The sequence below is a fragment of the Streptomyces marincola genome, assembly GCF_020410765.1.
GTDB classification, from domain to species: domain Bacteria; phylum Actinomycetota; class Actinomycetes; order Streptomycetales; family Streptomycetaceae; genus Streptomyces; species Streptomyces marincola.
Genome location: NZ_CP084541.1, coordinates 801,576 through 915,739, shown reverse-complemented (window position 1 = coordinate 915,739; position 114,164 = coordinate 801,576). Strand labels below are relative to the sequence as shown.

At 73.5% G+C, this 114,164-nt stretch carries 103 protein-coding genes, 1 pseudogene and 1 CRISPR repeat array (1 of these 105 only partly in view); of the genes and pseudogenes, 75 read left to right on the top strand and 29 right to left on the bottom strand.

Annotated features, from left to right (window positions below; translation table 11 throughout):
- Positions 1–19: 19 nt before the first annotated feature.
- Positions 20–1,285 carry a DUF1015 family protein gene (locus tag LC193_RS03875; protein ID WP_226071590.1) on the bottom strand — a complete coding sequence of 422 codons (1,266 nt, stop codon included), beginning with the start codon at positions 1,283–1,285 and terminating at the stop codon, positions 20–22.
- Between the two features lie 45 nt (positions 1,286–1,330).
- Between LC193_RS03875 and LC193_RS03870 the strand changes: the two genes are divergently transcribed.
- The 6 genes from LC193_RS03870 (at position 1,331) to manD (ending at position 7,856) form a co-directional block, all read left to right on the top strand.
- Positions 1,331–2,410 carry an HAD hydrolase-like protein gene (locus LC193_RS03870; protein WP_226071589.1) on the top strand — a complete coding sequence of 360 codons (1,080 nt, stop codon included), beginning with the start codon at positions 1,331–1,333 and terminating at the stop codon, positions 2,408–2,410.
- Positions 2,411–2,451: 41 nt separating this feature from the next.
- Positions 2,452–3,237, top strand: coding sequence for a FadR/GntR family transcriptional regulator (locus LC193_RS03865; RefSeq protein ID WP_226071588.1), 786 nt, complete (start codon positions 2,452–2,454; stop codon positions 3,235–3,237).
- A gap of 156 nt (positions 3,238–3,393) precedes the next feature.
- Positions 3,394–4,713 (top strand): ABC transporter substrate-binding protein, encoded by a 1,320-nt coding sequence (locus LC193_RS03860; protein WP_226071587.1) that lies wholly within the window; start codon positions 3,394–3,396, stop codon positions 4,711–4,713.
- Complete coding sequence (locus LC193_RS03855; RefSeq protein ID WP_226071586.1) at positions 4,713–5,714, top strand: carbohydrate ABC transporter permease; 1,002 nt, start codon at positions 4,713–4,715, stop codon at positions 5,712–5,714. Before LC193_RS03860 ends, LC193_RS03855 begins: the two co-directional genes overlap by 1 nt.
- Entirely contained in the window at positions 5,711–6,571 is an 861-nt protein-coding gene (locus tag LC193_RS03850; protein ID WP_226071584.1) for a carbohydrate ABC transporter permease, read from the top strand. Before LC193_RS03855 ends, LC193_RS03850 begins: the two co-directional genes overlap by 4 nt.
- Before the next feature lie 61 nt (positions 6,572–6,632).
- On the top strand, positions 6,633–7,856 hold the full coding sequence (manD, locus tag LC193_RS03845) for a D-mannonate dehydratase ManD (protein WP_226071583.1): 1,224 nt from the start codon (positions 6,633–6,635) through the stop codon (positions 7,854–7,856).
- A 103-nt stretch (positions 7,857–7,959) separates the two neighbouring features.
- Here the strand turns inward: manD and LC193_RS03840 are convergent, their stop codons facing one another.
- Positions 7,960–8,790: a siderophore-interacting protein gene (locus LC193_RS03840; protein ID WP_226071582.1), complete on the bottom strand. Its 831-nt coding sequence runs from the start codon at positions 8,788–8,790 to the stop codon at positions 7,960–7,962.
- 450 nt (positions 8,791–9,240) lie between these two features.
- Here LC193_RS03840 and LC193_RS03835 point away from each other — a divergent pair, with 450 nt between their 5' ends.
- The 5 genes from LC193_RS03835 to LC193_RS03815 all read left to right on the top strand — a co-directional run bounded on the left by LC193_RS03835 (position 9,241) and on the right by LC193_RS03815 (position 14,455).
- Positions 9,241–9,570 (top strand): hypothetical protein, encoded by a 330-nt coding sequence (locus LC193_RS03835; RefSeq protein WP_226071581.1) that lies wholly within the window; start codon positions 9,241–9,243, stop codon positions 9,568–9,570.
- Positions 9,571–9,577: 7 nt separating this feature from the next.
- Positions 9,578–10,402 carry a TlyA family RNA methyltransferase gene (locus tag LC193_RS03830; RefSeq protein ID WP_226071579.1) on the top strand — a complete coding sequence of 275 codons (825 nt, stop codon included), beginning with the start codon at positions 9,578–9,580 and terminating at the stop codon, positions 10,400–10,402.
- On the top strand, positions 10,399–11,313 hold the full coding sequence (locus LC193_RS03825; protein ID WP_226071578.1) for an NAD kinase: 915 nt from the start codon (positions 10,399–10,401) through the stop codon (positions 11,311–11,313). Before LC193_RS03830 ends, LC193_RS03825 begins: the two co-directional genes overlap by 4 nt.
- A 50-nt stretch (positions 11,314–11,363) precedes the next feature.
- A complete protein-coding gene (gene recN, locus LC193_RS03820; protein ID WP_226071577.1) occupies positions 11,364–13,166 on the top strand; it encodes a DNA repair protein RecN in 1,803 nt (600 codons plus the stop codon).
- A 170-nt stretch (positions 13,167–13,336) separates the two neighbouring features.
- The gene (locus LC193_RS03815) at positions 13,337–14,455 is read left to right on the top strand and encodes a glycosyltransferase family 4 protein (protein ID WP_226071576.1); all 1,119 of its coding nucleotides are present in this window, start codon (positions 13,337–13,339) and stop codon (positions 14,453–14,455) included.
- A 30-nt stretch (positions 14,456–14,485) separates the two neighbouring features.
- On the opposite strand, the gene LC193_RS03810 is transcribed toward LC193_RS03815, so the two are convergent.
- The gene (locus LC193_RS03810; RefSeq protein WP_226071575.1) at positions 14,486–15,538 is read right to left on the bottom strand and encodes a LacI family DNA-binding transcriptional regulator; all 1,053 of its coding nucleotides are present in this window, start codon (positions 15,536–15,538) and stop codon (positions 14,486–14,488) included.
- A 321-nt stretch (positions 15,539–15,859) separates the two neighbouring features.
- Between LC193_RS03810 and LC193_RS03805 the strand changes: the two genes are divergently transcribed.
- On the top strand, positions 15,860–16,420 hold the full coding sequence (locus LC193_RS03805; RefSeq protein WP_226071573.1) for a hypothetical protein: 561 nt from the start codon (positions 15,860–15,862) through the stop codon (positions 16,418–16,420).
- A gap of 96 nt (positions 16,421–16,516) precedes the next feature.
- Here LC193_RS03805 and LC193_RS03800 read toward each other — a convergent pair whose 3' ends face one another.
- On the bottom strand, positions 16,517–18,319 hold the full coding sequence (locus LC193_RS03800) for a glycoside hydrolase family 15 protein (protein WP_226071571.1): 1,803 nt from the start codon (positions 18,317–18,319) through the stop codon (positions 16,517–16,519).
- 340 nt (positions 18,320–18,659) lie between these two features.
- On the opposite strand from LC193_RS03800, the gene LC193_RS03795 reads away from it, so the two are divergent.
- The 13 genes from LC193_RS03795 (at position 18,660) to der (ending at position 33,659) form a co-directional block, all read left to right on the top strand.
- Positions 18,660–20,363: a CTP synthase gene (locus LC193_RS03795; RefSeq protein ID WP_226071570.1), complete on the top strand. Its 1,704-nt coding sequence runs from the start codon at positions 18,660–18,662 to the stop codon at positions 20,361–20,363.
- A gap of 59 nt (positions 20,364–20,422) precedes the next feature.
- Positions 20,423–21,067 (top strand): NUDIX domain-containing protein, encoded by a 645-nt coding sequence (locus LC193_RS03790; protein ID WP_226071567.1) that lies wholly within the window; start codon positions 20,423–20,425, stop codon positions 21,065–21,067.
- Between the two features lie 55 nt (positions 21,068–21,122).
- Positions 21,123–23,387: a tetratricopeptide repeat protein gene (locus LC193_RS03785; protein ID WP_404819513.1), complete on the top strand. Its 2,265-nt coding sequence runs from the start codon at positions 21,123–21,125 to the stop codon at positions 23,385–23,387.
- Between the two features lie 87 nt (positions 23,388–23,474).
- On the top strand, positions 23,475–24,590 hold the full coding sequence (gene ald / locus LC193_RS03780) for an alanine dehydrogenase (protein ID WP_226078470.1): 1,116 nt from the start codon (positions 23,475–23,477) through the stop codon (positions 24,588–24,590).
- Positions 24,591–25,110: 520 nt separating this feature from the next.
- Positions 25,111–26,103: a ParA family protein gene (locus LC193_RS03775; protein WP_404819343.1), complete on the top strand. Its 993-nt coding sequence runs from the start codon at positions 25,111–25,113 to the stop codon at positions 26,101–26,103.
- Entirely contained in the window at positions 26,100–26,684 is a 585-nt protein-coding gene (locus LC193_RS03770) for a hypothetical protein (RefSeq protein WP_226071563.1), read from the top strand. The genes LC193_RS03775 and LC193_RS03770 overlap by 4 nt, the downstream gene beginning before the upstream one ends.
- Positions 26,685–26,690: 6 nt before the next feature.
- Positions 26,691–27,884, top strand: coding sequence for a segregation and condensation protein A (locus LC193_RS03765; protein WP_226071562.1), 1,194 nt, complete (start codon positions 26,691–26,693; stop codon positions 27,882–27,884).
- 23 nt (positions 27,885–27,907) lie between these two features.
- On the top strand, positions 27,908–28,567 hold the full coding sequence (scpB, locus tag LC193_RS03760) for an SMC-Scp complex subunit ScpB (RefSeq protein ID WP_226071561.1): 660 nt from the start codon (positions 27,908–27,910) through the stop codon (positions 28,565–28,567).
- Positions 28,567–29,538, top strand: coding sequence for a pseudouridine synthase (locus LC193_RS03755; RefSeq protein WP_226071557.1), 972 nt, complete (start codon positions 28,567–28,569; stop codon positions 29,536–29,538). Before scpB ends, LC193_RS03755 begins: the two co-directional genes overlap by 1 nt.
- Positions 29,539–29,581: 43 nt before the next feature.
- Positions 29,582–30,667 carry a prephenate dehydrogenase gene (locus LC193_RS03750; RefSeq protein WP_226071555.1) on the top strand — a complete coding sequence of 362 codons (1,086 nt, stop codon included), beginning with the start codon at positions 29,582–29,584 and terminating at the stop codon, positions 30,665–30,667.
- Between the two features lie 145 nt (positions 30,668–30,812).
- A complete protein-coding gene (gene cmk / locus LC193_RS03745; RefSeq protein ID WP_226071554.1) occupies positions 30,813–31,502 on the top strand; it encodes a (d)CMP kinase in 690 nt (229 codons plus the stop codon).
- Positions 31,499–32,185 (top strand): lysophospholipid acyltransferase family protein, encoded by a 687-nt coding sequence (locus LC193_RS03740; RefSeq protein ID WP_226071547.1) that lies wholly within the window; start codon positions 31,499–31,501, stop codon positions 32,183–32,185. Before cmk ends, LC193_RS03740 begins: the two co-directional genes overlap by 4 nt.
- A 7-nt stretch (positions 32,186–32,192) precedes the next feature.
- Positions 32,193–33,659, top strand: a complete 1,467-nt coding sequence (gene der / locus LC193_RS03735) for a ribosome biogenesis GTPase Der (protein WP_226071546.1) — start codon at positions 32,193–32,195, stop codon at positions 33,657–33,659.
- A 31-nt stretch (positions 33,660–33,690) separates the two neighbouring features.
- Here the strand turns inward: der and LC193_RS03730 are convergent, their stop codons facing one another.
- Together LC193_RS03730 and LC193_RS03725 are read right to left on the bottom strand one after the other, a co-directional pair.
- Entirely contained in the window at positions 33,691–34,029 is a 339-nt protein-coding gene (locus tag LC193_RS03730) for a hypothetical protein (protein WP_404819342.1), read from the bottom strand.
- A gap of 110 nt (positions 34,030–34,139) precedes the next feature.
- Positions 34,140–34,952: a hypothetical protein gene (locus tag LC193_RS03725; protein WP_226071545.1), complete on the bottom strand. Its 813-nt coding sequence runs from the start codon at positions 34,950–34,952 to the stop codon at positions 34,140–34,142.
- A gap of 472 nt (positions 34,953–35,424) precedes the next feature.
- Between LC193_RS03725 and LC193_RS03720 the strand changes: the two genes are divergently transcribed.
- Positions 35,425–35,640, top strand: coding sequence for a hypothetical protein (locus LC193_RS03720; protein WP_226071540.1), 216 nt, complete (start codon positions 35,425–35,427; stop codon positions 35,638–35,640).
- Positions 35,641–35,682: 42 nt separating this feature from the next.
- On the opposite strand, the gene LC193_RS03715 is transcribed toward LC193_RS03720, so the two are convergent.
- The gene (locus tag LC193_RS03715; RefSeq protein WP_404819341.1) at positions 35,683–36,573 is read right to left on the bottom strand and encodes a phosphatase PAP2 family protein; all 891 of its coding nucleotides are present in this window, start codon (positions 36,571–36,573) and stop codon (positions 35,683–35,685) included.
- Positions 36,574–37,072: 499 nt separating this feature from the next.
- On the opposite strand from LC193_RS03715, the gene LC193_RS03710 reads away from it, so the two are divergent.
- Together LC193_RS03710 and LC193_RS03705 are read left to right on the top strand one after the other, a co-directional pair.
- A complete protein-coding gene (locus LC193_RS03710; protein WP_226071536.1) occupies positions 37,073–38,260 on the top strand; it encodes an acyl-CoA dehydrogenase family protein in 1,188 nt (395 codons plus the stop codon).
- Between the two features lie 58 nt (positions 38,261–38,318).
- Positions 38,319–39,539 carry a glycosyltransferase family 39 protein gene (locus LC193_RS03705; RefSeq protein WP_404819340.1) on the top strand — a complete coding sequence of 407 codons (1,221 nt, stop codon included), beginning with the start codon at positions 38,319–38,321 and terminating at the stop codon, positions 39,537–39,539.
- A 36-nt stretch (positions 39,540–39,575) separates the two neighbouring features.
- Here the strand turns inward: LC193_RS03705 and LC193_RS03700 are convergent, their stop codons facing one another.
- On the bottom strand, positions 39,576–40,019 hold the full coding sequence (locus LC193_RS03700; RefSeq protein ID WP_086161319.1) for a cell division protein SepF: 444 nt from the start codon (positions 40,017–40,019) through the stop codon (positions 39,576–39,578).
- A 371-nt stretch (positions 40,020–40,390) separates the two neighbouring features.
- Here LC193_RS03700 and LC193_RS03695 point away from each other — a divergent pair, with 371 nt between their 5' ends.
- Together LC193_RS03695 and LC193_RS03690 are read left to right on the top strand one after the other, a co-directional pair.
- Entirely contained in the window at positions 40,391–41,311 is a 921-nt protein-coding gene (locus tag LC193_RS03695) for a S1 family peptidase (protein WP_226071534.1), read from the top strand.
- 473 nt (positions 41,312–41,784) lie between these two features.
- A complete protein-coding gene (locus LC193_RS03690) occupies positions 41,785–42,861 on the top strand; it encodes a S1 family peptidase (protein ID WP_226071525.1) in 1,077 nt (358 codons plus the stop codon).
- A gap of 114 nt (positions 42,862–42,975) precedes the next feature.
- Here the strand turns inward: LC193_RS03690 and LC193_RS03685 are convergent, their stop codons facing one another.
- Entirely contained in the window at positions 42,976–43,932 is a 957-nt protein-coding gene (locus tag LC193_RS03685) for a LysR family transcriptional regulator (protein ID WP_226071515.1), read from the bottom strand.
- 114 nt (positions 43,933–44,046) lie between these two features.
- On the opposite strand from LC193_RS03685, the gene LC193_RS03680 reads away from it, so the two are divergent.
- Positions 44,047–44,352 carry a hypothetical protein gene (locus LC193_RS03680; protein ID WP_086161323.1) on the top strand — a complete coding sequence of 102 codons (306 nt, stop codon included), beginning with the start codon at positions 44,047–44,049 and terminating at the stop codon, positions 44,350–44,352.
- Positions 44,353–44,369: 17 nt separating this feature from the next.
- A complete protein-coding gene (locus LC193_RS03675) occupies positions 44,370–44,720 on the top strand; it encodes a DoxX family protein (protein ID WP_226071513.1) in 351 nt (116 codons plus the stop codon).
- A gap of 63 nt (positions 44,721–44,783) precedes the next feature.
- Here the strand turns inward: LC193_RS03675 and LC193_RS03670 are convergent, their stop codons facing one another.
- On the bottom strand, positions 44,784–45,809 hold the full coding sequence (locus tag LC193_RS03670; RefSeq protein ID WP_226071511.1) for an aspartate-semialdehyde dehydrogenase: 1,026 nt from the start codon (positions 45,807–45,809) through the stop codon (positions 44,784–44,786).
- A 216-nt stretch (positions 45,810–46,025) separates the two neighbouring features.
- Here LC193_RS03670 and LC193_RS03665 point away from each other — a divergent pair, with 216 nt between their 5' ends.
- The 6 genes from LC193_RS03665 (at position 46,026) to LC193_RS03640 (ending at position 50,836) form a co-directional block, all read left to right on the top strand.
- Positions 46,026–46,328, top strand: coding sequence for an urease subunit gamma (locus LC193_RS03665; RefSeq protein WP_226071502.1), 303 nt, complete (start codon positions 46,026–46,028; stop codon positions 46,326–46,328).
- Between the two features lie 91 nt (positions 46,329–46,419).
- On the top strand, positions 46,420–46,752 hold the full coding sequence (locus LC193_RS03660) for an urease subunit beta (protein ID WP_226071499.1): 333 nt from the start codon (positions 46,420–46,422) through the stop codon (positions 46,750–46,752).
- The gene (locus LC193_RS03655) at positions 46,745–48,466 is read left to right on the top strand and encodes an urease subunit alpha (RefSeq protein WP_226071484.1); all 1,722 of its coding nucleotides are present in this window, start codon (positions 46,745–46,747) and stop codon (positions 48,464–48,466) included. Before LC193_RS03660 ends, LC193_RS03655 begins: the two co-directional genes overlap by 8 nt.
- Positions 48,467–48,476: 10 nt before the next feature.
- The gene (locus LC193_RS03650) at positions 48,477–49,151 is read left to right on the top strand and encodes an urease accessory protein UreF (protein ID WP_226071476.1); all 675 of its coding nucleotides are present in this window, start codon (positions 48,477–48,479) and stop codon (positions 49,149–49,151) included.
- A 90-nt stretch (positions 49,152–49,241) separates the two neighbouring features.
- Entirely contained in the window at positions 49,242–49,973 is a 732-nt protein-coding gene (gene ureG, locus LC193_RS03645; RefSeq protein ID WP_226071474.1) for an urease accessory protein UreG, read from the top strand.
- Between the two features lie 50 nt (positions 49,974–50,023).
- Positions 50,024–50,836 carry an urease accessory protein UreD gene (locus tag LC193_RS03640; RefSeq protein WP_404819339.1) on the top strand — a complete coding sequence of 271 codons (813 nt, stop codon included), beginning with the start codon at positions 50,024–50,026 and terminating at the stop codon, positions 50,834–50,836.
- Here the strand turns inward: LC193_RS03640 and LC193_RS03635 are convergent.
- A complete protein-coding gene (locus LC193_RS03635; RefSeq protein ID WP_226071472.1) occupies positions 50,815–51,744 on the bottom strand; it encodes a helix-turn-helix domain-containing protein in 930 nt (309 codons plus the stop codon). The two genes, LC193_RS03640 and LC193_RS03635, sit on opposite strands and share 22 nt — an antisense overlap.
- A gap of 118 nt (positions 51,745–51,862) precedes the next feature.
- Between LC193_RS03635 and LC193_RS03630 the strand changes: the two genes are divergently transcribed.
- Complete coding sequence (locus LC193_RS03630) at positions 51,863–52,732, top strand: phytanoyl-CoA dioxygenase family protein (RefSeq protein ID WP_226071470.1); 870 nt, start codon at positions 51,863–51,865, stop codon at positions 52,730–52,732.
- 22 nt (positions 52,733–52,754) lie between these two features.
- On the opposite strand, the gene LC193_RS03625 is transcribed toward LC193_RS03630, so the two are convergent.
- Positions 52,755–53,384 carry an HAD family hydrolase gene (locus tag LC193_RS03625; RefSeq protein ID WP_226078466.1) on the bottom strand — a complete coding sequence of 210 codons (630 nt, stop codon included), beginning with the start codon at positions 53,382–53,384 and terminating at the stop codon, positions 52,755–52,757.
- Between the two features lie 340 nt (positions 53,385–53,724).
- Between LC193_RS03625 and LC193_RS03620 the strand changes: the two genes are divergently transcribed.
- The 4 genes from LC193_RS03620 (at position 53,725) to LC193_RS03605 (ending at position 61,614) form a co-directional block, all read left to right on the top strand.
- Positions 53,725–57,273 carry a DNA polymerase III subunit alpha gene (locus LC193_RS03620; RefSeq protein WP_226071462.1) on the top strand — a complete coding sequence of 1,183 codons (3,549 nt, stop codon included), beginning with the start codon at positions 53,725–53,727 and terminating at the stop codon, positions 57,271–57,273.
- On the top strand, positions 57,270–58,262 hold the full coding sequence (locus tag LC193_RS03615; protein ID WP_226071460.1) for a DNA polymerase Y family protein: 993 nt from the start codon (positions 57,270–57,272) through the stop codon (positions 58,260–58,262). The genes LC193_RS03620 and LC193_RS03615 overlap by 4 nt, the downstream gene beginning before the upstream one ends.
- Positions 58,263–58,783: 521 nt before the next feature.
- Positions 58,784–60,295: a pyridoxal phosphate-dependent decarboxylase family protein gene (locus LC193_RS03610; RefSeq protein ID WP_226071457.1), complete on the top strand. Its 1,512-nt coding sequence runs from the start codon at positions 58,784–58,786 to the stop codon at positions 60,293–60,295.
- Positions 60,292–61,614 (top strand): lysine N(6)-hydroxylase/L-ornithine N(5)-oxygenase family protein, encoded by a 1,323-nt coding sequence (locus LC193_RS03605; RefSeq protein WP_226071455.1) that lies wholly within the window; start codon positions 60,292–60,294, stop codon positions 61,612–61,614. Before LC193_RS03610 ends, LC193_RS03605 begins: the two co-directional genes overlap by 4 nt.
- 59 nt (positions 61,615–61,673) lie before the next feature.
- Here LC193_RS03605 and LC193_RS03600 read toward each other — a convergent pair whose 3' ends face one another.
- A complete protein-coding gene (locus LC193_RS03600) occupies positions 61,674–62,246 on the bottom strand; it encodes a DoxX family protein (RefSeq protein WP_404819338.1) in 573 nt (190 codons plus the stop codon).
- Positions 62,247–62,348: 102 nt separating this feature from the next.
- Between LC193_RS03600 and LC193_RS03595 the strand changes: the two genes are divergently transcribed.
- Together LC193_RS03595 and LC193_RS03590 are read left to right on the top strand one after the other, a co-directional pair.
- Positions 62,349–62,813 (top strand): MarR family winged helix-turn-helix transcriptional regulator, encoded by a 465-nt coding sequence (locus LC193_RS03595; RefSeq protein WP_226071453.1) that lies wholly within the window; start codon positions 62,349–62,351, stop codon positions 62,811–62,813.
- Positions 62,814–62,854: 41 nt separating this feature from the next.
- The gene (locus LC193_RS03590; protein ID WP_086161338.1) at positions 62,855–63,220 is read left to right on the top strand and encodes a GntR family transcriptional regulator; all 366 of its coding nucleotides are present in this window, start codon (positions 62,855–62,857) and stop codon (positions 63,218–63,220) included.
- A 44-nt stretch (positions 63,221–63,264) separates the two neighbouring features.
- On the opposite strand, the gene LC193_RS03585 is transcribed toward LC193_RS03590, so the two are convergent.
- The 4 genes from LC193_RS03585 to LC193_RS03570 all read right to left on the bottom strand — a co-directional run bounded on the left by LC193_RS03585 (position 63,265) and on the right by LC193_RS03570 (position 67,859).
- A complete protein-coding gene (locus LC193_RS03585) occupies positions 63,265–64,095 on the bottom strand; it encodes a M55 family metallopeptidase (protein ID WP_226071450.1) in 831 nt (276 codons plus the stop codon).
- A 99-nt stretch (positions 64,096–64,194) separates the two neighbouring features.
- Positions 64,195–65,856 (bottom strand): glycoside hydrolase family 13 protein, encoded by a 1,662-nt coding sequence (locus LC193_RS03580; protein ID WP_226078464.1) that lies wholly within the window; start codon positions 65,854–65,856, stop codon positions 64,195–64,197.
- Between the two features lie 130 nt (positions 65,857–65,986).
- On the bottom strand, positions 65,987–67,009 hold the full coding sequence (locus LC193_RS03575; RefSeq protein ID WP_226071441.1) for a LacI family DNA-binding transcriptional regulator: 1,023 nt from the start codon (positions 67,007–67,009) through the stop codon (positions 65,987–65,989).
- Between the two features lie 232 nt (positions 67,010–67,241).
- Positions 67,242–67,859 (bottom strand): hypothetical protein, encoded by a 618-nt coding sequence (locus tag LC193_RS03570; protein ID WP_226071439.1) that lies wholly within the window; start codon positions 67,857–67,859, stop codon positions 67,242–67,244.
- Positions 67,860–68,059: 200 nt separating this feature from the next.
- Between LC193_RS03570 and LC193_RS03565 the strand changes: the two genes are divergently transcribed.
- The 5 genes and pseudogenes from LC193_RS03565 (at position 68,060) to LC193_RS03545 (ending at position 73,896) form a co-directional block, all read left to right on the top strand.
- Complete coding sequence (locus tag LC193_RS03565) at positions 68,060–69,286, top strand: helix-turn-helix domain-containing protein (RefSeq protein WP_226071431.1); 1,227 nt, start codon at positions 68,060–68,062, stop codon at positions 69,284–69,286.
- A gap of 14 nt (positions 69,287–69,300) precedes the next feature.
- Positions 69,301–70,266, top strand: a complete 966-nt coding sequence (locus LC193_RS03560) for a pirin family protein (RefSeq protein WP_226071430.1) — start codon at positions 69,301–69,303, stop codon at positions 70,264–70,266.
- A 528-nt stretch (positions 70,267–70,794) separates the two neighbouring features.
- Entirely contained in the window at positions 70,795–72,018 is a 1,224-nt protein-coding gene (locus tag LC193_RS03555) for a quaternary amine ABC transporter ATP-binding protein (RefSeq protein WP_226071427.1), read from the top strand.
- A 359-nt stretch (positions 72,019–72,377) separates the two neighbouring features.
- A pseudogene (locus tag LC193_RS29270) lies at positions 72,378–72,878 on the top strand (ABC transporter permease); the annotation flags it as partial.
- 103 nt (positions 72,879–72,981) lie between these two features.
- Positions 72,982–73,896: a glycine betaine ABC transporter substrate-binding protein gene (locus tag LC193_RS03545; protein WP_226071423.1), complete on the top strand. Its 915-nt coding sequence runs from the start codon at positions 72,982–72,984 to the stop codon at positions 73,894–73,896.
- Positions 73,897–74,048: 152 nt separating this feature from the next.
- On the opposite strand, the gene LC193_RS03540 is transcribed toward LC193_RS03545, so the two are convergent.
- Positions 74,049–74,783, bottom strand: a complete 735-nt coding sequence (locus LC193_RS03540; protein ID WP_226071421.1) for a response regulator transcription factor — start codon at positions 74,781–74,783, stop codon at positions 74,049–74,051.
- A gap of 443 nt (positions 74,784–75,226) precedes the next feature.
- On the opposite strand from LC193_RS03540, the gene LC193_RS03535 reads away from it, so the two are divergent.
- From LC193_RS03535 to LC193_RS03425, 23 genes are all read left to right on the top strand, one after another.
- The gene (locus LC193_RS03535) at positions 75,227–75,850 is read left to right on the top strand and encodes a TetR/AcrR family transcriptional regulator C-terminal domain-containing protein (protein WP_226071419.1); all 624 of its coding nucleotides are present in this window, start codon (positions 75,227–75,229) and stop codon (positions 75,848–75,850) included.
- Between the two features lie 605 nt (positions 75,851–76,455).
- Entirely contained in the window at positions 76,456–76,788 is a 333-nt protein-coding gene (locus LC193_RS03530; RefSeq protein ID WP_226071417.1) for a TcmI family type II polyketide cyclase, read from the top strand.
- Positions 76,785–78,056 carry a beta-ketoacyl-[acyl-carrier-protein] synthase family protein gene (locus LC193_RS03525; protein WP_226071415.1) on the top strand — a complete coding sequence of 424 codons (1,272 nt, stop codon included), beginning with the start codon at positions 76,785–76,787 and terminating at the stop codon, positions 78,054–78,056. Before LC193_RS03530 ends, LC193_RS03525 begins: the two co-directional genes overlap by 4 nt.
- The gene (locus LC193_RS03520; RefSeq protein WP_226071413.1) at positions 78,053–79,279 is read left to right on the top strand and encodes a ketosynthase chain-length factor; all 1,227 of its coding nucleotides are present in this window, start codon (positions 78,053–78,055) and stop codon (positions 79,277–79,279) included. The genes LC193_RS03525 and LC193_RS03520 overlap by 4 nt, the downstream gene beginning before the upstream one ends.
- A gap of 102 nt (positions 79,280–79,381) precedes the next feature.
- Positions 79,382–79,642, top strand: a complete 261-nt coding sequence (locus tag LC193_RS03515; protein WP_226071411.1) for an acyl carrier protein — start codon at positions 79,382–79,384, stop codon at positions 79,640–79,642.
- A gap of 103 nt (positions 79,643–79,745) precedes the next feature.
- Positions 79,746–80,585 (top strand): 3-oxoacyl-ACP reductase FabG, encoded by an 840-nt coding sequence (gene fabG / locus LC193_RS03510; RefSeq protein ID WP_226071409.1) that lies wholly within the window; start codon positions 79,746–79,748, stop codon positions 80,583–80,585.
- 131 nt (positions 80,586–80,716) lie between these two features.
- Positions 80,717–81,697, top strand: a complete 981-nt coding sequence (locus LC193_RS03505; protein WP_226071408.1) for an aromatase/cyclase — start codon at positions 80,717–80,719, stop codon at positions 81,695–81,697.
- Positions 81,681–83,360, top strand: coding sequence for an FAD-dependent monooxygenase (locus tag LC193_RS03500; protein WP_226071406.1), 1,680 nt, complete (start codon positions 81,681–81,683; stop codon positions 83,358–83,360). Before LC193_RS03505 ends, LC193_RS03500 begins: the two co-directional genes overlap by 17 nt.
- Positions 83,361–83,443: 83 nt before the next feature.
- Positions 83,444–84,334, top strand: coding sequence for a glucose-1-phosphate thymidylyltransferase RfbA (gene rfbA / locus LC193_RS03495; protein ID WP_226078463.1), 891 nt, complete (start codon positions 83,444–83,446; stop codon positions 84,332–84,334).
- An 86-nt stretch (positions 84,335–84,420) separates the two neighbouring features.
- Positions 84,421–85,107: an antibiotic biosynthesis monooxygenase family protein gene (locus LC193_RS03490; protein WP_226071404.1), complete on the top strand. Its 687-nt coding sequence runs from the start codon at positions 84,421–84,423 to the stop codon at positions 85,105–85,107.
- 90 nt (positions 85,108–85,197) lie between these two features.
- The gene (locus LC193_RS03485; protein WP_226071402.1) at positions 85,198–86,448 is read left to right on the top strand and encodes a glycosyltransferase; all 1,251 of its coding nucleotides are present in this window, start codon (positions 85,198–85,200) and stop codon (positions 86,446–86,448) included.
- Positions 86,445–87,473, top strand: a complete 1,029-nt coding sequence (rfbB, locus tag LC193_RS03480) for a dTDP-glucose 4,6-dehydratase (protein WP_226071400.1) — start codon at positions 86,445–86,447, stop codon at positions 87,471–87,473. Before LC193_RS03485 ends, rfbB begins: the two co-directional genes overlap by 4 nt.
- 63 nt (positions 87,474–87,536) lie before the next feature.
- Entirely contained in the window at positions 87,537–89,027 is a 1,491-nt protein-coding gene (locus LC193_RS03475; protein WP_226071398.1) for an FAD-dependent monooxygenase, read from the top strand.
- A 118-nt stretch (positions 89,028–89,145) separates the two neighbouring features.
- On the top strand, positions 89,146–90,267 hold the full coding sequence (locus LC193_RS03470; RefSeq protein ID WP_226071397.1) for a DegT/DnrJ/EryC1/StrS family aminotransferase: 1,122 nt from the start codon (positions 89,146–89,148) through the stop codon (positions 90,265–90,267).
- A gap of 74 nt (positions 90,268–90,341) precedes the next feature.
- The gene (locus LC193_RS03465) at positions 90,342–90,947 is read left to right on the top strand and encodes a dTDP-4-dehydrorhamnose 3,5-epimerase family protein (protein ID WP_226071395.1); all 606 of its coding nucleotides are present in this window, start codon (positions 90,342–90,344) and stop codon (positions 90,945–90,947) included.
- Positions 90,944–92,377, top strand: coding sequence for an NDP-hexose 2,3-dehydratase family protein (locus LC193_RS03460; RefSeq protein WP_226071393.1), 1,434 nt, complete (start codon positions 90,944–90,946; stop codon positions 92,375–92,377). The genes LC193_RS03465 and LC193_RS03460 overlap by 4 nt, the downstream gene beginning before the upstream one ends.
- Before the next feature lie 58 nt (positions 92,378–92,435).
- On the top strand, positions 92,436–93,197 hold the full coding sequence (locus tag LC193_RS03455) for an SDR family oxidoreductase (protein ID WP_226071391.1): 762 nt from the start codon (positions 92,436–92,438) through the stop codon (positions 93,195–93,197).
- A gap of 49 nt (positions 93,198–93,246) precedes the next feature.
- Positions 93,247–93,789 carry a nuclear transport factor 2 family protein gene (locus tag LC193_RS03450; protein ID WP_226071389.1) on the top strand — a complete coding sequence of 181 codons (543 nt, stop codon included), beginning with the start codon at positions 93,247–93,249 and terminating at the stop codon, positions 93,787–93,789.
- A 291-nt stretch (positions 93,790–94,080) separates the two neighbouring features.
- Positions 94,081–95,724 carry an ABC transporter substrate-binding protein gene (locus tag LC193_RS03445; protein WP_226071387.1) on the top strand — a complete coding sequence of 548 codons (1,644 nt, stop codon included), beginning with the start codon at positions 94,081–94,083 and terminating at the stop codon, positions 95,722–95,724.
- Positions 95,721–96,731 carry an ABC transporter permease gene (locus tag LC193_RS03440; RefSeq protein ID WP_226071385.1) on the top strand — a complete coding sequence of 337 codons (1,011 nt, stop codon included), beginning with the start codon at positions 95,721–95,723 and terminating at the stop codon, positions 96,729–96,731. The genes LC193_RS03445 and LC193_RS03440 overlap by 4 nt, the downstream gene beginning before the upstream one ends.
- Positions 96,728–97,666 (top strand): ABC transporter permease, encoded by a 939-nt coding sequence (locus LC193_RS03435; protein ID WP_226071383.1) that lies wholly within the window; start codon positions 96,728–96,730, stop codon positions 97,664–97,666. The genes LC193_RS03440 and LC193_RS03435 overlap by 4 nt, the downstream gene beginning before the upstream one ends.
- Positions 97,663–99,324, top strand: a complete 1,662-nt coding sequence (locus tag LC193_RS03430; RefSeq protein WP_226071381.1) for a dipeptide ABC transporter ATP-binding protein — start codon at positions 97,663–97,665, stop codon at positions 99,322–99,324. The genes LC193_RS03435 and LC193_RS03430 overlap by 4 nt, the downstream gene beginning before the upstream one ends.
- Before the next feature lie 82 nt (positions 99,325–99,406).
- Positions 99,407–100,456, top strand: coding sequence for a glutathione S-transferase C-terminal domain-containing protein (locus LC193_RS03425; protein WP_226071379.1), 1,050 nt, complete (start codon positions 99,407–99,409; stop codon positions 100,454–100,456).
- Between the two features lie 122 nt (positions 100,457–100,578).
- Here LC193_RS03425 and LC193_RS03420 read toward each other — a convergent pair whose 3' ends face one another.
- Positions 100,579–101,322: a class I SAM-dependent methyltransferase gene (locus LC193_RS03420; protein WP_226071377.1), complete on the bottom strand. Its 744-nt coding sequence runs from the start codon at positions 101,320–101,322 to the stop codon at positions 100,579–100,581.
- 66 nt (positions 101,323–101,388) lie between these two features.
- The gene (locus tag LC193_RS03415) at positions 101,389–101,994 is read right to left on the bottom strand and encodes an NADPH-dependent FMN reductase (RefSeq protein ID WP_226071374.1); all 606 of its coding nucleotides are present in this window, start codon (positions 101,992–101,994) and stop codon (positions 101,389–101,391) included.
- Positions 101,995–102,257: 263 nt separating this feature from the next.
- Between LC193_RS03415 and LC193_RS03410 the strand changes: the two genes are divergently transcribed.
- Together LC193_RS03410 and LC193_RS03405 are read left to right on the top strand one after the other, a co-directional pair.
- Positions 102,258–103,025: a class I SAM-dependent DNA methyltransferase gene (locus LC193_RS03410; RefSeq protein ID WP_226071372.1), complete on the top strand. Its 768-nt coding sequence runs from the start codon at positions 102,258–102,260 to the stop codon at positions 103,023–103,025.
- Entirely contained in the window at positions 103,022–103,822 is an 801-nt protein-coding gene (locus LC193_RS03405; protein WP_226071369.1) for an SDR family NAD(P)-dependent oxidoreductase, read from the top strand. Before LC193_RS03410 ends, LC193_RS03405 begins: the two co-directional genes overlap by 4 nt.
- Positions 103,823–103,829: 7 nt before the next feature.
- Here the strand turns inward: LC193_RS03405 and cas2 are convergent, their stop codons facing one another.
- From cas2 to LC193_RS03360, 9 genes are all read right to left on the bottom strand, one after another.
- Positions 103,830–104,120, bottom strand: a complete 291-nt coding sequence (cas2, locus tag LC193_RS03400; RefSeq protein ID WP_226071367.1) for a CRISPR-associated endonuclease Cas2 — start codon at positions 104,118–104,120, stop codon at positions 103,830–103,832.
- Entirely contained in the window at positions 104,120–105,154 is a 1,035-nt protein-coding gene (gene cas1c, locus LC193_RS03395) for a type I-C CRISPR-associated endonuclease Cas1c (protein WP_226071365.1), read from the bottom strand. The genes cas2 and cas1c overlap by 1 nt, the downstream gene beginning before the upstream one ends.
- Positions 105,151–105,816, bottom strand: coding sequence for a CRISPR-associated protein Cas4 (gene cas4, locus LC193_RS03390; RefSeq protein ID WP_226071363.1), 666 nt, complete (start codon positions 105,814–105,816; stop codon positions 105,151–105,153). The genes cas1c and cas4 overlap by 4 nt, the downstream gene beginning before the upstream one ends.
- A 2-nt stretch (positions 105,817–105,818) precedes the next feature.
- On the bottom strand, positions 105,819–106,727 hold the full coding sequence (gene cas7c / locus LC193_RS03385; protein WP_226071361.1) for a type I-C CRISPR-associated protein Cas7/Csd2: 909 nt from the start codon (positions 106,725–106,727) through the stop codon (positions 105,819–105,821).
- A gap of 51 nt (positions 106,728–106,778) precedes the next feature.
- On the bottom strand, positions 106,779–108,611 hold the full coding sequence (cas8c, locus tag LC193_RS03380) for a type I-C CRISPR-associated protein Cas8c/Csd1 (RefSeq protein WP_226071359.1): 1,833 nt from the start codon (positions 108,609–108,611) through the stop codon (positions 106,779–106,781).
- A gap of 6 nt (positions 108,612–108,617) precedes the next feature.
- Positions 108,618–109,382, bottom strand: a complete 765-nt coding sequence (cas5c, locus tag LC193_RS03375; RefSeq protein WP_226071357.1) for a type I-C CRISPR-associated protein Cas5c — start codon at positions 109,380–109,382, stop codon at positions 108,618–108,620.
- Positions 109,383–109,870: 488 nt separating this feature from the next.
- A complete protein-coding gene (locus LC193_RS03370; protein ID WP_226071355.1) occupies positions 109,871–112,156 on the bottom strand; it encodes a CRISPR-associated endonuclease Cas3'' in 2,286 nt (761 codons plus the stop codon).
- 256 nt (positions 112,157–112,412) lie between these two features.
- Positions 112,413–113,412: a CRISPR direct-repeat array (repeat unit 37 nt; unit sequence GTGGCGGCCGTCCCCCGGGACGGCCGAGGATCGCAAC).
- 121 nt (positions 113,413–113,533) lie between these two features.
- A complete protein-coding gene (locus LC193_RS03365) occupies positions 113,534–113,830 on the bottom strand; it encodes a DUF397 domain-containing protein (protein WP_226071353.1) in 297 nt (98 codons plus the stop codon).
- A 4-nt stretch (positions 113,831–113,834) separates the two neighbouring features.
- A protein-coding gene (locus LC193_RS03360; protein WP_226071351.1) for a helix-turn-helix domain-containing protein crosses the window boundary here: on the bottom strand, positions 113,835–114,164 show its end. The gene runs 555 nt beyond the window's last position; 330 of the gene's 885 nt are visible here — the last part of the coding sequence; the start codon falls outside the window, past its right edge — the gene reads right to left on this strand; the stop codon is at positions 113,835–113,837.

Sequence of the window (114,164 nt, the reverse complement as noted above, 5' to 3'; positions counted from 1 at the left end):
GGAGTGAGGTTAGCCTAACCTAAATTTGCGCGGCAATGCCGTCCCGCGGGTCCAGCGGCCTGAGCAGCAGGCCCGTGGCCGGCTTGGGGCCGAACGACGTCGACTTGTGCGGCATGGTGACGCCCGCCTCCGCGAGGGCGCGCACGGTGCTCTCGGGCACCGCGCGCAGCAGCACGGCGGTGCCGCCCGCGCGTTCCGCCTGCGTCACGGCGGCCCGCGCGTCGTGCAGGTGGCGCACGGACGCGGGCGGCACCTCGTGCCGCCACACCGCGTCGAGGAGCGCGGCGTGCAGGACGGTCGCGTCCAGGCGGCGCCAGGCGTCGGGTCGGTCGCGGCGGATCGTGCGTTCCAGGAGGGCGGCGTCCGGCCGGTCGAGCAGGTGCGGCCGGTCGCCGCCCGCCAGCACGAACGCCGGGCCCGGGGTGGCCGCGAGCGTCTCCAGGGCGTCGGGCAGCGCCTGTCCGAGCGGGCGGGAGCGGAACGCGCCGCGCAGCCGGTCGAGCGCGGTGGCGGGCGGCAGCGTCGGCAGCACGCGGTGGATGGCCTGCACGCGCAGCGGGTAGCGGTCGGTGTCGACGAGCAGGACGAGCCCGCGGTCCCAGGGCGGCCGTCCGCCGTGCTCCGCGCGCAGCCTCAGGTAGCTCGCCCAGCGGTGGTGGCCGTCGGCGATCAGCGCCCGATGGGCCGTCAGCCCGCCGGCCAGCGCGGCGACGCGCCGCCGGTCCGCCACCGGCCACAGGCGGTGCCGGGTGCCGTCGGCCGTCGTGGTGGCCAGCGCCGGCGGGAGGCTCACGACCCGTTCCAGCGCGGCGGCGGTGTCCGCGGCGCCGCGGTAGGAGAGCAGCAGGGGTTCGAGGTTGACGGCCGTGGACCGGGTCAGGTCCGCCCGGTCCGCGACGACGTCCGGCATGACGTCCTCGTGCGGCAGGACGACGCCCTCCTCCGGCGGGCTCAGCCGCAGGGCGCCGATGAGCCCGCGCTGGAGCGTTCCGCCCGCGCGCTGCTCGTACACCCACAGCGCCGGGCGCGAATCGGTGACCAGGATGCCCTCGGCGCGCCAGCGGCTCAGGATGCCGGCGGCGGCGCGGTGCGCCTGCGCCGGGTCCTCGGCGCGGGGGAGGGTCAGGCGCACGATGTTGTGGCGGTCGGCCGTCTCCAGCGCGTGCTGCCCGTCGGGGCGGACCACGACGTCGTAGGGCGGCGCGGTGACGGCGGCGAGGGAGGTGACCCGGTCCGGCGCGTAGCGCAGGGCACGGAACGGCGCGAGATCGAGACCGGCGTGCATCCCGGCATGGTAAGCCGCCGCGCCATGCGGAATGATCGTCGTGTCATGGGTGAATCGACGAACGAACGAATCGGCGCGCCGGCCGGGCCGGCGCGCGCCTTCAGGTCGGCCCCCTCGGGCGCGGCCCTGGCGCTCAGCGAGGCGTACGACACGGCGCTGCTCGACCTGGACGGCGTGGTCTACGCGGGGGGCGAGGCCCTTCCGCACGCCGTCGCGTCGCTGCGCGCGGCGCGCGAGGGCGGGATGCGGCTCGCGTACGTGACGAACAACGCGGCCAGGACTCCAGAAACGGTCGCGGAGCACCTGACGCGGCTGGGCGTGACCGCCGAGCCCGCCGAGGTCGTCACCTCGGCGCAGGCGGTGGCGCGGCTGATCGCCGAGGAGCTGCCGGCGGGGGCGCGGGTGCTGTGCGCGGGGGGCGAGGGGCTGCGGGTCGCGCTGCGCGAACGCGGCCTGTCCCCGGTGGACTCGGCCGACGACGACCCGGCCGCCGTGGTGCAGGGGTACGGCGGGCCCGGGCTGCCCTGGGGCGTGCTGACGGAGGCCGCGCTCGCGGTGAACCGGGGGGTGCCGTGGTTCGCCTCGAACACGGACCTGACGATTCCGAGCGGACGCGGCATCGGGCCGGGGAACGGCGCGGCGGTCGAGGTCGTGCGCATCGCCACCGGCCGCACGCGCGGCCCGCGGGTGGCGGGCAAGCCGCAGCCGCCGATGCACCGGGAGACGATCCTGCGGACCGGGGCGGAGCGCCCGCTCGTGGTGGGGGACCGGCTCGACACCGACATCGAGGGCGCGCACGCCGGGGGCGTCGACTCGCTGCTGGTGCTGACCGGCGTGACGGACGCCGCGCTGCTGCTCGCCGCGCCGCCTGAGCACCGGCCGACGTACGTCGCCGCCGACCTGCGCGGGCTGCTGGCCGCGCAGCCCGCGCCCGTTGCCGAGGGCGACGGGTTCGCGTGCGGGGGCTGGCTGGCCGCGGCGCGTGCGGGGCGGCTTGAGCTGTCGGGCGGCGCGGGGGACCCGGTGGACGGGCTGCGCGCGCTGTGCGCGGCGGCGTGGTCGGCGGCCGGCGCGGGGCCGGGCACGGCGGACGCGGGTGCGGCCCTAACGAGGCTGGGGCTGTAGCGGGACGTCGGCGCGGGGGCGGCACCCTGTATCCTCCAGACATGCCCGCCGTCCGCGCCTCGTCTCCGGGCCGCATCGCCCCTCAGCAGCGGGGACTGCTGACCGAGCGCATCGCGCGCGAGCTGGAGCACGACATCAGGTCGGGGAAGATTCCCGTCGGTGCCAAGCTGCCCTCGGAGCGCGAGCTGGCCGCGCAGTTCGGCGCGAGCCGCAACGTGGTCCGCGAGGTCCTGCGGCGGCTTGAGGCCCAGCACCTGATCGCGGTGGCGCCCGGCCGCGGCTCGTTCGTCAGCGAGCAGTCCTCGGGGCAGGCGCGCAGTTACGACGGGCTGTACCGCGCGGGCCGGCCGACGGTCAGGCAGTTGATCGAGGCGCGCATCCCGTTGGAGGTCGAGATCGTCGGCCTGGCCACGGAGCGGGCCACCGAGGCGGACCTGGCGGCGATGCGGGTCGCCAACGACGCCCTGCTGAACGCGACCGACGTGATCGACAAGGCGAACGCGGACCTCGCGTTCCACGACGCGATCGCGGCGGCCAGCGGCAATCCGGTGCTGCGGATCATGCTGTCGTCGATCAGCGGCATGATGTTCGAGATGATGCTGCGTTCGAACTCCGACCCGTCGATCGGGGAGCCGGGGGTGCCGCACCACCCGGAGATCCTGGAGGCCGTCCTGGCCGGCGACGCCGACCTGGCGCGCCGGCGGATGCGCGAGCACCTGCGGCTGGGGCTGCGGACCTACGGTCCCGACCTGGACGTGAGCGTCGGCGTGATGGCGCAGCAGCACATCGAGACGCTGCTGCGGCAGGCGGAGGACCGGCAGGCGTAGCGCCGGTCGGCGCGCCCCGGGGCGGGGCCGTTCCGCGGTACGGACTTTTCGGCGAAGAGGGTGGTCATCCGGACGGCCCGCTGTTATGGTCCCACTGGTCCTACCAGTTGGACCGACATTGCGGGACAGAACGTAGTAAGAAAGTCGAGGACGCGGATGTCCACGAGCAGCCAGTCCCTCAGCCGCCGTTCCTTCGGGAAGTTCGCGGCGACCGCGGCGGCCGTCGCGGGCGGGGTCACGCTCGGAGCGTGTTCGGGCGGCGGCGGCACCGCCTCACCGAACGCCCCCCTGCGGATCATGGCCATCAACCACGTGTGGACCCACACGATCAGCAGGCGCATCGAGGAGTTCGAGGACCGCATCGGCCGGCGCGTGTCGCTGTCGATGCTCACCGCGGACCAGCTGTCCAACAGCTACAACGTGAAGCTCAACGCGTCAGCGACCGATGTCGACGTGATGATGGTCAGGGCACTCCAGGAGCAGCTGCTGTTCGCCCACAACGGCTGGCTCGCGGACCTCACGGACCGGGTCGAGGGCGATCGGGACTACCGCTGGGACGACGTCCAGGAGGCGCCGCGCGAACGGTCGTCCACCGGCGGCAAGGTGCTCAGCGTCCCCGTGGTGACCGAGCGCCCCGCGCTGTACTACCGCAGGGACCTCGTGGCCGACCTGGGCGGCCCGCCGCGCACGCTGGACGAACTGATGGACATGTCGCTGGAGCTGGCCGACCGGCGCGGCAACTTCTTCGGCTACGTGGGCCGCGGCCAGCGCAACGGCTCGGTCAGCCAGTGGTCCAGCTTCCTCTACTCCTTCGGCGGCGACTTCACCGTCGACGGGCGGTCGGGCATCGGCACGCCCGAGGCCGTCGCCGCCTACGAGTTCTACGGCAGGCTGCTGGCGCGCACCGGCCCGCCGGGCGCCACCAACATGAGCCTCGAACAGGCCATGCCGATCTTCGCCCAGGGCAAGGCGGCGTTCTACATCGACGCCGACGCGATCTACACCAACTTCCTCGACCCGGGCGTCTCGACGGTGCGGGACACCGTCGGCTTCGCGCCGTTCCCCGCCGGGCCCGCCGGATCGAGGCCGCACAACATCCCGTCGTGGAGCCTGGGGATCAACGAGTTCTCCCTGCTGCGGGACGAGGCGTGGGAGTTCATCCGCTGGGCGTCCAGCCCGGAGATGGTCGCCGCGTTGCAGGCCGAGGGCATCCCCGGCGCCCGCCAGTCGGCGTGGTCCGACGAGGCGACGCTCGGCGCCTTCCCCGCGGAGCTGGCCGAGACCATGCGGGTCAGCACGGAACGCGGCCTGGGCCACGACCGGCCCGACGTGCTCCAGGTCAGCCGCGCCCGCGACATCGTCGGCCGCCCGCTCGTGGCCGGGATCCTCGGCGAGTCGGTGCCGCCCGTCGCGCGGGACGCCGACGCCGAGTTCGCCGACTTCCTCGTCCGCGACAACCGCCACCGGGAGAGCTGATGCCCACCTCGAAAACCGCAGAGGCCGCCGGAGCCCGCGAGGCCGCAAGGACCGCGGGGCACGGGCCGGGCCGCACCGGCGGGCGCGGCGCGCGGGCGTCCCGCGAGCGCGGCCCCCGTACGTTCGAGCAGGCCAACCGGCGTTTGAAGTGGGCGATGCTCGCGCCCGCGCTGGTCTTCGTCGGGTCGATGATCGTCTTCCCGCTCGTCTTCACCCTGAACCTGAGCTTCACCGACGCCTTCGGGGCCGTGAACGCGGACCGCAACTACGTCGGCTTCCAGAACTTCACCGACGCCATCGAGGACTCCCGGCGCTTCTGGCCTGCCGTCCAGCGCACGGTGGTGTTCACGATCGGGGCCGTGCTCGTCGAGACGGTGCTCGGCCTCGCGCTCGCGATGCTCATGCGCAAGGCGTTCCGCGGCATGCGCTGGGTGCGCACCCTGCTGATCATCCCGCTGCTGACCACGCCGGTGGCCATCGGCATCCTGTGGCTGCTCATCCTCGACCCGACCAACGGCATCGCCAACCACCTGCTCGACTCCGTCGGCCTGCCCCCGCAGGAGTTCCTCGGCTCGGTCAGCCAGTCGCTGCCGACGCTGATGTTCATCGACGTCTGGCAGTGGACGCCGATGATGACGCTGCTGCTCCTGGCCGGCCTCTCCACGCTGCCCGAGGAGCCGGAGGAGGCCGCGCGGGTCGACGGCGCGAACGGCTGGCAGCGGTTCCGGCACGTGATCCTGCCGATGCTCATCCCGACCCTCGCCACCGCGCTGGTGCTGCGCGCCGTCGACGCGCTGAAGACGTTCGACATCCTCTACGCCACCAAGGGGCCCGGCGGCGGCTCCGACTTCGAGGTGGAGACGCTGAACGTCTACGCCTACGGGCTCACCTTCGACTACCAGGAGTACGGGCTCGCGTCGGCCGTGCTCGTCCTGTTCACCCTCTTCATCATCGCCGTCGTCGTCCTGCTCAGGCGCCGGGCCGGAAGGAAGTCCGCATGAGTGCCGCGTCCCCGACCCGCACCGCGCCGCAGCGCGTCCGCAGCCGCGGGCGGCGCAAGCTCTCCTGGCTGCGCGGGGTGGCCGTCACCCTGGTCTCGCTGGTGTTCGCGCTGCCGCTGGTGTGGATGTTCGCCGCCGCGTTCAAGACCAACGTGCAGGTCACCGACCCGAGCGTCGGCCTGGTCTTCTCGCCCACCCTGGACAACTTCCGCAACATCGTGGAAGACGGCGAGATCTTCAGGTCCATGCTGAACTCGCTGATCGTCGGCGTCGTCTCGACCGCGCTCTCCGCCGTCATCGCGGTGCCCGCCGCGTGGGCGGTCGGCCGGTTCCTGATGCACCGCACCGGCTCCCTGGTGCTCGTGGCGCGGATCGTGCCGGCGATCTCCCTGCTGGTGCCGTGGTACTACCTGTTCGCGCAGCTCGGGCTCGTGGGCAGCTACACGGTCCTGGTGCTCAGCCACATGTTCGTCTCCGTGCCGCTCATCCTGTGGATCATGATCGGCTTCTTCGAGAGCCTGCCGATCGAGCTGGAGGAGGCCGCGCGCACGGACGGGCTGAGCGCCTTCGGGGCGTTCTGGCGCATCGCCCTGCCGCTGGCGGCGCCAGGCACCGCGACGGCGGCGCTGCTCGCGTTCGTCTCCAGCTGGAACAACTTCATGTTCGCGCTGATCTTCGCCGACGAGGACACGCAGACCGTTCCCGTGACGCTGTTCAACTTCATCTCCTACGCCAGTACCGACTGGGGCGGCCTGATGGCCGCCGCCAGCCTCATCACCGTGCCCGTCGTCATCGCCGCCCTCATCGGGCAGAAGTACCTCGTGGCCGGCCTCACGGCCGGGGCGACCAAGGGCTGACCCGCCCGAGCCCCGTCCGCAGCACGCCCGTTCGCACCACCGAAGCGGAGAAACCACCCCCATGAAGATCGTCGACGCGCAGGTCGTCGTCACCAGTCCCGGCCGCAACTTCGTCACCCTGGAGATCACGACCGACGAGGGCGTCACCGGACTTGGGGACGCCACGCTCAACGGGCGTGAACTCGCCGTCGTCAGCTACCTGAACGACCACGTCGTGCCGCTGCTGCTCGGCACCGACCCGCACCGCATCGAGGACACCTGGCAGTACCTGTACCGGGGCGCGTACTGGCGGCGCGGCCCGGTGACCATGGCGGCCATAGCGGCCGTGGACGTCGCGCTGTGGGACATCAAGGCCAAGGTCGCGGGGCTGCCGCTGTACCAGCTGCTCGGCGGCGCGAGCCGGGACCGGGTGCGCACCTACGGGCACGCGCACGGCCGGGACATACCCGAGCTGTTCGACTCCATCCGGGCCAGGCTGGCGGAGGGCTACCCCGCGATCCGGGTGCAGACGGGCGTGCCCGGGCTGGCGAAGGTGTACGGCGTGCGCACCGAGGCGGAACGCGCGGAGGAGAGCGCCGCCGGGGGCGGGCGCGTGGCCCGCCCGGTGGTGGAGGACTGGGACACCGACGCCTATCTGCGGCACATGCCGGGGGTGTTCGAGGCGGTCCGCAACGAGTTCGGCCCCGACCTGCCGCTGCTGCACGACGCGCACCACCGGCTGACGCCCGTTCAGGCGGCGCGCCTTGGCAAGGACTTGGAGCCGTACCAGCTGTTCTGGCTGGAGGACTGCACGCCGGCAGAGAACCAGGAGGGGCTGCGGCTGGTCCGCGAGCACACCACCACGCCGCTGGCGATCGGGGAGGTGTTCAACACGGTGTACGACTACCGCACGCTGGTGAACGAGCAGCTCATCGACTACGTGCGCTCGGCGGTGACGCACTTCGGCGGCGTCTCGCCGCTGAGGAAGCTGTTCGACTACGCGGCGCAGGCCCAGATCAAGACGGCCGTGCACGGGCCCGAGGACATCTCGCCGGTCGGCATGGCCGCCGCGATCCATCTCGACCTCGCGGTGCACAACTTCGGCATCCAGGAGTACTCGGGGCACACCGCGCTGACCGACGAGGTCTTCCGGCACGCGTACACGTTCACCGATGGCCACCTGCACCCGGGGGAGGCGCCGGGGATCGGCGTCGAGCTCGACCACGAGCTCGCCGCGGCCCACCCCTACGAGCCGGCCTACCTGCCCGTGAACCGGCTGCGGGACGGCACCGTGCACGACTGGTGACGTCCGCGCCCCGACCGGGCGGCCGCCACGCGGCCGAGCCCGGGCGCGGCGGCTGACGGCCACGGCCCGCGGGCCCCGCCTCGGCGGGGCCCGCCGCGCGTTCTCAGGCCGCGGCGGCGGCGATCGCCTCGTTGATCAGGTCCTCCTCTGAGGTGCCGCGGCGCCAGTAGCCCGTGAACGTGATGCGGCGGCGGTCGACGCCGCGGTCGCCGACGAGGTGGCGGCGCAGGTCGCGCACGGTGGCCGCCTCGCCCGCGAGCCAGGCGTAGGGCGCTCCCGCGGGCAGCCGCGCCTCGCGGACGGCGTCGAGCACGGACGGGGCGGAGCCGGGGCGCGGGGCGTCGCGGAACAGCCAGGTGACGTCCGCGTCCGCCCGCGTCGGGAGCGGCCTGCGGTCGTCGGGGTGGTCGACCTCGATCCAGACCTTGGCGCGGGTGCCGGCCGGCAGCCAGGCGAGGATGCCCTCGACGGCCGGCAGCGCGGTGGCGTCCGCGGTCACCAGGACCCAGTCGGCGTCCGCGGGCGGGCGGAAGTCGACGCCGCCGCTGTCCTCCGCGACGGGCCCGAGCACGGTCAGCGGGTCGCCGGCCGCGGCCCGCGCGGCCCACCTGGAGGCGACGCCGATGTCTCCGTGCAGGGCGAAGTCGACGTCCAGCTCGCGCTGTTCGCGCCGGTACTCGCGCACGGTGTAGGTCCGCATCGTGGCGCGCTCGTCGGGGTGCATCCGCTGCCACGCGGGCCACCAGGCCGCGCCCATGCCGCGGGGGACCGCGGCGAGACGCTGCCCTGGGTGCGGCAGGAACAGCTTGATCCGCTGGTCCCGGCCGCCGCTGGCGAAGCCGGCCAGGGCCTCGCCGCCGACGGTGACCCGGATGAAGCCGGGCCCGATGCGCTCGGCGCGCAGCACGTGGGTGTCGAAGAAGTCGAAGGTCATGGTCGTCCTCCCGGATGTCGGTCTCGGGCGTCAGCCGGGCTGGCCGGCGGCGTGCGGGGCGTCGGCGGAATGAGGGGAGTGCGGCGCCCGGCCTCGGCGGGCCGCGCGGCGCGTGCCCTGCGGGACGCGGCCCGCGGGGAGGCTGCCCGCCGGGACGGGCGTGCGGGATCGGGGCATACGGCTTGCCTTGACCTCTCGTTCGACGTAGGCGAGGTTAGGCTAACCTAACTGCTTTGGGGTGATCGATTCCAGGGTCGGGAAGAAGCGCGCGGGCGTGTGCGACGGCCCCGCGCGCCGCGTCGCGCGCCGGAGTTCGCCGCGGCGGGTGCGGCGGCGCGGCATCGTTCCCGCGGCGGCGCGGCGCGGCGCGCCCGCGGCGGATGGCGCCCGACGCTCCGGCCCGCCGCGCGAAGAGCGGCGCGCAACGGCCCAGCGGGTAGCGTCGGAAGCATGGACCCGACCCAGGACGCAGCGTCATCTCCCGCGGCGCAGGGGCCCGCTGAGGGCCGCGCCGCACCGCCTCACGAAAGCCCGCCCCGCGAGCCAGCGGAGCGGACCGGCGCGGAACCCGCGGCCGGGGAGCAGGACGACGGGCCGCGCCCGCTCGGCATCGCCGTCGAGCCCACGGGCGACGCCGCGGTGGACGCCCGGCTCGCGCGCCTCGCGGATGCCGACGGACTCGCCGTCGCCGGCCACATCGAGGTGTACGAGGATGTTCACCGCGGCCTGCGCGACACGCTGGCCGCCCTCGACCGGCCACCCGTGACCCCCAGGAGCTGAACTCCCCTTGGCAGCAGCGACTCAGCGACGCCTCAGCCGGCTCGACGCGGAGCTGGTGCGACGCCGGCTGGCCCGTTCCCGCGACCACGCCAGGACCCTGATCGACGCGGGCCGGGTCACCGTGGACGGCGTCCCCGCGGCCAAGGCCGCGACCCAGGTGGCCACCAGCGCGGCCGTCGTCGTCCGCGAGGACGAGGACGATCCCGGCTACGTCTCCCGCGGCGGGCACAAGCTCGCCGGCGCCCTCGACGCGTTCACCCCGCGCGGGCTGCGCGTGACCGGCCGGCGCGCCCTGGACGCCGGCGCCTCGACCGGCGGGTTCACCGACGTGCTGCTGCGGTCCGGTGCCGCCTCGGTGGTGGCCGTCGACGTCGGCTACGGCCAGCTCGCGTGGTCGTTGCGCGCCGACGAGCGCGTCACCGTCAAGGACCGCACCAACGTGCGCGACCTGACCCTGGAGGGCATCGGCGGCGAGCCCGTCGAACTCGTCGTCGGGGACCTGTCGTTCATCCCGCTCGGCCTCGTGCTGCCGGCCCTCGTCCGGTGCGCCGCGCCGGACGCCGACCTCGTCCTCATGGTCAAGCCGCAGTTCGAGGTCGGCCGCGAACGCCTCGGCAGCGGCGGCGTCGTGCGCAGCCCGCGGCTGCGCGCCGACGCCGTGCGGGGCGTGGCGGAGCGAGCCGCCGGGCACGGCCTCGGCGTCTCGGGCGTCACGGCCAGCCCGCTGCCGGGTCCATCGGGCAATGTTGAATACTTTCTCTGGCTGCGCGCCGGGGCACCCGCACTCGACCCGGCCGACCTCGACCGCGCCGTGACGGAGGGCCCCCAGTGACCACCAGCGACGACGCACGCACCGTCTTCCTGCTCGCGCACACCGGCCGTCCCGCCGCCGTCCGCAGCGCGGAACTCGTCGTCCGCGGGCTCCTCGCCCACGGCATCGGCGTCCGCGTGCTCGCCGAGGAGGCGGCCGACCTGCCGCTGCCCGCCGAGGTCGAGCGGGTCGAGAAGGAGACGCCGTGCGGCGGCGTCATGGACGGCTGCGAACTGCTCGTCGTCCTCGGCGGGGACGGCACCCTGCTGCGCGGCGCGGAGTTCTCGCGCGCCTCCGGGGTCCCGATGCTCGGCGTCAACCTGGGCCGCATCGGCTTCCTCGCCGAGGCGGAACGCGACGACCTCGACCAGGTGGTCGACCGCGTCGTCGCCCGGGACTACGAGGTCGAGGAGCGCATGACGCTGGACGTCGTGGTCCGGGACAACGGCGACACCGTGCACACCGACTGGGCGCTGAACGAAGCCTCCGTCGAGAAAGCAGCACGGGAACGTGTGCTCGAAGTGGTCATCGAGGTGGACGGCCGTCCCGTGTCCGGGTTCGGTGGCGACGGCGTCGTCTGCGCCACCCCCACCGGCTCCACCGCCTACGCCTTCTCGGCCGGCGGCCCCGTCGTGTGGCCGGAGGTCGAGGCCCTGCTCATGGTGCCCATCAGCGCCCACGCCCTGTTCGCCAAGCCGCTGGTCACCGCGCCCGACTCCGTGCTCGCCGTGGAACTGCGGCACCACACGCAGCCGGGCGTGCTGTGGTGCGACGGCCGCCGCAGCACCGCGCTGCTGCCCGGCTCGCGCGTGGAGGTGCGGCGCGGCGGCGCTCCCGTGCGGCTGGCCCGCCTCCACCACGCCCCGTTCACCGACCGTCTGGTCGCCAAGTTCGCGCTGCCCGTGGCCGGCTGGCGCGGCGCGGGCCACTGAGCCGGGGCCCGTCACACGGACCGTCGTCGCAGCGGCCCGGATAACCTCGTATGGTCGTATCCGTGTTGGAGGAGATGCGGATCAAGGACCTGGGCGTGATCGACGACGCTGTCGTCGAGCTGTCCTCGGGTTTCACCGCGGTGACGGGTGAGACCGGCGCGGGCAAGACCATGGTCGTCACCAGTCTGGGCCTGCTGCTCGGGGGGCGCGCGGACGCCGGGTACGTACGGGCCGGCGCCGCGTCCGCGCTCGTGGAGGGCCGCATCGCCGTGCCGCCCGACTCGGCGGCGGCGCGCCGGGCGCGCGAGGCCGGCGCGGAGCTGGACGAAGGGGCGCTGCTGGTCAGCCGCACCATCTCCGCCGAGGGGCGCTCCCGGGCCCACGTCGGCGGGCGCTCGGTGCCCGCCGGGCTCCTCGGCGAACTCGGCGAGGACCTGGTGGCCGTGCACGGCCAGACCGACCAGCAGGGCCTGCTGCGCCCCGCCAGGCAGCGCGGGGCCCTCGACCGCTACGCGGGCGAGGCCGTGTCGAAGCCGCTGGCCGCCTACCAGGAGACCTACCGGCGGCTGCGCGCCGTCGCCGCGGAGCTCGCCGAGCTGACCGACCGCGCCCGTGAACGCGCGCAGGAGGCCGACCTGCTGCGCTTCGGCCTCGACGAGATCGCCGCCGCCGAGCCGCGCGCGGGGGAGGACGAGGAACTGGCCGCGGAGGCCGCGCGCCTGGGCCACGCGGAGGCGCTGGCCGCCGCCGCCGCCCTCGCCCACGGCGCGCTGGCCGGCGACCCGGCCGACCCCGAGGGCGTGGACGCCGTCACCCTGGCGGGCGGCGCGCACCGCGCGCTCCAGGGCGTGCGCGACCACGACGCCGCACTGGCCCAGCTCGCCGACCGGCTCGGGGAGGTCGCGATCCTGCTCGCGGACATCTCGGGCGACCTCGCCGGCTACGCCGACGGCCTCGACGCCGATCCGCTGCGCCTGGCGGCCGTCGAGGAGCGCCGCGCCGTCCTCAACCACCTCGTCCGCAAGTACGGGGACCGGGACGCCGGCGGCGACGGCTGCGCGGCCGTGCTCGCCTGGGCGGAACGCGGCGCCGCCCGGCTCGCGGAACTTGAGGGGGACGACGACCGCATCGGGGAACTCACCGCGGAGCACGACGACCTGCGCGCCCGGCTGGCCGCGCACGCGGCCGTCCTCACCGGGGCCAGGCGCGAGGCGGCCGGGCGTTTCGCCGAGGCCGTCACGGCGGAACTGGCCCAGCTCGCCATGCCGCACGCGCGCGTGACGTTCGACGTGCGGCAGACCGACGCCGCGGACGGCGACGAGGACACCATCGAACTCGACGGCCGGCCCGTCACCTACGGACCGCACGGCGCCGACGAGGTGGAACTGCTGCTCGCCCCGCACCCGGGCGCCCCCGCGCGGCCCATCGCCAAGGGCGCGTCCGGCGGCGAGCTCTCCCGGGTGATGCTCGCGGTCGAGGTGGTGTTCGCCGACGCGGCCCCCGTGCCCACCTACCTGTTCGACGAGGTCGACGCCGGGGTCGGCGGCAAGGCGGCCGTCGAGGTGGGCAGGCGGCTCGCCAGGCTCGCCGACTCCGCCCAGGTCGTCGTCGTCACGCATCTGCCGCAGGTCGCCGCGTTCGCCGACCGGCACCTCGTGGTCGAGAAGACCAGCGACGGCTCCGTCACGCACAGCGGGGTGCGCACCGTGCACGGCGAGGGGCGCGTTCGGGAGCTGTCCCGCATGCTCGCCGGGCAGGAGGACTCCCGGCTCGCCCGCGCCCACGCGGAGGAACTGCTCGCCACGGCCGCCGCGCTCGGCCGCCGGGCGGGAGCGGCGGAACGGCCCGCGTAGCCCTTCACTCACCCGTTCGAGTGGTGGGCGCTACCGTGACCGGGAAGCGGCTGGCATTCTGGAGCGCGTTCCACTCCCGGGAACGGGAGGGCCGCCGAGCGCACCGCGAACCGGTTCGCCGGCGGCGCGACCACCGCCCACCACGGCGGGCGACTCCGGGAGAGGATGGCGTGAGCAGCTGGACGGCACCTGCGCACGGCCGCGCCCCGCTGCACGTCGTGCAGCTTCTCGGGGGCGGCGGCGCCGGCACGGGCCCGCACGTCAGGTCCCTGTCCGAGGGCCTGGTCGCCCGGGGCGTGCGGGTCACCGTCGGCGCGGCGCCCCCGGCGGAGCGCAGGTACCGGTTCACCACGGCGGGCGCGCGGTTCGTGCCCGTCACCGCCAGGACCACGTTCGCGGCCCTCGGCACCGTGGCCGAACTGTGCGCGGACGCCGACCTCGTGCACGCCCACGGCATGCGCGCCGGGCTCCTCGCGGCGCTCGCGCTGCGCCGCCGCCGCACCCCCCTGGTCGTGACCTGGCACGCCAGGTCGACCGCGCCGGGGCCGCGCGCGCACGCGCGGCGCCTGATCGAGCACGGCGTGGCCAGGGCCGCGTCCGTGGTGCTCGCCACCACCTCCGACCTCGTCGACCGGGCCCGCGGCCGAGGGGCGCGCGACGCGCGGCTCGCGCCCGTCGCGCTGCCGCCGTGCCGCGTGCCCGAGGACGGCGCGGGTGGCCGCAAGCTCAGGGCGGAACTCGGCGCGGTCGGGCGGCCCCTGCTGGTCGCCGAGGCGGGGCTCGACCGCTCGCAGACCCCGGGGCTGCTGCTCGCCGCCGCCCAGGGCTGGCGGCGCAGGACTCCCCAGCCGCTGCTCGCGCTCGCCGGAGACGGTCCCGAACGCTCCGCGCTCCAGCGGCGGATCGACCGCGAGGGCCTGCCGGTCCGGCTCGTCGGCCGCGGCACGGGAACGGGCGCGCTGCTCGCCGACGCGGACGTGGCGCTCCTCGTCGCCCGCTGGGCCGGGCGCGCCCCGCTCGCCGAGGAGGCGCTGCGGCGCGGGGTGCCGCTGGTGGCCACCGCGGTCGGCGGCGTGCCTGAAGTGGTCGGCGGGGCCGCCGTTCTCGTGCCCTACGGCGACCCGCGGGCCCTGGGCGCGGCCGTCGACGCGCTGCTCGCCGATCCCGACCGGCGGGCCGCGCTCGCCGTGGCGGGGCGCGCCAGGGCCGCCACCTGGCCGACGGAGGACACCACGGTCGCCCAGGTGCTCAGCGTCTACGACGAGTTGACGGCCTCGACGGCGAGCTGACGGCGCGGGTCCGCCGCGGCGCGCGGCCCGTCAGGCCGAGCCGCGCACGATTAGGCGGGCCGGGGTGACCACGGGCGCGGGCGGCACCTGGCCGTCCGGCCCGTCGACGCGGCCGAGCCGCCGCAGCAGCAGGCCGGCCATCAGCTCGCCCATGCGTTCCACGTCCTGCCGCACGGTGGTCAGCGACGGCTGCGACCAGGCCGCGGCCGGCTCCAGGTCGTCGTAGCCGACGACCGCCACGTCCTCGGGCACGCGCAGCCCGCGTTCGCGCAGCGTGCGCAGCGCGCCCGTGGCCATCAGGTCGTTGCCGGCGAACACGGCGTCCGGCCGGGCCGCGGCGGCGGGGGAGCGGTCGAGCAGCCACGCCATGGCGCGCGCGCCGCCCTCCACGGTGAAGTCGCCGCGCGCGTGCAGGTCGGGCTCGGGCGCCCGGCGGCCCAGCGCGTCGAGATAGCCGTCGAGCCGGTCGGACGCCGAGGTCTGGTCGAGGGGCCCCGTGATCACCGCTATCCGCCGCCGGCCGCGGGCGCGCAGGTGCCGCACGGCCTGGCGGGCGCCGTCCCGGTTGTCGGTGTCGACGTACAGCAGGTCGGCCTGCCGCTCCGCGCCCGCCCAGCCGGGCCGGCCGCCGAACACCGTCGGCAGGCCGGAGGCCGCCGCGATGCCGGGCAGCGGGTCGTCGTTGTGCAGCGAGAACATCAGCGTGCCGTCCACGTGGCCGCCGGCGAGGTAGCGGCCGATCCGTTCGTAGTCGGCGCGCTGTTCGAGCAGCATCAGCAGCAACTGGGTGTCGTGGGCGGACAGGGTGCGGCTGATGCCGCGCAACTGGCGGGCGAAGAACGGGTCGGCGAACACCCGCGTCTCCGGCTCGGCGATCACCACGGCCACGGCGCCCGTGCGGCGGGTGACCAGGTTCCGCGCCGCCGCGTTCGGCACGTAGCCGAGCGCGGCCACCGACGCCTTCACCCGTTCCCGCAGCTCGGGCCTGACGCCCGCGGTGCCGTTCACCACGCGTGAGACGGTCGCCCGCGACACGCCCGCGTGGGCGGCCACGGCCTCCAGGGTGGGATGGTCGCCTCGCACGTCCTGGTCCCTTTCCGTCGGGGGGCCTCGACGCTACCGGCATGCGGGGCCGTGCGCACCGACGCGGCCCCGAGAGCGCTCCCACCGGCCGCGCGCCGGCGACCGTCGACGGGACCACCGACCCGAACGGGCCCCGCGCGGAAGTCCCGGCGGCGAGGGCGGCCGGGCACCCGCGCCGGAGCGTAGGCGCCGGGCTCCCGCCGCAACCGGTCGCCGCCGGCCCTCTGCCGCGGGAACGGCCCGCGTGCCAGAATCCCCCTCGCGCCGACGCGGCGAGCCGGAGGGGCGGGCCGGGGGCGTGCGGTGAAGGGGGGGCGGATCGTGGATCTTGTCGAGGAGCACCGGTCGGTCGAGGAACTGGTGCGGCTGTTCGTCCGGCAGGCGAAGGACTGGGCGGAGGCGAACGCCGAGCGGATCGGCATCGCGTACGAGAGCGCGGGCGGCTGGGAGCTGTGGCTGGAGGTGGAGCTGTACGTCTGGCTCCGGCAGCGGGTGCCGTCGCTCGCCGTCAGCCGCCAGTCCCACGGCTACGCGGAAGGCGCCCAGCGCGCGGACCTGCTGCTCGGCGACCGGGTCGTCGTCGAGCTGAAGGCCGAGACGAGGGAGGAGACGGCCAGGGCGTTCGCCGACCGGGTGGAGAAGGACCGCGCCAAGGTGGACCGCGTCGACGAGAAGCAGCTCGACATCGACTGGTCGTACGAGGAGGGGGACGCGGCCTCCGAGGAATCGGACGCGTCCGACGGGAGCGGCGGGGGCGCGACCCCGGCGGTGATCGTCGCGTTCGCCGTCTCCACGGCCGGTACGCGGGCCGTCTCGGGTCTCGGGGACTTCGTCACCATGCCCGCGGGCACGCTGACCATCCTGTGGGAGCTCACGGGCTGACCCCCCTCCCGCGGCCGGGCGGGGAGGCGGGGCCGCCGGCGGCGTTCTCCCGGGGAACGGGGAACGGACGCCGCCGGCGGCACGCGGCCCCGCGCGTCAGCCGTAGGCGCCCGAGGCCGTCAGCCGCAGCGCGGTGTCGATCAGCGGCACGTGGCTGAACGCCTGCGGGAAGTTCCCCACCTGCCGCATGCGGCGGGGGTCCCACTCCTCGGCGAGCAGGCCGAGGTCGTTGCGCAGTCCGAGCAGCTTCTCGAACAGCTTGCGCGCCTCGTCGACCCTGCCGATCATCGCCAGGTCGTCCGCCAGCCAGAAGGAGCAGGCGAGGAACGCGCCCTCGTCGCCCTCAAGGCCGTCAACCCCGGCCTCCTCGCCCGCGGTCGGGTAGCGCAGGATGAAGCCGTCCAGCGTGGACAGCTCGCGCTGGATCGCCTCGATCGTGCCGATCACCCGCTTGTCGTCCGGCGGCAGGAAGCCCATCTGCGGAATGAGCAGCAGCGAGGCGTCCAGCTCCTTGGAGCCGTAGGACTGCGTGAAGGTGTTCCGCTCCTTGTCGTAGCCGTGCTCGCACACCGCCCGGTGGATCTCGTCGCGCAGCGCGCGCCACCGCTCCAGCGGGCCGTCCACCTCGCCCGACTCGATCAGCTTGACCGTGCGGTCGACGGCGACCCAGGCCATCACCTTCGAATGCACGAAGTGGCGGCGCGGGCCGCGCACCTCCCAGATGCCCTCGTCCGGCTCGTCCCAGTGGTCCTCCAGGTAGCGGATCAGCTTGAGCTGGAGGAGGTTCGCGTGGTCGTTGCGGGCCAGGCCGGTCATGTGCGCCAGGTGCAGCGCCTCGGTCACCTCGCCGTACACGTCCAGCTGGAGCTGCCCGGCGGCGCCGTTCCCGACCCGGACCGGCTGGGAGTTCTCGTAGCCGGGCAGCCAGCTCAGCTCCGCCTCGGCCAGTTCCCGTTCACCGGCGATGCCGTACATGATCTGGAGGTTCTGCGGGTCGCCCGCGACGGCGCGCAGCAGCCACTCCCGCCACGCGCGCGCCTCGTCGTGGTAGCCGGTGCGCAGCAGCGACGACAGGGTGATCGCGGCGTCGCGCAGCCAGGTGAACCGGTAGTCCCAGTTGCGCGAGCCGCCGATCTCCTCGGGCAGCGAGGTGGTCGGCGCCGCGACGATGCCGCCGGTCGGCGCGTAGGTCAGGGCCTTCAGCGTGATCAGGGAACGGACGACCGCCTCGCGGTACGGGCCGTGGTAGGTGCACTGGGCCACCCACTCCCGCCAGAACTCCTCGGTCGCCGTGAGCGCGCCCTCGGGGTCGGCCACCGGCGGCGGGTTCTTGTGCGAGGGCTGCCAGCTGATCGTGAACGTCACCCGGTCGCCCGGCGCGACGGTGAAATCCGCGTAGGTGGTGAGGTCCTTGCCGTAGGTGTCGACCGAGGTGTCGAGCCACACCGAGTCGGGGCCCGCCACGGCCACCGTGCGGTCCTCGACCTTGTGCACCCACGGCACCACCCAGCCGTAGGAGAAGCGCATCCGCAGCGCCGAGCGCATCGGGACCCGGCCGCTGACCCCCTCGACGATGCGGACCAGCTGCGGGGCGTCCCCGCCGCGCGGCGGCATGAAATCCGTCACACGCACCGTGCCGCGCGGCGTGTCCCACTCGGATTCGAGGATCAGGGAATCGCCCACGTAGCGCCGCCGCGCGGCGCGCGGCGGCGGCATGTCCTTGCCATGCGCCGGGCCGAGCCGCCAGAAGCCGTGCTCGTCGGTGCCGAGCAATCCGGCGAACACGGCGTGTGAATCGAAGCGGGGAAGGCACATCCAGTCGGCCGACCCGTCCCGCCCGATGAGGGCGGCGGTCTGCATGTCCCCGACGAGTGCGTAATCCTCGATGCGCCCGGCCACTTGCCACTCCAGTCGAACAGTGTTCCGCCCCGTGGGACGTGCGGTTCTCTTCGCCCATTCGGGCGTCCGAGCAGAATACGACGGCTCCCGCCCGTCTGTTTGACATACGCCACAGTTGAGCTCGGCGCCCCGGGTGAGCTTGTTCACGTTGCGCCCGGTACGTCGCCTTACTTCGATGGAAACACTTCGGCGTCACTCCGGCTCCCCGGCCACTGTTACCCTGGTAGCCCGTGGACCGGAGGGCTGTGAACCCCCGAACCCAGAGCGACGTTCCCCCGGAGTATCCGCGTGCCGGAGCGTCACGCATCCGACCTCGCGACCACGGGAGCCTCACTTGGCCATGCCGCCCAGTACCTCGACGACCAAGCACATCTTCGTCACCGGCGGGGTCGCGTCCTCGCTCGGCAAGGGGCTCACCGCCTCCAGTCTCGGCGCCCTGCTCAAGGCGCGCGGACTACGGGTCACGATGCAGAAGCTCGACCCGTACCTGAACGTCGACCCCGGCACGATGAACCCGTTCCAGCACGGCGAGGTGTTCGTCACCAACGACGGCGCCGAGACCGACCTGGACATCGGCCACTACGAGCGCTTCCTCGATGTCGACCTCGACGGCAGCGCCAACGTCACCACGGGCCAGATCTACTCCACCGTCATCGCCAAGGAGCGGCGCGGGGAGTACCTGGGCGACACGGTGCAGGTCATCCCGCACATCACCAACGAGATCAAGCACCGCATCCGCCGCATGGCCACCGACGACGTCGACGTCGTGATCACGGAGGTCGGCGGCACCGTCGGCGACATCGAGTCGCTGCCCTTCCTCGAAGCCGTGCGGCAGGTGCGGCACGAGGTGGGCCGGGACAACGTCTTCGTGGTGCACATCTCGCTGCTCCCCTACATCGGCCCTTCCGGCGAGCTGAAGACCAAGCCCACCCAGCACTCCGTGGCCGCGCTGCGCAACATCGGCATCCAGCCCGACGCCATCGTGCTGCGCGCCGACCGGGAGGTGCCCACCGCCATCAAGCGGAAGATCTCGCTGATGTGCGACGTCGAGGAGGCCGCCGTGGTGGCCGCCATCGACGCCAAGTCGATCTACGACATCCCGAAGGTCCTGCACGACGAGGGGCTGGACGCCTACGTCGTCCGCCGCCTCGACCTGCCCTTCCGCGACGTCAGCTGGACCGAGTGGAACGACCTGCTGCGCCGCGTGCACCACCCGGAGCACGAGGTGACCGTCGCGCTGGTCGGCAAGTACATCGACCTGCCGGACGCCTACCTGTCGGTGACGGAGGCGCTGCGCGCCGGCGGGTTCGCGAACAACGCCAGGGTCCGTATCAAGTGGGTCACCTCCGACGACTGCCGGACCCCCGGCGGCGCGGCGCGGCAGCTCGCGGGCTGCGACGCGATCTGCGTCCCCGGCGGCTTCGGGGACCGCGGGGTCGAGGGGAAGATCGCGGCCATCACCTACGCGCGGGAGCAGGGCGTTCCGCTGCTCGGGCTCTGCCTCGGCCTCCAGTGCGTGGTGATCGAGGCGGCGCGCAACCTCGCGGGCATCGAGGGCGCCAACTCGACCGAGTTCGACCAGGCGGTGGCCCACCCGGTGATCTCGACCATGGAGGAGCAGCTGAACGTCGTCGCCGGAGAGGGCGACATGGGCGGCACCATGCGGCTCGGCATGTACCCGGCGAAGCTCGCCGAGGGCTCCATCGTGCGCGAGGTGTACGGCGGCGAGCCGTACGTGGAGGAGCGCCACCGCCACCGCTACGAGGTCAACAACGCCTACCGCGCCGAGCTGGAGAAGGCGGGCCTCCAGTTCTCCGGCACCTCGCCCGACAACAAGCTCGTGGAGTACGTGGAGTACCCGCGCGAGGTGCACCCCTACCTCGTGGCGACGCAGGCGCACCCCGAGCTGCGGTCGCGGCCCACGCGCCCGCACCCGCTGTTCGCCGGCCTGATCAGGGCGGCCGTCCAGGCCAGGCCGGGGAAGGGCGCAGGCGCCGCCGCGGTCGCCGCGCCGGACGACGCGCCGGGCCGCGGCGCCGACTGAGCACCGCGGGGTGGCCCCGGCGCGGCGGGCCGGGGCCACCCGGGGGCAGACTTGGGGCCATGACCGAGCACCCCCGCGACATCCTCGCCGACTCCGCGCAGAACTGGCCCGTGGCGGCCACGACCACCCCGTTCACCGGCAACAAGACCAGCGTCCGCGCCGACGACGTCGTGATGCCGGACGGCTCGACCGCCCGCCGCGACTACCAGGTGCACCCCGGCTCCGTCGCCGTCCTCGCCCTGGACGAGCGGGACCGGGTGGTCGTCATCGAGCAGTACCGCCACCCGGTCCGGCACAAGCTGTGGGAGATCCCGGCCGGACTCCTCGACGTGCCGGGGGAGAACCCGCTGCACGCCGCGCAGCGCGAGCTGTACGAGGAGGCGCACACCAAGGCGGAGGACTGGCGGGTCCTCGCGGACGTCTACACCAGTCCGGGCGGCAGCGACGAGGCGGTGCGCGTCTTCCTCGCCAGGGAGCTGTCCCAGGCCGAGGGGGAGCGGTTCGAGGTGGTCGCGGAGGAGGCCGACATGCGGCTCGACCGGGTGCCCGTCCAGGACCTGGTCCGCGGCGTGCTCGCCGGGCGGCTGCACAACACCTGCCTGGCGATCGGCGTGCTGGCGCTCCAGGCGGCGCGCGCGGGGGACGGCGTCGACGCGCTGCGGCCCGCGGACGCGCCGTGGCCGGCGCGGCCGTTCCCGGCCTGACGTGTCCTGACCGCCGCGTTCCTCGGCGGTGGCATACGCTCGCCCCGTGACGGATGTGACGGGACAGACAGTCACCGAGGGAACCGGTCGGCCCGCCTTCCTGGGCCGCAGGAGCGAGCTGGCCACGCTGCGCTCCGACGTGGCGCGGGCCGGTCTCGACACCATGGCGGGCCGTCCCGTCGCCCGGGCCCGGGTCCTGCTGATCGCCGGCCGTCCCGGCAGCGGCAGGACGGCGCTCGCCGAGGAGTTCGCCGCCGAGGTGGTGGCGCGCGGCGACCACCCGGACGGAGTGCTGCGCGCCCGGCTGACCGAGCCGGGCGGCGCGCCCGTCCCGCTCGAACGCGTCGCCCGCGAGCTGCTGACGGAGCTGGGCGAGGACGCGCCGCCGGGCGCGGACGAGGGCGAGCTGTGCGACATCCTGCGGGAAGCGCTCGACGAGCGCCGCGCCGTGCTGCTGCTCGACGACGTGGGCACCGCGGGGCAGCTGGCCGAGCTGATCCCCGACCGGCGCGACTGCCTGGTGATCGCCGTCTCCCGCGGCCCGCTGCCCAAGGTGCCCGACGTCAGGCCCTGCACCATCGGCGCCCTGGACCGGGCCGCGGCGGTCGCCCTGCTCGAACGCGGCGCGGGCGACGTCCGCGTCACCGTCGACCCGGGGGCGGCGGAGACCCTGGCCGAACTCTGCGGGTACCAGCCCGCGGCCCTGGTCCTCGTGGCCGGCTGGCTTGCCGCCCGCCCGGACGCCACCCTCGCCGAGGTGGTGCGGCTGTTCGCCGCCGGCCCGGAGCCCGAGGCCGGCCCGGTCGCAGGGCCGGAACGGGAAGCGGCGACCGGGCCGGGGGCCGCGGGCGGCTCCGGGTCCGAGGACGCGGCGCCGCGGGAGGGCCCCGGCGCCCCGCGGGGCCGCGAGCGCCCCGCGCCGGCCCCCCGGCCCGGCTTCCCCGCCCCCTACCCGCCGCCGCCCGCCCACCCGCCGCCCGACGCGGCGGACGAGCCGCTGCGGCGCGCGTTCCGCCTCGTGACCGGCACCCTGCCCGCGCCCGCCGTGCGCGCCCTGCGCCTGCTCGTCCTCGCGCCCGCGGGACTGGTCGACGCGCACACCGCCGCCGCGCTCGCCGGCTGCCCGGTGTCCGCCGCGCGCACGGCGCTCGCCGGCTTCGCCGCCGCGGGGCTGCTGCGCCCGCTGCCTCCCGCGAGCGGCGGGGGCGTCGGCGCCCAGTACCTCGTGCCCGGCTGCCTCGACGCCCTGCTGCGGGCCCAGCTGCACGCCACGGAGCGACCCGCCGAGATCCTGCTCGCCAGGGCCCGCATGCTGGAGCGCACGGTGCGGCTGCTGCGCGCCTGCCACGCCGTGACCGAGCCGCAGGGCAGCGCCGCCCGCGTCTGGCTGGCCGGGCTGCCGGGCGCGCTGCGGTTCCCCGGCCGCGCCGAGGCCGCCGCCTGGCTGACCGCCCGGCGGACCGCGCTGCTCGCCGCCGCCCGCCTGGCCGTCGCCGACGGCCAGCTCGACACGCTCGCCCGCCGCCTGGTGAGTGCCCTGAGCCGGGCGCTGATCGCGCACCGCGGGGCCGAGGCCGCCGCCCCCGACCTGTACCGCCTGCACGAGCTGGTCCTCGGCGTCGCGGAACGGCAGCACCTGGCGAGGGAACGCGCCGCCGCGCTGCTGAACCTGGGGGACATCGACGCCGGGGCCGGCCGCCCGGCCGAGGCGCTGGAACGCTACCGGGCGGCTCTTGAGGCGGCCAGGAGCGAGGGGGACCAGGCCGATCCGCTCGCCGTCGGCCGCACGCTGGAGTCCATCGCGGGCACCTACGCGGAACTGGACGACTGGCAGCGGGCGGCCGACTGGTACAGCAGGGCGGTCACGCTCGCCCAGTCCCGGGGCGACCTGAAGGCCCAGGCGCGGCTGCACGGCCGGGTCGCCGCCGCGTTCACGCACACCGGGCAGTGGCCCGAGGCGCTGCGCGCCTGGCGGGCGGCGGCGGCGGCGCACCGCAGGACGGGCGACGCGCGCGCACACGCCAGGGCGGTCGCCGAGACCGCGCGGGCGCAGGAGCACGCGGGCCGGGCCGAGGAGGCGGCGCGCACCGCGCGGGAGGCGCTGCGGCTGGCCGAACGGGCCGGGGACGTGCGCCTCCAGGCGGCGGTGCGGCTCCGGCTCGCGGACGGCTGCGAGCGGGCCGGCCGGACCTCGGCCGCCGCCGCGCACCGGGCGGCGGCCGAAGCGCTGCTCGCGCCCGCGCCCCGCGCGCGCTCCGGCGCGGAATCCTCTGGGGTCGCAGAGGGAAGCGGTTGGGAAACGCAGCCACAGAAGGGGTGAGTATGAGTGAAACAAAGGCTGTACATCTCTGATTCCTTCATTAGAATGGCGGCCCTAGCCTTCCGTGACGCAAGGACTGTGATCGACGTGCAGGTCGGCATCCCCCGTGAGGTCAAGAACAACGAGTTCCGCGTGGCCACCACCCCGGCCGGCGTGCACGAACTCGTCGCCCGTGGCCACCAGGTCCACGTGGAACGGGGGGCCGGCCTCGGCTCCGCGATCCCCGACGAGGAGTACGCCGCCGCCGGGGCCGCGCTGGTCGCGGACGCCGACGAGGTGTGGGCGCGCGCCGACCTGGTGCTGAAGGTGAAGGAGCCGGTGCGCGAGGAGTACCACAGGCTGCGCCGGGGCCAGGTCCTGTTCACCTACCTGCACCTGGCCGCGTCGCGGGAGTGCACCGACGCGCTGCTGCACGCCGGCACCACCGCCATCGCCTACGAGACCGTCGAGACCCCGGGGCGCGTGCTGCCGCTCCTGGCGCCGATGTCCGAGGTGGCCGGCCGGATCGCCGCGCAGGTCGGCGCCTACCACCTGATGCGGCCGGCCGGCGGTCGCGGGGTGCTGCCCGGCGGCGTGCCCGGCACGCCGGCCGCGTCGGCCGTCGTGATCGGCGCCGGGGTCTCCGGCTGGAACGCCACGCAGATCGCGGTCGGCATGGGCTTCCAGGTGACCGTGCTCGACAAGGACATGGCCAAGCTCAGGGAGGCGGACCGCCTCTTCGGCACGCGGGTGCGGACGGTGGCGGCCAACGCGTTCGAGGTCGAACGCGCCGTGCTGGCCGCCGACCTGGTCATCGGCGCCGTGCTCGTGCCGGGCGCAAGGGCCCCCGAGCTGGTCTCGCGCGAGACGGTGGCGCGCATGAAGCCCGGGAGTGTCCTTGTCGACATCGCCATCGACCAGGGCGGCTGCTTCGCCGACTCGCGCCCCACGACGCACGCGGAGCCCACCTTCCGCGTCCACGACGCGGTCTTCTACTGCGTCGCGAACATGCCGGGCGCGGTGCCGAGCACCTCGACGCACGCGCTGACCAGCGCCACGCTGCCCTACATCGTGGAGTTGGCCGGGCGCGGCTGGCGGCAGGCGCTGCGGGACGATCCGGCGCTCGCGCTCGGCCTCAACGTGCACGAGGGGCACATCGTCTGCCCGCCCGTCGCGCGGGCCCACGGGCTGCCGCACACCGAGCTGCGCTCGGTCCTGGGGTGACCGCCGGTTTCGGTCAACTCCTCGCGTCAACATCGGGAATGTCACACGCCGCCACGGGCGCGTCAGGTGCGGGGCGAGCCCTGGAGTGCTCGCGCGCGCCGTCGCGCGGGTGTCAACTCGTCGCGAAAATGGCGCTTTAACCGGTTCGCGCGCCGTCGCATCGTCCCACTGGCGCCGCTTGTGGCCTTGACAAGTGAATGTTCGAGGGCCGACACATACGTGCCGGTCCGGCGGATTGTGTTGCTGCGGACCACCGACACGCCATAGAGTCGCCAATCGTCGGCATGGTGCAACGCTGACTCTGTCTAGAAGTTTCCTGGTCCCCAAGGAGGTAAGACGACTTGTGAATGAGTCGACAATTACTCCCCGGGGGGGACAACCAGGGGTCCCGGAGCGGCACCAGGGCGTTTCGGACCCGGCGGGGCGCAGGAGTTCCGTCGCTGTCCATTCCTTCGCAACCCACCAGAGCCAACCGAGCATGACAGCGCATCAGAGCACGGACCGCCATGAGGCGAACACCATGGCAGGAGACCGCACGGGCGGCGACGCCGACCGTATCCCCGACTACGAGGAACTGCCCGACGGGCAGTTCTACGACCCCGACGCGGAGTACGAGCCCGACCCGGAGTACGCGGCCACCATCGCGCCGGACGCCGCGCGCCAGCGCCGCGAACGCATCGGCCCCACCGGGCGCCCGCTGCCGTACTTCCCCATCCCCGGACCGCTCACCGAGCGGGGCCCGGCCAAGATCATCGCCATGTGCAACCAGAAGGGCGGGGTCGGCAAGACGACCTCGGCCATCAACCTGGGTGCCGCACTCGCCGAATACGGCCGCCGCGTGCTGCTGGTCGACTTCGACCCGCAGGGCGCGCTCTCGGTCGGCCTCGGGGTCAACCCGATGGAACTCGACCTGACCATCTACAACCTGCTCATGGAGCGGGGGATGGCGCCCGACGAGGTCCTCCTGAAGACCGCGGTGGCGGGCATGGACCTGCTGCCGAGCAACATCGACCTGTCGGCGGCCGAGGTCCAGCTGGTCAGCGAGGTGGCCCGCGAGTCCACGCTCCAGCGCGCCCTGCAACCGCTGCTGGCGGACTACGACTTCGTCATCATCGACTGCCAGCCCTCCCTCGGCCTGCTCACGGTCAACGCGCTCACCGCCGCGCACAAGGTGATCGTTCCGCTGGAGTGCGAGTTCTTCGCGCTGCGCGGGGTGGCCCTGCTGACCGAGACGATCGAGAAGGTGCAGGAGCGGCTGAACCCCGACCTGCGGCTGGACGGCATCCTGGCGACGATGTACGACTCCCGCACGGTGCACAGCAGGGAGGTGCTGGCCCGGGTGGTCGAGGCGTTCGACGACAACGTGTACCACACCGTCATCGGACGCACGGTCCGGTTCCCCGAGACCACGGTCGCGGGGGAGCCGATCACCACCTACGCCTCCAACTCCGTGGGGGCCGCGGCCTACCGACAGCTGGCCAGGGAGGTGCTCGCCCGGTGCCACGCCGAGTGAGTCTCCCGGCGGCCGACGAACTGTTCCGTAGTACCGGAGGGGCCGCGGTCCAGCCCTCGTCCCCTCCCGAGAGTGCCGGCGGCACGGGCGAGAGCGCCGCCGCGCCGCGGGTGCCCGCTCCCTCGGGGGAGCAGGCGCCCACGGGCGAGGAGACCGAGGGCACCAGGCGCGAGGAGCCGCGGGCCGCGGGCCGGGCGGCGGGTGGCGGCCGTGAGGCCGCCGTGCCGGGCCAGCCCAAGCGCGAGCAGGCCGGGCGGCAGCCGTCCCCCGGCGCGCCCAGGGGCGGCGGCAGGACGGCCGGTACCGCCGCGGGCAACGGCGCGGCGGCGGGCGGCGAACGGCGCCGCGGTCGCAGCCCCCGGCGGCCCAGCGGGCGGGAGCGCCACGACGAGAAGATCACCGTCTACGTCTCCGCCGAGGAACTGATGGACCTGGAGCACGCCCGGCTGGTGCTGCGCGGCGAGCACGGACTGGCCGTCGACCGCGGCAGGATCGTGCGGGAGGCCGTCGCGGTCGTTCTCGCCGACCTGGAATCCCGCGGTGAAGCGAGCATCCTCGTGCGCCGCCTGCGCGGTCGCTGACGCCGGGTGGACACCCCGGCACGCCCCAGGCGCCTGCTGGGCCGCGGCCCGGGCGCGCGGCCTCCCGCCGCGGGCGAGGGCACGAAGGCCCCGGCCGAGGAGCGGGACGCGGCGGCCCCCGCCGGGGCGCCGGCCCCCGCGGGGCCCGACCCGGCGGGCACCGCCGCTCCCGCGGCCCCGCCGGAACAACGCGCGGACAGCGGCGCCCCCGCGCCCGGCGACGGCGAGCCCGGGGACGGCCCCGCGGAGGAACGGGGCGAACGGCGCGGCCCGGCGCCGGCCGCGCCCGCCGCGGCCGGGCCGGAGCCCGGGGACCGCGGCGGCGCAGGAGCCGCGACCGGCCCCGCGGGGGAGAACGACGGCCGGTTCACGGTCGTGCTCGCCAACTTCGAGGGGCCGTTCGACCTGCTGCTCCAGCTCATCTCCCGGCACAAGATGGACGTCACCGAGGTCGCGCTCTCCCGCGTCACCGACGACTTCATGGCCCACATCCGTGCGATGGGCCCCGACGGGGACCTCGACCAGACCACCGAGTTCCTCGTGATCGCGGCCACCCTGCTCGACCTGAAGGCGGCCCGGCTGCTGCCCGCCGCCGAGGTCGAGGACGAGGCCGACCTCGCGCTGCTCGAAGCCCGCGACCTGCTGTTCGCGCGACTGCTCCAGTACCGGGCCTACAAGCGCGTCGCCGACATCTTCGGCGAACGGCTCGCCGCGGAGGCCGCGCGCCACCCGCGGACCGTCGGGCTCGAACCGCACCACGCGGAGCTGCTGCCCGACGTCGTGATCCGCATCGGCCCCGAGGGGTTCGCGCGGCTCGCGGTCAAGGCCATGCGCCCCAGGCCCGAGCCCCAGGTGTACGTCGACCACATCCACGCGCCGCTGGTCAGCGTGCGGGAGCAGGCCGAGGTCCTCGTCGCCAGGCTGCGGGAGCTCGGCCGGGCGACGTTCGCCGAGCTGACCCGTGACGCCGGCGACACCCTCACGGTGGTGGCGCGGTTCCTCGCGCTCCTTGAGCTGTACCGTGAGCGGGCCGTGGCCCTGGACCAGGACGAGGCCCTGGGCCCGCTGCTCGTCCGCTGGGAGGGCGAGGCCACCGGCCGGCCGCTGGTGACGGACGAGTTCGACCGGGCGGTCGCGCCCGAGGGCGACGAGCCGGCCCCGCGCGACCCGGCCGCCGCGGGCGCGGCCCGCGGCGCATGACGAAACCGAGAGGTGCGGCACCCATGACCGACGCGACCCGTGCGGAGCGCGCTGCCCAGGAGGCCGCGGACGAGCCCGCGCCGCCGGCCCTGAAGCCCTCGCTCGAAGCCGTCCTCATGGTCGTCGACGAGCCCGCCACCGAGGAGCACCTCGCCAAGGTGCTCCGGCGGCCGCGCCGCGCGGTCGCCGAGGCCCTGCGGGAGCTGGCCGACGAGTACACCCGGGACGGCCGCGGCTTCGAGCTGCGGCTGATCGCCGGCGGCTGGCGCTTCTACACCAGGCCCGCGTACGCGAGCGCCGTCGAGGGGTTCGTCCTCGACGGCCAGCAGGCCAGGCTCACGCAGGCCGCGCTCGAAACCCTGGCGGTGGTCGCCTACCGGCAGCCGGTCACCCGTTCCCGGGTCTCCGCCGTCCGCGGTGTCAACTGCGACGGCGTGATGCGGACCCTGCTCCAGCGGGGGCTGGTGGCCGAGGCGGGCACCGAACCCGAAACAGGTGCGATCCTGTATGTGACGACGCACTACTTCCTGGAGCGGATGGGCCTGCGCGGCCTGGACGAGCTTCCCGAGCTCGCGCCCTTCCTGCCCGAGGCGGACCAGGTCGAGGGCGAGAGCCAGGAGGGGGTGCCGTCGTTCGACGTGGATCAAGAAGACGACACCGGCGACTCCCCAACGGACCATTGATGCGAAGCAGCGGCAGGAACAGCAACCGGAACTACCGGGGCGCGGGCAACAGCCGCGACGACAGGAAGCAGTCCTCGGGGCGGCCACGCCCCGAGGAGCGCCGGTACGGCAAGAGCGGTGGCCCGGCACCGCGCAAGAAGAAGCGCACGGCTCCCGCCCGCTCCCGCGAGTACGACGCCCAGATCGAGGAGCGCAACCGCGAGCGGCACGACAAGCCCGCGGTGCGCCTGCCCAAGACGTTCGGTGAGCAGGAGGGCGAACGCCTCCAGAAGGTGCTCGCCCGGGCCGGCCTCGGCTCCCGGCGGGCCTGCGAGGAGCTGATCGACCAGGCCAGGGTCGAGGTGAACGGCAAGGTCGTCACCTCGCAGGGCCGCCGCGTCGACCCCGACAAGGACGAGATCAAGGTCGACGGCCTGACCGTGGCCACCCAGTCGCACCTGTTCTTCGCCCTGAACAAGCCGGCCGGCGTGGTCTCCTCCATGGAGGACCCCGAGGGACGGCAGTGCCTGGGCGACTACGTGCAGAACCGGGAGACCCGGCTGTTCCACGTGGGCCGTCTCGACACCGAGACCGAGGGCCTGATCCTGCTGACCAACCACGGCGAGCTGGCCCACCGGCTCACCCACCCCAAGTACGGCGTGACCAAGGGGTATCTGGCGGCCATCCAGGGGCCCGTGCCGCGCGACCTGGGCAAGCGGCTGAAGAACGGCGTGCTGCTTGAGGACGGCTACGCCCGCGCCGACCACTTCCGGGTCGTGCAGAACACCGGGAACAACTACCTCGTCGAGGTCTCGCTGCACGAGGGCCGCAAGCACATCGTGCGGCGCATGCTCGCCGAGGCGGGCTTCCCCGTGGAGAAGCTGGTGCGCACCCGGTTCGGGCCCATCGTGCTCGGGGACCAGAAGTCGGGATGGCTGCGCCGCATGACGAACACCGAGGTGGGGCGCCTGATGGGCGAGGTCGGCCTGTGACAGGGGGGCCGGGCCGCGCCCCGTCCGGTACTACGCTGGAACGATGCGCACCGCCCTCGTTCTCGGCACAGGACTGATCGGCACCTCCATCGGCCTGGCGCTCACCGGCCGCGGGGTGCGGGTGCACCTGGCCGACACCGACCCCGACCGGCCGCGCACGGCCGCCGCGCTCGGCGCGGGCACCGACGACCCGCCCGGAGCGCCGGTCGACCTGGCCGTGATCGCGGTGCCGCCCGCGGCGATCGCCGGCGCCGTGGCGCAGATGCAGCGGCGCGGCGTCGCGCGCGCCTACACGGACGTCGGCAGCGTCAAGGGCGGCCCGCGCCGCGAGCTGGGCGCGCTCGGCGGCGAGCCGGCCACCTACCTGGGCTCGCACCCGATGGCGGGCCGGGAGCGCTCGGGACCGCTCGCGGCCACCGCCGACCTGTTCGAGGGCAGGCCGTGGGTCCTCACCCCCACGCCCGAGACGGACACCGAGGCCCTGAACCTCGTGCTCGAACTCGTCGCGCTGTGCCGCGCCGTGCCCGTGGTCATGGACGCCGACATCCACGACCGGGCCGTCGCGCTCGTCTCGCACGCCCCGCAACTGCTGTCCAGCCTCCTGGCGGCCCGCCTGGAGGACGCCGAGGAGTCCGCGGTCCGGCTGTGCGGGCAGGGGATGCGGGACGTCACGCGGCTCGCCGCCTCGGAGCCGCGGATGTGGCTCGACATCCTCGGCGCGAACCCGGGGCCGGTCGCCGACGTCCTCACCGAGGTGGCGGCCGACCTCGACGAGACGATCCGTTCGCTGCGCGCCCTTGAGGCCGCCGACGAGGCCAAGCGCGCCGACGGGGCCCGCGGTGTCGAGGCGGTACTGCGCCGGGGGAACGCGGGCCGCGAGCGGGTGCCGGGCAAGCACGGGACCGCGCCCGCGGCCTATGAGACCGTGGCCGTGCCCATCTCCGACCGGCCGGGCGAGCTGGCCCGCATCTTCGCGGACGCCGGGCGGGCCGGGGTCAACATCGAGGACGTGCGCATCGAGCACGCCACGGGGCAGCAGGCCGGCCTCGCGCAGCTGATGGTCGAGCCGGCGTCGGCGCCGGTGCTGATCGAGGCGCTGCGCGAGCGGGGCTGGTCGATCCGGACGTAGGAGTGTCCCCGGGGGCCGGTACGCTTCTTGTCGGGAGGGCCTGCCCGCCGGCGCCCTCGCGGGGGGCCGTGAGCCCCGCCGTTCCCCTCTCCCGCGCCCGCCCGAGGCGCACGGGAGCACGTTCCGAGAAAGGTACGAATCCGCCGTGGCTGAATCCTCCGTCGTCGTCGCCATCGATGGCCCCTCCGGCACGGGGAAGTCCAGCACATCCAAGGCCGTGGCGACGCGCCTGTCCCTCGGCTTCCTCGACACCGGCGCCCAGTACCGGGCCATGACCTGGTGGATGCTGGCCAACGGCGTCGACGTCAACGACCCGGTCGCGGTCGCCGCCGTCTGCGACAAGCCGCTGATCGCCTCGGGCACCGACCCGAAGGCCCCGACGATCACCGTGGACGGCGCGGACGTCTCCGGGCCGATCAGGAGCAGCGAGGTGACCGCCGCGGTCAGCGCGGTCAGCGCGGTCCCCGAGGTGCGGACCCGGATCACCGCGTTGCAGCGGGCCATCGCGGCCGAGGAGCCCGGCGGCATCGTGGTCGAGGGCCGCGACATCGGCACCACCGTGCTGCCCGCCGCCGACGTCAAGATCTTCCTCACGGCCTCGCCCGAGGCCAGGGCGGCCAGGCGCAGCGCCGAGCTCAGGGTGAAGGCCGCCGCCGAGGTGGCGGCCACGCGCGAGGCGCTGGTGAAGCGCGACACCGCCGACTCGACCCGCGCCGCCTCGCCGCTGGCCAAGGCGGACGACGCCGTGGAGGTGGACACGACCGAGCTGACGCTCGCGCAGGTCGTGGAGTGCGTGGTCACCCTGGTCGAGGAGCGGAAGCGGCGGGAGAGGTGACCGGCCCGGGCGCCCGCGGGGCGGCGGCCGGCCGCCGGCTGTCGGCCGGCGTCGTCCACGCGGTGTGGCGTCCGCGGGTGCTCGGTGCCTGGCGGGTTCCTCCCGGGGGCCCGGTGATCCTCGCCGTCAATCACGCGCACAACGTGGACGGGCCCGTGCTGATGGGGACCGCGCCGCGGCCGGTGCACTTCCTGGTCAAGCGCGAGGCGTTCGCCGGCCCGCTGGGCACGTTCCTGCGCGGCATCGGGCAGATCCCGCTCGACCGGGCGGGCACCGACCGGGCGGCCGTCTCCTCGGCCCTCGCGGTGCTCGACGCGGGCGGCGTGCTCGGCATCTTCCCCGAGGGCAGGCGCGGGGCGGGGGACTTCGCCGCGCTGCGGTCCGGCCTCGCGTGGTTCGCGCTGCGCTCGGCGGCCCCGGTGGTGCCGGTGGCCGTGCTCGGCAGCGGCGAACGGCGCGGCCGGGTGATAACGGCGCTGCCCGCCGCGCGTTCCCGTATCGACGTGGTCTTCGGCGATCCGTTCACCCTGAGCGGTACCCGGCGCACCAGGACGGCTCTTGACGAGGCCACGGCCACGCTCGGGGAGCGCCTGACCGGCCATCTGCGCGACGCACGGCGCGGCACCGACCGCGCGCGGGACGGGCGCCGACCGCGCACCCACCAACGGACACGGACGAGGTAAGAACCCCATGAACGACCAGAACCAGCAGAGCGGGCCGGACGCCGGCGGCGCGATCGGCGACGCCGAGTACGCGGAGTTCATGGAACTCGCCAGGGAGCAGGGATTCGACGCCGAGGAGCTTGAGGGCGACCTCGCAGCCGCCGCGGCCGGGCCGCTGCCCGTGCTCGCGGTCGTCGGACGGCCGAACGTCGGCAAGTCGACCCTGGTCAACCGCATCCTCGGCCGCCGCGAGGCCGTTGTCGAGGACCGTCCCGGCGTCACCAGGGACCGCGTCACCTACGAGGCCGAGTGGGCCGGGCGCCGCTTCAAGGTGGTCGACACCGGCGGCTGGGAGCAGGACGTGCTCGGCATCCAGGCCTCGGTCGCCGCCCAGGCCGAGTTCGCCATCGAAACGGCCGACGCCGTGATCCTGGTGGTGGACGCCACGGTCGGCGCGACCGACGACGACGAGGCGGTCGTGAAGCTGCTGCGCCGCGCGGGCAAGCCCGTCGTGCTGTGCGCGAACAAGGTCGACGGCTTCTCGATGGAGGCGGAGGCCACCTACCTGTGGTCGCTCGGGCTCGGCGAGCCGCACCCCGTGTCGGCGCTGCACGGCCGCGGCACGGGCGACATGCTCGACGCGGTGCTCGAAGTGATGCCGGACGCGCCGGCCGAGACGTTCGGCCAGACGCTGGGCGGGCCGCGGCGCATCGCGCTCATCGGCCGTCCGAACGTCGGCAAGTCGTCCATGCTGAACAAGCTGGCGCGCGAGGAGCGGGTCGTCGTCGACCCGACGGCCGGCACCACGAGGGACCCGGTCGACGAGCTGATCGAACTGGGCGGCAAGACCTGGCGGTTCGTCGACACGGCCGGCATCAGGCGGCGGGTGCACCTCGTGGACGGGGCGGACTACTACGCGTCGCTGCGCACCGCGGCGGCGCTGGAGAAGGCCGAGGCCGCGGTCGTCCTGATCGACGTGAACGAGCCGATCAGCGTGCAGGACACCCGCATCATCACCATGGCGGTCGAGGCGGGCCGTGCCCTGGTCATCGCCTACAACAAGTGGGACGTCATGGACGAGGACCGCCGCTTCTACCTGGAGCGGGAGATCGAGCAGGAGCTGGTCCAGGTGCAGTGGGCGCCGCGGGTCAACGTCTCCGCCCGCACCGGCCGGCACCTGGAGAAGCTGGTGCCGGCCGTGGAGACGGCGCTGGCGAGCTGGGAGAGCCGGGTGCCGACCGGGAAGCTGAACGGTTTCCTGGGGCAGCTGGTCGCCTCGCACCCCCACCCCGTCCGGGGCGGCAAGCAGCCGCGCATCCTGTTCGGGACCCAGGCGGGCACCCGCCCGCCGCGGTTCGTGCTGTTCGCCTCCGGCTTCCTCGAAGCGCAGTACCGGCGTTTCATCGAACGGCGGCTGCGCGAGGAGTTCGGCTTCGAGGGGACACCGATCCAGGTGTCGGTCCGGGTGCGCGAGAAGCGGGGCCGCCGCTCCTGAACCGGCCGGGCACGACACCGCCCGGGGCGCCTCAGCGGCCCCGGGCGGTGTCGTGCGGATCGCCGCCCGGCGGCAGCGCCGCGGGGAACGGCCGGCCCGCCGGGCCCGTGTGCGCGCCGTAGCCGGTCCAGCCGGTCTCGCGCCATCGCCAGCTGCCCGCCCCCACGCCGTAGCTGGTGGAGAAGGCCACGAAACGCAGGTCCTCCTCGCCCGTGCGGTCCCCCGGCAGCGCCCGGAACAGCCTGCGGTACTCGGCGCACAGGGCGTCGTAGATCGGCGTCGCCGACGCCGGCGGCCGTTCGTACGACGAGCGCATGCCGGGGATGTGTCGGTGGTCGTGCTGGTGGGGGGAGTGTTCGTAAGCGTGCACGCCTGTCCAACGAGCGCGGGGCGGCACGGATGCGGGCGCGGCTCCGTTCCCTTGGTTCCCTTGCGCCCTCTCCGGCGCCGTCCGCGAGGGCTACCGCGCGCCGGCCCGTGTCACGTGCCCGCGAGCGGCATCGCCGCGGCGACGAGGAGGCCGCCGGCCGCCGCCTTCTCCAGCGCGTCGCGCAGCAGGTCCTCGCGCGGCTGCTGCCCGATGGAGCCGGCGGGCGCGGCGTAGACGAGGACGGTGTTCCGCTGGTTGGCGCTGGCCCGCCAGCCGTCGGTGAGCCCGAGCGGTTGGTGCGCCTGCCACCAGGCGCTCGGCCGGCCGCCCTCGGGGCCGTTCTGGAGCACGGCGTGCAGCTGGCCCATGGCGACGAGCACCGACCAGCCGTGCAGCGGGGACGGCTCGCTCGCGACGTTCGTGACGGGCAGGAAGCCGGCCTCGATCATCATCGGGAGGAACTCGTCGCCAGGGCCCGTGGAACCGGGGCGCGCGATGGGCCCTGTGGGCTCCACGACGATCGCGGCGTGCAGATCGCTGCCGATCAGGATCTGGCCGCAGGTGACGCCGAGCACGGCCTGCTCGCCGGCGGCGGGCGCGGCCTGAGCGTTCGGCGCGGCGGGCACGGGGGCCGCCTGGGAGGAGGACTGGCCGGTGATCGACCGCACGGCGCCCTGGAGTTGCTCCTCGGACACGGAGACGACCTGGGAGGGGATGCAGGAGGCGTGCGCGAACGCGAGCACGGCCGTCTCGCCCCCGACGAACAGGACGGTGCTGGTCCGTTCCTGGTCCGGGTTGCCCGGGGTGCGGCATGAGGTGCAGTCGTAGCTGCCCGGGGCGTTCTCGCCGGCGAGCAGACGATCGGCTTCTTCGTCGCCGATCTCGGCGCGTACATCGTCGCTGACGTCGAGCAAGGGGGACACTCTCGGCTCCTCGGTTCGGGATCTTCCCGCGCGCTGACGCTGCGGGGTCCCCGTGCACAACGGCGGGAGCCGCGCGAGGGTCACGCCATGGGCCGGAATCGGGCCGTCGCGGGTCCGTACCCGCGACGGCCCGGCCGTACGGGAGCCGTTGGTCGGGCATCGGCGAGCGTCGGCAAGCATGCGCAAGCACGGCCAAGCACGGTCAAGAGTGAACCGCCATAAACCGAGCGTTCACAAAGGCGTTCCAAAGGTGAATGAACGGGGCGGGAAAGCGGTTGTCGCACGCCGGGCGCCGAGGGGTATCGGAAATGCATACGAGGGGCGACGGGAAAAGCCTCCCACACCCTTCCATTACAGAATGTCCACGTTGCGCCGCACGGGTTAGCCGAGTGGCGGCTGTGACACAAGCGTGACAGTTCCCGGGGGCGGGCAGGACTTCCGGCCGGGTCGGCCGACGCCGTACGGTGGCGGCATGGCACCCATTCCCCCACCGCAGCAGGCTCCCGGGGACCGCCCCGAGGAGTACGTCGGGCTCGACGCCGACGCGGCGGAACGGCAGGCCCACGAGCGCGGCTGGCCGCGTGTCCGCCGCCTCGCGCCGGACGCGGTCATCACCATGGAGCACATGCCGGGGCGGCTGAACCTCGCGGTGAGCGAGGGCCGCGTCGTCCGCTGCTGGCAGGGCTGACCCGACGCGGGCGTGGCCCGCGGCCGGGCGCGTGCCGCGCGCTCAGCGGCTGCTGACCGACCGCGCCGGACGCTCCGGGCGGCCGGGATGGCTGTGGCCCGGCTGCCGCAGCCGCCCGCCGGCCGTGCCGCGCGCCGCTCCGCCCGGCCACGTGCCGCTCGGAACGGCCGCCTCGGCGCGCGACCGCTGCTCTTCGGCCGCCCGGGCGGCCGTCGCGGGGCGGGGCCGGGCGGACACCTCGAACGCGGGCCCCGCGTCCGCCGGGGCCGGGACGCCGAACAGCCGGTCACGCAGCGCGAGCACGTGCCGTTCGACCACGGCGATCAGCGGCTCGCACCAGGGCAGCGCCAGCAGCACGAGGAGTCCGGCGGCCCAGCCGAGCAGGACGTCGCTGACCCAGTGGGTGCCGAGGTAGACGGTGGTGGTCCCCACGCCGAGGGCGAAGACCGCGGCGATGACCGACAGCGTGCGCCTGGCCGTCGGCGTGGTGGCCAGGTAGGCGAGAATGCCCCAGGTGACCACGGCGTTGGCGGTGTGCCCGGAGGGGAATATATCGCCGGTGAGCCACATCTCGTTCGAGCCGATGACGTTGGCGTAGTGCGGCCCCTCGCGGCCCATCCCCAGCTTCGCGGCGCCGACCGACAGGTTGAGCATCAGCAGGGCGCAGCCCATGACGAGCAGCGGGCGCAGGGTGCGCTGCCGCCAGCAGCGCCAGCCGAGCCAGGCGGCGATCAGCACCGCGGTGGGCCCGCGCTGGCCGAGGACCACGAAATAGTCCAGAAATGCGTGCATGCCGGGCCACTGCTTGTACGGCCGGAACAGCATCACCTGCCAGTCCAGGTCGACCAGCCAGGTGGTGGCCCACACCGCCGCGACGATGGCCGCGTAGAACCCGAGGGTGGCCCACAGGAGCAGCATCCGGGTGCGGCTCATAACAGGAGGCGGCACGTTCGGCGGCTGCGGCTCCTGTTCGAGGCGGGCTAGGAATCGGTCGGTACGCACACTCGCCAGATTACCGCCCGTGATAGCGGGCTTCCCGCTCCGGCCCGCCTTCGTAATGGCGATGTGATGTAGGGCCGACATTTACCGTCGTCCTATTTCCCGGCTTTACGAAATTCCGGTGGCGCGGATTTGCTGCCGCCGGGGCGGGCCGACGGAGTTCCCCCGCCGCAATGCCGCGAATATCGCCGGGTGAACAACGTGACCTGTCGGGTGTCCGGGGGCGGCGGGTGCCGCCCGGCGTCCCGCCCGGAATCAACCGCCCGGGCCGGGAGCCGCCGGACGGTTCTCGACGTCCTGTGCGCCGATCCGCTCCTGGCCGCCGTCGACGCCGCGACCCCGCGCGTCGCGGTGCCGCCGGTGGGGCGCTGCTCGCCGCCGCCGGGCGTTCCGCTCTTGCCGAGCGCGGTTACCCGCCCGTAACGTCGGTGCCATGGCTGCCGGAACCCTGCCCCCCTTCGACCCCGCGGACCCGCTCGGCCTCGACGACCTGCTCGACGGGACGGACCGCGCGCTGCGCGGCACGGTGCGCGAGTGGGCCGGGGAGCGGGTGCTGCCGCACGTGGCCGGGTGGCACGAGCGCGGCGAGATGCCCGACGTGCGCGGCCTGGCCCGCGAGCTCGGGGCGCTCGGCGCGCTGGGCATGACGCTCACGGGGCACGGCTGCGCCGGGGCCTCGGCCGTGGCCTACGGCCTGGTGTGCCTGGAGCTCGAAGCGGTCGACTCGGCGGTGCGCTCCCTGGTGTCGGTGCAGGGCTCACTGGCGATGTACGCGATCGACCGCTTCGGCTCGCCGGAGCAGCGCGCGCGGTGGCTGCCCCCGATGGCCGCGGGCGAGACCATCGGCTGTTTCGCCCTGACCGAGCCCGAGCACGGTTCCGACCCGGCGGGCATGCGGACGCGGGCCGAACGGCGCGGCGGCGACTGGGTGCTGACCGGCCGCAAGATGTGGATCACCAACGGCTCGCTGGCCGGGGTCGCGGTGGTCTGGGCCAGGACCGACGACGGGGTCAGGGGCTTCCTGGTGCCGGCCGGGACCGAGGGGTTCGCCGCGCGCGACATCCGGCACAAGGCGTCGTTGCGCGCCTCGGTGACCAGCGAGCTGCTGCTCGACGGGGTCAGGCTGCCGGCGGACGCGGAACTGCCGGGCGCGCGCGGGCTGCGCGCCCCGCTCGGCTGCCTCGGCCACGCCAGGTACGGCATCGTGTGGGGCGCGCTCGGCGCGGCCCGCACGTGCTTCGAGACGGCGCTCGACTACGCGCGCACGCGCGAGCAGTTCGGCCGGCCCATCGGCGGCTTCCAGCTCACCCAGGCCAAGCTCGCGGACATGGCCGTCGAGCTGCACAAGGGGCTGCTGCTCGCGTGGCACCTCGGCAGGCGCATGGACGCCGGCCGGCTGCGCCCGGAGCAGGTCAGCTTCGGCAAGCTGAACAACGTGCGCGAGGCGCTGGAGATCTGCCGGACGGCGCGGACGGTCCTCGGCGCGAACGGCATCTCGTTCGAGTACCCGGTGATGCGGCACATGGCGAACCTGGAGTCGGTCCTCACCTACGAGGGGACGAGCGAGATGCACCAGCTGATCCTCGGCAAGGCGCTCACCGGCCTGGACGCGTTCTCCTGAGGCGCCGGGACCGGGGCGGGTCACCGGGCCGCGGCGGGCATCACCAATAATCGGGTCCGTGACGGATCTCGCGCGTGCCGGTGCCCTGCCAGAAGGGGCGGGTCGCGGCGGCCGGCACCCGCGTTCCCCGGGGGCGCGGCTGCGCGCGGTCGCCCCGGCGCTGCTGGCGTTCGCGGCGGTCCGGCTGGTGTGCGCCGCGGTGCTCGCGCTGTGGGACCCGGCCGAGGACAAGGGCGTGGTCCGGCTGCTCTCCGGGCGCTGGGACTCCGTCTGGTACGCGAGCATCGCGGAGCACGGCTACGGCAGGACCGTGGTCGCCGAGGACGGCGGGGTGCATTCCGACCTGGCCTTCTTCCCCCTGCTCCCGTGGCTGGAACGGCTGGTCTCCGCGGTGTCGCCGCTGTCCGCGGGCGAGGCCGGGCTGCTGGTGAGCGCGGTGGCCTCGCTGGCCGCGGCGTGGGCCCTGTACGCGATCGGCGAGCGGCTGCACGGCCCGCGGGCCGGGGTGCTGCTCGCCGTGCTGTGGGCCGCGGTGCCGGTGGGGATCGTGCAGTCGATGGCGTACACCGAGGCGTTGTTCACCGCGCTGGCCGCCTGGTCGCTGTACGCGCTGCTCACCGACCGGTGGCTGACGGCGGGCGCGCTCTCGGCCGCCGCGGGGCTGTGCCGGCCCGCGGGGCTCGCGGTGGCCGCCGCGGTGGCCGCCTCGGCGCTCGCCGCGCTGCTCGCGGCACGGGACGGGGGCGGCGCCGGCGGTGCGCGCGGTGTGGCGCGGCTGTGGCGCGCGCACCGGCGGATGGTGGGCGGGGTGCTGCTCGCGCCGCTCGGCTGGGCCGGCTACGTGCTGTGGGTGGGGGCGCGCACGGGGGAGCCGCTCGGCTACCTGCGGGTGCAGGAGGGGTGGGGGAACGGGTTCGACGGCGGGTGGGGATTCGCCGTGTTCATCGGGGAGCGGCTGACCGGCGGGAGCCCGGTGGCGGGGCTCGCCCTGTGCGCCGGGGTGGCGGCGCTGCTGTGGGTGTGCGTGCTGTGCGTGCGGATGCGCCTGCCGCTGCCGCTGCTGGTGTACGGGGGGCTCATGGTGGTGCTCGCCCTGTGCGCCGCGGGGTACTTCGGGTCGAAACCGCGCCTGCTGCTGCCCGCGTTCCCCCTCCTGCTGCCCGCGGCGGTGGCGCTGGCGCGGGCCCGCGCGGGTGTGGCGGCGGGCGTGGCGGGAGTGGCGGTCGCGGGAGCGGCGGTGTACGGCGCGGTCTGGCTGACCGGCTCCGGGCCCCCGTGACCTGCCGGTCCGGCTCCGCCGGGTGGCGGAGCCGGATCAGCTCTGGTTGAAGAAGCCGCCGTCGGAGGCGTGGCGGGCGTCTCCGCTGACGACCTCGTAGGCGGCGGGGGTCAGCAGGAAGACGCGGGAGGCGACGCGTTCGATGTCACCGCGCAGCCCGAACGTCAGGCCGGCCGCGAAGTCGACGACGCGCTTGGCGTCGGCGGATTCGAGCACGGTGAGGTTGATGACGACCGGTACACCGTCGCGGAACAGCTCGCCGATGCGGCGGGCGTCCCGGAAGCTGCCCGGGGTGACCGTCGCGATGCGCCCGCCCGACTCCTCGGCGGACGCCGCCGCCACCCGGAGCCGGGGGTCGGTCGTCCACGACGGGGCGCTCTCGCCCGGCTCCGGCCCTTCGGCGTACTCGTCGTCGTAGTAGTGCGTCTCGCGGTCCTCGACGAGGCCCAGCCAGGCACTCGCCCTGCGCACCGATCCCATGGACGCCTCCTCTCTGCTACGCGGTCCCCTACCCGTCCGCGGCCCTCCTATGGTCGACCATGATGCGGACAATGCGCCAAGCGGATAGCCGCGCCCGGCCGGTTTCGTAACGGTTCTGGTGCATACGATGTGGCGTCCCATCAGCGGCGTTGCGGTGTCGAGGCGCTGACGGAGAGTAAGTCGCGCACGCCCCGCCATCCGGGTGACACGGTCCGTGTCCGTCGTGGCCGAAACGCGTTCTTGGCAAGGGGCGCGGCGAACGCGAGGATGCGGGGCAGCGCTTGTCAGGGGCATGGCGACACCGGCCCCTGAGCATGCCTCACGGGCCGCTACCCGACGGCCCGGTGATTCCCCTACTGGGAGGAAGCCAAGTGAGTTCGAAGCGCACCAACCCCCACGGACGCGGAACCCGCCGGCTCGGGCTGACCGCCGCGGCGACGGGCCTGCTGGCCACGGCGGCGTTCGCCCTGCCGGGGACGGCCCAGGCCGACCCCGTCGCGACGTTCAGCGCCTCGCAACTGGCCGCGGCCGGCGACGCGGTGCTGGCCTCGGGCGTCGACGGCGGCACGGCGTGGACGGTCGACGAGGAGGCGAACCGCCTCCTGCTCGCCGTCGACGAGACCGTCACGGACGCCGAGCTGGACACCATCATGGAGGAGGCGGGGCCGCTCGCCGACGCGATCACCGTCGAGGAGCTGCCCGGCACCCTGGAGCGCTACATAGCGGGCGGCGACGCGATCTACGCGAGCGCCGGCTGGCGCTGTTCCGCGGGGGTGAACGTCCGCTCCGGAAGCACGGACTACTTCATCACCGCGGGGCACTGCACCGAGGGCTTCCCGAGCTGGTACACGAACTCCTCGCTGAGCACCTACATCGGCCCGACGACCGGCTCCAGCTTCCCGGGCAACGACTACGGCATCGTGCGCTACGACAGCTCGGTCGCGCGCCCTGGCACGGTCAACCTGTACAACGGCACCACGCGCGAGATCACGGGCGCGGCCAACGCCACCAACGGCCAGGCCGTGCAGCGCAGCGGCAGCACCACCGGCCTGCGCAGCGGTTCCGTGACCGGGCTGAACTACACGGTCAACTACGGCGGCGGTGACATCGTCTCCGGCCTCACGCGGACCAACGCCTGCGCCGAGCCGGGCGACAGCGGCGGCCCGTTCTTCTCCGGCAACACCGTGCTCGGCCTCACCTCGGGCGGCAGCGGCAACTGCTCCGTCGGCGGCACGACGTTCTACCAGCCGATCGTCGAGGCGCTCAACGCCTATGGCGTGAGCGTGTACTGACGCTCCTGTGCCCGCGCCCTCGCGCCGGGCGCGCGCATCAGCCGCCCCCGCCCGCTCGCCGGGCGGGGGCGGTTCTCCTGTGCCGGCGCGGGCGGAAGTGGTGTGCGTGACGGCCGGGTGCGGTCGGCGAAGGGGGCGCTCGGGGCGAAGGGCGGCCTGTAACAACTATTTTCAGACAGGTCTAGTCCAAGCGATGTCGGGGGGCCTCGCTCACATCGGGTGACAGCGGCCCGGCACCGGGTGCCTCGGGAGTGGGGCATCGGCGGGAAAACACACGAAGTTCTGGACGGTTTACGCGCATTACCTCGCACGGTGTGATCGTATGTTCGGGGCAAGATCTCGTGCTTGTATGACTCGGCCGGGCTGGGAATACTCGCCACACCGCTTGGCATGGACGTGACCGACATCGAAAGCCGGCCACGTCCGTGCTCTCTCCGGAGCCGAAGGCTCCACCCCCCACAGGAGGAAAGAGCGTGACACACCGACGCACATCGCACCGGCGCTTGCTCGCCGCTGCCACCGGCCTGGCGGCCCTGCTCGCGGGCTCGCTCGCCGTGACCCAGGCCAACGCCGCCCCCGCGGCACCGGCCGCACCCGACGTCCTCTCCTCGGCCGAGGCCGGCGAGCTGGCCGGCTCCCTGACCGACCGGCTCGGCGACGAGGCCGCGGGTGCCTTCTACGACGCCGACACCAAGGCCCTCGTGGTCAACGTGCTGGACGAGACGGCGGCCGACACCGTGCGCGACGCGGGCGCGCGGGCCCGCGTGGTGGAGCACAGCTCCGCCACGCTCGCCGAAGTCAGGGCGCAGGTCGAGGAGTTCGCCGTGCCGGGCACCGCCTGGTCGGTCGACCCGGTCGGCAACACCGTCCGCGTCACCGTGGACAGCACGGTCACCGGCGCGGCGCTGGAATCCGTGCGCGACTCGGTCGAGGCGCTGGACGGCCTGGCGACGCTGGAACAGCGGCCTGGCGCGTTCGCGCCGTTCATCGCGGGCGGTGACGCGATCCACAGCTCGGGCGCGCGCTGCTCGCTCGGCTTCAACGTGACGGTGGGTGACCAGCCGGGCTTCCTCACCGCGGGCCACTGCGGGTCGACCGGCAGCACGTGGTCCGAGTCCGCGGGCGGAGACCCGATCGGCACCATGGCGGAAAGTGTGTTCCCCGAGGGCGACTACGCGCTGGTCGAGTACAGCGCGGACGTCGATCACCCCAGCGCCGTGAACCTCTACGACGGCGGCACGCAGGAGATCACCGGCGCCGCCGAGGCGACGGTCGGCCAGCAGGTGCAGCGCAGCGGCAGCACCACCGGCCTGCACGGCGGCGAGGTCACGGCCGTCGACGTCTCCGTGAGCTACCCGCAGGGCACCGTCCACGGCACGATCGAGACGAGCGTGTGCGCCGAGCCGGGCGACAGCGGCGGCGCGCTGTTCTCCGGCAGCTCCGCCGTCGGGATCACCTCGGGCGGCAGCGGCGACTGCACCTCGGGCGGCACCACGTTCTTCTACCCGGTGACGGACGCGCTCGACGCGGTCGGCGCGACGCTGCCGTAACGGCGCTCCCAGGGGGCGTCCCGCCCTCCCCGAGCGGCCCCCTCGGGACCGCCCCGACCCGGGCGGGACGGAGGGGGCCGCGCGCGTCCCGGCCCGCCGCCGCGCGCGAGGCGGTCACCGTTCGGGCGGGTCCTGCGGCCCGGGAGCCGACGGCTCCCGGGCCGCGGGGCCGCGGCAGACCGCGAGGCAGGCGCGCACGAAGTCCCGCACGGCGGGGCCGGCCGAATCCGGCGCCCAGGCGACGCCGATGCGGCTGGGCGGGACGTCGCGCACGGGCCGGTAGACGACGCCGGGGCGCGCGTAGAAGCGCGCGGCGGACGCGGGGGCCAGGGCGACGCCGTAGCCGTTGGCGATCGCGCTCAGCCAGTCGTCGGGCCGTTCGGTGACGGCGCCGACCCGCACGGGCCTGCCGTCGCGTTCCGCGGTGGCCAGCCAGTAGTCCCGCCACAGGCCCGTCCCGGCCGGCGCGGCCACGAACGGTTCGTCGAGCAGTTCGGGGAACGGGACCACCTCGCGCCCGGCCAGCGGGTGCGTCGCGGGCAGCGCGACCCAGCGCGGCTCCGTCAGCAGCTCCGCCACCCGCAGGCCGTCCTGGGCGGGGAGGTCCTGGCCCGGGGCGGGCAGGCGGACCAGCGCGACGTCGACGTCCCCTGCGGCGAGCCCGCCGGTCGGGTCGGCCCACGTCGCCTGCCGCATCTCCGCCCGCCAGTCGGGCCTGCGGCGGGTGAACTCGGCGACGATCTCCTGCGTGGCCTCGTTGGCCGCGCTCGCCAGGTAGCCGACGCGCAGCACCCGCCGGGCCCGCGCGGCGGCGGCCCGCGTCGCCCGCGTCGCCAGGTCGAGGTCGGCCAGCAGGCCGGGCGCCCGCCCCGCCAGCGCCCGGCCCGCTCCCGTGAGCGCCATGCCCGTGCGGGAGCGGGTGAACAGGCGCGTGCCCAGCAGGGTCTCCAACTGCCTGATCTGCTTGGTGAGGGCGGGCTGCGAGACGTGCAGGCGCTCGGCCGCGCGGGTCAGCGTTCCCTCCTCGGCGACCGCGACGAAGTACCGCAGCAGCCGGGTGTCGACATCCATGCCCCCAGGTTATGGGCGCAGGTATTGGACGTCGTCCGGGGCTGCGGGAAGGCTGGTAGCCGGTGGGCGGGCAGCGGGCCGGCCCACCTCAGCCGATCCGCGGGAGAACCACCCATGCCCACCCTGATGCTCACGTACCGAGTGGCCGAAGAAGGCGTCGCCGAGGTCGTCGACGCGATCACCGACACCGTCGCCGAGCTGGCGGCGGCGGGCCCGGAGGGCGTGCGGTACGCCTACCTGCGCGCCGCCGGCGGCACCGAGTTCGTCGCCCTGCTCACGCTGGAGGAGGGCGTGGAGAACCCGCTGCCCGGCCTGCCGGCGGGGCAGCGGCTCCAGGCGGCCGTGGCCAAGTGGTCCGTCGACGGGCCGCCCGCGCCGCGGCCGTTCGACGTGCTCGGCGCCCACCGCCTGTTCGGCTGACGGGAGGCGGGCACGACATGTCTGTCCTGTACGTGGTGGTCACCGTCGTCACGATCGTGGTGACCGGGGGGATAGCCATCGCGGACTTCGCGCGGGCGAAGTTCGTTCTCGCGAACTCCGCCGAGGTGGGGGTGCCGCAGTCGATGCTCCCCCTGCTCGGCGGCCTCAAGGCCGCGGGGGCGGTCGGGCTCCTGCTGGGGCTGCTCGGTATGGACATCCTGGGCATCGCCGCCGCCGGCGGGCTCGTGCTCTTCTTCATCGGCGCCGTCGCCGTGCACGTGCGCGCCCGGGTGTTCTACAACATGGCCTTTCCCGGGACCTACCTGGCGCTGGCCGTCGCGTCGTTCGCGTTGGCGATCTCCCAGTAACGGGCAGCGGCGGGGGCCGGGGGCACGCGCCCCCGGCCCCCGCCGCACGTCCCGGCGTCGGGATCAGCGCTCGGCGGCGATCAGCTCCGCGATCTGCACCGCGTTGAGCGCGGCGCCCTTGCGCAGGTTGTCCCCGGAGACGAAGAGCGCCAGGCCGTTCTCGGCCGTCTCGTCGCGCCGGATGCGCCCCACGTAGCTGGCGTCGCGGCCGGCGGCCTGCTGCGGGGTGGGGATGTCGGACAGCTCGACGCCCGGGGCGTCCGCCAGCAGCTCGCGGGCCCTGGCGGGGGACAGCGGCCGTTCGAAACGGGCGTTGATCTGGAGCGAGTGGCCCGTGAACACGGGGACCCGCACGCAGGTGCCCGACACCTTGAGGCCGGGGATGCCGAGGATCTTGCGGCTCTCGTTGCGCAGCTTCTGCTCCTCGTCCGTCTCATCGAGGCCGTCGTCGACGATCGAGCCGGCCATCGGGAGCACGTTGAACGCGATCGGCCGCACGTACTGCTCGGGCGCGGGGAAGTCCACCGCGAGCCCGTCGGACGTCAGGCGCGTCGCGTCCTGCGCCACGGCGCCGCGGGTCTGCCGGTCCAGCTCGGCGACGCCGGCCAGGCCGCTGCCCGAGACCGCCTGGTAGGTGGCCACCACGAGGCCGGTGAGACCGGCCTCGGCGTGCAGCGGGCGGAGCACGGGCATGGCGGCCATGGTGGTGCAGTTGGGGTTGGCGATGATGCCCTTGGGGCGCAGGCCGGCGGCCTCCGGGTTGACCTCGGAGACGACGAGCGGCACCTCGGGGTGCATCCGCCACGCGGAGGAGTTGTCGATGACCACGGCGCCGGCCGCCGCGACCTGCTCGGCCAGCTCCTTGGAGATGCCCTTGCCGGCCGAGAACAGCGCCACGTCGAGCCCCGAGTAGTCGGACGCCGCCGCGTCCTCGACCGTGACCGTGCCGTCCTGCCAGGGCAGCGTGCGCCCGGCGGACCGGGCCGAGGCGAACAGCCGGAGCTCGTCCACCGGAAACTTCCGTTCGGCCAGTATCCGCCGCATGACGCCGCCCACCTGGCCGGTGGCACCGATGATCCCGACTCTCATGACGCTCCTCGTGTCCTCGTCCCTGGTATGTGGGGCTGCGCCCGTCTTCTACCCTGCACCGGGCGAGGGGACGACGGCCAATTCTTTGACGTCGGTCACACTCGGTGAGCCCCGTCACGACGATACTTCTGAATGGAAGTAACGCCGCCGTAACGAGGTCGAACTAATCTCCAGAACCCGGCGGTTCCCGGACGGAGAACGGTGAGGTGGGCCCGCATGCAACTGACCCCGCACGAGCAGGAACGCCTGCTCATCCACGTGGCCGCCGATGTGGCGGACCGCCGCCGCGCCCGCGGGCTGCGCCTGAACCACCCGGAGGCCGTCGCACTCATCAGCGCGCACATCCTGGAGGGCGCGCGGGACGGGCGCACGGTCGCCGAGCTGATGGACTCGGGGCGGCGGGTCCTGAGCCGGGCCGAGGTGATGGACGGCGTGCCCGAGATGATCCGCGACGTCCAGGTCGAGGCCACCTTCCCGGACGGCACCAAGCTGGTCACCGTCCACGAGCCGATCGCCTGACCACCCGCGCCGAACGCCCGGCCCCCGCGCCGGGCGTCCGGCCCCCCGCGAGCGCCGCGCCCGGCGGCCGAGACCCGAGAAGGGCAATCGTGTGATTCCCGGAGAGATCCTGTACGCCGAGGAACCGGTGCCGCTCAACGCGGGCGCCCCGGTCACCCGGCTCACGGTGCGCAACCTCGCCGACCGGCCCGTCCAGGTCGGTTCCCACTACCACTTCGCCGAGGCCAACCCGGGCCTCGACTTCGACCGGTCGGCCGCGCTCGGCCTGCGGCTCGGCGTTCCCGCGGGCACCGCCGTGCGCTTCGAGCCCGGCATACCGGTCGAGGTGGAGCTGGTGCCGCTGGTGGGGCGCAGGATCGTGCCCGGCCTGCGCGGCGAGACCGCGGGAGCGCTCCCGGCCGTGCGCGGGGGCGAACGTGGCTGAGCTGCCGCGGGCGCGCTACGCGGACCTGTACGGGCCGACCACGGGCGACCGGGTGCGGCTGGCGGACACCGACCTGCTGATCGAGATCGAGGACGACCTCGCGGGCGGCCCTGGCCGGGCCGGGGACGAGGCGGTGTTCGGCGGCGGCAAGGTGATCCGCGAGTCGATGGGCCAGTCCCGCGCCACCCGGGCCGAGGGCACCCCCGACACCGTGATCACCGGCGCCGTCGTGCTCGACCACACCGGCGTCGTCAAGGCCGATGTGGGGATCAGGGACGGCCGGATCGTCGCGCTCGGCAAGGCGGGGAACCCCGACACGATGGACGGCGTCCACCCCGGCCTCGTGATCGGCCCCGAGACGGAGATCATCGCGGGGAACGGCCGCGTGCTGACCGCGGGCGGCGTCGACGCGCACGTCCACTTCATCTCCCCGCGGATCGCCGACGAGGCCCTGGCCTCCGGGATCACCACCCTCGTGGGCGGCGGCACCGGGCCGGCCGAGGGCACCAAGGCCACCACCGTGACCCCGGGGCCCTGGCACCTCGCCCGCATGCTCCAGGCCCTGGACGGCGTCCCGGTCAACGTCGGGCTGCTCGGCAAGGGCAACACCACCTCGCGCGAGGCCATGCGCAGCCAGCTGCGCGGCGGTGCCGTCGGCTTCAAGATCCACGAGGACTGGGGCGCGACCCCGGCCGTCATCGACGCCTGCCTCGGCGTGTGCGAGGAGACCGGCGCCCAGCTCGCCATCCACACCGACACCCTCAACGAGGCGGGGTTCGTCGCCGACACGCTCGCGGCCATCGCGGGCCGGACCATCCACGCCTACCACACCGAGGGCGCGGGCGGCGGGCACGCGCCCGACATCATCACGGTCGTCTCCGAGCCGAACGTCCTGCCCAGCTCGACCAACCCGACCCGGCCGCACACCGTCAACACCGTCGAGGAACACCTCGACATGCTCATGGTCTGCCACCACCTGAACCCGGCCGTCCCCGAGGACCTGGCCTTCGCCGAGTCCCGCATCCGGCCCTCCACCATCGCCGCCGAGGACGTCCTGCACGACCTGGGCGCCATCTCCATCATCTCCTCGGACTCCCAGGCCATGGGCCGCGTCGGCGAGGTGATCATGCGGACCTGGCAGACGGCCCACGTGATGAAGCGGCGGCGCGGGCCGCTGCCGGGCGACGGCGCGGCCGACAACCACAGGGCCCGCCGTTATGTCGCCAAATACACCATCAACCCGGCGGTCGCGCAGGGGATGGGCGACGAGATCGGCTCCGTCGAGCCGGGGAAGCTGGCGGACCTGGTGCTGTGGGAGCCGGCGTTCTTCGGCGTCAAGCCGCTGCTGGTCATCAAGGGCGGCCAGATCGCCTGGGCCCAGATGGGCGACTCCAACGCCTCCATCCCCACGCCGCAGCCGGTGCTGCCCCGGCCGATGTTCGGCGCGCTCGGCCGGGCCGCGGCGGCCGGCTCCGTCAACTTCGTCACCGGCCTCGCCCTGGAGGACGGCGCGCCGGAACGGCTCGGCCTCGCCAAACGGCCGGTCGCGATCCGCGACACGCGCGGCGTCACCAAGGCCGACATGCGGCTGAACGACGCCCGCCCGCACGTCGCCGTCGACCCCGACAGCTTCACCGTCACCGTCGACGGTGAGCCGGTCGTTCCCGAACCGGCCGCGGAACTGCCCCTGGCCCAACGCTACTTCCTGTTCTGAGGGGACGCAGATGACCGCCGCGGCGCTGCTTCTCCTGGCGGACGGCCGCTTCCCCGCCGGGGGCCACGCGCACTCGGGAGGCGTCGAAGCGGCCGTGCGCGCCGGCCGGATCACAGGCCCCGGCTCGCTGGCCGCGTTCTGCCTGGGCCGCCTGCACACCACGGGCCTGGTCGCCGCCGCGCTCGCCGCCGCGGCCTGCGGCGGCTGCGACCCGCGCGACCTGGACGAGGCCGCCGACGCCCGCACGCCCTCGCCCGCGCTGCGCGCCACCGCGCGCAGGCTGGGCCGGCAGCTGCTGCGCGCGGCGCGCGCCACCTGGCCGGCGCCGCACCTCGACGCCGTCGCGGCCGGCCACCCCGGCGGGCTGCACCAGCCGGTCGTGCTCGGCCTCGCGGCCCGCGCCGCCGGGCTCGCCCCGCGGGACGCGGCCCTGGCCGCGGCCTACGAGGCCGTCGGCGGCCCGGCCACGGCGGCCGTCAGGCTGCTCGGACTCGACCCGTTCGACGCGACCGCACTCACCGCCCGCCTCGCCCCCGACCTCGACCGGGTCGCCGACCTGGCCGAGGCCGCGGCCCGCGCCGTTCCGGAACGGGGCACGGACGCCCTGCCCGCCGCGTCGGCGCCGCTGCTCGATGTCGCGGCCCAGGCGCACGCCGCCTGGCCCGTGCGCCTCTTCGCCTCCTGAACGCCGGAACGACAACCACCCACGCCCCATCGAGGACCACGTGGCGAGCACGCCGACCCCGGCGGCCGACCGCGGAAACGGAGCCCGCCCATGCACCTGGACCCCCACGAGACGTACCCCGCGCGGCACACCTGCGCCCTGCGACCCGACGGCACCCGCCGCGCCCTGCGCATCGGCCTCGGCGGGCCCGTGGGCTCGGGCAAGACCGCCACCGTCGCCGCCCTGTGCGCCCGCCTGCGGGACAGCCTCGCCATCGCCGTCGTCACCAACGACATCTACACCCGCGAGGACGCCGACTTCCTGCTGCGCAACGCCGTCCTGCCGGCCGAGCGCATCACCGCCGTCGAGACCGGCGCCTGCCCGCACACCGCCATCAGGGACGACATCTCCGCCAACCTGGAGGCCGTGGAGGAGTTGGAGGACCGCACCGGGCCGCTCGACCTGGTCCTCGTCGAGTCGGGCGGCGACAACCTCACCGCCACGTTCTCCACCGGCCTCGTCGACGCGCAGATCTTCGTCATCGACGTCGCCGCGGGCGACGACATCCCGCGCAAGGGAGGGCCCGGGGTCACGGCGGCCGACCTGCTCGTGGTCAACAAGACCGACCTGGCGCCCTACGTCGGGTCCGACCTCGCCGCGATGGCCCGCGACGCCCGCGCGCAGCGCGGCGACCTGCCCGTGGCGTTCACCTCGCTCACCACGCCCGGCGGCATCGAGCCGGTCGCGGACTGGGTGCGCGAGCGGCTGGCCGACTGGGCGGCGACCGGCCGCGCGAGGGCGGGCGCGGAGGCCGCGGAGGCCGCGGGGACGGGGGTGGCGTGAGCGCGCCCGCCCGCGCGCCGGGGAGCGTTCTGCCGGGGAGTGCTCCGCCGGTGAGCGCGCCGCCGGAGAACGCCGCGCCTGCCGGTGCCCTCGCGCCTCCCGGTGCCGCCGCGCGGACCGGGGTGACCGCGCACGCCAGGATCGCCGCCGCCCCCGGCGGGGCGCTGCCCGTCCTGCGCGGCGAGGGGCCACTCGCGCTGCGCCGCACCCGGGCGGCCGGGCCGTGGGCGCAGGTGACGGTCGTCGGCGCGATGAGCGCGCCGCTCGGCGGCGACCGGCTGCGCCTGACCGCCGAGGTCGCGCCGGGCGCCGCGCTGCGCGTCGGCTCAGCCGCGGCCACCCTCGTCCTGCCGGGCCGCGAACCGTCGGCGCCCGCCACGTACGACACCGTCCTGACGGTCGGAGACGACGGCGAACTGCACTGGCTGCCCGAGCCGTTGATCTCGGTCCGCGGCAGCGGACTGCATACCGCGACCCGGGTCGACCTCGCGGCAGGCGCCCGGCTCGTGCTGCGCGAGGAGCAGGTGCTCGGCCGGGCAGGGGAGGACCCGGGACGGCTGCTGGCGCGGTTGACGGTGACCAGGGCCGGGCGCCCGCTGCTCGACCAGCAGCTCGCGTTCGGTCCCGGGGTGCCGGGCTGGGACGGCGGCGCGGTCCTCGGCGGCCACCGCGCGGTGGGCCAGCTGCTGGTGGTCGACCCGGCGCTCGCGGACGCGCCGGCGGAACCCGTCGCGCTGGGCGACACGGCCGTGCTGACGCCGCTGGCGGGACCGGCCGCGCTGGTCACCGCCGTCGCCGCGGACGCCCTGGTGCTGCGCCGCCTGCTGGAACGCGGCGCCGGCTATCTCAGCCTGGCCCGGTAGCCGCCCGGCGGCGCGCCGTAGCGCGCCCGGAACACGCGGCTGAAGTGGAACGGGCTGGCGAACCCGGACGCGGCGGCCACCCGCGCCACCGGCAGGTCCGTGGCCTCAAGCAGCCGGGCGGCGTGCCGCAGCCTGGCGTCGCGCAGCACCCGCATGGGCGTGTCGCCGACCTGCTCGGCGAACAGGTGCCCGAGCCGGGACGGGGACAGCGCCACCTGCGCCGCCAGGGACTCCACGGTGTGCGGGGCGCCGGGGTCGGCGGCGATCAGCGCCACCACCCGCCGCACGCGCGGATCGCCGGCCGCGGGCCCCGCGGCCTCCGCCCGCCCGTGGGGCGCCCCGGCGGGGGCACCGGCCGCCGCCGTGGCGAGCAGGATGACCTCTTCGAGGCCGGTGAGGGCGAGTTCGCGGGCCGCGGTGCCGTGGGCGACCGCCACCCGGTCCTGCGCCGGCCGCCGGCCGGGCGCGGGCGGCGCGCCGTGGCCCGGCCACCGGGCGTCGGCGTGCAGGCGGCGGAAGGCGGCGGCGATCCGCGGCCTGACGGCCGCGGGCACGGGCGCGACGGCGTAGAGCCGCCCGCCGGCGGCGTGCGGGCGCAGCCACGGGCCCCAGGCGGCCCTGGCCCGGCAGTGGACCCACCAGAACGCCCAGCGGCCCGCGCCCTCGGCGGTCGCGTACTGGTGCGGCACGCCGGGGCCGAGCACCACCAGGTCGCCCGGGCCCGCCTCGGCCCGTGCGTCGCCCTGCCGCAGCAGGCCGCGGCCCAGGGCCGTGAAGGTGAACAGCCAGCTGTCCGCGCCGCGCGGCCTGCTGACGGCGTAGCCGGGGCGTTCGTCGAAGTACCCGGCGGTGACCAGGCCGGGCGGCGGGGCAGCGGTCTCGGGCAGGTGGTCGGCGTTCACGGGCATCCTCGGCGCGGTGCGGCGGGCCTACCGTCGGTCGGGCAGGGCGGCCCCGGCGGACGGGCCCAGCGTGGCAGACGTCCGGCCGGGGCGCGAACGACCGCAGGGAGCGGAGGAGCAGCGGATGGCGGCGACGAGGGCGACGGACGGGGCGGGCGTGACAGGGGTGACGGACGTGACGGGTGTGACGAACGCCGAGGAGGCCGAGGAGTACGTGCGGAGGTTCGCTGAGCAGGGGTACCTCGTGGTGCCCGGGCTGTTCGGCGCGGCGGAGATCGGGCGGCTGCGCGAGGAGTTCATGGCCCTGCACGCGGCCGGCCCGGTGCCGGGCCACTTCGAGCCGCGCCGGGCCGGAGACGGGGAGAAGGGGGACCCGCTGCACCGGTACCCGCGCGTGATGCACCCGCACCAGATCAACGAGCTGGCGCTGCGCTACCTGCTGGAGCCGCGGCTGCGCGGCATCCTGGAGCGCCTGCTGGGCGAGGAGGTGCTGGCGGCGCAGAGCATGTTCTACTTCAAGCCGCCGGGGGCCCGCGGGCAGGCCCTGCACCAGGACAACTTCTACCTGCGGGTGGAGCCGGGCACGTGCGTGGCGGCGTGGGTCGCGTGCGACGAGATCGACCGCGAGAACGGCGGCCTCGAAGTCGTGCCCGGCACGCACCGGATGGACCTGTTCTGCCCCGAGGAGGCCGACCCCGAGCTGTCCTTCGTCCGCGAGTACGTGCCGCCGCCGCCCGGCCTGACGCCCGTGCCGGTCGACATGGCGCCGGGCGACGTGCTCTTCTTCAACGGCAGCCTGGTGCACGGCTCGGGGCCCAACCGCACGGCCGACCGGTTCAGGCGGTCGTTCATCTGCCACTACGTGGGCCGTTCCGCCGAGCGGATCGGCACCTGGTACCGGACGCTCTCGATGAGCGGGGAACGGGTGCCGCTGGCGGAGAGCGAGGGCGCGGGCCCGTGCGGCACGGAGTTCGCCGCCGCGGGGCCGCACTGACCGCCGGAAAGGGCGCCGCGCGTCAGGCGGTCAGCAGCGCGGGCAGCTCGCGCATGTCGTCGAAGACGACCGTGCCGGGGCCCGCCAGCCACTCCGGCGGGGTCAGGCCGCCCGCGTAGCCGAACGAGCGCATGCCCGCCGCGCGCGCGGCGCGCACCCCGTACTGGCTGTCCTCCACCACCGCGCAGCGCGCCGGGTCGACGCCCATGCGGGCCGCCGCGTGCAGGAACAGGTCGGGCGCGGGCTTGCCGCGCGCCACCTCGGAGGCGCTGAAGATGCGTCCCGCGAACCGCTCGTACAGGCCGGTGCGGGTGAGGGTGCGGCGCATCTTGTCGTGCATGCCGCTTGAGGCGATGCAGTGCGGGAGGGCGAGGGCGTCGAGCGCCTCGCCGATCCCGTCCACCGCGGTCAGTCCGGCGTCGATCGCCGCGTTCAGCCGCTCCCGGTACCGCTCGCCCCACAGGGCCGCCCGCTCCTCGCCCAGCCGCTCGGCGATCTGCTCACGGACGGCGCGCTCGGAGCGGCCGAGGAAGCGGTGCACGATCTCGGTCTCGGTGAGCGGCCAGCCGAGCTCCGCGCCGAGCTCGACGCAGACCCGCAGGGCGAGGGGTTCGCTGTCCACGAGCACGCCGTCGCAGTCGAAGATGACCAGCTCGAACGGCCCGGTGGGCGGGTGCCAGGCCGGGGCGGAGCCAGTGGGGGACGACTCGACGGGAGAGGTCACCCGGACAGCCTAGCCTGCGGCTCCGACAGCACCAGGAGCGCCCGCCGGAGTGCCCCCGCCGGGGCGCCGGCCGGGAGGCGCGTTCCGCGTCGCGTTGTGACCGACGCGACCTCCAGGGCTGTTTTCGGCCAATTCCCGTTCGCCTGTTTCCGCTTGTCAGGGCGGCCGAGCAGGGGCGTCGCTTTGTTCGCACGCATGTTCGATGGCTGGTTTATGGTGGATGCGGACAGCGACGCGACAGGGGGGCCGGGCGTGACGGGAGGTGCGGATGCCGGGCTTCGCACACCTGCATGTGGCGTCCGGGTTCTCCGCGCGCTACGGCGCCTCGCACCCGGAACGGCTCGCTGAGCGGGCCGGTGAGCGGGGCATGGACAGCGTGGCACTGACCGACCGCGACACCCTCGCGGGCGCCGTGCGCTTCACCAAGGCGTGCGTGCGCGCCGGAGTGCGCCCGGTGTACGGGGTCGACCTCGCCGTCTCCGCCGTCTCCGCCGTCTCCGCCGTCTCCGCCGTCTCCGCCGGCCCTGCCGCCCCGCGCGACCCGGGCGGGTCCGCGCCGCGCCGCGCCAGGACCCCGGTGCGCGGCGGCGCCTTCGCGGACGAGACGGCGCCCCGGGCGGTCTTCCTCGCCCGGGAGGGCGCGGTCGGCTGGGCCGGGCTGTGCCGGCTGGTCACCGCGGCGCACGCGGGGGCGGCCCGGGGCGAACGGCCGGTGCTGCCGTGGGCCGAGGCCCACGGGGACGGCCTGATCGTGCTGCTCGGGCCCGCCTCGGAACCGGGCCGCGCCCTGGCGGCCGGCCGCCCCGACCTGGCCGCGCGGCTGCTCGCCCCCTGGCGGGAGCGTTTCGGCGACGCGCTGCGCATCGCGGTGGACGCCGCGGGCCCTGCGGCGGCGGCCGGCCGCGCCCTCGGCCTCGCCGCCGAGCAGGGCGTGCGCCCGGTGCTGACCAACGGCGTCCGCTACGCCGACCCCGGCCAGGGGCCCGTGGCCGACGTGCTGGACGCCGCGCGCCGCCTGGTGCCCATCGACCCGCGCGGCGCGCTCGACGGCGGCGAGCGCTGGCTGAAGGGGCCGCGGGAGATGGCCGCCGCCGCGGCCAGGGCCGCGGCGGCGGCCGGTTTCGGGCGGTCCGCCGCCCACCGGCTGCTCGCGCTCACCGAGGAGACCGCGGCGGCCTGCCGGGTCGACCCGGCAGGCGACCTCGGCCTCGGCGGGGTGCACTTCCCCGAATCCGGGCTCGTGGGCGCCGCCGAGCGCACCGCGGACCGCGCGTTGCGCTCGCAGTGCGCCGCGGGAATGGTCGCGCGCCGGTACGAGCGGGACGCGGCGCGCTGGCGGCGCCTGGACGAGGAACTGGCCATCGTCGAGCGCCTCGGCTACGCCTCCTACTTCCTCACCGTCGCCCAGGTCGTCCGCGACCTCAAGGAGCTCGGCATCCGGGTGGCCGCCCGCGGTTCCGGCGCCGGCTCGCTGGTCAACCACCTGCTCGGCATCGCGCACGCGGACCCGGTCGAGCACGGCCTGCTGATGGAGCGGTTCCTCTCCCCGCGCCGCGGCGCGCTGCCCGACATCGACATCGACGTGGAGTCCGCCCGCCGCATCGAGGCGTACCGGGCCATCTTCGAACGCTTCGGCGAGGAACGGGTCGCCACCGTCGCCATGCCGGAGACCTACCGGGTGCGGCACGCCGTGCGCGACGTCGGCCTCGCGCTCGGGCTCGACCCGGCCGAGGTGGGCCGGCTGGCCACGGCGTTCCCGCACATCAGGGCCAGGGACGCGCGGGCCGCGCTGGCCGAGCTGCCGGAGCTGCGGGGCATCGACGCCGACCGGTACGGGCCGCGGATGTGGGACCTGGTGGAAGCGCTCGACGGCCTGCCGCGCGGGGTGGCCATGCACCCGTGCGGCGTGCTGCTCTCCGACGCCTCGCTGCGCCGGCGCACGCCCGTGGTGCCCACGAGCGGCGAGGGGTTCGCGATGTCGCAGTTCGACAAGGAGGACGTGGAGGACCTCGGCCTGCTCAAGCTCGACGTGCTCGGGGTGCGGATGCAGTCCGCCATGGCGTACGCGGTCGATGAGACGGAACGGGCCACGGGGGAGCGGATCGACCTGGAACGGGTGCCTGAGGGGGACCCGGAGACCTACGCGCTCATCCGGTCGACCGAGACGCTCGGCTGCTTCCAGATCGAGTCGCCGGGGCAGCGCGACCTCGTCGGGCGGCTCCAGCCGGAGACGTTCCACGACCTTGTCGTCGACATATCGCTGTTCCGGCCGGGACCCGTCGGGGCCGACATGGTGCGGCCGTTCATCGAGGCCAGGCACGGCAGGCGGGCGCCGCGCCACCCGCACCGCGACCTGGAGCCCGTGCTGCGCGAGACGCACGGCGTGGTGATCTTCCACGAGCAGGTGATCGGGGTGTTCGCCATCATGACCGGGTGCGACCGCGGGCTGGCCGACGAGGCGCGGCGGGCGCTGTCCGACCCGGAGCGCAGGGAACGGGTGCGGGAGTGGTTCACCGCCGAGGCGGGCGCGCGCGGCTATCCGCCCGAGGCCGTGGCCAGGACGTGGGACATCCTGGAGTCGTTCGGCAGCTTCGGCTTCTGCAAGGCGCACGCCGTCGCCTTCGCCGTGCCCACCTACCAGTCCGCCTGGCTCAAGGCGCACCACCCGGCCGCCTTCTACGCCGGGCTGCTCACGCACGACCCCGGCATGTACCCCAAGCGGCTGCTGCTCGCCGACGCGCGGCGGCGCGGCGTTCCGGTGCTGCCGCTGGACGTCAACCGTTCGGATGCCACCTATCGAATCGAACTGGAGTCTGAATCTGGAGTGATGGGCGTCAGGCTCGCGCTCGGCGAGGTGCAGGGCATGAGCGCGGACGAGGCGGAACGGATCGCCGCCGGGCGGCCCTACGCCTCCCTCACCGACCTGCTGGGACGGGCCGCGCCCTCCCGTCCCGTCGCCGAGCGGCTGGCCCGCGTCGGCGCGCTCGACGCGTTCGGCGGCAACCGCCGCGACCTGCTGCTGCACATCGCCGAGCAGTACCGGCAGCGCCGCGCGGCCGGCCGCTCGGGCGGTCCCCAGCTCCCGCTCGACGACGACGCGCAGGCGCCGCCTGCCGGGCTGCCCGACCTCGACGCGGACGAACGGCTGGGCGCGGAACTCGGCGTCCTCGGCATGGAGACCGGACGGCACCTCATGACCGCCCACCACGACTTCCTCCGCGAACTCGGCGCGCTGTCCGCCCGCCGCCTGCGCGACGCGGAGCACGGCGAGACCGTGCTGGTCGCCGGGGCCAAGGCCGCCACCCAGACCCCCGCGATCAGGTCGGGCAGGCGCATCATCTTCGCCACCCTCGACGACACCACGGGGCTGGTCGACCTCGCGTTCTTCGAGGACAGCCACCCGGCGTCCGCCCACACCCTCTTCCACTCCTGGCTGCTGCTGGTGCGCGGCACGGTCCAGCGGCGCGGCCAACGGACGCTGAGCGTCGTCGGCGAGGCCGCCTGGGACCTCGCGGAACTGGCGGAACTCCGCCGCACCGGCGGCCTGGACGCGGTGGCCGCGCGGCTCGCCGCGGGCGGCGCCGACGCGCGGTCCGAGGAGACCGCCGAGGTGCGACCGGACGGGGAGAACGCCGACGCGCCCCGGGCGCCCGCCGCGCGCCCGGACGGGGGGAACGGCGCCGGGGACGGGGGCGACCGCGGGATCGCGCTCGCCCCCGGCTACACCCTGCACCCCTGGGCCGACCTGCGGCCGGCCGGGACCTCCGCCGCGCACCCGCGCAAGCTGTGGCACGCCAGCCCGGGGAGCGCCGGATGAGCCGCCACATCCTCTACGCGCGGCTCATCGGCGAGGGCGCCGCCGCCGGGCACCCGGCGCTGCTGAGGCTGCTCCACGACATCACGCCGGTGGTGGGCGCCGTTCCGCCGGACGCCGCGTTCGCCGATGTCGGGGGCGCGCTGCGGTACTTCGGGTGCGACGCGGCGCGGCTCGCCGGGCTCCTCCGCGTGCGGGCCCTGGCCCTGCGCGGCACCGACTGCGTCATCGGCGTCGCCCCCAACCCCCTGCTGGCCCGGATGGCGGCCGACGGGCGCGACACCCCCGGCGTGTCCGAGGTGCCGGACGACCCCGAGGCCGTCGCCGGCTTCCTCGCCGCCCTGCCCCCCGCCGCGCTGCACGGCGTCGGGGAGGCCACCGCGCGCACGCTGGCCTCGTACGGGCTCGACACCGTGGGCCGGGTCGCCGCCGCGCCGCCCGCCACCCTTCAGCGCATCCTCGGCGCCGCCCGCGCCCGCCGGGTGCGGGCGCTCGCGCACGGCACCGACCCCACCCCCGTCGTCCCGTCGGCACCGCCCCGCACGGCGTCGGCCGAACACCGCTTCGGGCACGACGAACTCGACGCGGGGCAGCGGCGGCGCGCCCTGCTCACCCTCGCCGACGACCTCGGCCACCGGCTGCGCGGCGCCGGGCAGGCCGCCCGCACCCTCACCCTGACCGTCCGTTACGCGGACCGGAGCACCACCGTCCGCAGCCGCACCCTCGCGGAACCGACCGCGCACACCCCCGCCCTGGCCGGCGCGGCCTACGCGCTGCACGACGCGCTCGGGCTCCAGCGGGCCCGGGTGCGCGCGGTCGCCCTGCGCGCGGAGGACCTCGCGGACGCCGCGCACACCACCCGTCAGCTCTCGCTCGACCCCGCGGACGAACGCCGCCGGCGCGCCGAGGCCGCGGCCGACCGCGCCCGCCGCCGCTTCGGCCGGCGGGCGGCGGGGCCCGCGGCGAACCTGAAGCGGCCCGACGCGGCCTGAGCCGCCCGGCCGCGGCCCGCTGCCGCCGCCCGCCGCGGCGGCCCCGGAAGCGGCAGGGCCGGGCCGCGGCGCGGGCCTCCGAGCGGTCAACCAGCGCTGTTCCCCGGCCCGTTGACGTTGCCGGAACGAAAGCACTCGCCGTGACCTGGTTGACAAACTTAGGTATGCCTAACCTAAATTGATCCGGTGGCGGCGACCCGGGCCCACCCCGGATCCCCGTCCACCGAGCCTGCCCCGGCGCACCCAGCCACCGTCGGAAGCCGCCAAGCCGCCCGGCAGCCGCTCGTCCCAGCAGCCCGTTCGAGACCGTTCCCCACGTACCGCCGAACCGTTCCCCACGTACCGCAGCGAAGACACGCAGTCGCGAAAAGACGCGAGAAGACGCGAAAGGCGCGAAAGGCGCGAGGACGCAGCAGGACCCGTCCGCGCGCCCCGCGCGTCCGGCGCGTCACGCCGTCATGCCACGCCGTGGCGCGCCGCCACGACAGCCGAGACAAGGGACACCCAGAGAACCCATGAGCATGCCCGGCCATGCACCACCCGTACCCGCGCCCCCCACGCTCCTGGAGCCCGACCTGCTGGCCGCAGACCCGGCAGGACTGGCCGAGGTCGGACGCCTCGTCACCGAGCTGACCAGGGAGGCGGCGGCGGCCCTGCGCCGCCGCACCGGCCCGCTGCCCGCCGTCACGCCGCAGGAGCTGTCCCGCCTGCTGGACAGCCTGCTCCCGGACGGGCCGATGCCGCGCGCAGGAGGCGGCCGGGAGGCCGTGCTCGCCCTCGCCCGCTCCTACGCCGCGCACACCGTCGACCTCGCCGACCCGCGCGCCGCCGCCCACCTCCAGCCGCCCGCCCTCTCCGTGGCCGCGGCGGCCGACGTGCTCGCCTCCGTCTTCAACGCGTCGGTCGACACCTGGGACAGCGGCCCCTGCGCGGTCGAGATCGAACGGCGCGTCGTCCGTTCGCTCACCGACCTCGCCGGCTACGGGCCCGACGCGGACGGCGTCCTCACCCCGGGCGGCACCGCGTCCAACCTCCAGGCCCTGCTCATCGCCCGCGACGCCGCGCTCGGCGCGCGCCGCGACGTCAGGGCGGCGGGGCTGACCGGCCTGGCCGCCGAGCCGGTCGTCTACTGCTCGGAGCTCGCCCACTTCTCCATCGCGCGGGCCTGCGCCGTCCTCGGTCTCGGCGAGGGCGCCGTGCGACCGGTCCGCACCGACGCCGCGCACCGCATGCGCGTCGACGAACTGGAACGCGCGCTCGCCGAACGCCGGGACACCGAGGTGCCGATCGCGATCGTGGCCACCGCGGGCACCACCGACTGGGGCTCGATCGACCCGCTCCCCGAACTGGCCGCCGTGGCCGCCCGGCACGGCGTGCGGCTGCACGTGGACGCGGCCTACGGCGGCGGCGCGCTGTTCTCCGACCGTATGCGCCCCCTGCTGGCCGGCATAGAAGCCGCCGACACGATCACCATCGACCTGCACAAAACGGCCTGGCAGCCCGCCGCGGCCAGTGCCCTGCTGGCCCGCGACGGCGGGGACTTCGCCCCCACCACCGGGCTGCGCGTGGCCTACCTCAACCCCGACGACGACGGGGAGGCCGGCTACGACGGGCTGCTGGGCAACTCCATGGCCACCACCCGCAGGGCGGACGCGCTCAAGGTGGCCGCCACGTTCCTCGCGCTGGGCCGCGAGGGCGTCGGCGCCATGCTGGAGGCGTGCCACGACCTGGCCAGGCACGCGGCGGACACCGTGGCGGCCCACCCCGGGCTCGAACTCGCCGCGCCGCCCGCCCTGACCACCGTGGTCTTCCGCTACCTGCCCCGCGCCCACGGCGCCGACCCCGACGCCGTCAACGGCGCCCTGCGCCGCCTGCTGCTCTCCCGCGGCACCGCGCTCATCGGCCGCACCGACGTGGCGGGCTCGGTCCGGCTCAAACTGACCCTGCTCAACCCGCAGGCCACCACGAACGACATCGACGAACTGCTCGCGGCCGTGGCCGCCGCGGGCTCGGCCGTGGAGGCAGCCGCATGAGCGGGACCACGACGGACCAGGACGTGCTCGACCTCGCCGCGGTCGGCATCGGGCCGTTCAACCTCTCCCTCGCCGCGCTGGCCGACGAGGTCGACGGCTTCTCCTTCGCCGCGTTCGACCGGCGGCCCGCCTACGACTGGCACCCGGGCCTGATGTTCGACTGGGCCTCGCTCCAGGTCGGGTTCCTCGCCGACCTGGTCTCCCTGATCAGGCCGACCAGCCCCTGGTCGTTCCTCAACTACCTGGTCGAGCACGACCGGATGTACCCGTTCTACATCGCGGAACGCTTCCACGTGCCCCGCCGCGAATACGCCGACTACTGCGCCTGGGCCGCGGCCCGGCTGCCCGGCTGCCACTTCGGCACCTCGGTCGACGAAGTGCGCTGGGACCCCGCGCGCGACCTGTGGGAACTCACGCTGCGCGACGCGGCCACCGGGGACATCCGCGTGCGGGCCGCGCGCAACCTCGCCCTCGGCGTCGGCACCGAGCCGGCGCTGCCGCCCGCCCTCGCGAAGGCCGAGGGGGACCGCGTCCTCCACTCGGGCGAGCACCTGCACCGCGTCGACGGGCTGATCGCCGACGGCGTGCGGGACATCACGGTCGTCGGCTCGGGCCAGTCGGGCGCCGAGGTGTTCCTCGACCTGCTGCGCCGCCAGCGGGACGCGGGCTGGGCCGTCACCTGGCTCACCCGTTCCTGGGGCTTCGCCCCGCTCGACTACTCCAAGCTGGTCCTCGAATACACCACGCCCGCCTACATGCGGTACTTCAACGGCCTTGAGCCGGCCGTCAGGGACCGCCTCGTCGCCTCCCAGTGGCAGCTGTACAAGGGCATCGACACCGAGACGATCGACCTCATCCACAACGAGCTGTACGACCACATGCTCGACGGCGACCGGCCGCCGGTCACCCTGCTGCCGGCCACCGCCGTGCTCGACGCCCGGCGGGACGGGGACGCGGTCCAGCTCACCACCCGGCACGCCGACACAGGCCGCGAGGCGGTCCGCCGCACCGGCGCCGTCATCGCGGCCACCGGCTACGCCGGGCGCAGGCCCGACTGCGTGGCCCCGGTGGAGAAGCTGATCGCCTGGGACCCCAAGGGCCGCTACGACGTCAGCCCCGACCACCGGGTGCGCACGGTCCCCGAGGTGACGGCGGGCCTCTTCGTGCAGAACGCCGAGCTGCACACGCACGGTGCCGCGGCCCCCGACCTGGGCATCGGCGCCTACCGCAGCGCGCTCATCCTGAACGCGTCCGCCGGCCGGGACGTCTTCCGCATCCCGCGCCGCACCGCGTTCCAGACCTTCGGCGCCACCGGCTGAACACGCCGGTGCGCGGCCCCCTTCCGGGGCCGCGCACCGGGCGGGGGAGGCGACGTGGATCAGTCGCGCAGCAGCAGGACGACGGTCGCGGTGGCCACGGCGAGGCCGAGCGCCGCCGCGCCGTACAGGACGCGGTGGGCGCGCAGCGCCGGAACGGGCAGCAGCGGGTCGAGGGCCAGGCGGCCCGGGCCCGTGAGCGCGAGCGCCGCCGCGCCCAGGCACAGGACCATGGTGTATTCGTAGCCGGCAGGGAGGAAGAAGCCGTTCTCCCAGTGCACGGCGACGATGGCGTTGATCATGGTGCCGACCACGGCCGCCGCGGCCAGGGGCGTGAACAGGCCGAGGGCGAGCCCGAGGCCGCCGAGCGTTTCCGAGAGGCCGGCCACCAGGGCCATGGTCTCGCCGCCCGGGTAGCCCATGGCGGTGTAGCCCGCCCCTGTGGCCTCTAGGCCGGCGCCGTCGAACCAGCCGAACAGCTTCTGGGTGCCGTGCGCGGCCATCGTCAGGCCGATGGCCAGGCGCAGGAGCAGCAGGCCGATCCCGAGACCGGTGGGGGAGACGCCGGGGTGCGCCTGGGGGTGCGGGGCCGGGACGAGACCGGTGGGGGCGGATTGCCTCGTGAAGGTGGTCACGCGTTGACTCCTGTGAGGGGTGAGGGGGGCGGGAGTCGTTCAAATTGAAACTACGACGCTACCTCTTCGTTCGAATTTGAACAAGTGCTTTAAGATGACCGCATGGCGGAGACGAGATGGCTCGACAGTGAGGAGATGGCCGCCTGGACGGCGTTCCTGGAAGCCAGCCACCGCGTCTTCCACAGCGTCGAACAGCAGCTCAAGACCGAGGCCGGGCTCTCCCACCCGCAGTACGAGATCCTGGTCAGGCTCGCCTCCGCCGGCGCCGCGGGGCTGCGGATGACGGAACTGGCCGAGGCCCTCGTCACCTCCAAGAGCGGCCTGACCTACCAGGTCGACCGGCTCGAAGCACGCGGACTCGTCGTGCGCGCCGCGGTCTGCGGCGACACCAGGGGCATCACGGCCCACATCACCGAGGCGGGCGACACCGCCCTGCGCGAGGCCGCGCCCGGTCACGTCGACCACGTGCGCGCGGTGCTGATCGACCGCCTCGACCGCCACCAGCTGGCCGTGCTCGCCCAGGCCCTGGGCGATGTCAACGCCCGGCTGCGGCAGCGCGGGGCCTGACCCCGCGTCGCACGGCCGCGCCTGCGGCACAATCGCCTCTCGTGAAGGTGACGATCGATCCCCAGGCCCAGGCAGCGCCCTACGAGCAGCTGCGCGCACAGATCGCGGAACAGGCCCGCGACGGGCGGCTGCCCGTCGGCCACCGGCTGCCGACCGTACGCGGCCTCGCGAGCGAGCTCGGCCTCGCCGCCAACACCGTGGCCAAGGCCTACCGCGCCCTGGAGGCGGACGGCGTGATCGAGACCCGGGGCCGCAACGGCACGTTCGTGGCCGCGGCCCGCGACGCCGCCGCCCGCGAGGCGGCCAGGGCCGCCCGCGACTACGCGGAACGCGCCGCCAGGCTCGGCCTCGACCTGGCCGCGGCCCGTTCCGCGGTCGACGACGCGCTCCGCGCCGTCTACCCCTGACGGGAACGCCCCGGCGCGGGGGCGCTCCGCGCCGGGCGGCCCGGTCAGCCGGGCCTGATGGTCGCGAGCTGCGCGAGCAGCAGGACCAGGCGGTAGGCCGCGGAGAAGTCCGCGGCGGTGAAGGCGACCGTGCGACCGCCCGCCGCGCGCGAGACGCCCGGCACGAGCGTCGCCAGATCGACCGTGTACGGGCCGTTCAGGTCGACCTCGACCTCACACGGCCCGGCCACGACCAGCGGCTCGACCCGCGCGCGCCGCCCGACGGCGTCCGCCGCCGCCCGGCGCAGCCGCTCCCTGGCCTCCGCCGGGTGCATGGTCACGGCGGCGCCCTGGCCGATGGCCTCCTTGACCGCGACGGTGAAGGCCGAGGGGACCAGGGCACCCAGTTCGGCGCACGCGGCGTCGTCGCCGCTGAGCAGCACGACCGGCACGCCCAGCTGCCCGGCCATGGCCGCGTTCAGACCGATCTCCCCCAGGGAGCGCCCGGCCACGCGGACATCGAGGATCGCGTCGTTCATGGTGTGCGCCAGCACGGCCGGCCCGCCGCCGGCCCGGGCGTGGTAGCCGATGAGCAGCACCGCGTCGGTGTCCTCGTCGAGGCCGCCGAGCATGCCGAGCGGACGCGGCCTGCCCCGCACCAGGCGTGCGCGCCGGTCGAGTTCCTCGGGAAGCAGGTTGCGGAACGGGCCGTGCGCGTCCGCGACCCGCACCGCGGCCGACGGCTCGGCGTCCAGGACGCCGGCGATGACGGCGTTCGCCTCGGCCGTCATCAACGCCCGCCCGCGCTCGTAGTCGTAGCGGTCGGGCAGCGTCTCGGCCGGGTGCACGATGCCCGAGACGCCTTCCATGTCGACGGATATCAATACCTTCGTCACCCGGCGACCCTATGGCGGGGAGGCCGCGGGTGTCCCGGCGAGGTCCGGCCGTCGGGACTCACCGCGAGGGACCCCGGCGGGTCCCTCGCGGAGCGCGGGTCAGGGGCGCGAGGCGCCGCCGCCCCACAGCCACGCCGTGGTGTCCGGGGGCAGGACCCCGCCGGTGATGCGGTCGCTGGTCAGCAGCACCCCCCAGTTCTTCGGGAGCGGCAGCGGCTCACCGGAGAAGTTCACGACGCAGCGCAACGCGGGCGACCGTTCGAACCCGAGCACGCCCTTCGGCATGTCGAGCCAGCGCAGCGACTCGCCGCGGAACCCCGGCTGGCCCTGCCGCAGCCGCAGCGCGGAGCGGTACAGCTCCAGCGTGGACGCCGGAATACCGGACTGCGTCTGCGCGGTCAGCGACTCCCACCCGGCCGGCTGCGGCAGCCACGGTTTGCTGCCCTTGGGCCCGAAGCCGAACGGGCTGTCGGAGCCCGACCACGGCAGGGGCACCCGGCAGCCGTCCCGGCCGCGCACCGTGCGGCCGGAACGCTCCCACGTGGGGTCGGCCAGCATCTCGTCCGGCAGGTCCTCGACCTCCCACAGACCCAGCTCCTCGCCCTGGTACAGATAGGCGCTGCCCGGCAGCGCCAGCATGAGCAGCGCCGCCGCCCTGGCCCGCCGCAGCCCCAGCTCGCGGTCGCTCGCCCCGGGGTCCACGTCGTGCTCGTGCGTGCACGTCTGCGCGCGTCCGTACCGGGTGGCGTGCCGCGGCACGTCGTGGTTGGAGAGCACCCAGGTCGAGGGCGCGCCGACCGCGCCGAGCGAGGTGACGCCGCGGTCGATCACCTCGCGCAGCTCCTCCGCGTCCCAGGCCGACTTCAGGAACGAGAAGTTGAACGCCGTGTGCAACTCGTCCGGCCGCACGTACAGCGGCAGCCGGTCGTCGGCCACGTGCGCCTCGGCCACGAACAGCCGGTCGCCCGCGTACGAGTCGGCGATCTTCCGCCAGGTCTGGTAGATCTCGTGGACGCTGTCCAGGTCCCAGTGCGGGTGCTTCTCGCGCGGCCGGTCGTCGTCGAACACCATGGAGTCGGCCAGCCCGAGATCGGGCAGGGCGGGGTCCTTGGCCAGGCCGTGGGCCACGTCGATGCGGAACCCGTCCACGCCCCGGTCGAACCAGAAGCGCAGGACCGACTCGAACTCCGCCCGCACCTCGCGGCTCGCCCAGTTGAGGTCGGGCTGCTCGGCGGCGAACAGGTGCAGGTACCACTGCCCGGGCGAGCCGTCCGGCTCGGTCACCCGGGTCCAGGCCCGGCCGCCGAAGCGGCTGCGCCAGTCGTTGGGTGGCTGCGCTCCGTCGGGCCCGAGGCCGTCGCGGAACACGTACCGGTCCCGCTCCGGCGAGCCGGGCGGCGCCTGGAGCGCCTCCTCGAACCACCGGTGCCGGTCGGAGGTGTGGTTGGGCACGATGTCCAGGACGACGCGGATGCCGAGGGAGTGCGCCTCGGCGATCATCTCCTCCGCCTCGGCCAGCGTGCCGAAGGCGGGATCGATGCCGCGGTAGTCGGAGATGTCGTAGCCCCCGTCGGCCATCGGTGACGGATACCAGGGGGTGATCCAGACGGCGTCGACGCCCAGTTCCCTCAGGTAGGGCAGCCGGGCGCGCAGACCGGCGATGTCGCCGATGCCGTCGCCGTTGCCGTCGGCGAAGCTGCGGATGTAGACCTGATACACGACGGCGGTGCGCCACCAGGGTGCTGCCGTGGTCTCAAGCATGCGGGTGCGGGGCACGTATCTTCCATTCCTCTTGCGAGTTGACCCTGGAAAATGCGCGGATCGAGCGGCTCACCGCGCAGTAGTGCGGCTGTGCTGGTCCGGTTCAGGTCCCGGCCGGGGTGAGTGGTGATCATGTGAGGGGCGTACTGCGCGTGCAGGCGCCTGTGGTCCCTCGAACGATGAGGCTCGTGGGCACCACCACCCGGGTCGGCTCCTCGCTCGCTCCGGACAGCGCGTCCAGAATCTGTTGAGCAAGCAACTCGCCCTGGTGTGCTACGGGTTGTGCGATGGTCGTCAGGTTGAGCAGCTCCGCGGCCTCGTGGTTGTCGAACCCGATGACCGAGACGTCCTCCGGAGCGCGCAGACCCATCCGGCTCAGTGTGCGGAGCGCGCCGAAGGCCATCTGGTCCGTCTCGGCGAAGACCGCGGTCGGCGGGTCGGGCAGACTGAGCAGCCGTGCCATCGCCGATGCGCCTTCCTCGATGCCGAGATGGCCCGGCGCCTCCAGGTCCGGGTCATAGGGGATCCCCGCCTGCGCCAGCACGGTGCGGTAGGCATGCTGACGGACGATCGGCGTGGTGAAGCCCCTGGGGTCCCCGAGGGCGCCGGTGATCATACCGATCCTCCGGTGCCCGAGATTGATGAGGTGGCGGACGGCCGTGCTCGCGCCCTCCGCGTTGTCGATGCTGACGTGCCAGCAGCCGGGAACGTGCGTGCCGAGGACGGCTATCGGCACTTCGAGGGAGGCGAGCGCCTCGCTCTCGCCCGAGGACAGCGGCAGGTTCAGCACGATCAGCGCGTCGACGCGGCGGCGCAGCGGCATGCGGGCGAAGAAGCGCTGGTGCACGCGTTCGTCGCCGAGGTTGTAGAGCAGTATGTCGAGGTCGTTCGCGCGCAGCACCGTGTCGATACCGGCCACGACCTGGCTGTAGAACCACCGGTTGACGAACGGCAGGACGACGCCCACCATGCCGGTCCTGCCGGACGCGAGCGAGGACGCCTGCGGGGAGACCGAGTACGACAACTCCTCCGCGGCGCGCAGCACCCTTTCCCGGGTGGCTTCCGACACGTTCGGCAGTCCGCGCAGGGCCCGCGACACCGTCGCGGTGGACACCTCCGCGCGCCGGGCGACGTCGATGATGCTGGCGGCCATAACCCTCCGATCACGGCAGTGAGCCGAACGTACTGCCGACGGTGGAGGTAATGCAATCGTTTACATCAAAAGATCTTGGCCGGCGGTCCAATTCACCCTGCATTCCGTCAGCTTGACGAGAAAGTCCCAGGTGAAACGCTTGAAACGGATGATGTAAACGCATACATGAAGGACGTCGCCCGGCGCCTGTCCGCCCCCGCGCGGACAGGCACCGGGCGACCGGTGCGGGTCGTCAGGACCCGAGCCTGCCCAGGGCGCTGCCCAGCGTTCCGGCGAACTCCTCGACCGGGGCGTCCTGGAGCGTGCCCATCTGCCCCCAGTCGACCAGTGTCACCCGCGTCCCGTCCCGGCCGACGCCGAACAGCGAGACGCTCATGCCTGCCTGCGGCGGCGCGACGTACACGCCGAACACGTGGCCGCCGTCGGCGCCCTCGACCGTCCCGTAGTCGTCCCAGGCGGCGGCGGAACCCGGGTTCTCCCGCAGCCAGTCGGCCGCGCAGGCCGCGGCTGCCGCTTCGAGCGCGCCGGCCAGGGCCGCGGCCGACGCCTCGTCCTCGGCCTCGACGACCACCTGGAGCGCCTCGGCGTCCAGATCCGTCCGGTACCGCTGGTGCGAGGCGCCCTCGGCCGGCAGCTCGTCCTCGAAGCAGAACACCGGGTCCTCCGGCAGCCCGGCCTCGACGCCCAGCGCCCACCACCCGCTGGGGTGCTCGGGCAGCTCGTCCCCGGTGAGGAACGCGCCGGGCGGCACCGCGGCCTGCGCCCCGGCGGGGAAGGCGACCGCGAGGGCGCAGGCCGCGGCGAGCGAGCCGGCCACCGCGTAGCGGCGGCCGGAGGCGAGAAGGTTCACGTGGTCTCCCTGTGAAGCGTTCCGATGGGTTCGCAGACAGCGTGTTCCTGGCGGCGCCGCGACGGCAACGGTTCCGGCCCGATCGGGGACGCCGGGACGCTTCCTGGCCCTGTGACGTGGGAAGATGGGGTCCCCCTGGAACGGTGGAGAACGGTGGGACGGGACGGGGGAGCCGGGGGACCGGGGGCGATGGGGGAGAGATGACCGGGAACGTCGCGGCGCAGCGGCTCGCGGAACGGCTGCGCGCCCTGAAGGACCGTTCGGGACTGAGTTTCGGCAGCCTCGCCAAGAAGCTGCACGTCAGCACCTCGACACTGCACCGCTACTGCTCGGGCGCGGTCGTGCCCGCCGACTACGCGCCGCTCGAACGCCTGGCCAGGCTGTGCGGCGCGACCCCTGAGGAGCTGCTCGACCTGCACCGCCTGTGGCTGCGGGCCGACGCGGCGCGGCCCGCTTCCCGCACCGCCGCGCCCGTTCCCGCGCCGACCGGCGCGGGAACGGAGAGCGGGGCGTCCGCGCCCCGCGCCCCGGGCGCGGAGCCGGAGGGCGCGGAGCCGGAGGGCGCGGAGCCCGCTCCCGCCGCGCCGCCGGTCCCCGGCCCCGCGGCCCCGGCCGCGAGCGCCCAGGCCCCGGCGAGCGGCCGGCGCGCCGCCCGGCGGCGCTGGCCGCTGGCCGCCGCCCTGGCCGCCGTGGTCCTGCTCGTGTTCACCGCGGTGAACGCCGCGACCTCGGGCGGCCCGGCCGGCGGCCCGGCCGCGGACGACCCGGCCGCCGGGCCGCAGGCCCCACCGCCCGAGCCCCTGACGTGGACCGCGCGCTCCCACGTGTGGGCGGGCGGCTGCGGCCACCGCTACCTGGTCGACCGGCCCCCGGGCGAGGTCCCCGCGCCGCCGGTCGCGCAGGACGCCGAGCCGTGGGCCGATGAACTCGGCGCCGTGCACGGCGAGTCGGCCATCGTCGAGGCGACCGTGCGCACCGCGCGGCCCGCCGCCGTCGTCGTCGAGGCCGTGCACATCCGCGTCGAAGAACGCCGCGCCCCGCTGGACTGGCCCCTGTTCGACATGGCGATGGGCTGCGGCGGCTCGCTCACGCCCGCGACGTTCGCCGTCGATCTCGACAAGGAGCGGCCCGTCGCCCGCCCGGTGGCCGGACACGACGGGGACACCGGCACCGATCTGCCGCCGCCCGCACTGCCGTTCGCCGTCACCGCGGAGGAACCGCTCGTCCTGCGGGTCGAGGCGGTGGCGGGCACCTGCGACTGCTCGTGGTCCATCGAGGTCGAGTGGAACAGCGGGGACGAACGCGGCACGCTGGTCATCGACGACGGCGGTGTGCCGTTCCGCACCAGCGGCGGCGGCGCGGGCGCCGCCCACCTGTTCGCGTTCGAAACCGGGAGCTGGCAGCCCGGGAGCGCGCACGGCGGATGAGGCAGGATCGGAGCATGAGCAACCTCGACCTCCGCCCGCCCGCCACGCCCTGCGCGGCCGGACCCACGGGCCCCGTCCGCGACCTGCGCCCGGGCCGCCCGGTGCCCCTGGGCGAGAGCACCGTCGTCCGGCGCCTGCTGCCCACGCTCGGCCGGCGCATGGTCGGCGCGTGGTGCTTCGTCGACCACTACGGCCCCGACGACATCGCCGACGAGCCCGGCATGCAGGTCCCGCCCCACCCGCACATCGGCCTCCAGACCGTCAGCTGGCTGCACGAGGGCGAGGTGCTGCACCGCGACAGCCTCGGCAGCCTCCAGACCATCAGGCCGCGGCAGTTGGGCCTGATGACCTCGGGCCGCGCGATCTCCCACTCCGAGGAGTCACCGCGCCCCCACCGCCACGCGCCGATCCTGCACGGCGCGCAGCTGTGGGTCGCGCTCCCCGGGGAACGCCGCCACGCGGAACCGTCGTTCGAGTTCCACACCGATCTGCCGCACATCGCGGGCGGGAACGGTCTGCGCGCCACCGTCATCCTCGGCACCCTCGACGGGGCCACCTCGCCGGGCACCGCGCACACCCCGCTGGTCGGCGCGGACATCGCGCTCGCGGGCGGCACCGACGCCCGGCTGCCGGTCGAGGAGGACTTCGAGTACGCGGCGCTCGCCATGGCGGGCGAGGCCGAGGTCGACGGCGTCCCGCTGCCCGTCGGCTCACTGCTCTACCTGGGCACAGGACGCCGCGAGCTGCCCGTGCGCGCCACCGCCGACGCCGCGTTCATGCTGCTGGGCGGACTGCCGTTCGAGGAGCGGCTGATCATGTGGTGGAACTTCGTCGGGCGCACCCAGGAGGACATCGCGCAGGCGCGCGAGGACTGGGCGGCGGGCACGCGGTTCGGCGAGGTGAAGGGCTACGACGGCGCCCGCCTGGCCGCGCCGGAACTGCCGCCGACCCCGCTGAAACCGCGCGGCCGGACCCGCTGACCCACGCCGTCAACCCCGTCGCCCCGCGCCGCCGGCGTCCCGTACGAGGAATCAGCCACTCGCCCGCCCCGGGGACGCGCGCGCCGGGCCTGTGATCCGTGGCCCGGCTCACGCCCACGCGCCGGTCGGCGGTCTCTCCGGCACTCGGGAGGCGCGTGGTGGCCGGATTGTGATGGTGATGAGGATCACTGCCGCCGGGCCCTTGGCCCCGGCGGCGCGCGCCCGGGGCCCCCGGCCGCCGGCGCCGCGGTCCAGGCGTGTGCTCGCAAGGGATTCACGGCCTCTCCGCGTCCGGCGCACCGCCCGCGGCGGGCGGTCGGCCGACCGCGCGGGACATCGCTCTCAGTGCACGAACGGTCGATCGTTATCGCCTCGAGACACCCTTATGTGTGCATCCCGTGCAGGGCACGTGCAATGGTGGACGGCGTCGCCGGGCCCGCCGGTCACCGGTTCGTTGTGCTGGCGACACCGCCGCCCGGCGTGTGATGCGCGAGATGCGGCTGTCCGTGACCCCGACCCGGGAGCATCGTGCCGGTCATAGAAGCGACAGGTCTGACCAAGATTTTCGGCCGAAGGCCGCAGCGCGGCGTGCGCATGCTGGCCGAAGGAGCCGACCGCGACCACCTCCGCCGCGAGGGGCTGACCGCAGCGGTCATCGACGCCACGTTCGACGTGAGGGCCGGCGAGATTTTCGTCGTCATGGGACTGTCCGGCTCCGGCAAGTCCACCCTGATCCGCATGATCAACGGCCTCCTCGAACCGACGGCCGGCACCCTGCGGATGGACGGCGATGACGTCACGCACCTCTCCCCGGCCCGCCTGCGGGAGATGCGGCGCACCAAGGTGAGCATGGTGTTCCAGCACTTCGCGCTGCTGCCGCACCGCACCGTCGGCGAGAACGCCGCCTACGCCCTCCAACTGCGCGGCGTCAACAAGGCCGACCGGCAGAAGGCCGGCGAAGAAGCCCTCGCCCTCGTGGGACTGAAGGGCTGGGGCGGCCACATGCCCTCGGAACTCTCCGGCGGCATGCGCCAGCGGGTCGGACTGGCCCGCGCCCTGGCCGCCGGCACCGACATCATGCTCATGGACGAGGCGTTCAGCGCACTCGACCCGCTGATCCGCAAGGAGATGCAGGATCAACTACTGGAGCTGCAAGCCGAGTTGGGCAAGACCATCCTGTTCATCACCCACGACCTCAACGAGGCCATGCGCCTGGGCGAGCGGATCGCGATGATGCGCGACGGACGGATCGTCCAGGTCGGCAGCGCCGAGGAGATCCTCAACGAGCCCGCCAACGACTACGTTTCCCAGTTCGTCGCCGACGTGGACCGCACCCGCGTGCTCACCGCGGGAACGGTGATGGAACGTCCGGTCGCCGTGATCGGGCCCCACACAGGACCCAAGGCCGCGCACCGGCTGATGCGCGAGAACCAGACACACGCCCTGCTCGTGGTCGGCAAGGACCGCAAGGTGCGCGGGATGGTCTGGGAGGAGGACATCGCCGACGCCGTGCGGGAGGGCACCGAGAAGCTGCCGCTGCGCAGCGAGGGAGTCGAACAGGTCAGCCCCGACGACTCCCTGGCCGACCTGTTCCAGCGTTCCGCCGCGAGCCGCGCACCGCTGGCCGTGGTGAACGAGGCGGGCGCGCTGGTCGGCATCATCCCGCGCGTCACCCTGCTCAGCGCGCTGGCCCCGCCGACTCCGGACGAGCCCGGCGCCCTCCTCAAGACCATGGCGGGAGGCATCAAGTGAACTCGCTTCCCAACCTGCCGCTCGGGGACCACGTCGACACCGGCATCCGGTGGATCAAGGACAACATGTCCCCGCTGCTCGACGGCATCAAGGACTCGCTCGAGTTCCTCGTCGAGGGCCTCAGCGAGTGGCTGCTCGCGCTCCCGGCGCTGATCGTCGTCATCCTCTTCGCGCTGCTCGGCCTGGCCGTCAGGTCGGTGCGGTTCGCGGTCTTCGCGCTCCTCGGCACGGCCCTCATCGTGAGCATGGAGCTGTGGGAACCGGCCATGCAGACCCTCGCGATGGTGCTCATCGCCACGGTCATCGCGGTGATCATCGCGATCCCGGTGGGCATCCTCGCCGCGCGCAACAACACCGTCAGCGCCGTCGTCCGACCGGTCCTCGACCTCATGCAGACCATGCCGTCCCTGGTCTACCTGGTGCCCGTGGTCATCTTCTTCAGCATCGGGTACGCCCCCGGCGTGGTCGCCACCATCGTGTTCGCGATGGCCCCCGGCGTCCGGCTCACCGAACTGGGCATCCGGCAGGTCGACAAGGAGACCGTGGAAGCGGGGCACGCGTTCGGCGGCACGCCGTGGCAGATCCTGCGCGGCATCCAGCTCCCGCTCGGCCTGCCGACCATCATGGCCGGCGTCAACCAGGTCATCATGCTCGCCCTGTCCATGGCCGTCATGGCCGGCTTCGTGGGCGCGGACGGGCTCGGCAAGATCGTGGTCGAATCGCTCTCCCGCGTCGACGTCGCCGTCGGCTTCGAGGCCGGTCTCGCGATCGTCATCCTGGCCATCTTCCTCGACCGGACCACCGCGGCCGTCGGGCAGCCCACGGGCCGCTCGCTCGGCGCCCTGCTGCGCAGCCGCCGCCGTCGGACGGCCCCCGCGGACCGGCAGGCCGGTCCCGTGCGGAAGACGAAGGAAGCCGTGCCGGCGGCCTGAACTCCCCTGTAGGACTACGGAAAGAGATCACATGAGAACCCCCACCCCGCGACGTCGTCGGGTCGCCGCCGTGACCACCGCCGCCGCGCTCGGCCTGAGCCTGGCCGCCTGCGGCGACGGTGACAGCGACGGCGGTGACGGCGGCTCCGGTGAGGGCGACACCATTACCCTCGGCTACATACCCTCCTGGACGGACGGCCTCAGCACCGCCCACCTGCTTGAGCACGTGCTCGAAGAGGCCGGCTACACGGTCGAGCACGAGGAGATCAGCGAAGCCGGCGTGCTCTACACCGCGCTCGCCGAAGGCGACATCGACATGTTCCCCTCGGCGTGGCCCGAGGTCACCCACGCCTCCTACATGGAGCAGTACGGGGACCGGATCGAGGACATCGGCGCCTACTACGACAACGCCGTGCTCACCTTCGCCGTTCCCGAGTACAGCGAGATCACCTCGATCGAGCAGCTGCCCGACTACGCGGACGAACTCGACGGCCGGATCGTCGGCATCGAGCCCGGCGCGGGCCTGACCGAGGCCACGCAGGAAAGCGTCTTCCCTGCCTACGGACTTGAGGAGGCCGGCTACAGCCTGGCCACGTCCTCCACCTCGACGATGCTCACCGAACTGGGCAACGCGATCGACGCCCAGGAAGAGATCGTCGTCACGCTCTGGCGCCCCTTCTGGGCGAACGCCGAGTACAACGTGCGCGACCTGGAGGACCCCGAGGGCGCGCTCGGCGAGCCCGAGGCCCTGCACTTCCTGGGCCGCGAGGGCTTCACCGAGGACTTCCCCGAGGCCGCCGAGTGGATCGAGGGCATCCAGCTCTCCGACGAGGAGTACGGCGCGCTGGAAGACCTCGTGGTGAACCAGCACGCGGACGACCCCGCCGCCGGCGTCGCCGCGTGGATGGAGGAGCACGCCGACGTCGTCGGCACGCCCGCCAGCTGACGCCGCACCCGCCGCCAGGCCCGCGCCCGCCCCAGGCGGACGCGGGCCGCGCGCGTTCGGGGAACGCCAGGACGGCGGTCACCCGGCGGCGGACACCTACCGGGGCGGGCGACACGGACGCCCACCGTCACGCGGGCCCGGGTACGGGCGCGTTACGCGTGCCCCAGCCGGAAACCGACGCCGCGCACGGTGATGATCCAGTCGCTCGACCCCAGCTTGTTGCGCAGGCCGCTCACGTGGGTGTCCACAGTGCGGCGCGACCAGGAACCGTCCCACACCTTCTGCATCAGCTGCTTGCGGGGAATGACCGTGTCCGGATGCGAGGCGAGCAGGTACAGCAGGTCGAACTCCTTGCGCGTCAAATCGACTTCGACCCCGTTGACGGTCACCTGGCGGGTGGTCGCGTCCACTTTGAGTGCCCCGCGGCAGATGACGGACTCGGCGGCTGGTACGCTGCGGGCGCGCCGCATCACCGCGTCGATGCGCGCGATCAGTTCGCGCAGTCCGTACGGCTGGACCAGGTAGTCGTCAGCGCCCGCTTGGAGGCCAAGTACGCAGTCGAGTTCGCTGCCCCGTTCGGTGACGGCGATCACCGGGACATCGCTCACGGAACGGATCCCCCGGCAGACAGCCAGTCCGTCGAAGTCGGGAAGCTCCAGCTTGAGCAGTACGACGTCCACTTCGGTGCATTCGCGAACGGCTTCACAACCGGTGCCGACCCGGGTGACGGCGTGGCCATTGTGGCGTAACCCGTGCGTCAATTCCTCGGCAGCCGCTTGGTCGCTTTCGACGACCAGTATGCGCCACGTGGCGTGTTCCGTGCGCCAGCTCCACGGCGGGAGTTCGTCAGGATGAGTGTGCGTCGTCTCCGTCGTTGCTGTGTCCATCAATCCATGCCTCACAGACAGTCCCCGTCCCTGCCCGTCGAGCCGCCGTGCCGGCGGTGCCATCGAAGGGGCCGAAAGGTGGTGAGAAGTGTGCTCAGACGCTGTCACCGGAAAGAGATGCGTCCCGACAGCTCGTGCGAAGCGAGCGCGCGACCGACGTGTTGTGACGAGCGCCGTTTCCGCTCTGTCCTCGTAAGCGCGCCTCTTGTCCCGTTTTGTCGTGCTTCAACGCGTGTGCCCTATGGATCTGTGGTGGTCCCCGTCGCCCTGGCGGCCAACGGGTAACCGGCGGGTGCGCGAGTCGGCGTTGACCGCGCATGTCCGGCGGTGTACCGAGCTGGTCACAACTTTCATAGTGCAATGTATATTGCAATCGATGCAAGGGTCGTGGCAATGGTCCCAGTGGGATGTTACGTCACGGCACGGGAAGGGAGAAGTCTCCGTTGGGGCGAGGGCTGGTTGAGAAGCGTGAGGCCATCATCCGTGGCGCTCGCACGGTGTTCGGTGGCGATGGTTACACTCGCGCCAGCATCGGTGCGATCGCGAGCGCTGCCGGGGTGTCCACCCGGACCATCTACAACCACTTCCCCGGTGGCAAGGCGGAACTCTTCCGCCTGGTCGTGCAGGAGGGGTCGAAGGAGATCCTGCGGGTCCAACTCGACATCGTCGACCGCTGGTTGCACAAAGTGACCGATGTGGAGCTCGACCTCATCGATTTCGGTAAGGCGTGGGTGGCACCCCTGGACACTTTCGCCTCGCATTTCGCCCTGGTGCGTCAACTGCGCGCGGAAATCGAGCATCTTCCGCCGGACCTCCTGCGGGCCTGGGAGGAAGTCGGCCCGCGGCGGGTGCAGTCCGCGCTTGCAGACCGTTTCCAGGAGTTGGCCGACGAGGGGCGGCTGGTCATGGAAGATCCGCGACAGGCCGCGATCCACTTCACCTACCTGGTCTCGGGCGAGATCAGGGACCGCACGTACGACGGCGCGCTGCCGCTGGCCCCCGAGGTCACCAATCGCCTGGTGACGGTGGGCGTCCAGACATTCCTGCGCGGCTACCTGCCACGCTGACGCGGCCGGCCCCGGCGCCGGTGAGCCCTTGGGCGCCCCGCTCCCGGCGCCGGGCGCCGTGCCCGCATCGTGTCGTCCGCCGCCCGCCCCTGCCCGCTCCGCGGCGCGCGGGCGCGGCGGCCTCGTCCCCGCTCAGGACCGGCGTGCCCGCGCCCCACGCGTCCCGTGTGTCGTCTTGCGCCGCACCCCCGTGGTCCCGACCGGTCGGTTCCTCGCGTGCCTTGCGTTCCTCTGACGTGGAATTGTCACGCCCCTGTCCCACCGCATGTTTGATCGCGACTTCCCCGTGCGGCTTCATCCTGCGCAACGGGAACCTCGCGGACTCCTGACTCGACGCACCTTGTCGCCCTCCGGTCCGTACGCCGAAGCTGGTAGGCGTCTCGGGGCCTGATCGGGCGCGGCGGTACCGAACGTCGCGCAGGGCCCCCGTGGCGGGTGGGGAGATCGCCGGCGGGTGCCGCGGGTGACCTGCGCGCCCGGCGCCGACACGGTCCATCCCCCCACCCACCGCCCGACCGTGCGCCACCACGCAGTCCTCGACATGTGCCCGTCCCGCTTCCTCCGGCAGCCGGCCCGTAGGCCGGTCCTGAAAGGAGTCTTCGCGCATGCACAGCACGCTGATCGTCGCCCGCCTGGCGCCTGGGGCCAGTCAGCAGCAGGTCGCCGAACTCTTCGGCTCCTTCGACGCGACGGACATGCCCCACCGCATGGGCACCCGACGCCGCCAGCTCTTCTCGTTCCACGGACTGTACTTCCACCTCCAGGACTTCGACTCCGACGACGGGGGGAGCCGCATCGAGTCCGCCAAGAACGACGAGCGGTTCGTCCGGATCAGCGAGGACCTCAAGCCGCACATCGAGGCGTACGACCCGGCGACGTGGCGCTCCCCGGCCGACGCCATGGCGGCACGCTTCTACAGTTGGGAGGCCGGGAGGTGACCGGGCGGCGGGTGGTCATCACCGGTATCGGCGTGCTGGCCCCCGGGGGCGCGGGCACCAAGGAGTTCTGGAACCTGGTGGCCGAAGGCGTCACCGCCACACGGACCATCAGCCTCTTCGACGCGTCCGCCTTCCGTTCGCAAGTGGCGGCCGAGGTCGACTTCGACCCCGAGGCGCACGGCCTGACTCCGCAGGAGATCCGGCGCATGGACCGCGCCGCGCAGTTCGCCGTGGTGGCCGCTCGCGCCGCGGTGGGCGATTCGGGGCTCGTGCTCGACTCGGCCGACAGCCACCGCGTCGGCGTGGCCATCGGCAGCGCGGTCGGCGCGACCATGGGGCTCGACCAGGAGTACCGCGTCGTGAGCGACGGCGGGCAGCTGGAGCTCGTCGACCACCGCTACGCCGTGCCGCACCTCTACGACTACCTGGTGCCCAGTTCGTTCTCCGCCGAGGTGGCGTGGGCCGTCGGCGCCGAGGGGCCCAACACCGTGGTGTCCACCGGGTGCACCTCCGGCATCGACTCGGTCGGGTACGCGGCCGATCTGATCCGGGAGGGCAGCGCGGACATCATGGTCGCCGGTTCCTCCGACGCCCCGATCTCGCCCATCACCGTCGCCTGCTTCGACGCGATCAAGGCCACCACGCCCCGCAACGACGAGCCGGAGACCGCCTCCCGGCCGTTCGACCGCTCGCGCAACGGCTTCGTGCTCGGCGAGGGCGCCGCGGTGTTCGTGCTGGAGGAACTCGACAGCGCCCGTCGCCGCGGTGCCCACATCTACGCCGAACTGGCCGGGTACGCCACGCGAAGCAACGCGTACCACATGACCGGTCTGCGGCCCGACGGCCGCGAGATGGCTGAGGCCATCCGGGTCGCGCTCGACGAGGCGCGGCTGAACCCGCAGGACATCGACTACATCAACGCGCACGGCTCGGGCACCAAGCAGAACGACCGCCACGAGACGAACGCGTTCAAACGGAGCCTGGGCGACCACGCCTACCGGACGCCGATCAGCTCCATCAAGTCCATGGTGGGCCACTCGCTCGGCGCGATCGGCTCCATCGAGATCGCCGCCTCCGTGCTGGCCATGGAGCACCACGTGGTGCCGCCCACCGCGAATCTGCACGATCCCGACCCGGAGTGCGACCTCGACTACACCCCTCTGGTCGCCCGGGACCAGCTCGTGGACGTCGTGCTCAGTGTCGGCAGCGGCTTCGGCGGCTTCCAGAGCGCGGTGGTATTGGCCCGGCCGGACCGGGAGGTGGCATGACGGCGGCGATGGTGACGGGTCTTGGGATAGCGGCTCCCAGCGGCCTCGGCTTGCGCGACCACTGGGCCTCCGTCACAGCGGGCCGCAACGCGATCACGCCCATCACCCGGTTCGACGCCGGGCCCTACCCGGCCCGGCTCGCGGGGCAGATCACGGACTTCGACGCGGCACAGGTACTGCCCGACCGGCTGCTGCCGCAGACCGACCGCGTCACCCAGCTCTCCCTCGCGGCGGCCGACTGGGCCCTGGCCGACGCCGGCCTGCGCACGGAGGAGCAACCCGCCTACGGCCTCGGCGTCATGACCGCGAGTTCGGCCGGCGGCTTCGAGTTCGGCCAGAACGAGTTGCGCAAACTGTGGAGCAAGGGCGGAAAACACGTCAGCGCCTACCAGTCCTTCGCCTGGTTCTACGCCGTCAACACCGGTCAGATCGCCATCAGGCACGGCCTGCGCGGCCCGAGCGGGGTGGTCGTCAGCGACCACGCGGGCGGACTCGACGCCCTCGCCCAGGCCCGGCGGCAGATTCGCAAGGGCACCCCGGTCATCGTCTCGGGCGCGGTTGACGCCCTGCTGTGCCCGTGGGGCTGGGTCGCCCAGCTGGCCGGCGGCCGGCTGTCCACCAGCAGCAGCCCCGACCACGCCTACCTGCCGTTCGACGCCCGGGCGCGGGGTCACGTGCCGGGCGAGGGAGGCGCCATCCTCGTCCTTGAGGACGCGGCCGCGGCGCGCCGCCGCGGCGCCCGATGCTACGGCGAACTCGCGGGCTACGGGGCGACGTTCGATCCCAGGCCCGGCAGCGGCCGGGCGCCGGGGCTGCGGCGCGCGATCGAAGTGGCCCTGGACGACGCCTCGGTGACGCCCGCGGACGTCGACGTGGTCTTCGCCGATGCGGCGGGGCTGCCCGACCTGGACCGGGTCGAGGCCGAAGCCGTGGCCGGCGTCTTCGGCCGGGGCGGTGTGCCGGTCACGGCGCCCAAGACGATGACCGGTCGGCTCGGGGCCGGTGGCGCACCCCTCGACGTGGCCACCGCCCTGATCGCCATGGCCGAGAACGTCATCCCGCCCACCGCGCACGTCACCGCCGACCCAGGTTACGCCCTGGACCTGGTCGTCTCCCCGCGCCCTGCCGAGCTGCGCGTCGCCGTGGTGCTGGCGCGCGGCCAGGGCGGCTTCAACTCGGCCGTGGTCCTGCGGACCGGCCCCGAGCCCGCCGCCGATCTCTAGTGCTCCGTCCCCGTCCCACCCATCCGGAGCCCCCGGGCCCGCCCGGCCCACCCGGCCGCAGGGCGCACCGGCGCATTCCGCCTTCCAGCGAAAGGACACGACATGGCCACGGAGACCTTCACCCTCGACGATGTCCGCCGCATCCTGCGTGAGGGCGCGGGCAAGGACGAGTCGGTCGACCTCGACGGCGACATCCTCGACAAGGGCTTCGCGGATCTCGGTTACGACTCCCTGGCGCTGATGGAGACCGCCTCCCGCATCGAGCGCGAGTACAAGGTGGCACTGGACGAGGACGTCCTCGACATCGAGGTCGTCACGCCGCGCACGCTCATCGACGCGGTCAACGCCGGACTCGACGGCTGACGTCTTCCCGCGCCCCGTGTGACGGAACGTTCCCCCCAGTACCGGCAGACCCGGTCAACCGCCCCACCGCCGACACCGATCCCCCTGCGGAGAGTGATGCCCCATGCCCCACGAGTCCGCCCGGCAGGACGAGCGACAGCAGGTCAACGAGCGAGAGGAAGAGCACGTGCCCAAGCCGACAGCCCTGGTCACCGGTGCCACCAGCGGGATAGGACTCGCCACCGCGCGGCTGCTCGCGACTCAGGGGCACCGCGTGTTCATCGGCGCGCGCACCAAGGAGAACGTCGCCGCGACCGCGGAGGAGCTGCGCGGTGAAGGGCTCGATGTCGACGGCCAGGCCGTCGACGTCACGTCGGACGCCGACGTCGCCGCGTTCGTGCAGGCCGCAGTGCGGCGTTACGGCACCATCGACGTCCTGGTGAACAACGCCGGCCGCAGCGGCGGCGGCGTCACCGCCGACATCGGCGACGAGCTGTGGCACGCGGTCATCGACACCAACCTCAACAGCGTCTTCCGCGTCACCCGCGAAGTGCTCAACACGGGCGGCATGCGCCACAAGAGCCGTGGCCGCATCATCAACATCGCGTCGACCGCGGGCAAGCAGGGGGTGGTGCTCGGCGCGCCCTACTCGGCCTCCAAACACGGCGTGGTCGGTTTCACCAAGGCCGTGGGCAACGAACTGGCGAGCACCGGCATCACGGTCAACGCCGTCTGCCCCGGCTACGTGGAGACGCCGATGGCCCAACGCGTGCGGCAGGGATATGCCGCCGCCTACGACACGACCGAGGACGCCATCCTGGAGAAATTCCAGGCCAAGATCCCCCTGGGCCGCTACTCGACGCCGGAGGAGGTGGCCGGTCTTGTGGGCTACCTCGTGTCGGACGCCGCCGCGTCCATCACCTCCCAGGCGCTCAACGTCTGCGGTGGCCTCGGCAACTTCTGAAGCCCGTACGTCCGGGGCGCCGGCACTCGGCGCCACGCCCCCGGCGCGCCGCCCCGGGGGCACCCCCACCCGCGCCGCCGGCGGTCCGTCGCCGCCCGGCCCGCGCTCCGCACCTTCCGGAGGGAAGCACCATGCCGCAGCCGCCGTCCCGTGAGACAGAGCACGAGATCGAGATCTCCGCCCCGGCCGAGGCCGTCTACGAACTGATCGCCGACGTGCGCAACTGGCCGCGCGTCTTTCCACCCACCATCTACGTCGACCGCCTGGAGCACGACGAACGCCAGGAGCGCATCCGCATCTGGGCGACCGCGGGCGGCGAGCCCAAGAACTGGACGTCGCGCCGGACACTGGACCGGGCGGGCCTGCGCGTCGACTTCCGCCAGGAAATCTCCACGCCCCCGGTGGCGGCCATGGGCGGCGCCTGGGTGATCGAGGCGTTGGGCGGCTCGGGCTCCCGGGTCAGGCTGCTGCACGACTACCGGGCCATCGACGACGATCCCGCGGGGCTGGCCTGGATCGACGAGGCCGTGGACCGCAACTCGCGCTCCGAACTCGCGGCGCTGAAGACGAACGTCGAACTGGCCACGGCCGCCGCGGAGCGGACGTTCTCGTTCGAGGACAGCGTCTCGGTGGAAGGCGCGGCCGAGGACGTCTACGACTTCCTCAACGAGGCGAACCTGTGGCCCGACCGGCTGCCCCACGTCTCCACCGTGCGGCTCACCGAGGACACGCCCGGTCTTCAGACCCTGGAGATGGACACGCGGGCCAAGGACGGCAGCACGCACACCACCGTGTCGCACCGGGTGTGCCTCCCGCACAGCCGGATCGCCTACAAGCAGATCACGCTGCCCAAACTGCTCGCGCTGCACACCGGCTACTGGGAGGTCCGCCCCGCCCGAGCGGGGCAGGACGACGGGCCGCTGACCGTCGTGTCGCAGCACACCGTCGTCCTGGAGACCGCCAACATCGCCGCCGTGCTCGGGCAGGACGCCACCGTCGAGGACGCCCGCGCCTACGTGCACGGGGCCCTGAGCACCAACAGCCGGGCCACTCTCGGCCACGCCAAGACCTATGCCGAGCAGCGGCACCTGCTCCATGGCGCCGAACGCTGACCGGCTGCCCGGGACCGGCCCGGCCGCGTCGCCACCGGCCCGCGCGGCGGACCGGGACACCGATGTCGTCGTGGTCGGCGCGGGCCCGGTGGGTCTGCTGCTCGCGGGCGAGCTGCGGCGGTGCGGGGCCGAGGTCACCGTCCTCGAACAACGGGCGGCCCCGCGCGAGGAGTCCCGCGCCACCACGCTCCACGCCCGCACCATGGAGATCTTCGCCGGCCGCGGCCTCGCGCCGTTCCTCGACGCCGCGGCCGGCGCTCCCGAGGCGGGGGCAGGGACGGGCCCGGGGGACGCGTTCCGCACGCTGCCGCGGGTGAGCCACGGCCACTTCGGCGGCATACGGCTCGACCTCTCCCTCCCGGGGCCGTACGCGGGGCAGTGGAAACTGCCGCAGCCGCGCACCGAGGCACTGCTCAGGCGCTGGGCGCTGTCCCTGGGGGCCCGGCTGCTCACCGGGCACACGCTGCGGCAGCTCACCGAGCACGGTGACGCGGTGGCCGCTCAGGCCGAGGGCCCCGCGGGCACGCTGCGGCTGCGGGCCCGCTACCTGGTGGGCTGCGACGGCGAGGACAGCACGGTGCGGCGCCTGGCCGGCATCCCGTTCGAGGGAACGCCCACGCGACGTGAACTGCTGGCCGCCGACGTCGCGGGGCTCACCATTCGGGACCGCCGGTTCGAGACGGGGCCGCGAGGGCTGGCGGTCGCCGCCAGTAACGGTGACGGACCGACCCGCGTCATGGTCCACGCGTTCGACAGGCCCGTGCGGCGACGCGCGGGCACGGCCCCGGACTTCGCCGAGGTCGCCGACGTCTGGCGGCGGGTCACGGGCGAGGACATCACGGCCGGGGCCCCCGTGTGGACCCACGCGTTCGGCGACGCGTGCCGGCAGGCCGCCGTCTACCGGAAGGGCAGGGTGCTGTTGGCCGGGGACGCCGCGCATCAGCAACTTCCCGTCGGCGGGCAGGCGTTGAATCTGGGACTACAGGACGCCGTGAACCTCGGCTGGAAGCTGGCCCTGACGGCCAGGGGCCTGGCGCCCGACACCCTGCTGGACACCTACCACGACGAGCGGCACGCGGCGGGCCGCCGGACGCAGGACAGCGTGAGGACCCAGATGTGGCTGCTCCTCGGCGGCCCGCGGGCGGAGGCGCCGCGCGCGGTGCTGTCCGAACTGATCGCCCATGAGCCCGGCGCCCGCCGCCATTTCGCCCGCCTGGTCTCCGGCCTCGACATCCGCTACGGGGACGCCCCGGATACAGCGTGCGGCCATCCGTGGGTGGGCGCCGTGTTCCCGCAACTGCCGTTGCGGCTGGCGGACGGCGCCGCGGTGACGGGCGCGCCGCTGCGCGCCGGCCGCGGCACGCTGCTGGTGCTCGCCGCAACCGCCGCCGCGGAGACGCACGACTGGACGAAGCCCACCGGCCCCTGGGCGGACCGCGTGGACGTGGTCACCGCGCGGCCGGACCCCGCGGCGCCGCCCGAGGCGGCGGTGCCACCGGCCGTGGGGGAGGGGGCAGCTGTCCTCATCCGCCCGGACGGTCACGTCGCCTGGGCGGGAGACGCCCCCTCGACGGCTCTGGCCGACGCGCTGCTGCGGTGGTTCGGCGCGCCGGCAGCGGCACCGGGACACACGCGCCCGGCTTCCTCCGAGGAGTTCCTATGACACACACGACGCGCGGCACACGGACGGACGCCGCGCACAGCGCGTCCTCGTCTGCCCCCGAACCCCGGGCCCGCCGCACACCGATGAAGGGCGTCATCCTCGCCGGCGGCCACGGCACGCGGCTGTACCCGATCACCCTCGGCGTCTCCAAGCAGATGCTGTCCGTCCACGACAAGCCGTTGATCTACTACCCGCTCTCCACGCTGCTGCTGGCCGGCATCACGGACATCCAGATCATCTCATCGCCCGAGGACATCGGTAGTTTCCGCAGGTTGCTCGGCGACGGCTCCGACCTGGGCATCTCCCTGAGCTACGCGGAGCAGGACAAGCCGCGCGGCGTGGCGGACGCCTTCCGCGTCGCGGCCCGCCACATCGGGAACGACCCGGTGGCCCTGATCCTGGGCGACAACCTCTTCCACGGCGCGGGCTTCAGCAAAACGCTGCAACAGCACGCCCGTGACATCGACGGCTGCGTCCTGTTCGGCTACCCGGTGCGCGAACCGGAGCGCTACGGGGTGGCCACCACCGACGGGCACGGCAGGCTGCTCGGGCTGGAGGAGAAGCCCGCGGCACCGCGTTCCGACCTGGCGGTCACCGGACTGTACTTCTACGACAACGACGTGCTCGACATCGCCAGGGACCTGGCCCCGTCCGAGCGCGGTGAGCTGGAGATCACCGACGTCAACCGCGTCTACCTGTCCCGGGGGAAGGCGCGCCTGGTCGAACTGGGGCGCGGCTTCGTCTGGCTGGACACGGGGACGCACGACTCGCTGACCGCCGCCGCTCAGTACGTGCAGCTGATGGAACGGCGCCAGAACATCCGCATCGCCTGCGTCGAGGAGATCGCCTGGCGCATGGGACTCATCAGTGAGGAGGACTGCTACCGGCTCGGCCGCAGACTGGAGAAATCCCCCTACGGCCAGTACCTGATGTCCGTCGTGCGCCACGGCAGACGCGCCGACGGCCTGGAGTGACCCGCGTCCGCCCGTCGCGACGCGGCGATCGCGCCGCCGCGAACGGCGGCCTTCCGCACGCCACCGAGCTACCCGAGGACATCACCATGCCCCAGCTGTCCCTCAACGACGGCCTCCTGCACGTGTTCAACATCTTCGACACCGACAGCCCGGAGAACCAGGAGACGATCCTCGACGCGATGCGGGACATCGTCGACAACGCCGACTATCCCGGCTGGGTCTCCTCGACCGTCCATGCCGGGCTCGGCCGGCCCGGCACGGCCAACATCGTGCAGTGGCGGGACCGGGCCGCCCTGGAGGCGCGCTACGCCGGGCAGAAGTTCAAGCAGCGGACGGTCCCGGAATTCCAGCGGCTGGCCACCGAGTTCTGGCTCATCCAGACCGAGGTCGTCTTCTCCCAGCAGCACCCGGACGCACAGCCGCCGGTGCGGGTCTCTCCCGACCGCGACGACTTCACGGTCCTGATGGTCCTGAAGTCCCGTCCCGAGAACCAGAAGGAACTGATCGACGTACTCGCCAGGCCCGACTCCTGGACGGCGACCCGCCCCGGCTACCGCTCCCACACGCTGCTGCGCGGCCTGAACGGCCCCTACCTGGTCAACTACGCCCAGTGGGACAGCAGGGAGGACTACGAGGCCTTCCACACCTTCCCCGAGGACCAGCGCCCCGCCCCGGTGCGGCGCGGGCGGGAACGGGCGCGGGAGCTGGCGGTGAGCCGGTGGGCCAACACCTTCCGGGCCGTGCACTCCCGGTCGGCGGGCGCCGCCGGCTGACCGGCCGGGAGGGCGGTCCGCCGGCGCGCCGCCCGGATCGTCCCGGCCCGGCCCCTCCGCAGCACACGGCGCATCACCGGAAGGAAACCCATGCGCTACCTCTTCACCACTGTCCCGGGCAGTTCGCACGTGCTGCCCCTGGTCCCGCTGGCCCACGCGGCGCTCGCCGCCGGCCACGAGGTGGCGGTCGCCACCAGCGGCGCGGGGCTGTCCTCCGCGGTTTCCGCGGGACTCACCGCCATCGCCACGGACGACGGCCGCTCGGCCCGGCCCTACGAGGAGATGGCCCGTGTCATGCACGAGACCGACCGGGGCAGCCGGCAGAACGACGCCGAACTGGTGGACTACTTCGGCGCGACCTTCGCCGAGGTCGGCTCCGCCATGCTGCCGGGACTGCTCGACGCGGCTCGCGCCTGGCGGGCCGACGCCGTCATCTATCCGCCCCCGCACCCCGCGGGCCTGCTCGCCGCGCGCGCCCTGGGCATCCCGGCCGTCCTGCACAACCTCGGCATCCGCCGGCCCACCTTCGGTCCCGCCCTCGCCAAGCTGGAACCGCTCGCCCAGCGCCTCGGCGTCCCCGGCCCGCGCGAGGCCGACCTCCAGATCGACCTCAGCGCGCCCTCACTCGCCAATCACGTGCAGGGCCCGCCGCAGGAGAACACGATCCCGCACACCCTGCGCATGCACCCCTCGCCCTACAACGGCGCCGGACCCCTGCCCGCGTGGGCACTGCGCCGCCCGGGCGACGGCACGCGCCGGGTCGTGGTCACGCTGGGCTCCCTGCCCGCCAGTTACGGGCGCGGGGAACTGCTGCGGGACATCATCCTGGGCACCCGGGACCTCGCGGTCGAATTGATCGTCGCCACCGGCGATGTCGAACTGCCCGCACTGCCCCAGCCGTTGCCCGGCCACGCCCGGCTCGTGGGCTGGGTGCCCCTGCGTCCGCTGCTGGCCACGAGCGACGTGCTGATCCACCACGGCGGCCTCAGCAGCATGTACACGGCGTTCGTGGCGGGCGTGCCCCAGTGCCTGATCCCGGCGCCCGGCGCGGGGGGCGAGCCCAACGCCCGGATCGTCTCCGGGCGCGGAGCCGGGCTCGGCCTCGCGATGGACGAGGTCACCCCCGAGGCCGTCAGGTCCGCGCTGCGCGAACTGCTGGACCGGCCGGACTACGGGCGGGTCAGCGCGGACGTCGCGGCCGAGATCGACGCCATGCCGCTGCCGGCCGAAGTGATCGGCCGTCTCGACCGGTTCGTCGCCGAGGCGGGAAGGACCGCGCCGCCGGCACCGCCGCCCGCCGGGACGTCCCGGGAGACCGCCGGCGGACGGGGCGCACGATGAGAATCCTCGTCACCGGCGGCGCCGGTTTCATCGGCTCGCACTACGTCCGTTCGCTGCTGGCCGGCGAGTACACCGGCGGCGCGCCCGTCGCAGTCACCGTGCTCGACGCCCTGACGTACGCGGGACGCCGCGGCAACATCCCGGCGGACGGGCTCGACTTCGTGCACGGCGACGTCTGCGACCTGCCGCTGCTGCTCGACCTGTTCCCCGGCCACGACGCGGTGGTGCATTTCGCGGCCGAGTCCCACGTGGACAGGTCGGTGGTCTCCGGCGTGGAGTTCGCCCGCAGCAACGTGCAGGGCAGCCAGGCCGTGCTGGAGGCGGCCCTGCGCAGCGGGGTGCCCCGCGTGGTCCACGTCTCCACCGACGAGGTGTACGGGTCCATCGAGCGCGGCTCGTGGACGGAGGAGTACCCGTTGCTGCCCAACTCGCCCTACGCCGCTTCCAAGGCGGGCTCCGACCTGCTGGCGCGCGCCTACTGGCGCACCCACGGGCTGAACGTCTCGGTGACGCGGTGCAGCAACAACTACGGCCCCTACCAGCACGCCGAGAAGCTCATTCCCCGGTTCATCACCCGGCTGCTCAGGGGCGCCACCGTGCCGCTGTACGGCAGCGGTCGCAACGTCCGCGAGTGGCTGCACGTGGCGGACCACTGCCGGGCCGTGCACCACGTGCTCACCGGCGGGCGGGCCGGGGAGATCTACCACGTCGGGGGAGGGGAGGAGCGGACCAACCTCGAAGTCGCCCAGCGTCTCGCGGCGTTGTGCGGAGCCGACCCCGGGCTCATCCGGCACGTGACCGACCGGAAGGGCCACGACCTGCGGTACTCGCTGGACGACAGCAAGATCCGGCGGGAGCTGGGCTACGCGCCGCGCATCGCCTTCGAGGACGGGCTGCGCTCCACCGTCGACTGGTACCGCGAACACACCGAGTGGTGGGCGGCCCCCGCGGCCCAGGGTCCCGATCCCGACCCCCTCCCGCACCCGGTCACCAGCCCGCGGGCCCGCACCGGCCAGCTGCCCTGAACCCCCCGCACCCGCGCGAGCCGACCGCCGCGCCGGGGCCCCAACGGGAAGGAAGGACATCCGATGGACACGGACGTCATCATCGTCGGAGCAGGGCCCACCGGCCTGATGCTCGCCGGCGAACTCCGGCTGCAAGGCGCCGGGGTGATCGTGATCGACCGCCTCGCCGAGCCGACCGGCCAGTCCCGCGGCCTGGGCTTCACCGCCCGGGCGATGGAGGTGTTCGACCAGCGCGGTCTGCTGCCGCGCTTCGGAAAACTGGAGACCAGCCCGTTCGGCCACTTCGGCGGCATCCAGTTCGACTACACGGTGCTGCCGGACGCGCACTTCGGCGCCCGCGGCATCCCGCAGTCGCAGACGGAGGACGTGCTTGCGGGGTGGGCCGTCGAACTCGGCGCGGACCTCCGCCGCGGCTGGGAGTTCCGCGCGCTGGCCGAGGAGGAGGGCCGGGTCGTGATCGACGTCGGCACCCCGGAGGGCGACCGGCGGCTGAGCGCCTCCTACCTCGTCGGGTGCGACGGCGGCCACAGCGCGGTGCGCAAGGCCGCGGGCATCGACTTCCCCGGCACCCCGCCGACGCGGGACATGTATCTCGCCGACGTCCGGGGCCGCGACCTGGCACCGCGGTTCCTCGGCGAGCGGAAGCCGGAAGGCATGGTGATGGCGGCGCCCCTGGGCGGGGGCGTGCACCGGATCATCGTGTGCCCGCACGGCACGGTACCCCGCGAACGCGGCCAGGCGATTCCCTACCGCGAGGTGGCCGACGCCTGGCTGCGGATCACCGGGGAGGACATCAGCGACCTGACCCCGGGCTGGGTCAGCTCGTTCACCGACGCGACCGGGCTGGCCGCACAGTACCGGCGCGGACGCGTGCTCCTCGCGGGCGACGCCGCCCACGTCCACCTCCCGGCCGGCGGGCAGGGCCTGAGCTTCGGCGTCCAGGACGCGGTGAACCTCGGCTGGAAGCTCGCCGCCGACATCCGCGGCTGGGCACCGCCAGGACTGCTCGACACCTACCACACGGAACGGCACGCGGCGGGCGTGCGGCTGCTGCTCCACACGCGCCTCCAGGGGCAGTCCTTCCTCGGCGGCGACGAGGCGGAGCCGCTGCGCGCGGTGCTGACGGAACTGATCGCCCACGAGGACGTGCGCCGGCACCTGGCCGGGTCCGTCAGCCATCTGGACCTGCGGTACGACGTGGGCCCGGGCGAGCACCCGCTGCTCGGCCGCAGGCTGCCGCCGCGCGCGGTGCGTACCGTGAACGGCGCCGTGACCACCACGGAACTCCTGCGCGGCGGCCAGGGCCTGCTGCTCGACCTCTCCGGTGGGCAGGGCGCCGGCTCCGCCGAGCTCGCCACGGCCGGCGAGCGCTGGAAGAGCCGGGTCGTGACGGTCCACGGCCGGCTGCCCGACCCCGCCGTGGACGCGGTGCTCGCCGGCACCGGCGCCCTGCTGGCACGGCCGGACGGCCACATCGTGTGGACGGCCGCGGACGACGTCCGGCTCCAGGAGGCACTGGAACGGTGGTTCGGCCCGGCGCCCGCCGACGGCTGAACCGCCTGGCGCGCCTCACCGCGGCCCCCGTTCCGCGACTCCGTATCCCACATCCGCATCCCGCACGAGCAGTGCCTCGCCCGAGTGCACCGGCGACCGACCAGAAAGTGACGACGACATGACGACCCGGGTGTGGAGCTACCTCCACGAGTACGAGCAGGAGAAGGACGACATCCTCTCCGCCGTTGAACAGGTTTTCTCTTCCGGCCAGTTGGTGCTCGGCGAAAGCGTGCGCGGCTTCGAGACCGAATTCGCCGCCTACCACGGCCTGCCGTACTGCACAGGCGTCGACAACGGCACCAACGCCCTCAAGCTGGGCCTCCAGGCGCTCGGCGTCGGCCCGGGCGACGAGGTGATCACCGTCTCCAACACGGCCGCCCCCACCGTGGTCGCCATCGCGAGCACGGGGGCGACCCCCGTGTTCGTCGACGTGCGGGAGGAGGACTTCCTCATCGACCCCCGGCTGGTGGAGGCCGCCGTCACCCCGCGCACCAAGGCGCTGCTGCCGGTGCACCTGTACGGGCAGTGCGTCGACATGGCGCCGCTGCGCGAGGTGGCCGCGCGGCACGGCCTGGCCGTCCTGGAGGACTGCGCCCAGGCGCACGGCGCGCGCCACCACGGGGAACTGGCGGGCACGATGGGCGACGCCGCGGCGTTCTCCTTCTACCCCACCAAGGTGCTCGGTGCCTACGGCGACGGCGGAGCGGTGGTCACGGCGTCCGCCGACACGGACGAGGCCATGCGGCAGCTGCGCTACTACGGCATGGCCGAGGTGTACTACGTGGTGCGCTCTCCCGGCCACAATGCGCGCCTCGACGAGGTGCAGGCCGAGATCCTGCGGCGCAAGCTGCGCAGGCTGGACGCCTACATCGCGGCGCGCAACGCCGTCGCGCGCCGCTACGAGGAGGGGCTCGGCGACCTCACGGGCCCCGGCGGGCTGCTGCTGCCCGCCACCAACCCGGGCAACACCCACGTGTACTACGTCTACGTGGTCCGCCACCCCCTGCGCGACAAGATCATCGAGGCGCTGAAGCGCTACGACATCGCGCTGAACATCAGCTACCCGTGGCCGGTGCACACCATGAGCGGATTCCGGCACCTCGGCCACCGCGAGGGCGACCTGCCGACGACCGAGCGCCTGGCCCGGGAGATCTTCTCGCTGCCGATGTACCCCTCCCTGCCCCGGGAGACGCAGGAGCGGACGATCGAAGCCCTGCGCGAGGTGCTGGTCGCGCTGTGAGGGCCACTCGTGCCGCCCCCGGCGCCACCACCGTGACCACCCGACGCGACGCGACCAGACCGAGCGAGGACGTTATGGAGATACGCGCACTCGACATCGCCGGAGCGTACGAGTTCACCCCACCGGTATTCACCGACGAGCGGGGGCTGTTCGCCTCCCCCTACCGCGAGGAGGCGTTCCACAAGGCGCTCGGCCGCCCCCTCTTCCAGGTCCGGCAGGTCAGTCACAACCTGTCGATGCGCGGTGTGCTGCGCGGCATTCACTACACCGCGACGCCACCCGGCTCCGCCAAGTACGTCTGCTGCCCGCACGGCGCGGTGCGCGACTTCCTGGTGGACCTGCGGGTGGGTTCCCCGACGTTCGGCCGGCACGAGACCACCTCCCTCAGCGGCGAAACGGGGCGCGCGCTGTACGTGCCGGTGGGAGTGGGACACGCGTTCCTCTCGACCGCCGAGGTGTCCCTGGTCACCTATCTGCTCTCCGCCGAGTACCAGCCCGCCAACGAGCTGGCCCTCGACCCGCTCGACCCGGCCATCGGCCTGCCCCTCCCCCTGTCGGAGCCGTTCCACCCGCCGGTGCAGTCGCAGCGCGACCGCGAGGCGCCCTCGCTCGGCGAGGCGGCGGACCGCGGTCTCCTGCCCGCCTACGAGGACTGCCTGGCCGCGGAGGAACTGCTGTGACGGCGTCGCGCCTCGCCCGGGGCGGCACCGGCCGGGCGGACCCCGCGCCTGTGCTGGTGCCGCGGGCCGACACCACGCTTCCCCCGCGGCTCGCCGCGTCCGCGGCCCGCACGTTCCCCGACGGCGGAAGCGACCCGGGCGGCGTGCTCGGGTGGCTCGCGGAACGGGCCGGTGCGCACGCGTTCACGGTGCGCAGGACCCCGCTCGACGAACTGGACGGGTGGTCGTTCTCGCCGGACGGCGGCGACCTGGTGCACCGCACGGGCGGGTTCTTCCAGATCACCGGCCTCGCCGCTGAGGTCGGCGAGGGGCCGGTGCGCCACTGGGAACAGCCCATCATCCGGCAGCCGGAGACGGGCATCCTCGGGCTGCTCGCCAAGGAGATCGACGGCGTTCTGCACTTCCTGCTCCAGGCCAAGATGGAGCCGGGCAACCGCAACCTGGTGCAGCTGTCCCCGACCGTCCAGGCCACCCGCAGCAACTACGCGCGCCTGCACCGTGGTTCGCCCGTCCGGTACCTGGAGTACTTCACCGGAAGGGCGCCGGGCCGGGTGCACACGGACGTGCTCCAGTCGGAACACGGCTCCTGGTTCCACGGCAAGCGCAACCGCAACATGCTCGTGGAGACCGGTGACGACGTGCCGGCGCACGACGACTTCCGCTGGCTGACCCTGGGGCAGATCGGGCAGCTGCTGCGGCACGACAACGTCGTCAACATGGACACGCGCACCGTGCTCGCCTCGCTCCCGGTCGCCGACGCGGCGGAACCCGCCCTGCACAGCGACGCGGACCTGCTCTCCTGGCTCTCGGCGGAACGCACGCGGCGGGAGCTGTCGGCGCGGCGCATTCCGCTGTCCGAGGTCGCCGGCTGGCGGCGCCGCGACGGGGTGATCGCCCGGCCGGACGGCCACTACTTCCGCGTGGTCGGCGTGTCGGTCTCGGCCGGCAGCCGGGAGGTGTCCGGCTGGTCGCAACCCATGCTGGAGCCGACCGGCACCGGAGTGGTGGCCTTCCTCCACCAGCACGTCGAGGGCGTGCCGCACCTGCTGGTCCAGGCCCGTGTCGAGGCGGGGTTCCGCGACGTGGTGGAGCTGGGCCCCACCGTGCAGGCGACCCCGCGCAACTGGGAACGGCTGCCGCCGGGCGACCGGCCGCCGTTCCTGGCCGCCGTGCGCGAGGCGCCCCGGCGGCGCGTCCACTATCGCGCCGTGCACTCCGAGGAAGGCGGCCGTTTCCTCAACGCCGAGAGTCACTACCTCTTCGTGGCCGCGGACGAGTCGCAGCGGCGACGGCGCCCGCCCGACGACTTCCGGTGGATCACCCCGGCCCAGCTGTCCATGCTGGCCGCACGGGGGATGCACGTGAACGTCCAGGCGCGGACGCTGCTGGCCTGTCTGCGCAGCGGAGCTGTCCCGCTCGCCCCGCCCTGACGCGACGGCGGCCACGAGCGGCCGGCCGACAGGTACGAACACCCCGAAGGAGAACGGAATGAACGCTTTCCAGGACAAGGCGGCGCTGGTCACGGGCGCCAGCCGCGGCCTCGGGCACGCCATCGCGCTGCGCCTCGCACGGGGCGGCGCGCTGGTCGCCGTGCACTACGTGCGCGACGCGGAGGGCGCCCGCCGGACCGTCGAGCTGATTGAGAAGGAGGGAGGGAACGCGTTCACCGTGCGTGCCGAGCTCGGCGAGCCGCAGGGTGTGGCGTCCCTCTTCACGGACGTGGCGGAAGGGCTGCGCGAGCGGACCGGCGATCCGGGGGTCGACATCCTCGTCAACAACGCCGGGGTGAAAGTGGCGGGGGCGCCCCAGGACGCCACCGCAGAGGACTTCGACCGGCTGATCGCGGTGAACGCGAGGGCACCGTTCCTGGCCACCGTCCACGCGCTGACGACGTTGCGCGACGGTGGCAGGGTCATCAACATCTCCTCCGGGCTCACGCGGCTGCGCGATCCGGCCTCGGTCGTCTACGCCATGACCAAGGGCGCGCTGGAGCAGCTGACGCAGCATCTGGCCCCCGTGCTCGGGGCACGCGGCATCACGATCAACACCGTGCTGCCCGGCGCGACCCGCACCGGGCAGCCGTTCTGGAACGACCCGGACCTGGCCGCCCAGATCACCGCGATGTCACCGCTGCGGCGGGCCGGCGAGCCGGAGGACGTCGCCGACGTCGTGGCATTCCTCGCCTCGGAACAGGGCCGCTGGGTCACCGGATCGGCCATCGACGCCTCCGGCGGCGCGCTCGTGGGCTGAGCGCCGAACCGCCCCGCATTCCCCGTCCCCCGATTCCCAGGAGCGCATCATGCCGACCTCACCAAGCCCCGCCTCCGGCGCCCTTCCGGGCGCCGGACCCGCCGACGACTCCCTCCTCTCCCAGGTGACCGCCCTGCGCGCCGAGGTGGCCGCCCTGCGCGACCGGGCGGACGTGGCGGCGCTGTGCGACCGCTACGTCGGGTACCTCGACCACGGCCGGGACCACGACGACTGGTTCGGTTCCGTCTTCACCGAGGACGCCCGCCTGACCTTTCCGTTCGGCGAATACGAGGGTTTCGCCGGGCTCGCCGCGTTCCAGGACATGGCCCGCACCACCTTCGAACGCACGCACCACATCGGTGGCACGAACGACATCGACATCGACAACGACCGCGCCCGCGTGCGGGGCATCGTGCTCGCGGTGCACCTGCGCCGGGGCGACGAACCCGACAGCCACTTCCAGATCGGCGGCCACTACCGCGCCGATGTGGTGCGCACCCCCGCCGGCTGGCGCCTGTCCGGCTTCTTCTTCGACCTCGTCTGGCGCGCCGGTGAACCGCCGCGACAGGCAGCCGCCGCGACCTCCGGCTGAAGCCCACCGGCCCGACCGACAAGGGCACTTGACCAAAACCTGACATACACCGGACAGAGATCTGCAATCGCGTTTCTTGATCAACGCCGGTCGGCGGGAAAGGCTGTGCGCAAGCGTCTTCCGGAGCGAGAAGGAGGCCGGGTCCGACCGGTGCCGCGTCCCGCCCCGGTGCTCTGACCGCGACAGCAGCCGGCCCGAGGGGCACGTGCCGCGGCGGGCGGCAGCGTCGCCGCCGTCCGCCGCGTACACCGCCCCGAGGCGTACCCAAGCCCTGGCCCAGGGAGGCACCACATGACACTTCACCGCAGCCGCGGCGTCCCCCTGCTCGTCGCCGTATCACTTCTCGTTCTGAGTGCCTGTGGAGGCGACGGCTCGGCGAGCGAGGCGGCGGGCAACGGAGAGCCGGTCACCGGCGGAACGCTGGTCTACGGGGTCAACTCCGCGCCCCAGACCCTCGATCCGCACGTCAGTCCGCAGGACGCCGCAGGGCTCTACGCCAGGCCGGTCCTCGACTCGCTCGTGGCCATGGACGAGGAGGGCGAGTTCCACCCGTGGCTCGCCACATCCTGGGACATATCCGAGGACGGAACCGTCTACAGTTTCACCCTCCGCGAGGATGTGACGTTCAGCGACGGCACCCCGCTGGACGCCGAGGCCGTGCGGACCAACCTGGACCGCATCGTCGCGCCGGAGACCATGTCCGCGATGGCCGCCAGCTTCGTCGAGCCCTACGCGGCCACGACCGTCACCGGGACCCACACCTTCGACATCGAACTGTCCGAGCCGCACGCGCCGCTGCTCGCGGCCCTGTCGACGGCGTACTTCGGTATCCAGTCACCGCAGTCGCTCCAGCGGAGCCCCGAGGAGATCGCCCGCGAGATCGTCGGCTCCGGGCCCTACGCCGTCGAGGAGTTCTCCCCGAGCACCGGCATCACCTACCAGCGCAACGAGAACTACGCCTGGCAGCCGGCGACCGCCGAGCGAGACGGCGCGGCGTACCTGGAGCGACTGGAGTTCCGCGTCATGGCGGAGGACTCCGTGCGATTCGGCGCACTGACCAGCGGACAGGTCGACGCCATCGGCAACCTCCCGCCGAGCAGTCTGCGCCAGGCCGAGGGCATCGACGGGCTGTGGCTGTCGGAACTCCAGGCCCCCGGCGGCCCCTACGCCTACTTCCCCAACACCGAGCGGGGCGTGTTCACCGACCGGCGCGTCCGGCAGGCGTTCCGCGACGGCATCGACTTCAGGTCACTGGTCGAACAGCTCTTCTTCGGGGCCTTCGCGCCCGCCTGGGGGCCGCTGTCGCCGACCACCCCCGGCTACGACCCGGGCATCGAAGAGGCGTGGGGCCACGACCCCGACGGCGCTGCCGCGCTCCTGGACGAGGCCGGATGGGACGAGACGGACGCAGAGGGCTACCGGGTCAAGGACGGTCAACGCCTCACCGCCGTCTGGCCGTTCGTGTCCTCCGGAGCCGGAGAGCTCGGCGACGTGCTGGCCGAGCAGGTGCAGGCGGAGGCCGCCAAAATCGGCTTCGAGGTCGTCTTCGACACCGGCTCCCAGGGCGAACTGGTGGAGAAGTACAACCGGGGCGAGTACGACCTGATGGACGTCAGCTGGGCCCGCAACGACCCCGACGCGCTGCGCAACCTCTTCGCGACATCCAGCATCCCCACCCCGGACCGCTTCTCGCACAACGCGGCCCGGCTGTCGGACCCGCAGGTCGACGAGTGGCTCGACCAGGCCCTGGCGACCACCGACCCGCAGGCCCGCGCCGAACTGTACGGCTCGGTCCAGCGCTGGCTCACGGAAGAGGCCGCCGTGTTCCCCGTGCACGTCAGCACGAACGTCGTCGCCGGACACGAGCACGTGCGGGACGTGCGCTGGGACCCGCAGGGCTACCCGCTCTTCCACGAGGCGTGGGTGGCCCGGTGACCACTCCCACCATCCCACCCGTCGGCGACATCCCCGGCGCCCCGGCGGGCGGCCGACCGGCGGCCGGGCGCGCACGCGGCGGGTGGGCGCGCGCGGTGCTGCTGCGGCTCACCACCTCCGTGCTGCTGCTGTGGAGCGCCGTCACCGTGTCCTTCGGGCTGCTCCACCTGACACCCGGCAGCGTGGAGGACTCCCTCGTCGGCATGGAGAGTGTCAGCCCCGAGGTCCGGGCCGAGATCGTCGCGGCCTACGGCCTCGACCGCTCCCTGATCGAACAGTACGGCTCCTACCTGGGCCGGCTGCTGCGAGGCGACCTCGGCCACTCCTACCAGCTCCACGAGTCGGTCGCCTCCGCCATCGGTTCCCGGCTGGGCGCCTCGCTGTCCCTCGCGGTCGCCTCCATGGCACTCGCGCTGCTGGTCGCCCTGTCCCTGGCGGTGCTGACGGCCCGCAGGGCCCGCTGGCTGCGCTCCCTGTCCTCCGGCGTCGAACTGCTCGGAGTCTCGGTGCCGGCCTTCTGGGTCGGCATCCTGCTGCTGACCGTCTTCTCCTTCGAGCTGGGGTGGTTCCCCGCCTTCGGCGGGGACGGACTCACCGGCCTGGTGCTCCCCGCCGTCGCCGTGGCGGTCTCGATGACCGCCCTCCTCTCCCAGGTGCTGCGCGAGGGCCTTGAACTGGCGCTCGATCAGCCGTTCGTCCTCACGGCCAGGTCGCGCGGAATGTCGGAACTGGCCGTGAGGCTGCGCCACGCGCTGCGGCACGCGCTCCTCCCGGTCGTCACGCTGGCCGGGTGGATGTTCGGCGCGCTGATCAGCAGCCTGGTGGTGATCGAACAGGTCTTCAACCGCGACGGTGTCGGCCGGCTCGTCCTCAACGCGGTCGCCTCCAAGGACATGCCGATCGTGACGGGCGTCGTCCTGCTCACCGCGGCCGTCTACATCGGGATCAACGTGCTGCTCGACCTGCTGTACCCCATCATCGACCCGCGCCTGCGAGGCGCGTCATGAGCCCCGGCGCCGCACCGGCGCGGACGGCGGGCCCCCGGCGCGTCCGGTTCACCCCGGGCCTGTGGGCCGCCTGCCTCTTCCTCGGGCTGATCACCCTGGCGGGAATCGCCCCCGGTCTGCTGGCACCGGCGTCCCCCACGGAGACGGACGTGCTGCGCGCCTTGCAGGCACCCAGCTCCGAGCACCTGCTCGGCACCGACGCCAACGGGCGCGACGTCCTCAGCCGCATCATCCACGGCGCCAGGCCCTCGCTGCTCGCGGGCCTGGGCGCCACCGCGCTCGCGGTGGTGGGCGGCACCGTGCTCGGGCTGCTCGCCGCACTCGGCGGGCGCGTTCTGGACGAGATCGTCATGCGCCTGGTCGATGTCGTGCTCTCGCTGCCCGGCATGCTGCTCGCGCTGCTGGTGCTGAGCATCACCGGCCCGGGAACCGGGGGAACGCTCCTGGCCATCGCCGTCTTCAGCATCCCGATCTACGCCCGGCTCATCCGCGTGCAGGCGATGGTGATCAAGCGTTCCGAGTACGTGGAGGCCGCCACCTCGCTCGGACTCGGCCGCCCGCGCATCATCATCCGGCACATCCTCCCCAACGCCTTCGCGCCGCTCGTGGTGCTGGCGACCATCGGGGTCGGGGCCGCGCTGGTGGCGGCCTCCTCCCTCAGCTTCCTCGGCTTCGGCCCGCAGCCGCCCGACCCGGAGTGGGGCGCGATGCTCAGCGACGGGCGCGACTACTTCTCGCTGGCCTGGTGGATCGCGATTTTCCCCGGCGCCGCGATCAGCCTGACCGTGCTGTCGATCACCGTCGTCGGCCGCCGGCTCCAGCGGCGTTCCGAGGCGAGCGCCGCCCCCCGGCCGCGCGCCGCGCGCCGGGCGGACCTGCCGGCCGCCCCGAGCCCCGGCCCCGCGCACGACGACCGAGGAGGTCACCGCCCATGACCGGCGCCCGCCCCGAACCCCTGGTGGACGTCGCGGACCTCACCGTGGCGTTCGGAGACACCACCGTGGTCAGCGGCGTGTCGCTGTCCGTCGGCCCCGGGGAGTGCCTGGCCGTCGTCGGCGAGTCCGGCTCGGGCAAGAGCGTGACCGCGCGCAGCCTCATCGGACTCCCCGGCCCCGGCGCCACGGTCACCGCCACGTCCCTGCGCATCGAGGGCGAGGACGCCCGCGCCTTCGGCGACCGCCAGTGGCGGGCGATCCGCGGCGCGCGCGTCGGCCTCGTTCTCCAGGACGCCCTGGTGTCCCTCGACCCGCTGCGCCCGGTCGGCCAGGAAATAGCGGAAGCCCTCCGCCTGCACCGGGCCGTACCCCGCGGCCGGGAACACGAGCGGGTCGTCGAACTCCTGCGCCTCGTCGGCGTACCGGAGCCCGAGCAGCGTGCCGCCCAGTACCCCCACCAGCTGTCGGGCGGGCTGCGGCAGCGCGCCCTCATCGCCTCGGCCATCGGCTGCGAACCGCCCCTGCTCATCGCGGACGAGCCCACGACCGCGCTGGACGTCACGGTGCAGGCCCAGATCCTGCGGCTGCTCGCGGAACGGAAGCAGGCGGGCACCGGAGTGCTGCTGATCAGCCATGACCTCGCGGTGGTCGGGCAACTCGCCGACCGCATCATGGTCATGCGGCACGGGGTGGCGGTCGAGACCGGCGAGGCCGCGCGGATACTGACGGCACCCACGCACCCCTACACCCGCGAACTGCTCGCGGCGGTGCCCGGCACCCGGGCCACCCCGCCGCGCGCGCCCGTCGCGCCCCACCGCGACCGGCCGGTCGACGGCACGGGAGAACGCCCGACGCCACCCCCCGCGGTGATCGAGGCCCGCGGCCTGGTCAAGACGTACGGCGCACGACGCGCGGTGGACGACGTGTCCTTCACCCTGCGCGAAGGAGAGATCCTGGGCCTCGTGGGGGAGTCGGGCTCGGGGAAGACGACCCTCGCCCGGCTGGCCCTCGGCCAGCTCACGCCGGACGCCGGGGACATCCGTGTCTCCGGCCGGGCGTGGACCGCGATGAGCGGGCGGGAGCGCCGCACGGCCAGGACCGCGGCGCAGATGGTGTACCAGGACCCGCTCAGCTCATTCGACCCGCGCTTCAGCGTGTGGCAGGTGCTCAAGGAGGCGCTGCGCGCCGGAGGCGTGCCGCGCGCCGCGTGCCCGGCACGCGCGGCCGACCTCCTGGTACGCGTCGGCCTCGACCCCGACCTGCTGCCGCGCCGCCCCCTGCGCCTCTCCGGCGGGCAGCGGCAACGCGTCGCCATCGCCCGCGCGTTGGCCACAAAGCCGCGCGTCATCGTGTGCGACGAGCCGGTCTCCGCGCTCGATGTCACCGTGCAGGCCGGCATCCTCGACCTCCTCGCCAGGCTGCGGGCCGAAAGCGGCGTGTCGATGCTCTTCATCTCCCACGACCTCGGAGTGATCCGTGAGGTGAGCGACAGGGTGATGGTGCTCAACGGCGGACGTGTGGTCGAGAGCGGGACAACAGCGCAGGTCTTCGACCAGCCGCGGGCCGACTACACCCGCGCGCTCCTGGCCGCCATCCCGCGCCTGCCCACAACGGCCGACCCCTCGCTCACCACCGCCGCGGAGGGCCGCGGCACCTGAACCACCGACCTGTCGGCCCACGCCGCGCCGCCTTGGGGACCACCGGGTCACCGGCCAGGTCTCACGACACACGGAAGGACTCATGACCAGACACGAGCCCGCAGGCCAGGACTCCACCGGTACCATGTCCGCCCGGGGCACGACGCTCTACGCGACACCCGTCGACTACGAGCGTTACGGCCCTTACGGCCCCGGACGACTCCCGTCCGGGGCATCGGGCTGGCAGCGTCCCGCCTACACCTTCAGGAACCGCCTCACGGCCGACGGCTCCAGCGGGTACCGCGCGGAACCGGGCCGCTACCACCTCTACATCGCCCGTGGCTGCGGCTGGGCGCAGCGCACCGCCATCGTGCGGGCGCTCATGGGACTCGAAGACGTCATCTCGCTGTCCTACGTGGACGACGAACGCGACGCGCGGGGCTGGGCGTTCCGCGAGAAGCGCGGCCACGACCCCGTGAACGGCTTCACCCTGCTGCTGGAAGCGTACGAGGCGACGGAACCCGGGTTCGCCGGGCACATCTCCACCCCCGTGCTGTGGGACCGCGAGACCGGGCGGATCGTCAGCAACGACTTCGCCCTCATCACCCTCGACCTGGCCACGCAGTTCGGCGCGTGGGCCACCCCGTCGGTCGACCTCTACCCCGTGGCGCTGCGCCCCGAGATCGACGAGCTGAACGCGTTCATCTACGACAACGTCAACGACGGCGTGTACCGCGTGGGCGGCGCGGTGACCCAGCGCGAGTACGACGAGCTGCGGGCCGCGGTGGCCGGCGCGCTGCACCGGCTCGACGAGCGACTGGCCGACCGGCGCTACCTGTTCGGCGACAGCATCACGGAGTCGGACGTCCGGCTGTGGCCGACGCTCGCCCGCTTCGACCTCGCCTACAACCGGATCGCCCGCGTGGCGCGCGGCGGCCTGCCGGCGTTCCCGAACCTGTGGGGCTACGCGCGCGACCTCTACGGCGTCCCCGCCTTCCGGGACACCACCGAGTTCGGCATCTACTCCCTGGCGGTCGACGAGCCCCCCGACGCCCGCTGGGGCGAGGGGATCGAGCGGATCGAGATCGACGGGGTGGAGCCGGACTGGGAAGTCCCGCACGGCAGACAGGCGTTGGGAGCGCACGCGTCATGACGAGGACGACCCCCCGGAGCCGGGGCTCCGGGGGGTCGGCGACGCCGCCCCCGCCCCGGGCGTGCGCTGCCGGGCCGCGCCGCGCGGAGCGGCGCGGCCCGGCGCCCGGCGGGATCCCGCCGTCAGCGCCGTTCGGCCGAGGCCAGCCACGCCGGGGCGAGCAGCCGCCCCTGGTCGTCGGTCCCCACGAAGTCGCCGAGCCAGTCGTCCGCCTCCCGGTAGCCGAGGGCGGCAGCCCCCCGGGCCACGTGTTCGCGGGTGAGGGCCGTCTGGTAGGTGACCTCGCGCAGTTCCGTGATGTGCCAGCCGCCGGCGAGCACCCGCCGCAACTCCGCCTCGCCGATGTAGTGCACCGCGCTGCCCGGGTTCCGCACCGCGTCGGAGAAGCAGATCAGGTGCAGCCGCGCACCCGGCCGGCAGACCCGGTGCAGCGAGTCGATGTATCGCTGCCGCTGGTCGTCCGCGAGGCAGTGGTACAGCGCACTGTCGACCACGGTGTCGAACCGGCGGTCGAAGCCGGTCAGCCGCGTCGCATCGGCGACCGTGAACTCCACCGCGAGGCCGAGGGCGGCGGCGCGTTCCCTGGCCCGCTCCACGGCGGTGGCGGAGGCGTCGAACCCGGTGACCTCGTACCCCCTCCCGGCGAGGAAGAGGCTGTTGTCAGCGGTGCCGCAACCGGCGTCGAGCACCGAGCCGGTGATCCGGCCGGCGTCCGCCAGCTCGACGAGGACCGGCTGCGGGCCGCTGATGTCCCACGGCGGCCTCGGGTCGCCCGTCGCCGTGCCGAGCGGCGAGTCGCCACTGTACAGGGCTTCGAACTGCTCGACGGTGGGAGTGAAGTCGACGGGGTCGGACGGTGCTGTCACACGGACCTCCCAGGGGTCGGCGTGGTGCGTCACGGGGGGACGGCGGGGGGCGGAGGAGCCCGGACGTCAGCTCGCGGCCTCCTTGGCGAGGCGGACCTGCTTGAGCGCCTCCGCCCACGGGATCAGGTCGTCCAGCAGGTCGTTGAGCGACTGCTCCTGGTACGGGCCCGGGGTGATGGTGCCGGGCAGCGTCGGATCGGTGATCTCGAAGTCGGTGAAGGCGTTCAGCGCGACCTGCGAGCTGACCGTCGCGACCTTCAGCTCGGACATGACGGTCCGCAGATGCTCCACCGCACGGGTACCGCCGGTCACGCCGTGGCTGACGAAGCCCGCCGCCTTGTGGGCCCACTCCTGGTAGAGGAAGTCGATCGCGTTCTTCAGCGCGCCGGGGAACGAGTGGTTGTACTCGGGCGTGACGAAGATGTACGCGTCGTAGGAGGCGACCGCCTGCGCCCAGCGCTTGCTGTGCTCGTACTCGTAGTGCCCGAAGGCCGGCGAGACCGGTTCGTCGAGCACCGGCAATTCGAAGTCGACGAGGTCGAGCAGTTCGACAGAAGCCCTTCCCGACTTCACCTCCGGGTGCCGCTGCGCGACCTCCAGCGTCCAGTCCGCGGTGATCGCGGTGCGGCGCCGGGGGCGGGTGCTCCCCACGATCACGGCTATACGGGTCATAAGTGAGCAACTCCTAGAACTGAGGGGACTTTTGAGTGATCGTCACCAGCGAGGATCTGTTGACTACCACCCCGTGGGTAAAGTACAACAGGTACGGCAATAGTTACAACGTCGATTGTGGCCGAGTCGATTCTTCGCCGAACCGGCGCCGCCCCCTCGCGCGCGGGCGCCGTCGGGCATGCCAGGACCGCCACCCCCCTCACCCCCGATTTCCCCCCATCCCCACGAACCGCGTTGTCGCGCATTCCCGGAGCGGAGAACTCATGGGCAGCGTCCAGATCGAGGAGATTTACCGGCGTGCGGACGTCTACGACGCCGTCTACAAGGGCCGGGGCAAGGATTACGCCGCGGAGGCCCGGCTCGTCACGGAACACATCCGGCGGCTGAAGCCGGACGCGCGCAGCCTGCTCGACGTGGCCTGCGGCACCGGCTCCCACCTCGTCCACCTGGTGGACCACTTCGACGACGTGACCGGCCTCGACCGCTCCGCGGAGATGGTGGAGACCGCCGCCCGGCGCGTGCCCGGCATCCCGCTCCACCAGGGCGACATGCGCGACTTCCGGCTGCCGCGGCAGTTCGACGCGGTGACATGCCTGTTCAGCTCCGTCGGCTACCTGCCCGACCAGCAGGCGCTCACCGCCACACTCGCCACCTTCGCCCGGCACACCACGCCCGGCGGCGTCGTCGTCATCGAGCCCTGGTGGTCCCCGGCGAACTTCCTGGACGGGCACGTCAGCGGGGCCACGGTGCACGAGGACGGCCGCACCATCTCGCGCGTCTCCCGCACCGTCCGCGAAGGCGGCAGCAGCCGCATGGAAGTCCACTACACGGTCGCCGACCCGAAGGCCGGCATCGCGCACTTCACGGACACCCACGTCATGACCCTCTTCACCCACGACGAGTATCAAGCCGCCTTCCGCCAGGCAGGGTTCAGCGTCGACTTCATGCCGTACGAACACGTGGGCCCCGGCCTGTTCGTCGGCGTGCTCGACGGCGGGACGTCAGGGCCGGCCCCGGGAACGCCCGCATGACCGACGTGAACGGGCAGCGGGTCGTCGTCACCGGCGCCGGCCGCGGCATCGGCGCGGCGCTGGCGCAGCGGTTCGCCGCCGAGGGAGCGCGCGTCGGTGTCAACGACCGGCACCCGGAACGCGCGGCCGAGGTCGCGGCGCGCATCGGCGGCGTCCCCATCCCGGGCGACGCCGCCACCCTCTCCCTCGACGAGGCGCGGCACGCGCTCGGCGGCGACATCGACGTCTACTGCGCCAACGCGGGCGTCGTCCACGACGGGGGACCCGAGCTGGCCGACGAACAGTGGCAGGCGGCCTGGGACCACAACGTCCTCGCCCACATCAGGGCGGCCAGGCAACTACTGCCCGGCTGGCTGGCCCGCGGCCGGGGACGCTTCGTCTCCACCGTCTCCGCGGCGGGACTCCTCACCATGGTCGGCGCCGCACCGTACGCGGTCTCCAAGCACGCCGCGCTCGCGTTCGCCGAATGGCTTGCCGTGACCTACCGCCACCACGGGATACGGGTGCACGCCATCTGCCCGCGTGGCGTGCTGACCCCCCTGCACCAGGCGCTCGACAACGCCACCGCCGTACCGCTCACCTCGACGGCCATCGGCCCCGAACAGGTCGCCGACAGCCTCTTCGCGGGGATGGCCGAGGACCGGTTCCTGATCCTGCCCCACCCCGAGGTCGCCGACCACGCCCGGGCCCGGCTCGCCGACCACGAACGCTGGCTCGCCGACATCAACGCCCTGCACCGCCGCAAGGCCGGGACCACGGCCGCCGACCCCGTGGCGAACCAACATGCCTCCCCCTGAGGGAGGTTCAGACGACCAAGTCCCCCCGGTGCGGCTGCGGCCGGGCGGTGCCGCGGGTGTGCACGTCACTCAGCCCGTGGTGGGGCAGCCGGTAGACGCGGACGCTGTCCCGGTCGGCGTTGATGATGTCGTCGATGGCCGCGAGCAGGCGCAGGAGGTCCGCCTCGTCCGCCACGATCTCGAACACGGACTGCTGCACGCGCAGCCCGTACCCCTCGCACAGCTTCGCGACCCGGCGTAGCCGCCTGGCGCCCTCGGGGCTCGTGGTGTCCACGTCGTAGGTGAGGAGAAGGTCCATCAGCTCGCGATCCAGGGGAGGTAGGCGGGCAGGTCACCGCGGAGATGGCGGGCCAGGAGCCGGGCCTGCATCACCGGCAGCAGCCCCGCGGGCACGTCACGGCCGGCGAGCGTGTGGGGCCACGGTCGCTGCCGCCACTCCTGCCACGCCTGGATCACCACCGTGCGGCCGTCCTCGGTGAGCCGCACGGCGCCGCCCGGCAGGTGCTCGAAGTGCTCGGGCCGCAACTGGCGCCGGTTCAGCAGCGTGAGCACGAGGCGGTCCGCGAGCGGCGCGCGGAACTCCTCCATCAGGTCGAGAACGAGCGCGGGCTTGGCTGGACGGATGCCGTGCAGGTAGCCGACGTAAGGGTCGAGCCCGATCTGCTCGGCCGCGCCGTGGACGAGCCCGCGCAGGAGCCCGTAGACGAACGACAGCGTCGCGTTGACCGGGTCCGTGGGCGGCCGGCGGATGCGGCGTTCGAACGGCGGGATGCCCTCCGCCGGACGCAGCGCGTGGCGCACGGCCGCGAAGTGCCGCCGGGCCGCGTCGCCCTCGTACCCCATGAGCGTGTCGGTGTCGGGCGCGACGGCGATCTCCGGGAGGGCGTCCGCGAGTTCACCGGCGGTCGCGCGCATGGCGCCCTGCGCCGCCCCCTTGGCGTCCCGTGCGGCGCGCAGAATGACCCAGCGGCTGTTGCGGACCTTCGCGGCCACGACGTTGCGCGCGATCGCGATCCGGACGGCCGCGTCGTCGTGCGCCTGATGCTGCGCGTGCCGGAGCAGCACGTTCCCCCGGACCGCCCCGTCGAGACGCCCCTCGAACCGGCCGCCGCGGCTCATCCACGTGATGGAACGGGCATCCCGCGCGCAGCGGGCGATGAGTTCGCTGGACAGGGTGACGTGCCCGTAGACGACGATCGCATCGAGGCGGCGCAGCGGCACGATGCGGCGCCCCTCCTGCTCGGGCACGCGGATACGCAGCGAGTCCTCCTCCAGACGGAGTTCGGTGCCCTGCGTCTGCACGTAAAGGGTGTTGAGGAGTTCAGTGGTCACGAATGCTCCGGCAGCGGTTCGGGGTGGAACAGGTCGCTCAGGGCCTGGCGGAAACGGCGGTCATCGGCGAGCACCCGAGGCATGCACGAATCGGCCATCGAGCAGCGGCGGCAGCGCTTGTCCGCGACCGGAGCGGGAAGGGCACTGGCGGTGAGCATGCGCCGGACCTCGGCCGTCAGACCGGTGACGCGGTCGCGCAGCACCTGATCGACCACGACGATGTGGCGGCGCCGGTCGGCCGCGGAATAGACGGCGGCCTCCTCGACGGCCCTCCCGAACATCGCCTCCAGGCACATGGCCTGCCCGGCCGCCTGCACATCGGCAGGGCCGTCCGGCAGATAGCGGCCCGACTTGTGCTCAACGGGCAGCACCCGGCCGTCCGCGTGCAGCTCGACCGCGTCGCAGACACCCACAAGGCCCAGCGCGTCGTTGAACACGGGCAGCGCGTGCAGCGTGCGCACCGCGCCGCGCCCCCGGCTGCCCGGCGTGTCGACACGCTGGTGCAGCAGCGTGCCCCGAACGGTCGCCGCATCGTCCTCGAAGGCGTCCTCAAGCAGGATCAGGCCGCTCTGGCGAGGACAGTAGGCGTAGTGCTCAAGCGCGGAGAGGGGCACCTGCGGCAGCGGCCCCTCCCCGCCCCGCCCCGGTGACTCCGTGGCCACCGCTACCGCACCTGGGGGAGAAGCGTGGTCAACTCGACGCCGTCGGGCAGCTTCGCGGGCTCCGTACCGAGCTCGTAGTCGTCGAGACTGCGCGCGGTGACATCCCCCCGGCGGGTGACGGTGATCAGATCGGCCAGCTCGTGCGCGGGCGCGCGGCCGAACGGGTCCGCGTGGGTGAACACGTGCAGACCGCGCAGCGCGAGCCCGGCCCTCGCCGCAGCCCTGTCATGCTCGAACATGAGGATGAACGCCCGCCAGAACAGCGCCAGATCATCCTTCGTGACGCCCGTCCTCCCGGCCAGCGGGGCACTGAAGTGACCTGTGCCCTTGTAGAGGCCGTAGGGCACGATGTGCTTGGAGCCCATCTCGGTCTCCTTGCCCTTGGTCTTCCCGTCCGGAGACGGGTTGTTCCACGCCTCGACATCCTCCTCACGCGTCGGCGTGACACGGGTGATGCCGATGTCGAACGGGGTGACGGGGTCGACGGACCGGGCGAACCCGATCTGCACCGGGCCCTGCACCCGCCCCGCCCACCGATCTTTCTTGCCCGTGGTCATCACGGCACCGAACATGCGGACATCGAAGAAGTTCCGGCACATCCACTCCTGCGCCGACTTCTTGTCGGTGGCCTTCCCCTCGGTGAAGGCGCGCTCGTGCTGCGCGTTCAGCGCGACCCCGGCCTCGACGTAGATGTGGTTGCCGGGGACGTTCTCGTGCTCGTTGATCATGGCCACCGTGTTGCGGATCTTCCGCTTGATGGCCACATCGGTGATCAGCCCCTGGCCGGTGATCGGATCGGTGCGCGGAATACCGCCGTTGTCGGGGTCGCCGTTCGGATTGGAGTCGACCGCCTCGATGAGGAACACGAAGTCGTGCTTGCGGGCCGGGTCCAGGTGGGCGTCGTTGCTCATCTCGCGAGTCCTTCGGGAAAACGTGACGGAGAGGTCGGTACGGGGGGCTGGTCAGGACGCGGGCTCGGCCGGGCCGTTCGAGGCGGCCTCGGCGTCGGCCTCGGCCTCGGCGTTTGCCTTCGCCTTGGCCTCCTGCCGCGCCGCCGCGGCTTCCAGTGCGGCCTGGCGCTCGTGGTAGTAGCCGAGGACGAACCACGCCTGCCCCAGCGGGTCGAGGTGCTGCGGAAAGGGCTCGCGCAGACCGGCGTGCAACGCGGTCAGCTGGTTGTACAACGCCCACCCGGTACCGGGCTTGTCGCGCTTGAGCCGCTTGAAGTGGGCGTTGGCGTTGGCCACCAACTGCGTCATCGTGGTGAGCGGCGCGATCATCGCGGTACGGAAGTGCTTGTCCCGCAGTGAGGTGTTCAGATTGTCCAGCGCCTTGCCCTGGACCTCCTCAAGCACGAAGAACATGCGGCCGGCCGTGTAGGCGGGATTGGTACTGGTCTCGTCGAGCTTCTCCGGGGCAGCGGCCACGGCGGTTCCCTCGCTGTCGTAGGGGCGGTTGAGGATCAGGCGCAGCAGCGAGACACGCGGGGTGTCGATGCGCTGGTCGGCCTGAATGCGTTGCAGGAGGCGGGGCAGCACCCGGCCGGGCAGGGGAGCGCGGCGGAGCGCGGCGCGCAGCAGCTCGTGTTCGAGACCGCGAGGCGCGCTGTCCTTGGCGTAACGGTCGCCGGTCCAGCGCCCGCAGGACAGGGCCATGAGCCAGAGCGGCGTCCACCGCATCGTGCGGTTCCAGCCGTCGAACACGCCGTGCTGGTCGAACCAGTGGGCCCACGCCTCCCTGATCTCCCGCACGGGCACGTCGATCCAGTCCCGCACCACGATCCTGGCGTTGTTCAGCCCCAGCGTGAGACCGAGGAACGCGTCCGTATCGATCCCCTCGGCGGCGCTCGGCGCAGGACGGACGTTGATGCTGTCGACGAGCCGCGCGATCACGGACACGTCGATCTCATCGTGCAGCAACGCCGACAGCACGTCGTCGGACGAGCCCTCGCGCGTCCACCAGAGAAGCACGCCGTCCTCACGGAACCGGCGGCTGTGGCGCTCCGAGGCCAGCAGGTGGTTCAGCGCGGCCATGGAACGACCGCCGCACGCATGGCAGATGGGCGTGTTGGCCAGTTGCGTGATGCCCTCCCGGCCCTGCGCGGCGGCGTTGACGGACACCAGCTGGCCCTCGTTGCTGCCACCGGCCGTCGGCACAGCACCCTTCTTGACCGGCTCGGGGATCGTCGCCAGCAACTCCGCGTGCTCCCCGCACACCAGGCACAGACCCGAACGCTCCGTGCGGTCACCCTTGCGCCGCCGCACCTCGCCCGCCCAATGGCTCTGCACCGACGGCATGGCATGCAGCCACCGCGTGCCCACACGCAACGCCACGACATCCTTCGCATCGACCCGGTCATCAACGGGCAGCCGCAACGCCGGGTCCGTCAGATACGTGCGCAACGCGACAGCCGCCGGATCATCCCGGTCGCCGTCCGCCCAGGCGAGCGCGAGCTCACGCCACGCCGCGTGACGCCGCGCCGCCTCCGCCCTCGCCTTCTCCGCCGCCGCCTCGCCCCCGCCATCGGCCGACTTCGCAACGCCCAGCACGAACTCCGCCGAATCCACCAGCAGATACGGCGGCACCTTCGTGCCCGAACGCTGCACGTACGGAACCTGCTCCACCATCGCCTGATCCCGCCGCTTCGCCGGCAACGGACCCTCGCCCTGCAACTCGGCGCTCCTGCCGTCCTCCGCGATGCGCAGGACCCAGTGGATCGTCCTCGCCCGGTAATACCCGGCCGGCAGCTGATCGGCGGCACGTTCCGCGAACTCCTTCAGCTTCTGGAGCAGCACGCCCGCTCACCCCTCCGCGCCGTCGGCGCGCCACACGCCCCGCGGCATGGCGACAGCGTTCTCCGGCAGCGGCTCGCGCGGCACGCAGAGCACCCCGCCCTCGACCCACGCCCGGAACCACCGGTAGCGCTCACCGGCCGGGGTGTACTCGATCGAGTGCAGCATCACGCCCAACTCCTCGGTGAACGCCGCGTCCGCGGGCTGACCGCTGTCAGGCCCGAACGACGCGGTGAACTCCCGGCACCCCAGGTACGGCTGCGAGAAGCAGGCCCCGCGCTCCACACGCCGCCGCAGCTGCTCCCGGTACTTCTCCTCCGTCGCCGGCGGGTGCCCCTCGCCGCCCGCGCGCGCCGCCGCCGATACCTCCACCTGGGCGTGAATCCGATAGCGGACATCGGCCAGCGCCATCGTGCTGCGCTGATCCCTGTCCTCCTCCACGTCGTACCGCTGGGCAGGCACCTTCTGCATCGCCCTGACCCCGGCCGCACTCGCGATCGAGCGCACCTCGTTCCGCCGCATCAGGTGCCACCGGACGGGCCGCAGCACCTCGATCCGCCGAATGACGTACTGGAACTGAGGCTTCCAGAAGATCGCCTGCAACAGACCGTTGGCGGCCGAGGGCGTCATCACCTGGTAGCTCACGCGCTCGGACTTCAGCTCGGGCCGAGTGAAGCAGGCGAGATCCCCCCAGGTCTCCACGACGAGATCCGGGTACCTCCAGCCATCGTCACCACGGCCGTGCCGCCGCATCCCGGCGGTCGGGGCAGTCATGTCGTCCTCCAAGGAGGTTGTTGCGGTTGGTGTGCCGAAGTCATCGAGCACCGAGAAGTTGTACTTGTGGCTCTGTGAGCGGTGCGGCGGCCGACGCACAAACGTCCGAGGGCCTCAACTGGGCGACGAGAAGGAGAAAAAGAGCGAGACTTTGAACAGTACTCCGAGAGCTCCGTCCAATAGACCCACGACCACAGTGAAGGGAGAACCTCAAAGTGTGGCATGACTTTCTCGACTGGCCTTCGGTCGTTGTCCTCGTCGTTGTGCTCGTTGTGCGGCGTGTCCGCACACTGGCGGTGAACGTCACCTGCCGGTGATATGCGTGGCCTGCCGCGTCTATTCCAGCACGCGGCAGACTACGAGGCGCTCCGTCTCTGCCGCCGACGACGACAGGGTTGCGATCCTCGGCTTGATGTAGCAAGCCGCCATTTCCCCATGGGTAGATCAATGCTGCCATAGCCGCGCTTCGTCTTTGAGGGCCATCAGATTCAGACGAGGAACGCGCCGTGGTCCTCGGGCTCGTCGCGGTCAAGGCCACGGGCCTCGTCGTAGTGGCTGCGCCACTCCAACAGGTCGCCGGTGATGGGCACCGCGAAGCCGGCACGAACGGCCTCCTGCGCCTCATGCCGGGGGAGCGTGGCCGTGTGCGGCTGAAGGCGCCGCAGAACCTCCGGCCCGCACGGGTAGGGAGACCGCAACGTGGCAATGTCGCGTGCGATAGCGTCGCGTTCCTGCTCGCTCTTGGTCGGACGGATGACGACAACGGGAGTGGTGTGGTCGTTGTCGATCATCTGGAACTCGGCAGCGACCTTGGGAAAGTCCAGCGCCCTGCGGGCCTCCTGAATCAGTGCCCCGAATGGGCGACCGTCCGAACCCCGCGCCGTGTAGCGCTCCTCGTAATACCCACGGAGCGCCGCCAGGTCGTCAGGATCTCGGAGGTTAGGACCGAAGAAGCGGACGGTCGCATCAAGGGCGACCTGGTACGAGGCATCCTGGGGAACACCGCCCTCGGACGGCCGGAAGACCACGACCCGGCCCGTGTCCAGATTGCCGTCCCGGTTGCAGCGGCCGGCCGCCTGCTGAAGGGACTCCGCAGGCGCCATGGCCCGGTAGACGCATGGAAAGTCCACGTCGACACCGGCCTCGATGAGAGAGGTGGAGATGACGAACGTCGGCTGCCCGAGCGCCAGCCGACAGCGGATGTCGGCGATGACCTCGCGCCTGTGCTCGGCTGTCATCCGTGTGGACAGGTGCAGCACCCGCACCCCGCCGTCTCCCGTGTCCACGTCGGCACCCACCGCCCGCCCGACGGCTCGGTGCAGACGCGCGGCGTCCACCGTCGTGTTGACAACCGTCAGTACCTGCTGCTCCGGCTCGGCCACGATGGCTCCGGCCACATCCTCCCAGGTCAGGCCGTCGTCGAGCAGCCAGGAATACTCCACGCGCCGCAACTGCTCGAAAAGCCGCGCCACATCCTCGACCATCTCCAGCCGTGCGGACCCGCGCAGTTCGGGCAGCGCCCAGAACTCCGGTTGGGTGGCCGAGGCGAGAACGACCGACGCGCCGAAGTGATCGACCAGGCCGCGCAGCACGCTCAGGATGGGCGCCAACAGGCGGTCCGGCAGCGCCTGCACCTCGTCCAAAACGATGACGGACCCCGCCAGCCGGTGCAGTTTGCGCATGGCCGATGGACGATGCGCGAAGATCGATTGGAACAACTGCACGGTGGTCGTCACCACCATGGGCGCGTCCCAGTTCTCCGCCCCGAGACGTGCCCACTGTGCCGATCCCGCTTCGTCGTCGAGATCGACCGAACTGTGGTGCTCCAGCACCACCGGCCCGCCTTCTTCCCCATCCCGCGGGTCCAGCATTTTGCGGTACACCTGGGCGTTCTGCTCGGTGATGCTGACGTACGGAACGGCGACGATGACTCGCTGCAACGCATGCTCGGCGGCGTGTCGTAGCGCGAATCCAGCCGAGGCCAGCGTTTTGCCTCCACCGGTCGGCACATGCAGGACGTACATCCCCGGCGCCCGCGTCGCGGCGTCCAACACCTGCCGGTAGATGTCCGCTCGTACCTCATCCACGGCGGAAGGGGGGCGGGCGTCCAGGTAATCGGCGCGGCGTCGTTCGAACCGCTCGTACAACGCGGCCATATCGGCATCCGGGGCCACACGTACGGCGCTGCTGGAGAAATGCGCCGCAGTGTCGAGGAAGTCGGCGTCGACCAAGGTGCTGAACAGCATTCGTTCCAGCAGGTCCAGTTGCAGAGCCCCGTGCGGCCCGCGCAACCGGTCGAACCAGTCAGGCAGTCGCAGCGGCTTCGGCGGAATGATTTCCGGCACCACAGCGGAAACGGCCGCTACCGCCTCCCGAGCGGCCACGGCATCCGGCCCGCTACCCGCCAGACTCCGTACGACTTCGCGTACGCGGCCGTCGTCCGGCAGCCCGCCATGATGACCGAGAACCAGGGCGGCGAACGGCCGTGCGATGTACTTCGCCGCCAACCCAGCGCCCGCCTCCTTGTGCGGAACGCCGACCCGCTGCTTCTTGCCTCGGGCTTGTTCGTTCTCGACCGAGATGAGGCGGTGCTGCCAGCAACACCAGCCTTTGCCTACGTCGTGCACGAGGGCCAGGTACGCCGCGACATCTCCCGCGCCGAACACATTTCCGAACATGCGCGCCAGCGTGGCAGAACCCCGCAGGTGATCGGCCAATTCATGCCGCACCCCCGCGTCGTTCGCGCTGTGCGCATAAAGCACCCCACCAGTCACGCAGCCCCCACTCGACTCAGACGCGACGACCGTAAGGCATGCACATCGGTAGCGCGGCCGTTTTCGGCAAAGTCACGGGCGCCGTTACTGTCAGACTGATGCCATCTGGCCAGGGAGCAGGAGCGAGGTTCGGGACCCCAAGTGCACACACGACACGCGGATCGCACCGAAGGAGGATGTCCTTGTCATCCGCTTTCGTCCCGCGCTGGGCAGCGAAGAATCTCGCATCGCACGGTAAAAGCCCTGGTCAGAGGCCGTGGCAGCCGTCCCCCGGGACGGCCGAGGATCGCAACCCCGACCCTGCCGCCCGCCCCGGCGGCGGTGCCGCCGGGTGGCAGCCGTCCCCCGGGACGGCCGAGGATCGCAACCCGCGCAGAGGCAGATCGCGCAGGCTCAGGCGTCAGCGTGGCAGCCGTCCCCCGGGACGGCCGAGGATCGCAACCAGGGGCTCGGGTTGGACGCGGAGTCCATGCTGGCCGGTGGCAGCCGTCCCCCGGGACGGCCGAGGATCGCAACGCCGCCCTTCCACCAGCCGCGGATGTTGAGGGCGAGGGTGGCAGCCGTCCCCCGGGACGGCCGAGGATCGCAACTCCTGGGTGAACCGCGCCCCAATGCGCGCGGCTCGCAGGTGGCAGCCGTCCCCCGGGACGGCCGAGGATCGCAACCACCTACTGGTGGGACTGCGAGGACTGCGGCTCCCGGTGGCAGCCGTCCCCCGGGACGGCCGAGGATCGCAACGATCCGGCGACGCGGGAGATCCGCGCGGCCTTGAAGCGTGGCAGCCGTCCCCCGGGACGGCCGAGGATCGCAACCTCGCGGGCGGCATCACCCACTGCCCCAACTGGCAGCCGTGGCAGCCGTCCCCCGGGACGGCCGAGGATCGCAACACCGTGTCGCCGGGGTTGGTCAGGGAAGTGGGCCGCGTGGCAGCCGTCCCCCGGGACGGCCGAGGATCGCAACCTGCTCTGCGACCCGTGCGGCGGTGTCTGGGACTCCAGGTGGCGGCCGTCCCCCGGGACGGCCGAGGATCGCAACTTGATGTCGCCGTGCTCGATGTTGCGGATGGCGCCGGTGGCGGCCGTCCCCCGGGATGGCCGAGGATCGCAACCTCGGGGACAGGCCACCGGGTGCGCCACATCGGCAGGTGGCGGCCGTCCCCCGGGACGGCCGAGGATCGCAACGGTGATCGAGCTCGACTACCGAAGGCCGACGCTGCGCAGTGGCGGCCGTCCCCCGGGACGGCCGAGGATCGCAACAACCATTTCGACGGCCACGGCAGCTGGGCGCGCCCGGTGGCGGCCGTCCCCGGGGGGGCGAGGAGGGGGTGACGCGATGTCGGCCTTCGACGATCGAGCTCGGGAAGGCCGACGCTGCGCGCTATTTGGAGCTGCTGCTGGATGGGCTGGCTTTGAGAGAGGTCACGAAGCCGGTCCATGCGTGTTCGGGGAAGACGACTGTCGCTTCGTCGGGTGCCTTGGAGTCCCGCACGGCCATGGCGCGTCCGGTCAGGCGCGCGCCCTGCACGCAGTCGCCGCCTTGGTCGTTGCTGTGGCGTGAGGTGAACCACTCCTCGGTCAAGCACGCGCCCTGGACGCACGCGCCGCCCTGGTCGTTGCTGTAGCTGGATGTGCGCCAGTTGGCACCGGCGAGGGCGCCGGGACCTCGAATGACCATGTCGTCACAGCTCCTTGATCGCTGTCTTGATCATACGCAGGGACTCCTGTGGCCCGGGAGCGAGCGCTTGGAGGTCGGTGAATGCGTCCGTGAACCGGGCGATGTCCGGTTCACGGCGGCCGACCCATGCGTCGGCCAGGCTTTCCAGGTAGACGATGGACTTGGGCGCCGCTCCTTCGGGGAAGTGCAGAACGAAAAAGCTGCCGTTCATCCCGGCATGCGCTCCGGCGCTGAACGGGACGACCTGTACTCGGACGTTCGGCAGTTCCTCGGCGACCTCGACGATGTGGGTGAGCTGTGCCCGCATGAGGTTGGGGCCGCCCACGTGGCGGCG

What these genes read in the sequence shown, in the direction of transcription:
- LC193_RS03875 (WP_226071590.1), bottom strand. Translation starts at nt 1,285, where the DNA reads ATGCACGCCGGTCTCGATCTCGCGCCGTTCCGTGCCCTGCGCTACGCG.
- LC193_RS03870 (WP_226071589.1), top strand. Translation starts at nt 1,331, where the DNA reads ATGGGTGAATCGACGAACGAACGAATCGGCGCGCCGGCCGGGCCGGCG.
- LC193_RS03865 (WP_226071588.1), top strand. Translation starts at nt 2,452, where the DNA reads ATGCCCGCCGTCCGCGCCTCGTCTCCGGGCCGCATCGCCCCTCAGCAG.
- LC193_RS03860 (WP_226071587.1), top strand. Translation starts at nt 3,394, where the DNA reads ATGTCCACGAGCAGCCAGTCCCTCAGCCGCCGTTCCTTCGGGAAGTTC.
- LC193_RS03855 (WP_226071586.1), top strand. Translation starts at nt 4,713, where the DNA reads ATGCCCACCTCGAAAACCGCAGAGGCCGCCGGAGCCCGCGAGGCCGCA.
- LC193_RS03850 (WP_226071584.1), top strand. Translation starts at nt 5,711, where the DNA reads ATGAGTGCCGCGTCCCCGACCCGCACCGCGCCGCAGCGCGTCCGCAGC.
- manD (WP_226071583.1), top strand. Translation starts at nt 6,633, where the DNA reads ATGAAGATCGTCGACGCGCAGGTCGTCGTCACCAGTCCCGGCCGCAAC.
- LC193_RS03840 (WP_226071582.1), bottom strand. Translation starts at nt 8,790, where the DNA reads ATGACCTTCGACTTCTTCGACACCCACGTGCTGCGCGCCGAGCGCATC.
- LC193_RS03835 (WP_226071581.1), top strand. Translation starts at nt 9,241, where the DNA reads ATGGACCCGACCCAGGACGCAGCGTCATCTCCCGCGGCGCAGGGGCCC.
- recN (WP_226071577.1), top strand. Translation starts at nt 11,364, where the DNA reads ATGGTCGTATCCGTGTTGGAGGAGATGCGGATCAAGGACCTGGGCGTG.
- LC193_RS03795 (WP_226071570.1), top strand. Translation starts at nt 18,660, where the DNA reads ATGCCGCCCAGTACCTCGACGACCAAGCACATCTTCGTCACCGGCGGG.
- LC193_RS03790 (WP_226071567.1), top strand. Translation starts at nt 20,423, where the DNA reads ATGACCGAGCACCCCCGCGACATCCTCGCCGACTCCGCGCAGAACTGG.
- LC193_RS03775 (WP_404819343.1), top strand. Translation starts at nt 25,111, where the DNA reads ATGGCAGGAGACCGCACGGGCGGCGACGCCGACCGTATCCCCGACTAC.
- scpB (WP_226071561.1), top strand. Translation starts at nt 27,908, where the DNA reads ATGACCGACGCGACCCGTGCGGAGCGCGCTGCCCAGGAGGCCGCGGAC.
- LC193_RS03755 (WP_226071557.1), top strand. Translation starts at nt 28,567, where the DNA reads ATGCGAAGCAGCGGCAGGAACAGCAACCGGAACTACCGGGGCGCGGGC.
- LC193_RS03750 (WP_226071555.1), top strand. Translation starts at nt 29,582, where the DNA reads ATGCGCACCGCCCTCGTTCTCGGCACAGGACTGATCGGCACCTCCATC.
- der (WP_226071546.1), top strand. Translation starts at nt 32,193, where the DNA reads ATGAACGACCAGAACCAGCAGAGCGGGCCGGACGCCGGCGGCGCGATC.
- LC193_RS03720 (WP_226071540.1), top strand. Translation starts at nt 35,425, where the DNA reads ATGGCACCCATTCCCCCACCGCAGCAGGCTCCCGGGGACCGCCCCGAG.
- LC193_RS03715 (WP_404819341.1), bottom strand. Translation starts at nt 36,573, where the DNA reads ATGAGCCGCACCCGGATGCTGCTCCTGTGGGCCACCCTCGGGTTCTAC.
- LC193_RS03710 (WP_226071536.1), top strand. Translation starts at nt 37,073, where the DNA reads ATGGCTGCCGGAACCCTGCCCCCCTTCGACCCCGCGGACCCGCTCGGC.
- LC193_RS03700 (WP_086161319.1), bottom strand. Translation starts at nt 40,019, where the DNA reads ATGGGATCGGTGCGCAGGGCGAGTGCCTGGCTGGGCCTCGTCGAGGAC.
- LC193_RS03685 (WP_226071515.1), bottom strand. Translation starts at nt 43,932, where the DNA reads ATGGATGTCGACACCCGGCTGCTGCGGTACTTCGTCGCGGTCGCCGAG.
- LC193_RS03680 (WP_086161323.1), top strand. Translation starts at nt 44,047, where the DNA reads ATGCCCACCCTGATGCTCACGTACCGAGTGGCCGAAGAAGGCGTCGCC.
- LC193_RS03675 (WP_226071513.1), top strand. Translation starts at nt 44,370, where the DNA reads ATGTCTGTCCTGTACGTGGTGGTCACCGTCGTCACGATCGTGGTGACC.
- LC193_RS03670 (WP_226071511.1), bottom strand. Translation starts at nt 45,809, where the DNA reads ATGAGAGTCGGGATCATCGGTGCCACCGGCCAGGTGGGCGGCGTCATG.
- LC193_RS03665 (WP_226071502.1), top strand. Translation starts at nt 46,026, where the DNA reads ATGCAACTGACCCCGCACGAGCAGGAACGCCTGCTCATCCACGTGGCC.
- LC193_RS03650 (WP_226071476.1), top strand. Translation starts at nt 48,477, where the DNA reads ATGACCGCCGCGGCGCTGCTTCTCCTGGCGGACGGCCGCTTCCCCGCC.
- ureG (WP_226071474.1), top strand. Translation starts at nt 49,242, where the DNA reads ATGCACCTGGACCCCCACGAGACGTACCCCGCGCGGCACACCTGCGCC.
- LC193_RS03635 (WP_226071472.1), bottom strand. Translation starts at nt 51,744, where the DNA reads ATGCCCGTGAACGCCGACCACCTGCCCGAGACCGCTGCCCCGCCGCCC.
- LC193_RS03630 (WP_226071470.1), top strand. Translation starts at nt 51,863, where the DNA reads ATGGCGGCGACGAGGGCGACGGACGGGGCGGGCGTGACAGGGGTGACG.
- LC193_RS03620 (WP_226071462.1), top strand. Translation starts at nt 53,725, where the DNA reads ATGCCGGGCTTCGCACACCTGCATGTGGCGTCCGGGTTCTCCGCGCGC.
- LC193_RS03615 (WP_226071460.1), top strand. Translation starts at nt 57,270, where the DNA reads ATGAGCCGCCACATCCTCTACGCGCGGCTCATCGGCGAGGGCGCCGCC.
- LC193_RS03610 (WP_226071457.1), top strand. Translation starts at nt 58,784, where the DNA reads ATGCCCGGCCATGCACCACCCGTACCCGCGCCCCCCACGCTCCTGGAG.
- LC193_RS03605 (WP_226071455.1), top strand. Translation starts at nt 60,292, where the DNA reads ATGAGCGGGACCACGACGGACCAGGACGTGCTCGACCTCGCCGCGGTC.
- LC193_RS03595 (WP_226071453.1), top strand. Translation starts at nt 62,349, where the DNA reads ATGGCGGAGACGAGATGGCTCGACAGTGAGGAGATGGCCGCCTGGACG.
- LC193_RS03580 (WP_226078464.1), bottom strand. Translation starts at nt 65,856, where the DNA reads ATGCTTGAGACCACGGCAGCACCCTGGTGGCGCACCGCCGTCGTGTAT.
- LC193_RS03575 (WP_226071441.1), bottom strand. Translation starts at nt 67,009, where the DNA reads ATGGCCGCCAGCATCATCGACGTCGCCCGGCGCGCGGAGGTGTCCACC.
- LC193_RS03565 (WP_226071431.1), top strand. Translation starts at nt 68,060, where the DNA reads ATGACCGGGAACGTCGCGGCGCAGCGGCTCGCGGAACGGCTGCGCGCC.
- LC193_RS03560 (WP_226071430.1), top strand. Translation starts at nt 69,301, where the DNA reads ATGAGCAACCTCGACCTCCGCCCGCCCGCCACGCCCTGCGCGGCCGGA.
- LC193_RS03545 (WP_226071423.1), top strand. Translation starts at nt 72,982, where the DNA reads ATGAGAACCCCCACCCCGCGACGTCGTCGGGTCGCCGCCGTGACCACC.
- LC193_RS03540 (WP_226071421.1), bottom strand. Translation starts at nt 74,783, where the DNA reads ATGGACACAGCAACGACGGAGACGACGCACACTCATCCTGACGAACTC.
- LC193_RS03530 (WP_226071417.1), top strand. Translation starts at nt 76,456, where the DNA reads ATGCACAGCACGCTGATCGTCGCCCGCCTGGCGCCTGGGGCCAGTCAG.
- LC193_RS03520 (WP_226071413.1), top strand. Translation starts at nt 78,053, where the DNA reads ATGACGGCGGCGATGGTGACGGGTCTTGGGATAGCGGCTCCCAGCGGC.
- LC193_RS03515 (WP_226071411.1), top strand. Translation starts at nt 79,382, where the DNA reads ATGGCCACGGAGACCTTCACCCTCGACGATGTCCGCCGCATCCTGCGT.
- fabG (WP_226071409.1), top strand. Translation starts at nt 79,746, where the DNA reads ATGCCCCACGAGTCCGCCCGGCAGGACGAGCGACAGCAGGTCAACGAG.
- LC193_RS03505 (WP_226071408.1), top strand. Translation starts at nt 80,717, where the DNA reads ATGCCGCAGCCGCCGTCCCGTGAGACAGAGCACGAGATCGAGATCTCC.
- LC193_RS03500 (WP_226071406.1), top strand. Translation starts at nt 81,681, where the DNA reads ATGGCGCCGAACGCTGACCGGCTGCCCGGGACCGGCCCGGCCGCGTCG.
- rfbA (WP_226078463.1), top strand. Translation starts at nt 83,444, where the DNA reads ATGAAGGGCGTCATCCTCGCCGGCGGCCACGGCACGCGGCTGTACCCG.
- LC193_RS03490 (WP_226071404.1), top strand. Translation starts at nt 84,421, where the DNA reads ATGCCCCAGCTGTCCCTCAACGACGGCCTCCTGCACGTGTTCAACATC.
- LC193_RS03485 (WP_226071402.1), top strand. Translation starts at nt 85,198, where the DNA reads ATGCGCTACCTCTTCACCACTGTCCCGGGCAGTTCGCACGTGCTGCCC.
- rfbB (WP_226071400.1), top strand. Translation starts at nt 86,445, where the DNA reads ATGAGAATCCTCGTCACCGGCGGCGCCGGTTTCATCGGCTCGCACTAC.
- LC193_RS03475 (WP_226071398.1), top strand. Translation starts at nt 87,537, where the DNA reads ATGGACACGGACGTCATCATCGTCGGAGCAGGGCCCACCGGCCTGATG.
- LC193_RS03470 (WP_226071397.1), top strand. Translation starts at nt 89,146, where the DNA reads ATGACGACCCGGGTGTGGAGCTACCTCCACGAGTACGAGCAGGAGAAG.
- LC193_RS03465 (WP_226071395.1), top strand. Translation starts at nt 90,342, where the DNA reads ATGGAGATACGCGCACTCGACATCGCCGGAGCGTACGAGTTCACCCCA.
- LC193_RS03455 (WP_226071391.1), top strand. Translation starts at nt 92,436, where the DNA reads ATGAACGCTTTCCAGGACAAGGCGGCGCTGGTCACGGGCGCCAGCCGC.
- LC193_RS03450 (WP_226071389.1), top strand. Translation starts at nt 93,247, where the DNA reads ATGCCGACCTCACCAAGCCCCGCCTCCGGCGCCCTTCCGGGCGCCGGA.
- LC193_RS03445 (WP_226071387.1), top strand. Translation starts at nt 94,081, where the DNA reads ATGACACTTCACCGCAGCCGCGGCGTCCCCCTGCTCGTCGCCGTATCA.
- LC193_RS03435 (WP_226071383.1), top strand. Translation starts at nt 96,728, where the DNA reads ATGAGCCCCGGCGCCGCACCGGCGCGGACGGCGGGCCCCCGGCGCGTC.
- LC193_RS03430 (WP_226071381.1), top strand. Translation starts at nt 97,663, where the DNA reads ATGACCGGCGCCCGCCCCGAACCCCTGGTGGACGTCGCGGACCTCACC.
- LC193_RS03425 (WP_226071379.1), top strand. Translation starts at nt 99,407, where the DNA reads ATGACCAGACACGAGCCCGCAGGCCAGGACTCCACCGGTACCATGTCC.
- LC193_RS03415 (WP_226071374.1), bottom strand. Translation starts at nt 101,994, where the DNA reads ATGACCCGTATAGCCGTGATCGTGGGGAGCACCCGCCCCCGGCGCCGC.
- LC193_RS03410 (WP_226071372.1), top strand. Translation starts at nt 102,258, where the DNA reads ATGGGCAGCGTCCAGATCGAGGAGATTTACCGGCGTGCGGACGTCTAC.
- LC193_RS03405 (WP_226071369.1), top strand. Translation starts at nt 103,022, where the DNA reads ATGACCGACGTGAACGGGCAGCGGGTCGTCGTCACCGGCGCCGGCCGC.
- cas2 (WP_226071367.1), bottom strand. Translation starts at nt 104,120, where the DNA reads ATGGACCTTCTCCTCACCTACGACGTGGACACCACGAGCCCCGAGGGC.
- cas7c (WP_226071361.1), bottom strand. Translation starts at nt 106,727, where the DNA reads ATGAGCAACGACGCCCACCTGGACCCGGCCCGCAAGCACGACTTCGTG.
- cas5c (WP_226071357.1), bottom strand. Translation starts at nt 109,382, where the DNA reads ATGACTGCCCCGACCGCCGGGATGCGGCGGCACGGCCGTGGTGACGAT.
- LC193_RS03365 (WP_226071353.1), bottom strand. Translation starts at nt 113,830, where the DNA reads ATGGTCATTCGAGGTCCCGGCGCCCTCGCCGGTGCCAACTGGCGCACA.